Origin of the sequence: Escherichia sp. Lx600-2, from assembly GCF_036662595.1 — a bacterium.
Taxonomy (GTDB): Bacteria; Pseudomonadota; Gammaproteobacteria; order Enterobacterales; family Enterobacteriaceae; genus Escherichia; species Escherichia coli.
In genome coordinates this window covers 1-82,257 of the sequence record NZ_JAYQWM010000015.1, presented here as the reverse complement: position 1 = coordinate 82,257, position 82,257 = coordinate 1, and the positions used below count along the sequence as shown (strand labels likewise).

Here is an 82,257-nt window from a genome sequence, read left to right as displayed (position 1 = left end):
TCATGATGTCCCTCTGGGATGCGCTCCGGATGAATATGATGATCTCATATCAGGAACTTGTTCGCACCTTCCTTAACGAACGTGGTGATAAAAAAGGTGTCCCAGGGCTTAGTTGTTTTCAACCTCGTTAAAACTCCATGAGTGCTGTGGTATGTTTTTTTAATCCTGCCAGTATTTCATAGGTTTTCTTAATCGATTGTAGAGGTATGTACTGATGACGCCTCTACAATCTTTAGGGACTTTCTCTACTATGAGATAAGAAATTTCATATTATGCTTTAAGGCTGAATGATTTGTGCAAAATATAATTATTTTTCCATCGAACATGAGGTGTATGTCATAAGATTAAATGATAACTATGTATTCCTCGCGGTGAATTATATGAGGTAAAAGATGAAAATTGGAACTGTGGCAGGTACTAACGACAGTATAACGACAATCGCAACAAATGATATGGTGCAAGAGCATGTTACCAACTTCACTAAAGAACTGTTTGGGTATATTGCAAATGGTATAGGTGATGATATATCAAGTATTGCCAGGACAATGCTCGGTGAGGTTGTGGAAAAAATAGATGATTGGCAAATAGAACGGTTCCAACAATCTATTCAAGATGACAAAATATCATTTACCATACAAACGGATCGTTCAGAAAAATATAGTATGCTATCGGGCATGCGTGCCCATATTCTACGTAGGAATAATAGTTATCAGTTTATTGTGACAATTAATAGTAAAAATTACGGTTGCCCTCTTGATGATACCGATATTAATTGGTGCAGCATTGTTTATTTACTTAATAATATGACAGTAAATGATAATGCTAATGATGTTGCAGTTACTGAGTCGTACAAACCCATCTGGAACTGGAAAATATCGCAATACAATGTCTTTGATATTAAATTCGAAACAATTATAAAACTCCAGTTCGCTGACAGAACCTATTTCTCCAATTGTTCACCTGTTGATCCCACAAGTACCAGACCAACCTATTTTGGTGATACCGATGGCTCAGTCGGTGCAGTTTTGTACGCGCTTTTTGCAACGGAACATTTGGGAATTATGGCTGAAGGAGTAAATTTTCTTAGCCAGTTGCTTAATATAGAAGATGAAGTTCTCAACGTATTGCTAAGGGAGAACTTTAATGAGCAACTTGATACTAATGTTAATACAATAATCAGTATCCTGAACAGAAGAGACATTATTTTAGAAAGTCTTCAGCCTTATTTAGTTATTAATAAAGACGCAGTGACGCCATGTACGTTTTTGGGTGACCAAACCGGCGATCGATTTAGTAATATCTGTGGCGATCAATTTATCATCGATTTGTTAAAACGCATAATGAGCATCAATGATAACGTTCATGTATTAGCTGGAAATCATGAAACGAATTGCAATGGTAACTATATGCAGAACTTCACGCGTATGAAACCACTTGATGAGGATACCTACGCTGGGATAAAAGATTATCCTGTATGTTTCTATGACTCCAAATACAAAATAATGGCAAATCATCATGGGATAACTTTTGATGATCAGCGAAAACGTTACATTATAGGACCGATAACGGTCTCTATTGATGAAATGACCAATGCTCTCGATCCGGTCGAATTAGCGGCAATTATTAATAAAAAGCATCATGCTATAATTAATGGTAAAAAGTTTAAAACTAGCCGGGCTATCTCTTGTCGATCCTTTAATCGTTATTTTTCTGTTTCGACAGATTACAGACCTAAACTTGAAGCACTATTAGCATGCTCACAAATGTTAGGTATAAATCAAGTTGTTGCACATAACGGTAATGGTGGAAGAGAACGTATAGGTGAAACGGGGACAGTTTTAGGTCTTAACGCCCGTGACAGTAAACATGCTGGAAGAATGTTCAGCATGCATAATTGCCAAATTAACCCTGGTGCGGGGCCTGAGATAACCACTCCCTGGAAGTCTTACCAGCATGAAAAAAACAAAAATGGACTTATGCCTTTGATTAGAAGGCGCACAATGTTACAGCTCTGAACCATAGACAACATGAATATTAATGTTACTATCTGGTTGAGACTGTTGATAAAACGTAAAAAGGAATGCTCTGTTCCTGCAACTGAACAGGCGTGAAACGCTATCCAACAGGATGGATACCGTTTTGTCAGCCAGTTTTATAGATCACACTTATGAGTATGCGTGTTTCATTTACGGCCAGGAATGCTGATGATGACAACATTACTACCCGTTTTCACTAAGCCTTCCCCGTTGGCGCTCAATGCTCTGCGCGCTGGTCGTATTTGCCGTTTCCTTCTTATCCCGGATGGAAGAATCCGCTGAACGTCGTTCGGCGGCAGTTGTAACACGCGTCGTTTGCTTACAGGGATTATGGCGGGTCGATTATGGATAAAAGTAAGCGCCATCTGGCGTGGTGGGTTGTCGGGTTACTGGCGGTGGCGGCTATAGTGGCGTGGTGGCTGTTGCGCCCGGCAGGTGTGCCAGAAGGCTTTGCCGTCAGCAATGGGCGCATTGAAGCGACGGAAGTGGATATCGCCAGCAAAATTGCCGGGCGTATCGACACCATTCTGGTGAAAGAAGGCCAGTTTGTTCGCGAAGGCGAAGTGCTGGCGAAGATGGATACTCGCGTGTTGCAGGAGCAGCGACTGGAAGCCATCGCGCAAATCAAAGAGGCACAAAGCGCCGTTGCCGCCGCGCAGGCTTTGCTGGAGCAACGCCAAAGCGAAACTCGTGCCGCACAGTCGCTGGTTAATCAACGCCAGGCAGAACTGGACTCCGTAGCAAAACGTCATACGCGTTCCCGTTCACTGGCCCAACGAGGGGCTATTTCTGCGCAACAGCTGGATGACGACCGCGCCGCCGCTGAGAGCGCCCGAGCTGCGCTGGAATCAGCAAAAGCCCAGGTTTCGGCTTCTAAAGCCGCTATAGAAGCGGCACGCACCAATATCATTCAGGCGCAAACCCGCGTCGAAGCCGCACAAGCCACTGAACGGCGCATTGTCGCAGATATCGATGACAGCGAACTGAAAGCCCCGCGTGACGGACGCGTGCAGTATCGGGTTGCCGAGCCAGGGGAAGTGCTGGCGGCAGGCGGTCGGGTGCTGAATATGGTCGATCTCAGCGACGTCTATATGACCTTCTTTCTGCCAACCGAACAGGCGGGCACGCTGAAACTTGGCGGTGAAGCCCGGCTGATCCTCGATGCCGCGCCAGATCTGCGTATTCCTGCAACCATCAGTTTTGTCGCCAGTGTCGCCCAGTTCACGCCAAAAACCGTCGAAACCAGCGATGAACGGCTGAAACTGATGTTCCGCGTCAAAGCGCGTATCCCACCGGAATTACTCCAGCAGCATCTGGAATATGTCAAAACGGGCTTGCCGGGCGTAGCGTGGGTGCGGGTGAATGAAGAACTTCCGTGGCCTGACGACCTCGTGGTGAGGTTGCCGCAATGACGCATCTGGAACTGGTTCCCGTCCCGCCTGTCGCGCAACTGGCGGGCGTGAGCCAGCATTATGGAAAAACCGTTGCGCTGAACAATATCACACTCGATATTCCGGCCCGCTGTATGGTCGGGCTGATTGGTCCGGATGGCGTCGGGAAGTCGAGCTTGTTGTCGTTGATTTCCGGTGCCCGCGTCATTGAACAGGGCAATGTGATGGTGCTGGGCGGCGATATGCGCGACCCGAAGCATCGCCGCGACGTCTGCCCGCGCATCGCCTGGATGCCGCAGGGGCTGGGCAAAAATCTCTACCACACCTTATCGGTGTATGAAAATGTCGATTTTTTCGCTCGCTTGTTCGGTCACGATAAAGCGGAGCGGGAAGTCCGAATTAATGAGCTGCTGACCAGCACCGGGTTAGCACCGTTTCGCGATCGTCCGGCAGGGAAACTCTCCGGCGGGATGAAGCAAAAACTGGGGCTGTGCTGTGCGTTAATCCACGACCCGGAACTGTTGATTCTTGATGAGCCAACAACGGGGGTTGACCCGCTCTCCCGCGCCCAGTTCTGGGATCTGATCGACAGTATTCGCCAGCGGCAGAGCAATATGAGCGTGCTGGTCGCCACCGCCTATATGGAAGAGGCCGAACGCTTCGACTGGCTGGTAGCGATGAATGCCGGAGAAGTGCTGGCAACTGGCAGCGCCGAAGAGCTGCGGCAGCAAACGCAAAGCGCCACGCTGGAAGAAGCATTTATTAATCTGTTACCGCAAGCACAACGCCAGGCGCATCAGGCGGTAGTGATCCCACCGTATCAACCTGAAAACGCAGAGATTGCCATCGAAGCGCGCGATCTGACCATGCGTTTTGGTTCCTTCGTTGCCGTTGATCACGTTAATTTCCGCATTCCACGCGGGGAGATTTTTGGTTTTCTTGGTTCGAATGGCTGCGGTAAATCCACCACCATGAAAATGCTTACCGGACTGCTGCCCGCCAGCGAAGGTGAGGCGTGGCTATTTGGGCAACCGGTTGATCCAAAAGATATCGATACCCGCCGTCGGGTGGGCTATATGTCGCAGGCGTTTTCGCTCTATAACGAACTCACCGTGCGGCAAAACCTTGAGTTACATGCCCGTTTGTTTCACATCCCGGAAGCGGAAATTCCCGCGCGAGTGGCTGAAATGAGCGAGCGTTTTAAACTCAACGACGTTGAAGATGTTCTGCCGGAGTCATTGCCGCTCGGCATTCGCCAGCGGCTTTCGCTGGCGGTGGCGGTGATTCATCGCCCGGAAATGTTAATCCTCGATGAACCTACTTCTGGCGTCGATCCGGTGGCGAGGGATATGTTCTGGCAGTTGATGGTCGATCTCTCGCGCCAGGACAAAGTGACTATCTTCATCTCCACCCACTTTATGAACGAAGCGGAACGCTGCGACCGTATCTCACTGATGCACGCCGGAAAAGTGCTCGCCAGCGGTACACCGCAGGAACTGGTTGAGAAACGCGGAGCCGCCAGTCTGGAAGAGGCATTTATCGCCTATTTGCAGGAAGCGGCAGGACAGAGCAACGAAGCCGAAGCGCCTCCCGTGATACACGATGCTACACACGCGCCGCGCCAGGGATTTAGCCTGCGCCGTCTGTTTAGCTACAGCCGGCGCGAAGCACTGGAATTGCGCCGCGATCCGGTCCGTTCGACGCTGGCGCTGATGGGAACGGTGATCCTGATGCTGATAATGGGTTACGGCATCAGTATGGATGTGGAAAACCTGCGCTTTGCGGTGCTTGACCGCGACCAGACCGTCAGTAGCCAGGCGTGGACGCTCAACCTCTCCGGTTCCCGTTACTTTATCGAACAGCCGCCGCTTACCAGTTATGACGAGCTTGATCGTCGGATGCGTGCGGGCGATATCACGGTGGCAATTGAGATCCCTCCAAATTTCGGGCGTGATATCGCGCGTGGTACGCCTGTGGAACTCGGCGTCTGGATCGACGGAGCGATGCCCAGTCGTGCCGAAACGGTAAAAGGTTACGTGCAGGCAATGCACCAGAGTTGGCTTCAGGATGTGGCAAGCCGACAATCCACACCCGCCAGCCAAAGCGTGCTGATGAATATTGAGACGCGCTATCGCTATAACCCGGACGTAAAAAGCCTGCCAGCGATTGTTCCGGCGGTGATCCCGCTTCTGCTGATGATGATCCCGTCAATGCTAAGCGCCCTTAGCGTGGTGCGGGAAAAAGAACTAGGGTCGATTATCAACCTTTACGTGACTCCCACCACCCGTAGCGAATTTTTGCTTGGCAAACAGCTACCGTACATCGCGCTGGGGATGCTGAACTTTTTCCTGCTCTGCGGCCTGTCGGTGTTTGTGTTTGGCGTACCGCATAAAGGCAGTTTCCTGACGCTCACCCTGGCGGCGCTGCTGTATATCATCATCGCCACCGGAATGGGGCTGCTGATCTCCACCTTTATGAAAAGCCAGATTGCCGCCATTTTCGGTACGGCGATTATCACGTTGATCCCGGCGACACAGTTTTCCGGGATGATCGATCCGGTAGCTTCGCTGGAAGGGCCGGGACGTTGGATCGGCGAGGTTTACCCGACCAGTCATTTTCTGACTATCGCCCGCGGGACGTTCTCGAAAGCGCTGGATCTGACTGATTTGTGGCAACTTTTTATCCCGTTGCTGATAGCCATACCGCTGGTGATGGGCTTAAGCATCCTGCTGTTGAAAAAACAGGAGGGATGATGCGCCATTTACGCAATATTTTTAATCTGGGTATCAAAGAGTTGCGCAGTCTACTCGGTGATAAAGCGATGCTGACATTGATTGTCTTCTCGTTTACGGTGTCGGTGTATTCGTCAGCGACCGTTACGCCAGGATCGTTGAACCTGGCACCGATCGCCATTGCCGATATGGATCAATCGCAGTTATCGAATCGGATCGTTAACAGCTTCTATCGCCCGTGGTTTTTGCCACCGGAGATGATCACCGCCGATGAGATGGATGCCGGACTGGACGCCGGACGCTATACCTTCGCGATAAATATTCCGCCTAATTTTCAGCGTGATGTCCTCGCTGGACGCCAGCCAGATATTCAGGTGAACGTCGATGCCACGCGCATGAGCCAGGCATTTACCGGCAACGGGTATATCCAGAATATTATCAACGGTGAAGTGAACAGCTTTGTCGCGCGCTACCGCGATAACAGCGAACCGTTGGTATCGCTGGAAACCCGGATGCGCTTTAACCCGAACCTTGATCCCGCGTGGTTTGGCGGGGTGATGGCAATCATCAACAACATTACCATGCTGGCGATTGTATTGACCGGATCGGCGCTGATCCGCGAGCGTGAACACGGCACGGTGGAACATTTACTGGTGATGCCGATAACGCCGTTTGAGATCATGATGGCTAAGGTCTGGTCGATGGGGCTGGTGGTGCTGGTGGTATCGGGATTATCGCTGGTGCTGATGGTGAAAGGCGTGCTGGGCGTACCGATTGAAGGCTCGATCCCGCTGTTTATGCTGGGCGTGGCGCTCAGTCTGTTTGCCACCACGTCAATCGGCATTTTTATGGGGACGATAGCGCGTTCAATGCCGCAACTGGGGCTGCTGGTGATTCTGGTGCTGCTGCCGCTGCAAATGCTTTCCGGTGGCTCCACGCCGCGCGAAAGTATGCCGCAGATGGTGCAGGACATTATGCTGACCATGCCGACGACACACTTTGTTAGCCTCGCGCAGGCCATTCTCTACCGGGGTGCCGGATTCGAAATCGTCTGGCCGCAGTTCCTGACGCTGATGGCAATTGGCGGCGCGTTTTTCACCATCGCACTGCTGCGATTCAGGAAGACGATTGGGACAATGGCGTGAGGAAGGGAAACTTGACTTCATACTGTGATGTCATACTATTGATGTCATAAAGTGAAGTCATAAGGACATGCCATGAGAACCAAGGTACAGGCTTTACGGAAGAAACAAAAAAATACATTGGATCAAATATTTAAATCTCCTGTTCCTCAAGGGATCAAGTGGTCTGATATAGAGTCACTGGTTAAAGCATTAGGCGGAGAAATTAAGGAAGGAAGAGGTTCGCGTTGTAAGTTCATACTAAATATGAGCGTTGCGTGTTTCCATCGGCCTCATCCGTCGCCAGATACCGACAAAGGCGCTGTAGAAAGCGTGCGTGACTGGTTACTAAGTATAGGGGTAAAACCATGATCAAACTGAAGACGCCAAACTCTATGGAGATTGCCGGGCAACCTGCTGTTATCACTTACGTGCCAGAACTGAATGCATTTCGTGGCAAATTCCTGGGCTTGTCAGGTTATTGTGATTTTGTCTCTGACAGCATTCAGGGGCTGCAAAAAGAAGGGGAACTTTCTCTGCGAGAGTATCTTGAGGATTGTAAAGCTGCGGGTATTGAGCCGTATGCGCGTACAGAAAAGATTAAGACCTTTACGTTACGCTATCCAGAATCGCTGAGTGAACGCCTTAATAATGCGGCTGCGCAGCAACAAGTCTCTGTTAATACCTATATTATTGAAACACTGAATGAGCGTTTGAATCATTTATAAATTTTAGCGGCGTACATTACGCAGAATATCTGCCTTTACAGGATCTATCTATGCAACTGAACTTAATTTTATAAATTAAGTTCAGTTAATATCTTTTCTTTCCTCGTTTCAGAAATAACTCAATCTTCCTTCGGCAGGCACTGCAAATGCCCGTGCCGCACGCCGCGCTGGGCGATAACGTCATCGGCAAAATGCTGCACGTCACCCATGTCGCCTTTCAACACGGCGATTTCCAGACAGTCGTCGTGATTAATGTGCACATGCAGCGTGGCAACCGAGAGATCGTGGTGATGATGCTGGGTGGAAACAATACGGCTGGCTAAGTCGCGTTTTTCGTGTTCATACACATACGACAGCACCGCGAAACCTTGTGTGCCGTGCTGCTGGGTAGCTTCCTGCGCCAGGGCGCTACGCAGAATATCGCGGATAGCTTCGGAACGGTTGTTATAACCACGACGCTGGCTCAGGCTGTCCAGCGTCTCCAGTAAATCGTCATCAAGCGTGATGGTGACTCGTTGCATTTGCGTTAAACCTTTTCTGAGGTGCGACGGCGCACGGGGAATGCGGGTAATACCGCGTTTTGTAGCACACGTCCGGCGTCAGAGGAAAAGGTTAATTTATCTCCCACCGCCTGGGTTTCGACGATTTGTCCGTTGTCCATCACCATCACTCGCTGGCAAAAGCGTTCCACCAGGCGTAAGTCGTGGGTGATGAACAGGCAGGCAGTGCCAAACTGTTGTTGTAGCTTTTTCAGCAGGCGAATGACGCCCGCCTGTAACACGAGATCAAGGTTAGAAACGGCTTCATCCAGAATCAGTAGTTTCGGTTCGACCGCCAGTGCGCGAGCCAGGCAGACGCGCTGGAGCTGGCCGCCGCTTAACTGCGGTGGGCGCTTGTCGAGCACGCTGTCGTCGAGATCGACCGCGCGCAACATTTCGCTGGCGCGCGCCAGTTGTTCGGATTTTTTCAGTGATAGCAGGTGGCGCATCGGTTCACGCAGGATCTCGCGCACGGTTTTGCGCGGATTCACGGCGCTGATGGAGTCCTGAAATACCATCTGAATATCGCGGCGGAACGCTTTACGCTGGGCGCGATTGAGCTTTGCCAACGATTCGCCGCGCCAGCTAATATTCCCTTGTGAGGGAGACTCTAAGCCTACCAGCAGCCGCGCGAGGGTGCTTTTCCCGCAGCCGCTGCGCCCCAGCAGGGCGACGGTTTCGCCGCTTTTCAGGGTCAGGGAAACGTTATTCAGCACAGCCTGGTGCTGATGTTTTCCGCTAAATCCACCGTGCGCATAGTGATGGGAAAGGCCGGAAACGTTAAGTAAAGTCATGATGCCAGCTCCATACCGTAGAGGGCGAGATGAGCGGAAACCAGGCTGCGCGTCACCGTATGTTTGGGGGCGTTAAACAGCGTTTCGACATCGCCCTGTTCGACAATCTTACCGTGCGACATCACCGCCACGTCATCCGCCAGACGCGCCACTACGCCCATATCATGGGTGACCAGCAGCATCCCCGGCGCCTGTTTTTGCATAATGCTTTCCAGCAGATCGAGGATGCGCGCCTGTGCTACCACGTCGAGGTCGGTGGTTGGTTCATCGGCGATGATAAACGGTGATTCGCAAAGCACCGCCATCGCAATCATCATGCGCTGCAACATGCCGCCGCTCATCTCGAACGGGTACAGCTTCAGCACGCGTGCGGCGTTTTCCAGCCCCACCGCTTCTATGGCAGCGGTAAGCGTAGCGTCATCGGCGGGTTTCCCCAGCGCCAGGCAGGTTTCACGCGCGTGGGTGTGCATGGTGCGTAGCGGATTAAAGGCGCTGCGCGGGTTCTGCATGATGGTGGCAATTTTGATGCCGCGCAGGGCGCAGGGAGAAACCGGTTTGCCATCGGCTAAAATTTCCCCCGCCGTCTGGCGAACGCCTGCGGGCAGAATTCCCAGCGCCGCGGCGCAGGTTAATGATTTCCCGCAGCCGCTACCGCCGACTAACGCTAGCACACGCCCGCGTTTAAGGGTTAACGATACGCCGTGCACCAGCGGCTGCGCGGCCTGTAGCGCGATATTACGCAGTTCAATCTGTTGCGGCATTAGTGTGCGTGCTCCGTCACCAGATGAGGGTCCAGATGATCGCGCAGTGCGTCACCCACCAGGTTAAAGGCCATCACGCTGATAAACAGCGCCAGCCCCGGCCAGAACATTTGCAGCGGCTGGGTCCAGATATACTGGCGCGCGTCGTTAATCATCACGCCCCATTCGGCGGTCGGTGCGGTCACGCCGAGGCCGAGGAAGGACATCCCCGCGACGTGCAGCATCATATGGCCGATATCCAGCGTTGCCAGCACCAGCAGCGAAGGGATCACCGCACCTGCCAGATGATCAACAAACACTCGCACATGGCCCGCGCCAGAAAGCCGTGATGCCAGCACAAACTCGCGCTGGCGCAGTGAAATCACCAGGCTGCGCACCATGCGTGCATACCACGCCCAGTGCGACAGGGCGATGGCGATAATTACGTTGGTCAGCCCAGTGCCGAGCACGCCAACCATAAAGAATGACAGAATCGAGGTCGGGAAGGTCATAAACATATCGGCGACGCGCATGGTAGCCTGATCAACGCGCCCGCCAATCAGCCCGGCGCTGCCGCCAATAACCAGCCCTAATGTCAGCACCAGCAGCAGGCAGGCCATTACCGAACCGAGCGACACACGGGTCGCTGCCATCAGCCGCGAGAAAATATCGCGCCCTAAGTGATCGGTGCCCAACCAGTGCTGCGCATCCGGCGAAAGCAGGCGCGACGGCAAATCAATCGCCTGGGGGTCATACGGCAGCCACCACTGGCTGGTGAGCGCAATCAGCGCCAGCAGGGCGATAATGATCAGCGCCAGGCGTACCGACCAGCGGGAAGAGAGGAAAAAGTTCACGCGTGCGCTCCTTCATGACGACGAATGCGTGGGTCCAGCGCGGCGTTGAGCAAATCGACAATCAAATTACAGACCACAAAAACCACCACCATCATCAGCGTAAAGCACTGGATCACCGGATAGTCACGGTTAAAAATCGCCGACACCGCATAGCGCCCGACGCCGGGCCAGGCAAAGATGTTTTCGATAATCATCGTCCCGCCAATCAGTTCGCCAATGTGCATCCCCACGGCGGTGATCATCGGCAGCGAGGCATTGCGCAGAATATGACGACGCTCGGTCTGTTTGTCATTCAGGCCGCGTAGCCGCGCCCAGGTGACGTGACGCTGACCGGCGACGTCCAGCATACTGGCGCGCAGCAGCCGTGCGTTAATCGCCAGCGACATAAAGGCAATGGAAACCGCAGGCAAAATGATGTGCTGCCAGCCGCCGTAGCCCATCGCGGGTAGCCATTGCAGATACACCGAAAACGCCATCACCAGTAAAAATGCCAGCCAGAAGTTGGGCATCGACACGCCGAGAAACGCGATGAAACGTACGGCGAAATCCGGCAGACGATCGCGATGGCGCGCCGCCCAGATACCGAGCGGCACAGAAGTGAGCAGAATTAATACCAGCGCGGCACCTGCAAGTTCCAGCGTGGCGGGCAGGAAGTTCAGCATATCGTCCAGCACCGGGCGTTGGCTGGCGAATGAGATACCAAAGTCAAGATGCAGCGCCTTCCACAACCAGGTACCGTACTGGACGTACAGCGGCTGATCCAGTCCCAGCATGGTGCGGGTAGAGGCCAGCATCTCCGGCGTCGGCGGCAGGTTAGACAGACGCAAATAATCGAGCGCCGGGTCGCCGGTACCGAGACGCAGCATCAGAAAAATGATCACCGAGGCGGCGAGCACCATGGGGAGCAGCAGCAGAAAGCGGCGTAATACGTAACGCAACATTAAGGTTTCACCGGTTTAATCTGTTCGAACGGAATTTCGGTGGCGATCGGCGCGTAGGGGATGTTACCCAGCTCCGGTTTTGATACCACCATCATTGAGATGTAACTGATAGGCAGATAAACCGCCTCGTCATGCAGACGGGTCAGAATGTCGCGATACAGCGCCTGACGTTGCGTTTCGTCATGGGTCGCCAGCACTTCGCCGATCTCTTTATCAATCAGCGGTTTGTCGGCTAATCCTTGCTGTGCCTGGAAGTCAGCGTGTGACGGTACGCGCATTGAACTCAGGAAGGCGTGTGGATCATATGGCGCGCCCCAGGTGCGGTGGAAAATCATGCCAAAACGACCGTCGCGCTGACGAGCATAGATACTGCTCTCTTCTTCGCCAATCAGCGAGACATCTGCGCCAATCTGGCGCATATCAGCCTGAATGATTTCCGCCATCGATTTGCTTAACGCATCGGTGCCGATGAACGACAGTTCAATGCGCAGCGGCTGACCATTTTTCTCGCGGATGTCTTTGCCCGCAGGCAGCGTCCAACCGGCTTTTTCCAGCAACGCTTTCGCTTTCTGCGGATCGTACTGGCGCGGTTTCAGGCCGAGATTAGCGTAAGGCACAGAAGGGGCAAACAGAGTGTCGGCGACCTGCTGGGTGCCATATAACGCGTTATCAATCAGCGATTTTTTGTTTACCGCGTAATTAAGAGCTTCACGTACTGCCAGCTCGTTGGTGGGGGCTTTGGCGGTATTGAGCGCCAGCATCACGGTTTCGATCGGCTGTGACAGTTGGGTGTGGTAAGCCGGGTTCTGGCTAAAGCGGGCGAAGGTATCGAGCGGTAATAACCCTTCGTTTCCGTACAGCAGGTCGATATCGCCAGTTTCAAACGCCACCGCGCGGGTAGTCGGGTCCGGGATGACGTTAAAAGTGATCTTCTTAATTGCCGGCTTTTCGCCCCAGTAGTTTTCGTTACGGACGAAGACATCGTACTGATTCAGTTTCGATTCCTGCAAAACCCACGGCCCGGTGCCAATCGGCGCTTTAATCCCGTTCATGGTTTCATGGTTTTTAAACTGCGAGGGGGCGATAAAGCGGAAAGGGCGCGGCAGGGCCAGTTCTTGCAGGAAAGGATAGTAGGCGCTTTTCAGGGTGATTTGCAGCTCTGTTTTACTGAGTGCTTTAACATCAACAATCTGGTTTGCCAGCTCCAGCCAGGCGTGACGTTGACGGTTATCGAGCACTGCGCGGAAGTTTTCTGCCGCCGCCTCTGCATCAAACGGTTCGCCGTTGGAGAATTTCACGTCATCACGCAGGGTGAAGGTCCAGGTTTTACCATCTTCTGAATGAGTCCAGCTTTTTGCCAGCCACGGGATCACCGAACCATCAGCCTGATATTTCACCAGCGGTTCATAAACCATGCTCTGGGCGAACATCTGGTTAGGCGTGTAAAGGTGCGGGTTTAGTGGCCCGACATTCACCGGCCAGGCGGTGGTGATTTCATCTGGTGCAGCGGCATGGACGATAAAAGACGCACAAGCCAGCAGCGCAAATAGAGTGCGGCGGAGTGTGGAGAGCATGGTAACCCCAATGGATTAAAATAGATGGCGGAAATAAGTATGACGATTTTAAGTATTCGTCATACTGATTACCTGTTCTGGATCAATAGATGGGCAGTCGGGTGGGCGGGATCAGTTAACTGAATCGATCCATTGCACACTGTCGGCGGTGAGCGTAAAGGGGGTGGGGGTGCAGATCGCAAGGCTTAAATTTTCTAGCTGACAATGGCTGACTGACAGCGAGGAGTGATAGGTGCTGTCTACGCTGACGATTTGCCAGGCGCTGCCGCCACGCTGTTTAACGATGGCTTCTTTGCGCGTCCAGATGCGCCAGAACATTTCCAGTTGCTGATCAGGATGCACGGCGTCCATTTCAGCGTGTTCCCCGAGGCTGAACACGGCGTTCGCCAGCCAGCGCCAGTTGGCGCGCGGGCGAATCACTTCGATATCGCAGCCGACTTCGCCTTCATCACTCAACAGCAGGGCGATATCGTCACCGCTATGGCTTAAGTTGAACCATAGCGGCGTTTCCGGCGCGAATGCAGGTTTGCCTTGTTCGCCATAGATGATCTCCGGTAGCGGGGAAAGCGTGTGCGAAAGCAATGCACGCCCCGCCAGCCAGCGTTCGCGTCGTGGACCTTGCGGTGCTTGCTCGCGTAAACCCGGTGGCAGTGGAGCTGCGCTTAAGGTCGAAACTTTCCCCAGAACTATCCGATACATATCAGGGCCAACGTTTAATGATGATGGATGTATTAATGCCGCCAAAGGCAAAGTTGTTACTCTGCAAAAACTCACAATCAACCTTGCGGGCTTCATGCATGATGTAATCCAGCGCGCCACAATTCGGGTCTGGTTTATTCAGGTTTAGCGTAGGCGCAAACCAACCTTCGCGCATCATTTGCAGACTCATCCAGGCTTCGAGCGCGCCACAGGCACCAAGCGTATGACCAAAATAACTTTTCAGCGAGGAGAGCGGCACATTATCACCGTAAATGGTTGCTGTCGCCAGACTTTCTGCCATATCACCGCGATCGGTCGCCGTACCATGCGCTGAAATATAGCCGATATCTTGTGCGCTTAACCCGGCGATTTTCAGCGATTGCTCCATACAATACTGCATGGTTTCGCGCTGCGGCTGGGTAATATGTGCCGCGTCGCAGTTAGTCGCAAAGCCGACGATTTCACCGTAAATGGTCGCGCCGCGCGCTTTGGCGTGCTCCAGTTCTTCGAGAATGAGCGTACCTGCGCCTTCACCAATCACCAGCCCGTCGCGGTTTTCATCGAACGGTGAAGGTGTGGTTTTCGGCGCATCATTGTGCTGGCTGGTGGCGAAAAGCGTATCAAATACCGCTGCTTCTGAAGGACATAACTCTTCGGCACCACCAGCAACCATCACCGTTTGATAACCGTGGCGAATGGCTTCCCACGCATAACCGATTGCCTGGCTGCCGGAAGTACAGGCGCTGGAGGTTGGGATCACCCGCCCGCGCAGGCCGAAAAAGAGGCCAGTATTAACGGCGGTGGTGTGCGGCATCATCTGCACATAGGTGGTGCCAGTGATGTTATTGGTGTGCTTTTCCGTCAGCATGGTGGCGAACTCGCTTACCGGGCCGGTACTGCCGGTCGATGAACCGTACGCAATGCCCGTTTCGCCGCTGGTTAATATCGGATCGCCAATCAACCCTGCCTGCTCTAACGCCAGCTCGCTGGCACGGGTCGACATTTGCGATACGCGGCCCATCGCACGGATACGCTTGCGGGTATAGTGCTCCGGTAGCGTGAAATCATCAACAGGCGCGCCAAGCAGGGTGTGCAGGCCATCGTAGACCTGCCACTCCGGCATTTTGCGCACCGCATTTTCATACGCCAGTAAGCGTGCAGAAACGTCCTGCCAGTTTTCACCAAAGGCAGTCACGCCGCCCATTCCTGTAATCACTACGCGACGTGTCATAACATCCCTCCGTTGATGGAAATAACCTGGCGGGTGACGTAACCCGCAATATCAGACATTAAATAACTGGCAAGCCCGGCAACTTCTTCCGCCTGGCCCATACGTTTCATGGGGATCATCGACATTGCCTCTTTCAGAGCGCTCTCTTCCATTTCGATCATCCCGGTATCAATAAGCCCCGGCGCGATGCAGTTGACGGTGATTTTGCGCTTCGCGAGTTCGATAGCCAGCGCTTTAGTTGCGCCGATAATTCCGGCTTTGGCTGCGCTGTAATTCACCTGGCCGCGATTGCCCATTACGCCGGAAACCGAGGACAGCGTGATGATGCGCCCACCCTGGCGCGCGCCGATCATTGGCATAATGCACGGCTGAATGACGTTGTAGAAACTGTCGAGGTTGGTGTGGATCACCGCATCCCAGTCGTCATCGCTTAAAGCCGGAAAAGCGGCATCGCGGGCGATCCCGGCGTTACTGACCACGCCGTACCAGGCACCGTGTTGCGCGATCTCATGCTCCAGCACTTCCCGACACTGTTCGCGGTTTGCGACGTCGAAACTGAGCAAACGCCCGTTACCCCCGTTGGCGACAATGGCATTCAGCGTTTCCTGAGCGCCTGTGGCGTCACGGTGATAGTGAACGCCAATGTTAAAGCCGTCTGCCGCCAGTTGGCAGGCGATGGCGCGACCAATGCCTTTGCTGGCACCAGTAACCAGAACTGAACGACTCATCAGGACGCTCCTTGTTGAAACAGGGTGGTAAGTTCTTCCGCGGTCGGCTGGAAGGTGTTAATGCGGCCCGTCGCCTCGCCGTCGTTGATGCTGCACTCAAAACTGCCGAAGCGATCGTCCTGCATCAGCAGTTTGACGGTAATGGTCAGCGTCTGGCCTGCGGGCAGAATGCCAGCGGCGCAAAGCAATTCACGCGCGCCCAGTATCATCCCTAACTCAATACTGTTTTTGCCCTGCTGGTGGCGATGCCAGCCAGACCAGACGCCGACGGTTTGCGCCATCAGTTCAAGGGCAAACCAGCCGGGGAGATTGCCGTCCGGGTCGAGAAACGGTGCCAGTACGCCACTGGGCGAAACCGTCACGCGGCACACCGCGCTGTCATCGCTGACGCTCACCACGTCTTCCAGCAGTAACATGGGCGCGTCGTGGGGCAGATAAGCGCCGGGGGATAAATAGTGGCTCACGAAACCCTCCCGAGCAGAATGCTGGCGTTATTGCCGCCAAAGGCGAAGGAATTGGACAGGATCACCGGACGAGCCAGCGGCTGCGGTTTTTCGATAATGCCGCAGGGTGGCAGCGTGGGATCGCGTGGCGACAGGCTGAAATCTTGGGCGGGCAGCGGTAAATCACGCTGTAAGATCAACATACTGATTGCTGCTTCGGTAATGCCCGCCGCGCCCAGCGTGTGGCCGGTCAAATGTTTGGTGGAGCTGCACGGTACGCGTTCGCCAAACAGGGCGTTAAGCACCATCGATTCAATCTGGTCGTTGAGTTGCGTGGCGGTGCCGTGCAGGTTGATATAGCCGACGTCATCTGGCGTAAGCTGCGCATCGGTCAGTGCCTGATTAATGGCGCGGATCGCCCCTTCGCCCTGCGGATGCGGGGCCGAAATATGGTAAGCGTCGCTCGATTCACCAACGCCCAGCAACGCGATGGGCTGCGGTTCCCGGGTCAGCAGCATTAGCCCCGCCCCTTCACCAATGGTGATACCTGCGCGGTCACGACCAAACGGCTGACATAAGGTTGGCGACAGCGATTCGAGGCTGTGAAAACCGTTAATCGGCATCCGGCTCAGGGTGTCTGCGCCACCCACAATGGCGGCATCGACCAGCCCCGCTTCGATAAGCCTGCGCCCGCTGATTATCGCTCTGGCGCTGGAAGAGCAGGCGGTTGAAAGGGTATAGGCCGGGCCGTCGAGCGCCAGCCAGTGGCTGAGAAAACGCGACGGATCGCCGAGTTCCTGTTGCGCGTAGTGCCATGTGGTGCTCGGCTGCCCGTGGGTGCGCAGGTTAACGTGCGTGTCGCCTTCATGCAGGCCGGAGGTGCTGGTGCCAAGTACAATCGCGATGCGCTCGCGACCATATTTCGCGATAGCGTCATCAACCTGCGGCTGGATCTGCGCCAGCGCCGCCAGCAGGATCTGATTGTTGCGCGAGCGGTGCGCAGCGAATTTTTCCGGGATAAGCGGAAGCTCGCCATCCACGCCAGCCAGGACCGCCTGCGGATGCCCCTGCAACCAGCCTGCGCGCGGGCGCATGCCGGGAGCAACACCGCGAGTCAGGTTGGTTGCGATTTCGTCAAGGTTATTTCCCAGGGCGTTGATCATGCCGACGGCGGAAATATAAATCATATCAGTCACCTAAGTATTGAATGGTGATGTGGTATTTAAAGACATGCTGCTCAATGCTGATTGGCACGCGTTTGCCCTTGCGATTCAGATAGGTGATTTCCGTGACCAGTTTGCCGCTGGCGTTACGCAGCTCGCGTTTGTCACCGTTGTCGCGAAGTGTCCATCCTGCGGGAAGTTGCGGTTGCCAGGCGCTAATCGGCCAGTGGCTGAGCATCACGTCAGCCAGTACCTGACTTGCGGGCGGTAACTGTGGGACGACGATGGATTGCTCGGCGCGTAGCCCTTGCGCATCGTAGGTCACCAGAAACAGGCGAATGCCGACCGACGACAGCCCGGCAAGGGTGATTTTCTGATCGTCGGCGTTAAGCATCACTAACAGCGACTGGGTTTTGCCGTTGAAGCTGCCGGTCAACAGTTGCTGCGAATTGACTGCGGGTGAAATCCCTGGTGCCGGCAGCGTGATGCGCGTGCCAGGTTGCAGCCACGCCTGCGGGCGGCCTTCCTGTTCTGGTTGCGAGTGGCTACAGCCGGTGAGGATAAGCGTAGCGGTCAGGGCGAACGCTCGCCAGAATGTGGATTTGATCATTTTTTTGTTCTCTTTTTATCGGGCATCGCCAGCGGCGAAAGCAGGAAGGCGGTGAAAATACCGCTCACCAGCACAATGCCAAAACTGCTGATGGCCTGGGTGGCGCTGAATATCAGCATTCCCAGCGTCAGCAAGGTGGTGAGCATTGCCAGCGTGATCGCCAGTAGCGAAGTTAATGGTGTGCCGCGCGGATTACTGAAAAACAGCGTGTAGTTGATGCCGATGCCAAGCACCAGCACCAGCGCCAGCAGCGAAAAGAGATTCACCGCCTGCCCGCTCATCGCCAGCACCGCCAGACCACAACCCAGCGAAAGCACCGAAGGTACAAGGCTGATAAGCCCTTTGCGCCAGCCGAGACGGGCCACTGCGCCGCAGGCAATCACCGCCAGCGCCACCAGCAACAAGCCGGTTAAGACATAACGGTAAAGCGCGAACAACTCATCAAAGGTGCTTTTGCGATCAACCCAGGCAATGCCGCAAGGGTAATATGTGGCGATTTCCTGCATCAACGCGCTACTTTTAACCCCTTCAACCGGCACCAGTACGCCGCTTTCGCCGTTTTCCAGCGTCAGCCACAGCAGACGCCAGCCTTCACTGGCAGGGCTTGCCAGCCATTCATCAACGTTCACTGGCATGGCGTTGAGATCCGGGTTCACTGCCGTCAGCCCGGCATTTTGCAGCGCTTTTGTTACTGTCGGGGCCGCCGTTTTCAGCAGTTGTAAATCTTCCTCCTGCCGCGCAAGGGAGTTCAGCGGAATGGTGCGGTAGTTGCTGATAAGCCCCTCTTTTTTCGCATACTCAAGTGAGGCGGTATATTTCTCCAGTCGCCGCAATGTTTGCTGTGGCGAATCGCCGTAAACCACAAACCATTTTTGATCGACGCTTTGTCCGGTCAGGGCGGTAATGGCTTTCTCCTGCGCCAGAATATGCTGCGGCAGCGCCTGTAACTGCGAGATATCGTCATCGACGCGCAGCATTGACATCCCCGCCAGCGAAAACAGCGCCAGCGCGACGGGCAGACCCAGCGACAGTTTTTTATTGCGCCGCCACGCTGCCAGCCAGCGCAGCATCAGCGCCATCGCCGGAACCGGACGCACCGGCAGGCCACGGCACAGCCACGGATGCCAGAACAGGACGGTCAGACAGGAGGCGCTCAACCCGACGGCGGCAAAAATCGCCATCTGGCGAATGCCGGGGAAGGGGGCGAGCATCATAATCAGATATGCCGCCACGGTGGTGAGCAGCGCCAGCAGCAGGGCATTGCGTACTTTCGCCAGGCTTTGCCACGGCGAAACGTCGTTGCCGTGCACCATCCGCTCGGTGAGATAATAGAGCGTGTAGTCAGCGGAAATGCCGATAACGCTCATGCTCATCACCAGCGTCATCAGGTGTAATTCACCGAAAATCAATAAAGTGGCGACCGTTCCCGCCAGCGCGCCGATGCCGATGGAAATCACGCAAAGCAACAATGGGCGCAAAGAGCGGAACACCGCCACAATCAGTAATATCACCCCCAGCAGCGTTGCCACGCCCAGGGTTGAGATATCCTGCTTCGCCTGTTGACTGGCGTAATCGCTGTAAAATACCGTGCCGCGCGAGAGCAACTGCGCCTGTGGGTAACGCGTTTTCAGATCCTTTTCCAGCGTATTCAGGGTCGTGATGAGCTGGTGGGTTTGCTGCATATCAAACGACGATCCCGCCAGTTCGCCGTGCAGCAGATACCAGTAGTTGCCCTGGGGATCCTGCGTCACCAGCCAGCCGTCCATCAGCCGCAAACGCTGGCCATTTTTTGCCATCGCCAGCTGCGAGCCGCGCATTAACATCAGCGGATCGTTTTGCAGCTCCTTGCCGCTTACCCCGGAGAATGCAGAATAAAGCTGGGAGAGGATCCACTGCGCCTGCGCTTCGCCGCCGTTTTGCAGGCGGGCGCGGGTGTCGGGGTCAATCAGGCCGTTGCGGTGCTGCCAGAAAAACGCGCCCCACGCTTGCTGGCTGGCGGCATCCATTGGCCCTTTAACGTCGCCGAGCGCAGCGGATTTTTGCAGCAGCGTCAGCCACTCCTGAGCCACCCTGGGATTAGCCTCTTTACCGGGGCTGACCAGCCACACCAGTTGGCGGTCCAGACGCTGCATAAAGCCGTCATTCAGCGCTGGGGGAATATCGCCCATCGCCTGTTTGGGTAACATAGCCAGCACGCTACTGTTCAGCCGTGATTGCGGCAGCAGGATCAGCAACGCCGCCGCCATGACCAGGCAGACTAGCCCCCATAACAGCGCGGGGCGTTTACTGGGCGGCAAAACGTTGGCGTTCGTCATCGGTCAGTTGCGCTGGCGTCAGTTGATGTTGGGTAAGAGCAATATCGGTGCGATCGCCCTGTTTATCATTAAGTTGAATGCTCTCCAGATAGGTTTGCCCGGCGAGATCGATGGTGTTGAAAATTTTATCCAGCGGCGTGGTGGTTGGGGTCAGGCGCAGCGTCCAGCGGCCTTCGCCTTTGTCGGCAAATTCGACGCGGAAGTTTTGTTCCAGCACTTTGCGATCGGCCTGGAACAGCGCGCGCAGCAGGTGGTTAAACTGAAACATCTGCGGGTTGTTTTCTGCCGTGATGATTTGCGGCGGCTGACCGTTGATCACCTGCACCATGCGTTTATCGTCCAGTAATAGTTGCATGGGGAACGGTGAGGTTTGATCCCACAACAGCCCCTGGTCGCGGGCGATCAACATCTGGCCCTGAGATCGCAGCGGCTGCGGCAGATCTTTAATCGTCCGGGTTTGATCGAAATGGGCGCGGATCACCGATTGTTCGGTAAAGCGTTGCTGAAGATCGTCCAGGGTCAGGGCGCTCACAAACGGGCTAATCAGCAGCGCCAGTAGCGGTAAAAATTTCATGGTTTGACTCCCATGCGTTCAAACAGAATATCGGGGCTGACAAAGCACAGTTCGCGACTTTGCTCGTCGACCGCGACCTGAATGGTGTATCCGGTGGTGGCGCGTTTGCCCGTTTCGGCATCGAAAATCTGATAGCCAATCCGCAGACGGTTTTCGAACTCTTCGATATGCGCACGCACGCGGATGCGTTGCTCAAAGGTGAGGGCGTGGCGATATTTCACCCGCGCATCGACCACTGGCCACAAATAACCGGACTCTTTCATCTGCCGATAGCCGTAATTGAACTGGTTGAGCAGCGCCTCGCGGGCCACTTCAAAGTAGCGAAAATAGTTACCGTGCCAGGCCACGCCCATCATATCGACGTCGTGAAAGGGAATGGTCAGCTCGACTTCAGCGGTAAATCGGGGATCGTTAAGCACCCTTTACTCCTTGTCCTGAATTTCCGGCAGTTGCCAGAAATCGAAAAAATTAAACCAGTCGAGGGGCGACTGGAGCGCGTAATGTTCCAGACGCGCGGCGTAGTGGTCGATAGCGTTTTGCAGCGCCTGTTGGCGTTCGCCACGCGGCAACAGCAGCGGGTCGGCAAAGGTTTCGCAGTGAATATGCAGCTTGCCGTGCTGGCGCAGGGCGAAAATCAGATTCACCGGGCAGCGCAAAATAGACGCGAGAATAAACGGCCCCTGTGGGAAGGGCGCAGGCTGGCCCATAAACGGACTCCAGCAGACGCGCCAGTCGCCGCCGCGTTGCGGGTTGACGGCGATGCGGTCACCGACAATCGCCACCCATTCGCCGTTATCCAGCTTCTCTTTGAGCAGGATGGCGGTTTCCGGGCCGATATCCGTTACCGGCATCAGGTTGATGCCGGCCTGCGGGGCCATCTCCTGCATTATCTGTTTAAAGCGTTGGGCGTTTTCGCTAAACACCAGCGCGTTAATGGTTTTGTAGCCCTGAATTTTTGCCAGCGCCCGGCACACTTCCACATCGCCAAGATGCGAGGCCAGCAGCAATTTGCCGCGCGGATCGCTGACGTTAAGTGCCGCTTCTGCGCCTGGCGCAAACAGCACATCGCGCCCCAGTTGCAGCTCGCCGCGCCAACTGGCGATTTTGTCGAGCATGGCATTACCGAAACGTAGAAAGTGCTGATAGCTGTTGAGTTTTGCCGCCTGTGGTTGATGCTGTCGTACACGGGCGAGCCAGTCTTGCGACGCTTTGCGCGCACGAGAAGCAGTGAGCCAGTAGACGCCCACCACCGGGTAAAGCAGCGCGCTAAACGCCGTTCTTCCCAGCAGACGCCAGACCAGCAGCATCAGGCGCATTCCCCATAATCCTTTCACTTCACTCTGCCGCGCCCAGTGGCTGGAAGAGCGGCGCATCAGCAGTGAAGGAATACGCGGTAACATGCCGAAAAACAGACGCGTGTGCATGAGCGAGATGCGGACGTTATCTTTCAGGGCATCAAAATGCGAAAGCCCGTCCAGTGGATAGGTGACGCGGGTCGGCACGAAATAGCTGGTGTTTCCCTGCCAGTAGAGGCGCACCATCACTTCAGTGTCGAAATCCATCCGCTTGCCGATGGTGGCGTGTTTTGCCAGTTGCAGCGTTGGCGCAACCGGATAAACGCGAAAGCCGCACATGCTGTCTTTCAGTTGCAGGGAGAGCGTTTCGATCCATACCCAGACGTGGGTGACCCAGCGCCCGTAAAGCCGTGAGCGGGGGATGGAGTCATCGTAAATTGGCTGGCCGGAGATCAGCGCCGCAGGGTGTCGTTCAGCGAGTGCCAGCAGTTTGGGGATATCTTCAATCGCATGTTGACCGTCAGCATCCACCTGCACCGCATGGCTGAACCCTGCGTCTGCCGCTGCCTGTAAGCCACGCATCACTGCCGCGCCTTTACCTGCGTTTTCTGCTAAGCGAATTAAGGTCACGCCAGGCTGTTCGCTAACCAGATTATCCAGTTGCTGTTGCGTGGCGGCATCGCTGCCGTCGTCCACCACAATACAGGGGAGATTAAATGGCTTAAGACGCGCCAGCACGCCCGGCATCATCGCGCCGTGGTTATAGCAGGGAATCAACACGCAGGGAGAAAAGTTTACCGACATAGGCGGATCTTCCCGCTACTGGCGGTGTGGCGGGCGTCACCGTCGTGACGCTGATAGCTAAAGCTCAGAATCTGGCGTTCTTCCTGCCAGTTAAGCGCGAGCGTGACGCGGTTTTCCGGCAGCAACGGAGACTGGAATTTTATGTTCTGAATGGAGTGAAAACGCCAGCCAGGCGCGAGCAGATTGAGCGCGTAGCTCATCGCCCAGTCGATTTGCGCAACTCCTGGGAGTAATGGTTGCACGGCAAAATGACCGCGAAACCAGAACAGATCCGCCCTGAGATGCAGAACAATTTCAAGGTGATTCGTTTGTGCCTGATGGCGCTCGATTTCATGGGGCTTCATGAAATAACTCCTGTAATTGCGCATAGACACGCTTGTTCATACTGTTTACTGGCATTTCATCAATAACGCGCCAGTAACGCGGAATAGCAACTGGCTCCAGCGTCGGGCGCAGTAAACGCCGCCAGGTCATTTCCTGGCTATGCCCGCCGCCGTTCTGCCATTGCAGATGAGCTTCGTCATCCAGCACCAGCAAAACGCCTATGCTCTGACGCCCGCCGCGCGTAACGGGAACTGCCGCCGCCTCGCGAATACCGTCCAGCGCCAGCAGACGTTGTTCTACTTCCTGGAGTGAAATACGTTTTTCTTCAATCTTAACGATGCGCCCACGACGCCCCATCAGATGGAACTGACCGTCCTGGCTAAACTGCAAGAGATCGTCGAGTAACAGGCCGTTATCTTCCGCCATCAGCGGTGAAAAGAGACGAAAAGAATCACCTTCGGCCTGGAACTGCATACCAGGGAAGGGTAGCCAGCGGCGTTGCTCTTGTTCGCGGTAACGCCAGGCGATGACACCGGTTTCCGTGCTGCCGTAGATTTCATCAGGCCAGACGCGCAGCCAGCTTGCGGTGTGTTGTACATCCTGCCACGGCAGCTCACCGCCAGCAGAGAGAAGCACCTGAACGGGTGGCGGAGAAAGCTGGGTATCCAGGCGCTTCAAAAATGCCGGGCTGCTGATGAAGATATAGCGATGCTGATGACTCAACGCGGCAAACTGTTCGACATACCAGAGCATGGCGGCGTGCAGCGGTAATCCCAACGCCATGGGCAGGAAAACGCGAAAAGTCAGGCCGTACAAATGCTGCGGCAATACGGAACCGACGACACGACAACCCGCCAGACGTGCGCCTAATCGTTCAGCCAGCAGTTCTGCTTCACGATCCAGCAAATGAACAGGTTTAATCACCCGTTTCGGCTGTCCCGTGGAACCGGAGGTAAACAGCTCGATAAAAGCCTCTGGCGCTATAGCGGCAAAGGTGAAGGATTGTGTCGCGATTTGTGGGGAACTTGCTACCAACAGCAATGAACCTTGCCAGTTAAGTTCGCTGTCGCTAAGCACACCATCAAAAAGTTCACGTTGCTCGTTAAGCTGGATAACACGGTTATGCCCCGGAAGCACCGGCGTTTTTCCGGCGTGTAGCGTGGCGAGCAGGGCAACGATAAACAGATAGCTGTTCTCAAAGCACAGCGCCCAGCGTTCACCCGGCTGTTGCTGCAAGCGGCAGATAAGTTGCGCGACATCGTGACGCAAATCGCCCAGCGTCCAGAAGCTTTCGTCCAGCCACGCAATGGGTGTGTCATCAGAGCGTGGCGCAGTCAGCCAGCGTGCAAGCGGTAAGGTCTGCTTCATGCGCGATCTCTTTTCATCACCTGACGGCGCACCAGCCATTCACCAGCCATTAATGTTCCCATCAACAAATAAGCAATCATGCCGTTCCAGGCGGTCCATAACGACATATCGGCATAAAGCGCGGTAAAGAGGGCAATTCCACCGTTGATGATGAAAAAGCCGCACCAGATTTGCGTGACGCGGCGGGTATAGCGCATGCCCTTTTCCGGCAGATCTGGCTCCTGCAAACGCGCCAGCCGCTCAACTATCGGCATTGCCGACCACAGCGAACCGCCAAAAACCGCCAGCATGACCGCGTTAACCACTACCGGGTAAAACAGCAGTAGCTGGTGTGTTTTCAACAGAACGCTGGCGACACATAATGCGATGCCCACGACAGCGACGATTTGTGTGACGACCTGGAGCGGCCCCGCCTGGCGACGGGTCTGGCGCAGGCGCAACAAAAGCAGCAACGCTATTAGCGGCAACAGCCAGTGCAGGCCGTTATGCGCTAAGCCAAACCAAATCACAAACGGCCAGGCGAGCAGCAATAATCCAGTCAGCAGCTTAATCATCGGTAGCGAGCGAATGCCCGACATCAGATCAGGCTTCTTGTAGCAGGCGTTCTACAGCCTCGACGACATCCTGGACTGTACGCACTGCTTTAAACTCTTCCGGCTTGATTTTCTTACCGGTTTTCTTTTGCAGGTGCACAATCATGTCAACGGCGTCGATGCTGTCCAGTTCCAGATCTTCGTACAGGCGCGCTTCAGGTTTGATGTCCTGCGGATCGATTTCAAACAGCTTAACCAGCAGGGCTGAGACTTCCTGATAGACGGTTTGTTGTTCTGTCATGATGGCTTTCCTCAGGCACGTTGCGCAGCAATGAAAGAGGCCAGAGTGGCGACGGAGAAAAAGTGCTGACGCATCTCTTCGCTTTCCGCAGAGAGCACGATGCCGTACTCATTTTTTACTGCCAGTCCCAGTTCCAGGGCATCGATAGAGTCCAGCCCTAAACCGTCGCCAAACAGCGGCGCGTCGGTATCGATATCATCAGGCGTCAACTCGTACAGATTGAGGGTGCTGATGATGAGGTTTTTAATTTCCAGATAAAGCGCTTGCATTATTTATTCCTGAGAGAGGTAAACAACCTTGTTGTAATTGAAGCAAAAGATGCCGGTTTAACTGCCTTGCTGCCAGCGCCGGTTCTTGTGAAGTTGCATCGTAAAATTTATTGATTTCAACCCGACCATGGACTGCAACCGTAAAAAACGGCCGGTCAGGTGGAACGTCATACCATTTACTTTGTTTATCCAGCAGATGCTCGCTACAGCCGATCGTCACGATGCGTAAATCGCTGGCACAGCGCACGGCAATATTCGCCGCCCCGCGCTGCAGCGTCATTTTTTCACCGGGCTTCGTTCGCGTGCCTTCGGGGAAAATCAGGATAGTGTCACCCTGTGCCAGTCGCTGTTGGCAGCGGGGTAACAGGGTTTCAGCTTCGCTGTTGATTAAATAATCTGCCGCCCGCACGACGCCGCCAAGAAAAGGATTTTTTAACAGCGCGCTTTTCACCAGGCAGTCAGTTTCTGGCATGACTGACGCCAGCAGCACGTAATCGATCAGCGTGGGATGATTGGCTACGACGAGGCAACCGCGTTCCTGACGTAAAATTTCAGCGCCATCAATACGATAATCCAGCACGCCAAGCCCTTTCGCGACAGTTAAAAACAGGCGAAAACTGGCGGCAATGCTGCGACGCGCCAAACGACGGCGGCGGGAAGTATCCCACACCAAAACTAACAATATGTTAAACCACACGACAGAAAGCAGCAGGCCGCCGAGACCAAACAGGGCAAAACATAACCCGGTCATGACCAGTCGCCAGGTCCACTCCAGACGTGACAGCAGCTTACTCATCCACGGCTCCAGCGCCACTGTACGCGCTCGCCAGGCAGTGAAAATGTGTCCGCATTTTGTAAATAGTGCTGTAAAAACAACATGCTTTGCGGCAGTGTTGTTTCATTACCCGCAATGGCTGACTGCGTTCCACATTGCCACTCATCGCCAGCTTCAATCACCAGCGCGACGGCGTACGGCCAGGTCGGCATTTCTGCGGGCAGTTGTGGATGATAGAACTCAGGCAGAAAGCCATCAAAATCGACCATCAACACGCGCTGGTAGCCCGCCTGTAACAGACTAAGCACTTCACACAAACCTTGCTGGAAAGTGTCGCGACCAGCCGAAAGCGATGACGAAACGATCGGCTGTTTGGCCGCAATGGTCAGGTTACCCACGGAAGAGTTGTGTACGGAGAGCGCGAAGTCCGTCGGAGAAAGCGCCTGTTCGGTTGCCAGTGCATGAACAATGCGGTAATTGCGCTCCAGTTCGCCATGACGACTGGTATACAAAACGGCGTCTGGCTGATGGCGGCGTAGCATTGCCAGACCGCATTCAACAGCCAGTTTGCTGCCTGAACTGAGGCGGCGGGCGGTCATCATTGGCAGTTCACTTAATTTTGCCAACGGCGCGGCAGGGTCAATCGCCCACGGCTGGCGCGACCATGCTTGCCATTGCTGCGCTTCGCTAAGTCCAGGCGCCAGTGCCTGCCAGTCGGTAATATTTAATGTAAATTTCATCAACGCGCGCCCGCGGTAAACCAAAATTATTAAGTGACGATTATTTCTTTTGGCATATCAAAAGTGTATGCCCAACGCCTAAATTATCGTGGCGCTCTGCTACCTGGAATCCTGCTTTATTCAGATAGTCGTAAAATTTCTCTGCACTATAGAAACGGCTGTTACCGTTTGCCATGCAGGTAAAATAAAGTGAGGACGCGTTCAGGCTAAACGATGCTGCTTCAAACCGCTGCGCATCCCAGAACAACTCCATGATGCAAACTTTTGCGCCAGGCTTCATTACGCTGGCAATTTTGCTGAGTATGCTAATTATTTGTTCGGGTGAAAAACAGTCTAAAAATTGGCTCATCCACCAGATATCAGCCTCGCCCGGTAATGGGGCATCGCTTAGCATATCCACCGCATGGAAATCTATGCGATCAGAAAAACCTGCATTCGCGATATTTTCTTTCGCTAGTACGATTTGTTGTGGCAGATCTAATAACGTCACGGCGATGTTTTCATTGTATTTGCAGCAACGCAAAGCCCACTTACCCGTATTGCCGCCTACATCGTACAATGTTGTGGGGTTGTTGGCGAATACATAAGGCAGTACGGCGTTAAATGCGCCATCTGAATAGTAATGATCAAACGCAAACCAGCTTTCACGAGCGGCGTCTGGTAATTGCGAAAGTGCCGGATATATCGTCGACCAGTCGCCAAATACTTTTAACCCGGAAGGTTTTCCTTCATTGAGTGAATCGGCGAGGAAGAAGAGCCCCTGGTAACAGACATCCTGGGTGAAATCCATATTCACGCGAGTCATAGTGTCATGCAGGAGGTAATGACCGATTTTCGCCAGGTAATAAATTCCCTCTTTACAGGTAATAATTCGCCCGCTTAAGCCCATATCTAACAGAACGCTGGCAGCATATTCGTTGATATGGCTATGTTCGGTGATATCAGCCAGCGTTGCGCCATGTTTGCCTTGCCGATCCAGATATGAAAGTACACCCGCATTACGTAGGCAGAGTGCTGTTTGAAAAAGCATAGGGGCAAAGGCAATGCGTTGAGCTTCGGTAATCGCATCCAGTGCGCTAAGAGAATCCTGTTCGTACATGTTGGGCACAACCTGTTAAGAGGGAATTAAATTATTATCGGACCGCAACGGCCCGACTTTAGGAAGAATTATAAATCTGCGCCCGCTGACAAATTCAGTTGAATATCTTTGTCGAGATTGCGGACCCAGCGATTGTAGTTTTTATGAATTTGTCCGCCTGACGCTTGTAGGTTCTGGCTATTTTCATAATTGATATCGTAGCTGGATGCCGTGTAGTTAATGCGTATTTCCGCTGAATGATCGCGTGACTGTTGACGTGCTTTAATTATGCCTTGTCCGGCTTCGGACATAATCCATTTGCGTTCAACGCCAGCTTTCAGAATCGCTTTTTTCACTTGTTCCTGGGTATGACCAGCGCTGACGGTTGAGTGAACCTGATCAATTGGCGCAGTACGCGCGCAACCTGCTAAAGCACCCACAACAGCAATAGCCGCAAACCACTTCATGTAATGTCTCATTAGAACCCCATTAAAGTATTGTTTTTACGAGTAAAGCAAGATTTAACTGTAATTGCTGGCATCACTATTCTTTATTTAGAGAAAAAATTACTTGTGAGATAAGTCAGTAAGTGCACATCAGAGTAAAAATCTCTGAAATGACTAAATTACTGCCAGCAGGGACCAACTATAAGTGAGTGAGAAAAATGAGGCAATAAAAATAACACAATGTTATCAGTGCATTCTTTGAGAAGGATTTAATCGCTATTCGGCGTTTATATATATTTGACTTAAGGAATGGTTTTTTTAAATTAATTTTCTGAATAATGTTTCATCATTTCCTCAAATCAAATGGCCACTGTTAGATAAACGGTGGCCATTGCCTGCTCAGGAGGTGCTATTAACCCGGTAACCGACTTTTCGGTCTGCCCGGCCCCAGTAAAATCGCCAGTTTGCTACCGCCTTTCGTCGTTTCCATCCAGATTTTACACACGCTGGTTAATGGCACCGAAAGTAGCATCCCTACCGGGCCGAGCAGCCATCCCCAAATTAACAATGAAAGAAATACCACCATGGTGGACATCCCCAGGCGATGGCCCATCATCCGTGGCTCTAAAATATTGCCGATGACCATATGGACAACTAAAAACAATGCGCCGACCAGAATACATTCGTAAATACCATTAAACAGCAGCACCTGAATCATTGGCGGTACGGCGGAAATTACCGCGCCGATATTGGGCACGTAGTTAAGCAAAAACGCCAGTACTGCCCACATCAGCGCAAACTGCACCCCCATCAGCTCCAGCCCCAGCCAGACGATGACACCTGTCCATAAACTGAGTAGCGTCTTTAACGCCAGATAATGCGAAACGCCTTTAAGTGCGCGGTGTAATCCTGCGATGTGAATCTGTGGGTTATTCAGCGCAAAACGCATTTTGTAAGGGACGTGGCGCACTTCAAACAGCATAAAAACTACGGTCATCACCAGCAAAAGCACGCTCGCCATTGCCCCGGAAAGCCCGGTCATTAGCGCCGTGGTGAAGGTAACCACTTTTTCCGAGTCCATCCGCTGCAGCATTCGCTCCGGCGACATATGCAAATTAAGAAAAGGCAACATCTCCTGCAATTTAAAAAGTTTGCGCGTCAGCTCCTTATTAAACTTCGGCAGCATAGAGATAAATTCGTTAAACGATGCCGCCAGTACGCCGACCAGCGCGGTTAGTGCGATCAGCATCACCACCACTACAATCGTAATGGCAACGGGGCGTTGTACTCCCCGACGAATAAACCAGGTGACGAGCGGGTTGAGGACGATGGCAAAAAACAGCGCCAGTAACAGCTGCACAATGATATCTGCCGCTGCGTGAATGCCCGCCAGGATCACTACCAGCGAGGCCAGCTTGAGCAGAATGTGCATGCCCGTTTTATCGGGTTGAGGGGTTTCCATTGGGGCTTCCTTGTGACTTTTTGTATTAAGTGTAGCGGGAGTCACGCCAGCAATATTCTGATTCTTACTGCTGATTTTCACGTCAGCACGTGGTAAAAATGAAACACTGTTGTAAAAATGTGGTGATCCTCATGCCCGAACCCGTAGCCGAACCCGCGCTAAACGGATTGCGCCTGAATTTGCGCATTGTCTCCATTGTCATGTTTAACTTCGCCAGCTACCTCACCATCGGGTTGCCGCTCGCTGTATTACCGGGCTATGTCCATGATGTGATGGGCTTTAGCGCTTTCTGGGCAGGATTGGTTATCAGCCTGCAATATTTTGCCACCTTGCTGAGCCGTCCTCATGCCGGACGTTACGCCGATTTGCTGGGCCCCAAAAAGATTGTCGTCTTCGGTTTATGCGGCTGCTTTTTGAGCGGTCTGGGATATCTGACGGCAGGATTAACCGCCAGTCTGCCCGTCATCAGCCTGTTATTACTTTGCCTGGGACGCGTCATCCTTGGGATTGGGCAAAGTTTTGCCGGAACGGGATCGACCCTGTGGGGCGTTGGCGTGGTTGGCTCGCTGCATATCGGACGGGTGATTTCGTGGAACGGTATTGTCACTTATGGGGCGATGGCGATGGGTGCGCCGTTAGGTGTCGTGTTTTATCACTGGGGCGGCTTGCAGGCGTTAGCGTTAATCATTATGGCCGTGGCGCTGGTGGCCATTTTGTTGGCGATCCCGCGTCCGACGGTAAAAGCCAGTAAAGGCAAACCGCTGCCGTTTCGCGCGGTGCTTGGGCGCGTCTGGCTATACGGTATGGCGCTGGCGTTGGCTTCCGCCGGATTTGGCGTCATCGCCACCTTTATCACGCTGTTTTATGACGCTAAAGGTTGGGACGGTGCGGCTTTCGCGCTGACGCTGTTTAGCTGTGCGTTTGTCGGTACGCGTTTGTTATTCCCTAACGGCATTAACCGTATCGGCGGCTTAAACGTAGCGATGATTTGCTTTAGCGTTGAGATAATCGGCCTGCTACTGGTTGGCGTGGCGACTATGCCGTGGATGGCGAAAATCGGCGTCTTACTGGCGGGGGCCGGGTTTTCGCTGGTGTTCCCGGCATTGGGTGTAGTGGCGGTAAAAGCGGTTCCGCAGCAAAATCAGGGGGCGGCGCTGGCAACTTACACCGTATTTATGGATTTATCGCTTGGCGTGACCGGACCACTGGCTGGGCTGGTGATGAGCTGGGCGGGCGTACCGGTGATTTATCTGGCGGCGGCGGGACTGGTCGCAATCGCGTTATTACTGACGTGGCGATTAAAAAAACGGCCTCCGGAACACGTCCCTGAGGCCGCCTCATCATCTTAAAACTTACTGAATAACCAGCGTATTAATGATGTTTTCTGCGGTTGTCTGCGCTTTTTGCTGATCGTCAGCTGGCAGCGTAATTTGCATGGTTAGCAGTTGATTACCCACGTTACCCAGAATAACGGAAGAGTACGCCGTCTGGCCTTTCGCGGAGATAATACTGTCTAACTGCTGCATTTTGTGACCTTTCAGCTCAATGGCTTTATTGGTTACCACTTGCAGCTGCGGATCGCGGCTACGTTGCTGATCTTCCAGACGCTTCGCCAGCACCGCCAGATCTTCTTTCGGATCATCGCCCATGATGACGATGACTGCTTTCTGACCGGTGGCGTCGGACCAGACATGCATGTTATTGGCCTGCGTTCCCAGCTTACCGCTCTGGTCGGTCATATCCGCTGGCAGCGAGAAACTTAACTTGCCATCAAGCAGGTTGACGGGATTCCCGGTAGCGTTACTTTCCGCGACCGAACCCTGCGCCGTAGCGTTAGTGTCTTTATCATCACAGGCCGCAAGCCCCATAACCAGCAGGCCAATTCCGACATATTTAACCAGATTGCGCATTGACTTCTTCCTTTCGATAAACGGCCATAACGGCTCATTCATCCATCTTATCACAACTCTGATAACGAACCTTTAACTCGCCTGCAAAGCGTTGATTTCGGATTTATCTGCCAGTCTTTTCAACAGCATATTGAGTAATACGCCATACATTGGCAGGAAGAAAACGATACTGATTAACACTTTGAAACAGTAATCGACCAGCGCGATTTCCATCCAGTGTTCAGCCATAAAGGCATCCGGGCTACGCCAGAAGGCAATGAAGAAAAAGGCCAGCGTGTCGCTGACGTTACCGAACAGTGTGGACGCTGTCGGTGCCAGCCACCAGCGGCGACTCTGACGCAGGCGGTTAAAAACGTGCACGTCGAGGATCTGTCCCAGCGCGTAGGCCATGAAACTGGCGGTGGCGATACGGGCGACAAACAGGTTGAAGTGGGCGAGTGCGCCGAATCCCTGCCATGAACCCATATAGAATAGCGACGAGATGACGTAGGAGATCAGCAATGCCGGGATCATCACCGCAAAGATGATACGACGGGCCAGCGGTGCGCCAAAAATACGTACGGTCAGGTCGGTAGCGAGAAAGATAAACGGAAAGCTAAACGCGCCCCAGGTGGTATGGAAACCAAAAATGGAGACGGGAAGCTGAACCAGATAGTTACTGGAGGTGATCACCAGCAGATGAAATAACGATAACCAGAACAACGCTTTATAGCGTTGAGTTTGCGAGAAAACGTTCATATTGTACCTTTTTGATTAACCATTGGGGTGAGGGAACCCAATACGTACGACACGTCTGTTACCTTAACATAATAACGTGCTTACCCTTTTTTCGAGCCGCCGCATGATACTGCTTTACGTTGACAATGCAATGGTTAATTTTTACGCAATCGTTAACCTGGTTTGCTTACGGACTCACAGGGCGTAAACTAGCGCCGTTTTTTTATGTGATGAGAAGAAAATGACCGATCTCTTTTCCAGCCCTGACCACACACTCGACGCACTTGGCCTGCGCTGCCCGGAACCAGTAATGATGGTGCGCAAAACAGTGCGCAATATGCAGCCAGGTGAAACGTTGCTGATTATTGCTGACGATCCGGCGACGACCCGCGATATCCCTGGGTTTTGTACCTTTATGGAACACGAACTGGTTGCCAAAGAGACGGATGGACTGCCTTATCGTTATTTGATTCGTAAAGGTGGTTGATGGGGGCAGATTGGCTTCGATGCCGCCTTTTCCCCTCACCCTAACCCTCTCCCCAGAGGAGCGAGGGGACCGATCGCGCTCAATGTTGCGATCGGTTTGCCTTATCTCCTGCGCAACAATCTTAACGCATTCGCTGTCACCAGCACCGTCGCACCCGTATCTGCCAGCACCGCCAGCCATAGTCCGGTCATTCCTAACAGCGTGGTGACGAGGAAGATCCCTTTCAGCCCCAGCGCAATAGTGATGTTCTGGCGGATATTGGCGTGAGTTGCACGTGCCAGTTCAATCATTTGCACCAGACCGCGCAGGTGGTTATGGGTTAATGCTGCGTCGGCGGTTTCCAGCGCCACGTCTGTGCCGCTACCCATAGCAATCCCGATGGCGGCAGCTTTCATCGCTGGCGCGTCGTTAATACCGTCACCGACCATCGCCAGCGGCGCATGTTGATTCAGCTCGGTCACCGCTTTGACTTTATCTTCCGGCAACAGGCCCGCTTTAAACTCCAGCCCCAGCTCCCCGGCAATTGCCGCCGCTGCGCGTGGATTATCGCCGGTGAGGATCACCCCTTTGACGCCCAGCGCGTTCAGTTCACTGATGGCAGTTGCAGCATCGGCGCGCAGGGTATCCTGTAACGCAATGACACCAAGCACGTCATCGTTACGTACTACCAGCACTACCGTTTGCCCGGCGCTTTCCAGTTCGTTAATTAAACCAGCAAATGCATCAGCGGGATGTTTCCCGGCAGCGCAAATCAATACGCGCTCACCGTTAACCTGCGCTTCAATGCCAGACCCGACCAGCGCCCGCTGTGATTCGGCGGCGGGAATGGCGAGTGCAGCAACCTGTGCTTCGCGCACGATGGCCTGCGCCAGTGGATGCGTCGCGCCTTGCTCGACCGCCGCCGCCAGTGTCAGCAGTTCAGATTCACTAATACCCGTTGCCGGATGAATCGCGGTAACGCGCGGTTTACCGACGGTCAGCGTACCGGTTTTATCAAACGCCACCTGGGTAACACGACCTAGCTGCTCCAGCGCCGCACCGCCTTTAATTAACGCCCCACGACGTGCCGCTGCTGCCAGCCCGGAGGTAATCGCCGCGGGCGTGGAGATAACTAACGCACATGGGCAGCCAATCAGCAGCAGCGTCAGGCCTTTATAAATCCACTCTTGCCAGCTGGCGGCAAACAGCAGCGGCGGCACCAGCGTTACCAGCAGGGCGACGGCCATAATCGCTGGCGTGTAAATACGGCTGAAACGGTCGATAAACCGCTCAATGGGAGCGCGACGCTCTTCGGCTTCTTCGATCAGTTTCAGAATCCGGTCAATGGCGCTGGCTCCCGGTTCTGACAATACTTCCAACGTCACCAGACGGTCTACGCTGGTGGCACCAGCAGGGACTTTATCGCCCGTTGCGCGCTCCACCGGAATGGATTCGCCGGTCAGGGCGCTTTCATCAAAACTGGCAAACGGTGAGAGCAGTTTACCGTCGGCAGGCAAACGTCCACCTGCGGCGACTTCAATCACATCGCCAGGGCGCAGGCTGTTAATCGCCACCTCTTCCCGCTCACCGTTACGCAGGCGCGTGGCGGTTTCTGGTTTCAGCGCCATTAACGCGCTAACGCCCTGACGCGCGCGGCTGGCGGCCCAGCCTTCCAGTCGTTCACCAATCAAAAACAGCAGCAACACCATCGCAGCTTCAGCCGTTGCGCCAATAAACAGCGCACCAATAGCAGCTACGCTCATTAACGTTTCAATGGCGAAGTAACTGCCTGATTTGATCAGCCGTAATGCCTGACGAGCAATCGGGTACAGCCCAACCAGCGTGGTCGCGATAAACGCCAGTTGCCCAAACGGATGATTGAACTGCTCCAGATCCCAGCTGATTACCATCATCACGATTAGCGTAATCAGCGACAAATTCTCTTTCAGGCGTGATGCTTGCGGTTCTTCGGCGGACTGTTCATCGCGCAGGGAATAGCCCGCTTTTTGCACCGCAGATTCAACTTGTGCACGGATGTCATTGTCGGCATCGACCACCAGTTTTTCGGTGGCGAACAGTACCTGCACCTGATTCACGCCTGCAAGCTGGCGCACGGCATTTTCTACCTTGCGCGCACAGGCGGCGCAGTCCATGCCGCTGACTTTCCAGCTATAGCGGGTGCCGGAGACGTTTTCAGAGAGCGTTGGCGTGCTGGAACATGCGCCGTCGCAGCAACAGTCGTTGGCGTTCTGTACCGTGGTTAGCGGTTTGAACGCAGCAAATTGAGGGGCTTTCTTGCCGTGATTGTCAGGAGTCGACATGGCATCCTCCGGTTAAGTTTTTTCTCATTAACCGAAGGATACACTCTGGAGTCGACTCCAGAGTCAAGTTTTATCAGAGATACAGCGAGCGGACGATGAGGAAGTGACCGGCAAAGTAGCAGGCCGCAGCAATCGCGTTATCCGCACGGAAGCGTCGGCGATAGTGGCTACCCAGCCAGACAAAGTTACTGATAAACAGCAACGAAGCGCCGACAAACGCAGAGAGTGCCGGAGCGGTCGGACGGAAGAACCACAGTTCACCTGCCAGCCACACCATCACCAGCGTCATGCCGATAAACGTGCAGATGGGCCAACGATACTCTTCCAGCCGCGTCCAGATAATCGCCAGTAACAGCGCGCCCAGAACCAGCAACACCAGTGGCAGAGGCCAGAAGAAAGAGAGCGTCATCTGACTGGCGAAATAGATGGTGTACAGCAGGTGCGAGAGGAAAAACGCGCCGATGGCGTACATCAGACGTTGACGTGGCAACAGGGTTAGCGCATCGCCCAGCAGTGAGGCGCACAGCCCTGCCAGCACCAGATAGCTAATGGCGTCGAACATCGGCGCTTGCCAGGCCAGTAACAGCAGGAGAAGAAGGGTTAACGGTTTAAACACCCAGCGTTGCCAGGTTGGCCCACGATACGATGCATCCACAGATAGCCATGCGGAAAGACAGACAGCGATAAACGACCAAAGCATCTTAGTTCCTTGAATTCGTTATTTTTTCGTAGGCGGAATGCCTACGGTCTTGCTTCCAGTTTAGTGGCGAGGGTGGACGGATGACAACACCATAACTGGCAGGGTATGCTTAATTCCGCATTTTCCGATGAGGGATAAAGATGAGCAAACCACCTCTTTTCTTTATTGTTATCATTGGCTTAATTGTCGTCGCCGCATCGTTTCGTTTTATGCAACAGCGACGGGAAAAAGCTGATAATGATATGGCTCCGCTCCAGCAAAAGCTGGTGGTGGTGAGCAACAAGCGGGAAAAACCGATTAACGATCGCCGTTCGCGCCAGCAAGAAGTGACTCCGGCAGGCACCAGTATACGCTATGAGGCAAGCTTCAAACCGCAAAGCGGAGGAATGGAGCAAACGTTTCGCCTCGACGCCCAGCAGTACCACGCCCTGACAGTGGGCGATAAAGGTACGCTGAGCTATAAAGGAACGCGCTTTGTCAGCTTTGTAGGCAAACAATAAGGTTATTTTTTAACTTTAAATTTCTTCTGCCAGACCAGCAGTTCAAACACGCCGAAAAGGAAAATCCGCACCTTTTCGGCGGTGGTCATCTGCGGGCCATCTTTCGGCAAGGTCGATTTCAACAGCGCCAGCTGCATACCATGCATCAGCACGGTAAAAATCAGCGCCACGTTAACGAAAATATTCAGCGGACGCGGGAAGGGATGCACCAGGTTGAGGATTAAAAATCCCCAAACGCAGAGCATTAACAAACGTCCAATATTAATCAGCATCACTTTCTCCTTGTGCTTCGCGTTGATACAGCCGATAAGCCACCTGACCCGCCACTTTTTCCCGATGTAATGACCAGTTTGCCGGAACAGTGGGCAGACCGTTTTCGACTTCGCTTTCGACATAAATCAGGGCTTCATCAGCCAGCCAGCCGTTATCTTCCAGTAAATTTATCGTCTCTTCTAACAAGCCACGGCGGAACGGTGGATCGACAAACACGATATTATGCGGTGTGCCTTTTTGCGCCAGGAATGACATTGCGTTGCTGTTCACCACGCGTGCATTGCCTGCTTTTAGTGTCGCCAGGTTCTTAATTAACTGCTGAGAAACTGCACGATCCATCTCAATCAACGTGGCCCCCGCAGCGTAGCGTGATAACGCTTCCAGCCCCAGTGCGCCGCTTCCGGCGAAGCAATCCAGACATTGGGCGTCAACAATGACCGGAGCCAGCCAGTTAAATAACGTTTCGCGTACGCGGTCGGTGGTGGGGCGCAGACCTGGGCTATCAGGAACCGGGAGTTTACGGCCTCGCCACTGCCCGCCAATAATGCGGATTTGGCCGCTGCCGGAATGATTCGGTTTTTTCATGATAAATTGCTCAATCCGCCAGATAACACATACTTGCAGGCGGTGATGTGAATTAAGTTAAGTGATAGACTATTTCATCATTTTTTTAGCTGCTATGTACATAGCGTTAACGCTGTGCCATGAAGCAACAGCGAGGAGTGTAGTCGCAAATGGCGAAAGAAAAAAAACGTGGCTTTTTTTCCTGGCTGGGCTTTGGTCAAAAAGAGCAGACCCCGGAAAAAGAGACAGAAGTTCAGAATGAACAACCGGTTGTAGAAGAAATCGTTCAGGCGCAAGAGCCTGTGAAGGCTTCTGAACAAGCCGTTGAAGAGCAGCCGCAGGCGCATACTGAAGCCGAGGCGGAAACTTTTGCTGCCGAAGTTGTGGAAGTCACTGAACAGGTAGCTGAAAGTGAAAAAGCGCAGCCTGAAGCGGAAGTCGTTGCACAGCCGGAACCGGTCGTAGAAGAAACGCCGGAGCCAGTGGCTATCGAACGTGAAGAACTGCCGTTGCCGGAAGACGTCAACGCCGAAGAGGTTTCGCCAAAAGAGTGGCAGGCTGAAGCGGAAACCGTAGAGATTGTCGAAGCGGCGGAAGAAGAAGCGGCTAAAGAAGAAATCACCGACGAAGAGCTGGAAACACAGGCGCTGGCTGCCGAAGCGGCAGAAGAGGCGGTGATGGTGGTTCCTCCGGCAGAAGAAGAGCAGCCGGTGGGAGAAATTGCTCAGGAGCAGGAAAAGCCGACCAAAGAAGGTTTCTTCGCGCGCCTGAAACGCAGCCTGTTAAAAACCAAAGAAAACCTCGGTTCCGGATTTATCAGCCTGTTCCGCGGTAAAAAAATCGACGATGATCTTTTTGAAGAGCTGGAAGAACAGCTGTTGATCGCCGATGTGGGCGTGGAAACCACACGTAAAATTATCACCAATCTGACGGAAGGCGCATCCCGCAAGCAGCTTCGTGATGCCGAGGCGCTCTATGGCCTGCTGAAAGAAGAGATGGGCGAGATTCTGGCGAAAGTCGATGAGCCGCTGAATGTTGAAGGTAAAACGCCGTTCGTGATCCTGATGGTGGGCGTCAACGGTGTGGGTAAAACCACGACGATTGGTAAGCTGGCGCGTCAGTTTGAGCAGCAGGGTAAATCGGTGATGCTGGCGGCGGGCGATACTTTCCGTGCAGCAGCGGTTGAACAGCTTCAGGTCTGGGGTCAGCGCAACAATATTCCGGTGATTGCCCAGCATACCGGTGCGGATTCCGCCTCTGTTATCTTCGACGCCATTCAGGCAGCTAAAGCGCGTAATATCGACGTCCTGATTGCCGATACCGCCGGACGTCTGCAGAACAAATCGCATCTGATGGAAGAGTTGAAGAAAATCGTCCGCGTGATGAAGAAACTCGACGTTGAAGCGCCGCATGAAGTTATGCTGACTATTGATGCCAGCACCGGGCAGAACGCGGTAAGCCAGGCCAAACTGTTCCACGAAGCTGTTGGCTTAACCGGCATCACGCTAACGAAACTGGACGGCACGGCGAAAGGCGGGGTAATTTTCTCGGTGGCTGACCAGTTTGGTATCCCTATCCGCTACATTGGTGTCGGCGAACGTATTGAGGATTTGCGTCCGTTTAAGGCGGACGACTTTATAGAGGCACTTTTTGCCCGAGAGGATTAACAATGATTCGCTTTGAACATGTCAGCAAGGCTTATCTCGGTGGGAGACAGGCGCTGCAGGGCGTTACGTTCCATATGCAGCCGGGTGAGATGGCGTTTCTGACCGGTCATTCCGGCGCAGGGAAAAGTACCCTCCTGAAGCTGATCTGTGGGATTGAGCGGCCCAGCGCCGGGAAAATCTGGTTTAGCGGCCATGACATCACGCGTCTGAAAAACCGTGAAGTTCCGTTTCTGCGCCGCCAGATTGGCATGATTTTCCAGGATCACCATCTACTGATGGACCGTACTGTCTACGATAACGTGGCGATCCCGCTGATTATCGCCGGTGCCAGCGGTGACGATATTCGTCGCCGGGTGTCGGCGGCGCTGGATAAAGTCGGGCTACTGGACAAAGCGAAGAACTTTCCTATTCAGCTTTCCGGCGGTGAACAACAGCGTGTTGGCATTGCCCGCGCGGTGGTGAATAAGCCCGCGGTACTGCTGGCGGACGAACCGACTGGTAACCTGGACGACGCGTTGTCGGAAGGGATTCTACGTCTGTTTGAAGAGTTTAACCGCGTTGGGGTAACCGTATTGATGGCAACGCACGACATCAACCTGATTTCGCGGCGTTCCTATCGCATGCTCACCCTGAGCGATGGTCACTTGCATGGAGGCGTGGGCCATGAATAAGCGCGATGCAATCAATCATATTCGGCAGTTTGGCGGGCGTCTTGATCGCTTCCGTAAATCGGTCGGCGGCTCAGGCGACGGCGGTCGTAACGCACCGAAACGCGCGAAATCCTCGCCAAAACCGGTAAATCGCAAAACCAACGTTTTCAACGAACAGGTGCGCTATGCCTTCCACGGCGCATTGCAGGATCTGAAAAGCAAACCGTTCGCCACGTTTTTAACGGTGATGGTTATCGCCATCTCCCTGACGCTGCCCAGCGTCTGTTATATGGTGTACAAAAACGTTAACCAGGCGGCGACGCAATATTATCCGTCACCGCAAATCACTGTTTATCTGCAAAAAACGCTGGACGATGACGCTGCTGCGGGCGTGGTGGCACAGTTGCAGGCCGAGCAAGGCGTGGAGAAAGTGAATTATCTTTCTCGTGAAGACGCACTGGGTGAGTTCCGTAACTGGTCTGGTTTTGGTGGTGCGCTGGATATGCTGGAAGAAAACCCGCTTCCGGCAGTGGCGGTGGTGATCCCGAAACTCGATTTTCAGGGGACGGAATCACTGAATACGCTGCGCGATCGTATCACGCAGATTAACGGCATTGACGAAGTGCGGATGGATGACAGCTGGTTTGCTCGTCTGGCGGCGTTGACCGGGCTGGTCGGGCGCGTTTCGGCGATGATCGGCGTGTTGATGGTGGCGGCAGTGTTCCTCGTCATCGGTAACAGTGTACGCCTGAGTATCTTTGCTCGTCGTGACTCCATTAACGTGCAGAAACTGATTGGTGCAACGGATGGTTTCATCCTGCGCCCGTTCCTGTACGGTGGCGCATTGCTGGGGTTTTCTGGCGCATTGTTGTCACTAATTTTGTCAGAAATTCTGGTACTGCGATTGTCATCGGCGGTTGCGGAAGTGGCACAGGTTTTCGGAACGAAGTTTGATATCAATGGCTTATCGTTCGATGAATGCCTGCTATTGCTGCTGGTATGCTCGATGATTGGCTGGGTGGCAGCGTGGCTTGCCACGGTACAACATTTACGCCACTTTACGCCTGAATAATAAAAGCGTGTTATACTCTTTCCCTGCAATGGGTTCCGTAGTAGGGAAAGAGACCCCGTTGTCTCTTCCCGGTATTTCATCTCTATGTCACATTTTGTGCGTAATTTATTCACAAGCTTGCATTGAACTTGTGGATAAAATCACGGTCTGATAAAACAGTGAATGATAACCTCGTTGCTCTTAAGCTCTGGCACAGTTGTTGCTACCACTGAAGCGCCAGAAGATATCGATTGAGAGGATTTGAATGACTGACAAAATGCAAAGTTTAGCTTTAGCCCCAGTTGGCAACCTGGATTCCTACATCCGGGCAGCTAACGCGTGGCCGATGTTGTCGGCTGACGAGGAGCGGGCGCTGGCTGAAAAGCTGCATTACCATGGCGATCTGGAAGCAGCTAAAACGCTGATCCTGTCTCACCTGCGGTTTGTTGTTCATATTGCTCGTAATTATGCGGGCTATGGCCTGCCACAGGCGGATTTGATTCAGGAAGGTAACATCGGCCTGATGAAAGCAGTGCGCCGTTTTAACCCGGAAGTGGGTGTGCGCCTGGTCTCCTTCGCCGTTCACTGGATCAAAGCAGAGATCCACGAATACGTTCTGCGTAACTGGCGTATCGTCAAAGTTGCGACCACCAAAGCGCAGCGCAAACTGTTCTTCAACCTGCGTAAAACCAAGCAGCGTTTGGGCTGGTTTAACCAGGATGAAGTCGAAATGGTGGCCCGTGAACTGGGCGTAACCAGCAAAGACGTACGTGAGATGGAATCACGTATGGCGGCACAGGACATGACCTTTGACCTGTCTTCCGACGACGATTCCGACAGCCAACCGATGGCACCGGTGCTCTATCTGCAGGATAAATCATCTAACTTTGCCGACGGCATTGAAGATGATAACTGGGAAGAGCAGGCAGCAAACCGTCTGACCGACGCGATGCAGGGTCTGGACGAACGCAGCCAGGACATCATCCGCGCGCGCTGGCTGGACGAAGACAACAAGTCCACGTTGCAGGAACTGGCTGACCGTTACGGTGTTTCCGCTGAACGTGTACGCCAGCTGGAAAAGAACGCGATGAAAAAACTGCGCGCTGCTATAGAAGCGTAATTTCCGCTATTAAGCAGAGAACCCTGGATGCGAGTCCGGGGTTTTTGTTTTTTGGGCCTCTACAATAATCAATTTCCCCTCCGGCAAAACGCCAATCCCCACGCAGATTGTTAATAAACTGTCAAAATAGCTATTCCAATATCATAAAAATCGGGTATGTTTTAGCAGAGTATGCTGCTAAAGCACGGGTAGTCATGCATAAAACGAAATAAAGTGCTGAACAACAACATCACAACACACGTAATAACCAGAAGAATGGGGATTCTCAGGATGAACATAAAGGGTAAAGCGTTACTGGCAGGATGTATCGCGCTGGCATTCAGTAATATGGCTCTGGCAGAAGATATTAAAGTCGCGGTCGTGGGCGCAATGTCCGGTCCGGTTGCGCAGTACGGTGACCAGGAGTTTACCGGCGCAGAGCAGGCGGTTGCGGATATCAACGCTAAAGGCGGCATTAAAGGCAACAAACTGCAAATCGTAAAATATGACGATGCCTGTGACCCGAAACAGGCGGTTGCGGTGGCGAACAAAGTCGTTAACGACGGCATTAAATATGTGATTGGTCACCTCTGTTCTTCATCAACGCAGCCTGCGTCTGACATCTACGAAGACGAAGGCATTTTAATGATCACCCCAGCGGCAACCGCGCCGGAGCTGACCGCCCGTGGCTATCAGCTGATCCTGCGCACTACCGGCCTGGACTCCGACCAGGGGCCGACGGCGGCGAAATATATTCTTGAGAAAGTGAAACCGCAGCGTATTGCTATCGTTCACGACAAACAGCAATACGGCGAAGGTCTGGCGCGAGCGGTGCAGGACGGCCTGAAGAAAGGCAATGCTAACGTGGTGTTCTTTGATGGTATCACCGCCGGGGAAAAAGATTTCTCAACGCTGGTGGCGCGTCTGAAAAAAGAGAATATCGACTTCGTTTACTACGGCGGTTATCACCCGGAAATGGGGCAAATCCTGCGTCAGGCACGCGCGGCAGGGCTGAAAACTCAGTTTATGGGGCCGGAAGGCGTGGCTAACGTTTCGCTGTCTAACATTGCGGGCGAATCAGCGGAAGGGCTGCTGGTGACCAAGCCGAAGAACTACGATCAGGTTCCGGCGAACAAACCCATTGTTGATGCGATCAAAGCGAAAAAACAGGACCCAAGCGGCGCATTCGTCTGGACCACCTACGCCGCGCTGCAATCTTTGCAGGCGGGCCTGAATCAGTCTGACGATCCGGCTGAGATCGCCAAATACCTGAAAGCGAACTCGGTTGATACCGTGATGGGTCCGCTGACGTGGGATGAGAAAGGTGATCTGAAAGGCTTTGAGTTCGGTGTGTTTGACTGGCACGCCAACGGCACGGCGACCGATGCGAAGTAATCATTAATCGGCAACTTTGGGTTGCCGCCAAATTGCTAATATCGAGTACGTTGCTTCATGCCGGATGCGGCGTAAACGCCTTATCCGGCCTACAAGATCCAAAGAAATCAGTAAATTGCAGCACACATTGTAGGCCTGATAAGCGTAGCGCATCAGGCAATTTCTCGTTGGTCATCACTTTTGAAATCAAACTTGACGATTAACGCTTTTCCCAGCCGCCCTGTTGTGCCGTAAATCCCAGTGCCTGCATAAACGCCGCCATCACGCCGCGATCTTCCACGCCTGCATCCGCCATCCACCAGGATGAAACGCTGGCATTATCACGCAAAACCTCTTCCAGCAGATATTGCCCCACACCGCGACGGCGGGTGACTTCCCGCACGCGCAGGGAATCCAGTGCGCCCTCCGTGCAGCTTAAGGTTACCCGCACGGCCGCGAGCAGGCGCTCGTTAAAACGCGCGGCGTAGATACGGTGGTTATCGTCAACCTGTAAAGAGGAAGGGGAATACTCCGGCCAGATCTTTTGCAGGTCAATCCGGTCCTGGTCGCTAAAGTTTTCTAATCGAATGATGGTCAGCTTCATGGGGAACCCGTGTAAATCACAAAAGTGGAACCAGTGTAGCGAAATAATTTAATCGGAGGCTTTCTCTTTTTTATTTCTTTTGGCAGGTGATTAATTTTTTAACAGCAATAATTACAAAGTTAAAACATTAGAGAATGAAAAATACCCAGCATAATCCCCTGAATGGTAGTGAATTATTCCGCCCTTTGTGCCGTTATTTTATGCTGACAAAGGCGCTTTTTTCTGTTTATCTATCAATAAATTCAGAATATTATCTGTTCTTAATCGACTGAAAAATAGGGACTTTAATCGCTATTATCACAAAATACTGCGCTAAACCCTTAATCAGACAGGCAAAAACAGTGCAGTATAAAAAAAGAACAGTCTGATTTGTTAACACATAAAAACAAAGCAACACAACATCACGAATGGGGATTTTTGACTATGAAACGGAATGCGAAAACTATCATCGCAGGGATGATTGCACTGGCAATTTCACACACCGCTTTAGCCGACGATATTAAAGTTGCCGTTGTCGGCGCGATGTCCGGCCCGATTGCCCAGTGGGGCGATATGGAATTTAACGGCGCGCGTCAGGCGATTAAAGACATTAATGCCAAAGGGGGAATTAAAGGCGATAAGCTGGTTGGCGTGGAATATGACGACGCCTGCGACCCGAAACAAGCCGTTGCGGTCGCCAACAAAATCGTTAATGACGGCATTAAATACGTTATTGGTCATCTGTGTTCTTCTTCTACCCAGCCTGCGTCAGATATCTATGAAGACGAAGGTATTCTGATGATCTCGCCGGGAGCGACCAACCCGGAGCTGACCCAACGCGGTTATCAACACATTATGCGTACTGCCGGGCTGGACTCTTCCCAGGGACCAACGGCGGCAAAATACATTCTTGAGACGGTGAAGCCCCAGCGCATCGCCATCATTCACGACAAACAACAGTATGGCGAAGGGCTGGCGCGTTCGGTGCAGAACGGGCTGAAAGCGGCTAACGCCAACGTCGTCTTCTTCGACGGTATTACCGCCGGGGAGAAAGATTTCTCCGCGCTGATCGCCCGCCTGAAAAAAGAAAACATCGACTTCGTTTACTACGGCGGTTACTACCCGGAAATGGGGCAGATGCTGCGCCAGGCCCGTTCCGTTGGCCTGAAAACCCAGTTTATGGGGCCGGAAGGTGTGGGTAATGCGTCGTTGTCGAACATTGCCGGTGATGCCGCCGAAGGCATGTTGGTCACTATGCCAAAACGCTATGACCAGGATCCGGCAAACCAGGGCATCGTTGATGCGCTGAAAGCAGACAAGAAAGATCCGTCCGGGCCTTATGTCTGGATCACCTACGCGGCGGTGCAATCTCTGGCAACTGCCCTTGAACGTACCGGCAGCGATGAGCCGCTGGCGCTGGTGAAAGATTTAAAAGCTAACGGTGCAAACACCGTGATTGGGCCGCTGAACTGGGATGAAAAAGGCGATCTTAAGGGATTTGATTTTGGTGTCTTCCAGTGGCACGCCGACGGTTCATCCACGGCAGCCAAGTGAAAATCCCACCGCCCGTGAAATGCGGGCGGGTTTAGAAAGGTTACCTTATGTCTGAGCAGTTTTTATATTTCTTGCAGCAGATGTTTAACGGCGTCACGCTGGGCAGTACCTACGCGCTGATAGCCATCGGCTACACCATGGTTTACGGCATTATCGGCATGATCAACTTCGCCCACGGCGAGGTTTACATGATTGGCAGCTACGTCTCTTTTATGATCATCGCCGCGCTGATGATGCTGGGCATTGATACCGGCTGGCTGCTGGTGGCGGCGGGATTCGTCGGCGCAATCGTCATTGCCAGCGCCTACGGCTGGAGTATCGAACGGGTGGCCTATCGCCCGGTGCGTAACTCCAAGCGCCTGATTGCACTCATCTCGGCAATCGGTATGTCCATCTTCCTGCAAAACTACGTCAGCCTGACCGAAGGTTCGCGCGACGTGGCGCTGCCGAGCCTGTTTAACGGTCAGTGGGTGGTGGGCCATAGCGAAAACTTCTCTGCCTCTATTACTACCATGCAGGCGGTGATCTGGATTGTTACTTTCCTCGCCATGCTGGCGCTGACGATTTTCATTCGTTATTCCCGTATGGGGCGCGCGTGTCGTGCCTGTGCGGAAGATCTGAAAATGGCGAGTCTGCTTGGCATTAACACCGACCGGGTGATTGCGCTGACCTTTGTGATTGGTGCGGCGATGGCGGCGGTGGCGGGCGTACTGCTCGGCCAGTTCTACGGCGTAATTAACCCCTACATCGGCTTTATGGCCGGGATGAAAGCCTTTACCGCGGCGGTGCTCGGTGGGATTGGCAGCATTCCGGGAGCGATGATTGGCGGGCTGATTCTGGGGATTGCGGAGGCGCTCTCTTCTGCCTATCTGAGTACGGAATATAAAGATGTGGTCTCATTCGCCCTGCTGATTCTGGTGCTGCTGGTGATGCCTACCGGTATTCTGGGTCGCCCGGAGGTAGAGAAAGTATGAAACCGATGCATATTGCAATGGCGTTGTTCTCTGCCGCGATGTTTTTTGTCCTGGCGGGCGTCTTTATGGGCGTACAACTGGAGCTGGATGGCACCAAACTGGTGGTCGACACGGCTTCAGACATCCGTTGGCAGTGGGTGTTTATCGGCACGGCGGTGGTCTTTTTCTTCCAGCTTTTGCGACCGGCTTTCCAGAAAGGGTTGAAAAGCGTTTCCGGACCGAAGTTTATTCTGCCCGCCATTGATGGCTCCACGGTGAGGCAAAAGCTGTTTCTCGTGGCGCTGCTGGTGCTTGCGGTGGCGTGGCCGTTTATGGTTTCACGCGGGACGGTGGATATCGCCACCTTGACCATGATCTACATTATCCTTGGTCTCGGGCTGAACGTGGTGGTAGGGCTTTCTGGCCTGCTGGTGCTGGGTTACGGCGGCTTTTACGCCATCGGCGCTTACACCTTTGCGCTGCTCAATCACTATTACGGCCTGGGCTTCTGGACCTGTCTGCCGATTGCCGGGTTAATGGCAGCGGCGGCGGGCTTCCTGCTCGGTTTTCCGGTGCTGCGCCTGCGCGGCGACTATCTGGCGATCGTTACCCTCGGTTTCGGCGAAATTGTGCGCATATTGCTGCTCAATAACACCGAAATTACCGGCGGCCCGAACGGTATCAGTCAGATCCCGAAACCGACACTCTTCGGACTCGAGTTCAGCCGTACCGCTCGTGAAGGCGGCTGGGACACGTTCAGTAATTTCTTTGGCCTGAAATACGATCCCTCCGATCGTGTCATCTTCCTCTACCTGGTGGCGTTGCTGCTGGTGGTGCTAAGCCTGTTTGTCATTAACCGCCTGCTGCGGATGCCGCTGGGGCGTGCGTGGGAAGCGTTGCGTGAAGATGAAATCGCCTGCCGTTCGCTGGGCTTAAGCCCGCGTCGTATCAAGCTGACTGCCTTTACCATCAGCGCCGCGTTTGCCGGTTTTGCCGGAACGCTGTTTGCTGCGCGTCAGGGCTTTGTCAGCCCGGAATCCTTCACCTTTGCCGAATCGGCGTTTGTGCTGGCGATAGTGGTGCTCGGCGGTATGGGCTCGCAATTTGCGGTAATTCTGGCGGCAATTTTGCTGGTGGTGTCGCGCGAGTTGATGCGTGATTTCAACGAATACAGCATGTTAATGCTCGGTGGTTTGATGGTGCTGATGATGATCTGGCGTCCGCAGGGCTTGCTGCCCATGACGCGCCCGCAACTGAAGCTGAAAAACGGCGCAGCGAAAGGAGAGCAGGCATGAGTCAGCCATTATTATCTGTTAACGGCCTGATGATGCGCTTCGGCGGCCTGCTGGCTGTGAATAACGTCAATCTTGAATTGTACCCGCAGGAGATCGTCTCGTTAATCGGTCCTAACGGTGCCGGAAAAACCACGGTCTTTAACTGCCTGACCGGATTCTACAAACCCACAGGAGGCACCATTTTACTGCGCGATCAGCATCTGGAAGGTTTACCGGGGCAGCAAATTGCCCGCATGGGCGTGGTGCGTACCTTCCAGCATGTGCGTCTGTTCCGTGAAATGACGGTAATTGAAAACCTGCTGGTGGCGCAGCATCAGCAACTGAAAACCGGGCTGTTCTCAGGCCTGTTGAAAACGCCGTCTTTCCGTCGCACCCAGAGCGAAGCGCTCGACCGCGCCGCCACCTGGCTTGAGCGTATTGGTTTGCTGGAACACGCCAACCGTCAGGCGAGTAACCTGGCCTATGGTGACCAGCGCCGTCTGGAGATTGCCCGCTGCATGGTGACGCAGCCGGAGATTTTAATGCTCGACGAACCGGCAGCAGGTCTTAACCCAAAAGAAACCAAAGAGCTGGATGAGCTGATTGCCGAACTGCGTAACCATCACAACACCACTATCTTGTTGATTGAACACGATATGAAGCTGGTGATGGGAATTTCGGACCGAATTTACGTGGTCAATCAGGGGACGCCGCTGGCAAACGGTACGCCGGAGCAAATCCGTAATAACCCGGACGTGATCCGTGCCTATTTAGGTGAGGCATAAGATGGAAAAAGTCATGTTGTCCTTTGACAAAGTCAGCGCCCACTACGGCAAAATCCAGGCGCTGCATGAGGTGAGCCTGCATATCAATCAGGGCGAGATTGTCACCCTCATTGGCGCAAACGGGGCGGGGAAAACCACCTTGCTTGGCACATTATGCGGCGATCCACGCGCCACCAGCGGGCGAATTGTGTTTGATGATAAAGACATTACCGACTGGCAGACGGCGAAAATCATGCGCGAAGCGGTAGCGATTGTCCCGGAAGGGCGTCGCGTCTTCTCGCGGATGACGGTGGAAGAGAACCTGGCGATGGGCGGCTTCTTTGCCGAACGCGACCAGTTCCAGGAGCGCATAAAGTGGGTGTATGAACTGTTCCCGCGTCTGCATGAGCGCCGTGTTCAGCGGGCAGGCACCATGTCCGGCGGTGAACAGCAGATGCTGGCGATTGGTCGCGCGCTGATGAGCAACCCGCGTTTGTTGTTGCTTGATGAGCCATCGCTCGGTCTTGCGCCGATTATCATCCAGCAAATTTTCGACACCATCGAGCAGCTGCGCGAGCAGGGGATGACTATCTTCCTCGTCGAGCAGAACGCCAACCAGGCGCTAAAGCTCGCTGATCGCGGCTACGTGCTGGAAAACGGCCATGTAGTGCTCTCCGATACTGGTGATGCGCTACTAGCGAATGAAGCGGTGAGAAGTGCGTATTTAGGCGGGTAAATTATCAATAACCCGGCAGCTAAGTTCTGCCGGGTTATTCGTCCGTATACAGACTTGTTTCAACTGACCGGGAGGATTAAAACCAGACCACTTATTTGCCACGGAAAGGTTCCCTCCCATGCATTATGCCGTTGTCGCCATGCTTGAAATGCTTTGCTGTATCCACGCTTACCGTACCGGACAAGAGCGATATTGGTTTTTTATCATCTTCTGTTTTCCGGTGATTGGTTGCGTGGCGTATTTTGTCATGGTGATGCTGCCAGAAACGGGCGCTGACCGTCACGGGCGTACCTTTCTGATGCGCCTGCAGGACAAAATCAATCCGGAACGTCACCTGCGCAAATTAACCGAAGAGCTGGCGATTGCCGAGACCAATCAAAACCACTATCAACTTGCCAACGAGCTGGCGCGTCTGGAGCGTTACCACGAAGCCGTTCCCCATTATCAGCAGGCGTTAAGCGGGATATTCGCCCATGAAGCGGCAATGATGCTAAGCCTGGCGCAGGCACAGTTTGCTATTCAGGAGTTCGCCGCCTGTCAGCAGACGCTGGAAGATGTGATGCGTTATAACCCTGATTTTCAGTCGGCAGACGGGCATTTGTTATTTGCCAGAACGTTAGCCGCACAAGAAAAATACGCTGATGCGGAAAGCGAGTTTGAAGTATTGATTTCTTATTACCCCGGCCCGCAGGCGCGTATTTACTATGCGGAAATGTTGGCGAAAATGAGTCGGTTACGTGAAGCCAACGAGCAGTATGTTGCTGTAGTTGATACGGCTAAACGCTCAAGACCTCATTATAGAAAACACCACCGGGAATGGATTAAGACCGCCAATGAACGGTTGAAGCAGAGTGTGGTGCAATGAAAATCTTCTTTGCCGTTAGACCAGTGTCGCGGCAATCTTTTGTTAAAATTGAAAAATGTAGCTCTCATCGGGCAGCAAAACTGGACGCAGAATTTGCTGCCATTTTTGCTCTTCATGGTAAGGAGTTCTGGCGATTAGCTGGCCGTTAATCGCCTCTTTTCAGTGCATTCTCGGGATATCCGTGCCCCATCTCCCATTTTCCCTCACCCGTACCGTCACCGCCTTGTCATCTTTCTGACACCTTACTATCTTACAAATGTAACAAAAAAGTTATTTTTCTGTAATTCGAGCATGTCATGTTACCCCGCGAGCATAAAACGCGTGAATTCGCGCATTCGGTACAACAAGAGAGATAAACGATGAAACCGTTACATTATACAGCTTCAGCACTGGCGCTCGGACTGGCGTTAATGGGGAATGCACAGGCAGTGACGACCATTCCGTTCTGGCATTCTATGGAAGGGGAACTGGGTAAAGAGGTGGATTCTCTGGCCCAACGTTTTAACGCCGAAAACCCGGATTACAAAATTGTACCGACCTATAAAGGCAACTACGAACAGAATTTAAGCGCGGGGATTGCCGCATTTCGTACCGGCAACGCTCCGGCTATTTTGCAGGTTTATGAAGTTGGCACCGCCACCATGATGGCGTCGAAAGCCATTAAACCGGTATATGACGTGTTTAAAGAGGCGGGGATTCAATTCGATGAGTCGCAGTTTGTGCCGACGGTTTCCGGTTACTACTCCGACAGCAAAACCGGCCACTTACTCTCCCAGCCATTCAACAGCTCGACCCCCGTTCTCTATTACAACAAAGACGCCTTCAAGAAAGCAGGATTAGACCCGGAACAGCCGCCGAAAACCTGGCAGGATCTGGCGGACTATTCTGCAAAACTGAAAGCCTCCGGAATGAAGTGCGGCTACGCCAGCGGCTGGCAGGGCTGGATCCAACTGGAAAACTTTAGCGCCTGGAACGGTCTGCCGTTTGCCAGCAAAAACAACGGCTTTGACGGCACGGATGCGGTGCTGGAGTTCAACAAGCCGGAGCAGGTGAAACACATCGCCATGCTCGAAGAGATGAACAAGAAGGGCGATTTCAGCTACGTCGGGCGTAAGGATGAATCCACCGAGAAGTTCTATAACGGTGATTGCGCGATGACCACCGCCTCTTCCGGTTCTCTCGCTAATATTCGCGAGTACGCCAAATTCAACTATGGCGTAGGCATGATGCCTTACGACGCCGATGCGAAAGATGCACCGCAAAACGCCATTATCGGCGGGGCCAGCCTGTGGGTGATGCAGGGCAAAGATAAAGAAACTTATACCGGCGTGGCGAAGTTCCTCGACTTCCTCGCTAAGCCAGAAAATGCTGCCGAGTGGCATCAGAAAACTGGTTATCTGCCAATCACCAAAGCGGCGTATGACTTGACTCGTGAGCAGGGCTTTTATGAGAAAAACCCAGGGGCGGATACCGCGACGCGTCAGATGCTGAACAAGCCGCCATTGCCGTTCACCAAAGGGCTGCGTCTGGGCAACATGCCGCAGATCCGCGTGATTGTGGATGAAGAGCTGGAGAGCGTGTGGACCGGTAAGAAGACACCGCAGCAGGCACTGGATACCGCCGTTGAGCGTGGGAACCAGTTACTGCGCCGCTTTGAGAAATCGACGAAGTCTTAATCAGTGTAATGTCGGATGCGTTTCGCTTATCTGACCTGGCATCGCGTGTAGGCCGGATAAGCGAAGCGCATCCGGCACAGTTCAGGAATTAACCGTAATGTCATCATCCCGTCCGGTGTTCCGCTCGCGCTGGTTGCCTTATTTGCTGGTCGCGCCGCAGCTCATCATCACCGTTATCTTTTTTATCTGGCCTGCGGGCGAAGCGTTGTGGTACTCGCTACAAAGCGTCGATCCGTTTGGTTTCTCTAGCCAGTTTGTCGGCCTGGATAACTTCGTCGCGCTGTTTCATGACAGCTACTATATCGACTCCTTCTGGACGACGATAAAATTCAGCACCTTTGTCACCGTCAGCGGTTTGCTGGTATCGCTGTTCTTTGCGGCGCTGGTGGAGTACATCGTGCGCGGCAGTCGTTTCTATCAAACCTTGATGCTGCTGCCGTATGCCGTGGCTCCCGCCGTTGCCGCCGTATTGTGGATATTTTTGTTTAACCCCGGTCGCGGGCTGATCACTCATTTTCTCGCCGAGTTCGGCTACGACTGGAACCACGCGCAAAACAGCGGTCAGGCGATGTTTCTGGTGGTGTTTGCCTCGGTGTGGAAGCAAATCAGCTACAACTTTCTGTTCTTCTATGCCGCGCTGCAATCCATTCCCCGTTCGTTGATTGAAGCCGCAGCCATTGATGGCGCAGGCCCGATTCGCCGCTTCTTTAAGATTGCGCTACCGCTTATCGCTCCGGTGAGTTTCTTCCTGCTGGTAGTGAACCTGGTGTATGCCTTCTTCGACACCTTCCCGGTGATCGACGCCGCCACGTCCGGTGGGCCGGTGCAGGCCACCACGACGCTGATTTATAAGATCTACCGTGAAGGCTTTACCGGACTGGATCTGGCTTCGTCTGCCGCACAGTCGGTGGTGTTGATGTTCCTCGTCATCGTGCTGACGGTGGTGCAGTTCCGCTATGTTGAAAGCAAGGTGCGTTACCAATGATTGAGAACCGTCCGTGGCTGACGATATTCAGCCATACCATGCTGATCCTCGGGATCGCGGTGATCCTATTCCCGCTGTACGTGGCGTTTGTCGCGGCGACGCTGGATAAACAGGCCATCTACGCCGCGCCGATGACGCTCATCCCCGGCACGCATCTGCTGGAAAACATCCACAACATCTGGGTAAACGGGGTAGGCACAAATAGTGCGCCGTTCTGGCGGATGTTGCTTAACAGCTTCGTGATGGCGTTCAGCATTACGCTCGGCAAAATTACCGTCTCGATGCTCTCGGCATTCGCCATTGTCTGGTTTCGTTTTCCGCTGCGTAACCTCTTTTTCTGGATGATTTTTATCACCCTGATGTTGCCGGTTGAAGTACGTATCTTCCCGACGGTGGAAGTCATCGCCAACCTGAAGATGCTCGACAGCTACGCAGGTTTAACGCTGCCGCTGATGGCCTCGGCGACCGCGACGTTTCTTTTCCGCCAGTTCTTTATGACCCTACCGGATGAACTGGTGGAAGCCGCGCGGATCGACGGCGCATCGCCAATGCGCTTCTTTTGCGACATCGTTTTTCCGTTGTCCAAAACTAATCTGGCGGCGTTGTTTGTGATCACCTTTATTTACGGCTGGAACCAGTATTTGTGGCCGTTGTTGATTATTACCGACGTGGATCTCGGCACCACCGTGGCAGGGATCAAAGGGATGATCGCCACTGGCGAAGGCACCACAGAATGGAACTCAGTGATGGCGGCGATGTTGTTAACCCTGATCCCACCAGTAGTGATTGTTTTAGTGATGCAGCGTGCCTTCGTGCGCGGCCTGGTCGATAGTGAGAAATAAGATGGCAGGACTGAAATTACAGGCAGTAACCAAAAGCTGGGATGGCAAAACCCAGGTGATTAAACCGCTGACCCTTGATGTGGCGGATGGCGAATTTATCGTGATGGTCGGGCCGTCAGGCTGCGGGAAATCGACGCTGCTGCGCATGGTTGCCGGGCTGGAGCGGGTGACGGAAGGCGATATCTGGATCAACGACCAGCGGGTGACCGAAATGGAGCCGAAAGATCGCGGGATTGCGATGGTGTTCCAGAACTACGCGCTTTATCCGCATATGAGTGTTGAAGAAAACATGGCGTGGGGGCTGAAAATTCGCGGCATGGGCAAGCAGCAAATTGCCGAGCGCGTTAAAGAGGCGGCGCGCATTCTGGAACTGGACGGTCTGCTTAAGCGCCGCCCGCGCGAGCTTTCCGGCGGTCAGCGTCAGCGTGTGGCGATGGGCCGCGCGATTGTGCGCGATCCGGCGGTGTTCCTGTTTGATGAGCCACTCTCTAACCTCGATGCCAAGCTGCGCGTACAGATGCGTCTTGAACTGCAACAGCTGCACCGTCGCCTGAAAACGACATCACTCTACGTTACTCACGATCAGGTTGAGGCGATGACGCTCGCCCAGCGAGTAATGGTGATGAACGGCGGCGTTGCCGAACAGATTGGCACGCCAGTTGAAGTCTACGAAAAGCCCGCCAGCCTGTTTGTGGCGAGTTTTATTGGCAGTCCGGCGATGAATCTGCTGACAGGCCGCGTGAATAATGAAGGCACGCATTTTGAACTGGACGGCGGTATCGTGCTACCGCTAAACGGTGGCTACCGTCAGTATGCCGGGCGTAAAATGACTCTCGGCATTCGCCCGGAACATATTGCGCTAAGCTCGCAGGCAGAAGGCGGCGTACCGCTGGTGATGGACACGCTGGAGATCCTCGGCGCAGATAACCTGGCGCACGGACGCTGGGGCGAACAGAAGCTGGTGGTGCGACTGGCGCATCAGGAGCGCCCGACGGCAGGCAGCACGCTGTGGCTGCATCTGGCGGAAAATCAGCTGCATCTTTTTGATGGTGAAACAGGACAACGAGTATGAGTAACTGGCCTTATCCCCGCATCGTCGCACATCGTGGCGGCGGTAAGCTGGCCCCGGAAAACACCCTGGCGGCAACCGACGTCGGGGCAAAATACGGTCATAAGATGATCGAATTTGACGCGAAGTTATCGAAAGATGGCGAGATCTTTCTGCTCCATGACGACAATCTTGAACGTACCAGCAACGGCTGGGGCGTCGCGGGTGAACTGAACTGGCAGGATTTACTACGTGTGGATGCAGGCAGTTGGTACGGCAAAGCGTTTAAAGGTGAGCCGCTGCCGTTGCTTTCGCAGGTGGCGGAACGCTGTCGCGAACATGGGATGATGGCGAATATCGAAATCAAACCCACCACTGGCACCGGGCCATTAACGGGCAAAATGGTGGCGCTGGCGGCACGCGAGCTGTGGGCCGGTATGACGCCGCCGCTACTGTCATCGTTTGAGATTGATGCTTTAGAAGCCGCACAACAGGCAGTACCAGAACTGCCGCGCGGTTTGTTGCTGGATGAGTGGCGCGACGACTGGCGAGAACTGACCGCGCGGCTGGGCTGCGTCTCTATTCATCTCAATCATAAGTTACTCGATAAAGCGCGAGTGATGCAGTTGAAAGACGCCGGATTACGGATTCTGGTTTATACCGTCAATAAACCCCAGCGCGCGGCAGAGTTGCTGCGCTGGGGCGTGGATTGCATCTGTACCGATGCGATTGATGTGATTGGTCCGAACTTTACGGCCCAATAGTTTTCAACGGTATATCAGGCTGCGGCGTGCCGGGCTGATTCAGCATGTCGCCGTTTCTCCTCTCCGGCAACATATGCTGCTGATTCAACGAACTATCCGGATTACGGTTGCTGTTTAACATCCCGCCATTGGTGTTGGGCAGCATTTGCTGCCGGGCGGGATTTCGCTCCCCCGGCTGTGACTGCAACACCCGCTGAGAATTATTGTTTATCTGGTTTTCTAAATGCTGTTGTTGCAACTGAGTTTGCGTTTTCAGTTGCTGATTCAGCATCCCTTTTTGCTGGATTTGCTGAGTCTGCATCTGGGTTTGCATCCGCTGCTGACTGGGGATCTGATACCCCGGCTGGTTAGGGTTGTTCAGAGTATTAATGGGCTGTGCAAAGCCGAAAAACGGCAGGAGTGCCGTAAGAATCAGAAGTCGTTTCATCGCGTATCCTCCTCTGAAGATATTCTTTAAGTTTACTCCTTTCCTGCAATCATCAGGATTAATTCAGAGTTATATACCAGGCTTAGCTGGGGTTGCCCCTTAATCTCTGGAGAATAACGATGATAAAACCGACGTTTTTACGCCGGGTGGCCATTGCTGCTCTGCTCTCAGGAAGTTGTTTTAGTACGGTAGCCGCGCCACCTGCGCCGTCTCCTGTTTCTTACGGCGTGGAGGAAGATGTCTTTCATCCGGTACGCGCGAAACAGGGGATGGTGGCATCTGTAGATGCTACTGCCACTCAGGTGGGGGTGGATATCCTCAAGGAGGGCGGGAATGCCGTTGATGCCGCCGTGGCTGTGGGCTACGCGCTGGCGGTAACGCATCCGCAGGCAGGGAATCTGGGCGGTGGTGGTTTTATGCTGATCCGCTCGAAAAATGGCAATACCACCGCTATCGATTTCCGCGAAATGGCACCCGCCAAAGCGACCCGCGATATGTTTCTCGATGACCAGGGCAACCCGGACAGCAAAAAATCACTCACTTCGCATCTGGCTTCCGGCACGCCCGGTACGGTCGCTGGTTTCTCGCTGGCGTTGGATAAATACGGCACAATGCCGTTGAACAAAGTGGTGCAGCCAGCGTTTAAACTGGCACGCGATGGTTTTATCGTTAACGACGCGCTGGCTGACGATCTCAAAACCTACGGGAGCGAAGTGCTGCCGAATCACGAAAACAGCAAGGCTATCTTCTGGAAAGAGGGCGAGCCGCTGAAAAAGGGCGACAAGCTGGTGCAGGCGAACCTGGCAAAGAACCTGGAGATGATTGCCGAAAACGGCCCGGACGAATTCTACAAAGGCACGATAGCGGAACAGATTGCCCAGGAGATGCAGAAAAACGGTGGCCTGATCACTAAAGAAGATTTAGCGGCGTATAAAGCAGTCGAACGCACACCGATAAGCGGCGATTATCGCGGGTATCAGGTTTACTCCATGCCACCGCCATCCTCCGGCGGGATCCATATCGTACAAATCCTCAATATTCTGGAAAACTTCGATATGAAGAAATACGGTTTTGGCAGCGCCGACGCGATGCAGATCATGGCAGAAGCGGAGAAATATGCCTACGCTGACCGCTCGGAATATCTTGGCGACCCGGATTTTGTCAAAGTCCCGTGGCAGGCGCTGACCAATAAAGCCTATGCCAAATCTATTGCCGAGCAAATCGATATCAATAAAGCGAAACCGTCCAGCGAGATTCGCCCTGGTAAGCTTGCGCCTTATGAGAGTAATCAAACTACCCATTACTCAGTGGTGGATAAAGATGGTAACGCGGTGGCGGTGACCTATACGCTGAACACCACCTTCGGTACGGGCATTGTCGCGGGCGAGAGCGGTATTCTGCTTAATAACCAGATGGATGATTTCTCCGCCAAACCGGGCGTACCGAACATTTATGGGCTGGTGGGCGGTGATGCCAACGCCGTCGGGCCGAACAAACGCCCGCTGTCATCGATGTCACCCACCATTGTGGTGAAAGACGGTAAAACCTGGCTGGTCACCGGTAGCCCTGGCGGGAGCCGGATCATTACCACCGTGCTTCAAATGGTGGTGAATAGCATCGATTATGGTATGAATGTCGCCGAAGCGACCAATGCGCCGCGTTTCCACCATCAGTGGTTGCCGGACGAGCTGCGTGTCGAAAAAGGGTTTAGCCCGGATACGCTCAAGCTGCTGGAAGCAAAAGGTCAGAAAGTGGCGCTGAAAGAGGCGATGGGCAGTACACAAAGCATTATGGTTGGGTCGGACGGTGAGTTGTACGGCGCATCCGACCCGCGCTCGGTGGATGATTTAACGGCGGGGTATTAATATCTTAAGCCCTCTCCCGGTAGGTGAGGGCTTAAATGACAAACTTAGATTGCAAATTCTCTATTTCACCCGCGCCATATAATACGCATCGACATATTCACCATTACGAAAAGCGTAATTTTTGCCGGTGCCTTCTATGTGAAATCCGAATTTTTTATAGACTGTGATTGCCGGGGCGTTATCCGCAAACACCGTCAACTCAATACGATCTATCCGTAACCAGTTGTCGCACATTTCAATCAATTCGCGGATCAGGGCGCTGGCGATGCCGCGGTTGTGCCAGCGGGAGTCAACACAGATACCAAAAGTTGCAACATGACTGCGGCGTGGGCCTTGATAAGCCTCAATGAAAAGATGACCCACTACGATGCCATCAATGCAGGCAACCAGTTGTTTAAAACCCTGGCGATCTTTCAATCTTTCTGGCCACCAGCCTTCCGAAGGATGAGGTAGTTGTAGTGTGTTGCAATACACCTCCGGCTGGGCGTGAATCTGCCTGATGGCCTCGTAATCGCGCGTTTCAGCATGGCGTATCACTATCTCACTCATTCCTTTGTCCTCTTTGGGGTAAAAGTCCCTTTCAACATCATTGACTTTCGAATGCGAGTCAAATGCATTTTTTTGCAAAAAGTGTTGGACAAGTGCGAATGAGAATGATTATTATTGTCTCGCGATCAGGAAGACCCTCGCGGAGAACCTGAAAGCACGACATTGCTCACATTGCTTCCAGTATTACTTAGCCAGCCGGGTGCTGGCTTTTTTTTTGATCTTTCGTTCTCAATTTATCCTCGGGAAGTGCTTGTGTTCGTTATGCGCACTCCAGTAGGAACCACGTCCGCTTTGCGCTAAGGTGTAAATAACCACCTTAAAAAGGACGAAATCATGGTCATCAACTGCGCCTTTATTGGCTTCGGCAAAAGCACCACCCGTTACCATCTGCCGTATGTACTTAACCGCAAGGATAGCTGGCATGTCGCGCATATTTTTCGCCGCCATGCAAAGCCGGAAGAACAAGCTCCCATTTACTCTCATATCCATTTCACCAGCGATCTCAACGAAGTGCTAAACGATCCCGATGTTAAGCTGGTTGTTGTCTGCACCCATGCGGACAGCCACTTCGAGTACGCGAAGCGCGCGCTGGAAGCCGGGAAAAATGTGCTGGTCGAAAAACCGTTCACTCCGACACTTGCGCAGGCGAAAGAGCTGTTTGCACTGGCGAAAAGCAAAGGGCTGACCGTCACGCCATATCAGAATCGTCGCTTTGATTCCTGCTTCCTGACGGCGAAAAAAGCGATTGAAAGCGGCAAGCTGGGAGAGATTGTCGAAGTGGAAAGCCATTTTGACTATTACCGCCCGGTGGCAGAAACCAAACCTGGGCTGCCGCAGGATGGCGCGTTCTATGGCCTTGGTGTGCATACGATGGACCAGATTATTTCTCTGTTCGGTCGCCCGGATCACGTCGCTTATGACATCCGCAGCCTGCGCATTAAAGCCAATCCTGACGATACTTTCGAAGCGCAACTGTTTTATGGCGATCTAAAAGCCATCGTCAAAACCAGCCATCTGGTGAAAATCGATTATCCGAAATTTATCGTTCACGGTAAGAAAGGTTCGTTTATTAAATACGGTATCGACCAGCAGGAAACCAGCCTGAAGGCTAATATTATGCCGGGCGAACCGGGATTCGCAGCGGATGATTCGGTCGGTGTGCTGGAGTATGTCAATGACGAGGGCGTGACGGTCAGAGAAGAGATGAAGCCGGAGATGGGCGATTACGGGCGCGTTTATGATGCGTTGTATCAAACCATCACCCACGGTGCGCCAAATTACGTCAAGGAATCTGAAGTTCTTACCAATCTGGAAATCCTTGAACGCGGATTCGAGCAAGCCTCTCCCTCCACAGTGACTCTCGCGAAGTAAGTTTGATGGCCCCTCTAATAGTTCAATTTTTTTGAACAGAGGGGGCAATTTTCACCCTCTATCATCCCAGGCAGATCGGGTCCACACTAAGCCCATCGAAATCATTCAGGGGGCGAATACAAATGATCTACTTACGCAAAGCAAATGAACGTGGTCATGCAAATCATGGCTGGCTGGACTCCTGGCATACTTTCTCTTTTGCCAACTATTACGATCCGAACTTTATGGGCTTCTCCGCGCTGCGCGTGATTAACGACGACGTGATTGAAGCAGGGCAGGGCTTCGGCACTCACCCGCATAAAGATATGGAAATTTTGACCTACGTGCTGGAAGGTACTGTTGAGCACCAGGACAGCATGGGCAATAAAGAGCAGGTTCCGGCGGGTGAGTTCCAGATTATGAGTGCTGGTACGGGTATTCGTCACTCAGAGTACAACCCAAGCAGCACCGAGCGTCTGCATCTGTATCAGATCTGGATCATGCCTGAAGAAAACGGTATTACGCCGCGTTATGAACAGCGTCGCTTCGATGCCGTACAGGGCAAACAGCTGGTGCTCTCGCCGGATGCGCGAGATGGCTCATTGAAAGTGCATCAGGATATGGAACTGTACCGCTGGGCGTTGCTGAAAGATGAGCAGTCGGTGCATCAGATTGCCGCTGAACGCCGCGTCTGGATCCAGGTGGTGAAAGGCAATGTCACCATTAACGGCGTGAAAGCCTCGACCAGCGATGGTCTGGCAATCTGGGATGAGCAGGCAATCTCCATCCATGCGGATAGCGACAGCGAAGTGTTACTGTTCGATCTGCCGCCGGTTTAAAACTCAACGGCATCTTTGAAGCCTGCCTTTTTGCAGGCTTCCTCGCTCGCTCCGGTCGCGTGCTGATGTACGCTTCCGGGGTTTTGCCGCGTCGTTAGCACAATGCGATGCAATTGATTTAGTGTATATCTAATAATTGTAAACAAGCACTGTTTTCCCCGGGAAGGTTCTGATGCGTCCGTGTTAAACTAAGAGAATCTATCTCTTTTGTACCTTCAGGACGATGAAAAAGAAAAGACCCGTACTTCAGGATGTGGCTGACCGTGTAGGCGTGACCAAAATGACGGTCAGCCGTTTTTTACGCAACCCGGAGCAGGTTTCCGTCGCTCTACGCGGCAAGATTGCCGCGGCTCTTGATGAACTGGGCTATATTCCCAATCGTGCGCCCGATATCCTCTCTAACGCCACCAGCCGGGCGATTGGCGTCCTGTTACCTTCTCTCACCAACCAGGTTTTCGCGGAAGTATTACGCGGAATCGAAAGCGTCACCGACGCGCACGGTTATCAGACCATGCTGGCCCACTACGGTTATAAACCGGAAATGGAGCAAGAACGCCTCGAATCCATGCTCTCCTGGAATATCGACGGCCTGATCCTCACTGAACGTACGCACACGCCGCGCACCTTAAAGATGATTGAAGTGGCGGGTATTCCCGTGGTGGAACTGATGGACAGCAAGTCGCCGTGCCTCGATATCGCCGTCGGTTTTGATAACTTTGAAGCGGCACGCCAGATGACCACCGCCATTATTGCTCGCGGGCATCGCCATATTGCCTATCTCGGCGCACGTCTCGACGAACGTACTATCATCAAACAGAAGGGATACGAACAGGCGATGCTGGATGCAGGCCTGGTGCCGTATAGCGTGATGGTTGAGCAATCTTCTTCTTACTCTTCCGGTATTGAACTGATTCGCCAGGCGCGGCGGGAATATCCGCAGCTGGATGGCGTGTTCTGTACTAATGATGATCTGGCGGTCGGCGCGGCGTTTGAATGTCAGCGTCTGGGGTTAAAAGTTCCTGACGATATGGCGATTGCCGGTTTCCACGGTCATGACATTGGTCAGGTGATGGAGCCACGACTTGCGAGCGTGCTGACGCCGCGTGAGCGGATGGGCAGTATTGGCGCTGAACGCCTTCTGGCGCGTATTCGTGGCGAATCTGTGACACCGAAAATGTTAGATTTAGGTTTCACCTTGTCACCGGGCGGATCTATTTAAGCCCACAAATTTGAAGTAGCTCACACTTATACACTTAAGGCACGGATGGATATTGCTTCTGATATTGTCCGGCCGGAGAATGTTACCGATAACAGTTACCCGTAACATTTTTTAATTCTTGTATTGTGGGGGCACCACTTTGAGCACGACTAACCATGATCACCACATTTACGTCTTGATGGGCGTATCGGGCAGCGGCAAATCTGCGGTCGCCAGTGAAGTGGCGCATCAACTTCATGCCGCGTTTCTTGATGGCGATTTCCTCCATCCACGGCGCAATATCGAAAAAATGGCGTCTGGCGAACCGCTGAATGACGACGATCGCAAACCGTGGTTGCAGGCGCTGAACGACGCCGCGTTTGCTATGCAGCGCACTAATAAAGTGTCACTGATCGTCTGTTCTGCATTGAAAAAACACTATCGCGACTTGCTGCGTGAAGGTAATCCGAATCTCTCTTTCATCTACCTGAAAGGCGATTTTGATGTGATTGAAAGCCGCCTGAAAGCGCGCAAAGGCCATTTCTTTAAAACCCAAATGTTGGTGACGCAGTTTGAAACGCTGCAGGAGCCGGGTGCGGACGAAACCGATGTACTGGTGGTGGATATCGATCAACCGCTGGAAGGTGTTGTGGCAAGCACCATTGAGGTTATTAAAAAAGGCAAATAAGTAGTGACTACATTAACGCTTGTTTTAACAGCAGTAGGGTCTGTTTTACTGCTGCTGTTTTTAGTCATGAAGGCGCGTATGCACGCTTTCCTGGCTTTAATGGTGGTGTCCATGGGGGCTGGCCTTTTTTCCGGTATGCCGCTCGATAAAATCGCAGCGACGATGGAAAAAGGGATGGGAGGCACCCTCGGCTTCCTGGCGGTGGTTGTCGCCCTGGGAGCTATGTTTGGCAAGATCTTACATGAAACCGGCGCAGTCGATCAGATTGCCGTCAAAATGCTCAAATCCTTCGGTCACAGCCGCGCGCATTATGCCATCGGCCTTGCGGGGCTGGTCTGTGCGCTACCGCTGTTCTTTGAAGTGGCGATTGTTCTGCTGATTAGCGTTGCTTTCTCAATGGCGCGCCACACCGGTACGAACCTGGTGAAGCTGGTAATCCCATTATTCGCAGGCGTGGCGGCCGCGGCGGCGTTCCTGGTGCCTGGGCCAGCGCCAATGCTGCTGGCATCGCAGATGAACGCCGATTTTGGCTGGATGATCCTGATTGGCCTGTGTGCGGCAATTCCGGGAATGATTATTGCCGGGCCGCTGTGGGGTAACTTCATCAGCCGTTACGTTGAGCTGCATATTCCTGACGACATCAGCGAGCCGCATCTCGGCGAAGGCAAAATGCCGTCCTTCGGATTCAGCCTGTCGCTGATCCTGCTGCCGCTGGTGCTGGTGGGGCTGAAAACCATTGCCGCGCGTTTTGTGCCGGAAGGCTCTACCGCTTACGAATGGTTCGAGTTTATTGGTCATCCGTTTACCGCGATTCTGGTTGCTTGTCTGGTAGCGATTTATGGCCTGGCAATGCGTCAGGGCATGCCAAAAGACAAAGTGATGGATATTTGCGGTCACGCGCTGCAACCGGCGGGGATCATTCTGCTGGTGATTGGTGCGGGCGGCGTGTTCAAACAGGTGCTGGTTGACTCTGGCGTAGGTCCGGCACTGGGCGAAGCGTTAACCGGCATGGGCCTGCCGATTGCCATCACCTGCTTCGTGCTGGCCGCTGCAGTGCGCATCATTCAGGGTTCTGCAACCGTTGCCTGTTTAACGGCGGTGGGACTGGTGATGCCGGTTATTGAACAACTGAACTACTCCGGTGCGCAAATGGCGGCGCTGTCGATTTGTATCGCCGGTGGTTCGATTGTTGTCAGCCACGTTAACGACGCTGGTTTCTGGTTGTTCGGTAAATTTACCGGCGCGACCGAAGCCGAAACGCTGAAAACCTGGACCATGATGGAAACCATCCTCGGCACTGTCGGTGCCATCGTTGGGATGATTGCGTTCCAGCTGTTGAGTTAATTACTGCGACAAATTACTGCGAGCTTGCTCGCAGTAATTCATTTCTCTTTTCTCCTCTCTTCATCTTTTTGATCTCTCTCGCAAATTTACCTGCAAATAATCCGTTCTAATCACTGCCTAAAGATCGCAGGAGATAAAGATGGAAAAGCACGCAGCTGAATTGCTTTTACAGCGGATGTTAGGAAATACCACCGCTACTTTCAGGGAAGGGCAATGGGAAGCCATAGACGCGGTGGTGAACCAACGGCGAAAACTGCTGGTTGTCCAACGCACTGGCTGGGGGAAAAGTGCTGTGTACTTCATCGCCAGTAAAATCTTCCGCGATCGCGGCGCTGGCCCGACAATTATCATCTCTCCTTTGCTTGCCCTGATGCGTAACCAGGTTGCCGCCGCTGAACGGTTAGGTATTACGGCTGAAACGTTGAATTCTACAAACAGAGAAGAATGGCAGCGCATTAGCGATAAGTTGCTGCAAGGTGAGGTCGATTGCTTGCTGGTTTCCCCGGAACGTTTGGCAAACCAGGACTTTATCGAAACGGTTTTATATCCTATAGCCGATCATATTGGCTTGCTTGTGGTCGACGAGGCGCACTGCATCTCTGATTGGGGCCACGATTTTCGCCCGGATTACCGACGTATATTAGATATTTTGCGCCAACTACCTGCGAATACCCCTGTTCTGGGTACAACCGCGACAGCGAATAACCGTGTCGTTGAGGATATCCGTCAGCAATTGGGTGACATTGTGATTCAGCGTGGAACGCTGGCTCGCGAAAGTTTGGCGCTTGATGCCTTAGTCTTAGGTGAACAGTCATCCCGTCTGGCATGGTTAGCAACGGTTATCCCTCAGTTTTCCCTCAGTTTTCCAAATCGGGAATTGTTTATACCCTGACTACTCGCGATGCCGAACTTGTCGCCGAGTGGTTAAGGAAAAATGGTATCAGTGCATTTGCTTACTACAGCGGCGTGACTTGTGAAGGCGCGGAAGATTCTAATACTGCCAGGGAATATCTGGAGCAGGCGTTGCTGGCAAATAAAATTAAAGTGCTGGTTGCGACAACGGCGCTGGGAATGGGCTTTGACAAACCGGATTTGGGGTTTGTTATTCATTACCAGATGCCAGGTTCGATAGTTGGTTACTACCAACAGGTGGGGCGTGCCGGTCGCGGTATCGATTCTGCTGTTGGCATACTGCTTTGCGGCAGTGAAGACCGTGCTATTCATAAATTCTTCCGTGAAAGCGCCTTTCCTGCGGAGGCGCAAATTCATGAAATACTCAACGTACTTAGCGTGAATGACGGTCTTACCTTACGAGGCATTGAACAACGGACGAATCTCCGTTATGGGCAAATAGAAAAAGCACTGAAATTATTGGTAGCTGAAAATCCATCGCCTGTGGTGTATACCGAGAAATTATGGCGCAGAACAATTGTCAGTTTTTCTCCTGACCATGAACGAATTAACCATTTGATGAATCAGAGAAAAAGTGAGCTGGCAGACGTTGAAAGCTATATCACGACCAAGGAGTGCAAAATGCAATTTCTGCGCCGCGCACTCGATGAGCCAGGTGCCGAACATTGTGGTAAATGTAGCAGTTGTCTTCAGCATCCGTTGTTGTCGCCCGACATTGATAGCGGCTTACTCCATGCGGCAAACTTATTTATTAAACACGCTGACCTGTCATTAAATCTCAATAAACAGGTGGCAGCTGGGGCTTTTACGCAATACGGATTTAAAGGGAACTTGCCTGCGATTTTACAAGGATCTACGGGGCGAATCCTTTCTCGTTGGGGAGATTCCGGGTGGGGAAAGCAGGTAGCACAGGAGAAAAAAACGGGGCGATTCAGTGATGAACTGGTGGAGGCATGTGCGGAAATGGTTCGCCAACGCTGGAATCCGCATCCTGAACCAACCTGGGTATGCTGCGTTCCTTCATTAAAGCACCTCGACCTGGTTCCTGATTTTGCCCGGCGACTGGCGGCGAAACTTGGCTTACCTATTATTGATGCCATTGAAAAAGTCGTGGACAATCCACCGCAGAAAATGCAGCAAAACCGTTTCCACCAGTGTCAAAATCTCGACGGGGCGTTTGTGATTACCCCTCCTTTGATGCCTGGTCCGGCGTTGCTGGTTGACGATATCGTGGATTCTGCATGGACGCTGACAGTTCTGACAGCACTGTTACGCCAGGCAGGTTGCCCGACGGTTTATCCTCTTGCCCTTGCTTCTACCTCGGTAAAAAATTGATGAATCTTTCAGCCAATGCACAAGCAACTCTCCTGCTAACCAGCGATTTTTCTCGCGCGGCGGCGAGTGAGTATAAACCTCTTAGTAATAGTGAATGGGGGAAGTTTGCATTATGGCTGAAGCACCAACGTATCAGTCCCGCCGAGCTTCTGGTGCCGCAACCGCAAGAGAAACTTACAGGCTGGAGCGATCCGCGTATTTCTCAGGAGCGTATTCTTGGCTTGCTGGCGCGTGGTCATAGTCTGGCGTTGGCGGTAGATAAGTGGCAACGCGCCGGTTTATGGATCTTAACCCGCGGAGATGCTGATTATCCCGTTCGCTTGAAAAACCGATTGCGAACGGATGCACCTCCCGTTTTATTTGGCTGCGGGAATAAAGCATTACTGCAAGCGGAAGGTATGGCGATTGTTGGCTCGCGAGATGCTCCGACTGACGATTTGCGCTATACCCAACAACTGGCCGCGAAACTGGCCCAACAGGGGATTTGCGTTATCTCTGGTGGTGCGCGAGGTATTGATGAATGTGCAATGGCGTCGGTACTGGAGGCCGGGGGAACTGCCGTTGGCGTATTAGCTGATAGCTTGTTAAAAACGAGTACGTTAGTGAAATGGCGTGAAGGGCTTATAGCAGGCAACCTGGTGTTGATTTCGCCGTTTTACCCAGAGGTACGTTTCACCGTCGGCAATGCGATGGCGCGAAATAAATATATTTATTGCCTTGCTGAAAGCGCAATGGTTGTACGTGCGGGAATGACCGGTGGAACGATAACCGGGGCGATGGAGGCATTAAAACATCAGTGGCTGCCTGTGCAGGTTAAACCAAATCAGGATATGCAATCAGCCAATTCACGATTAGTAGAAAATGGGGCGTCATGGAGTGCTGAACAGGCTGAGAATGTGACGATCAGACTGCCAGACGTTCCTGGGCTGATGTATGACAGAGCACTCCGTAACGCTCAACCAGAACTGTTTTCGCTGCATGAAGATGACGCAAATTACGCAGTAATGCCCGCGTATACGCCTGTCGATTTTTATCAACTCTTTGTGGCGGAACTGGCGATCCTTGCAAAGGAATCGATAAGTATTGAAAGGCTGGCGTCTTGTACTGGTTTAACCATCGAACAAATTAGTGTGTGGCTGAACCGCGCAGAAGAAGAGGGAAGGGTTATCCGATTGGGCGAAGGTCATTATCAGTTCAGGTAATAAAACAGGTGCCGCGTCTGGTTGTGTGCAGCACCTGTTTGAACCTTACCCCTTCATCCACATTCGAATGCCGTCGAGGAACATCTGGGTTGCCATCATCACCAGAATCAATCCCATCAGGCGTTCAAGTGCGTTCACCCCTTTCTCGCCCAGCAGACGTAAAAATAGCGAAGACTGTAGCAGGATGACAAAGGTGCCGCCCCAGGCCAGCAGCAGAGCAATCACCAGATGTCCCATCTGATTCGGGTACTGATGAGACAACAACATCAGCGTGGCGAGAATAGTTGGCCCGGCGACCAGCGGAATTGCCAGCGGCACGATAAATGGCTCTTCACCTGCCGGAAGCCCGCTGCTATTTCCTGAAGCGCTGGGGAAAATCATCTTAATGGCAATTAGAAACAGAATGATGCCGCCAGAAATGGAGACGGTTTCTGCTCGTAGGCTGAGAAATGCCAGAATTTTCTCACCCGCAAACAGGAACACCAGCATCACCAGGAGAGCAATAAGCAACTCTCGCACCATGATTGCCCGCCGTCTTTTCGGTTCAGTATGTTTCAGTACGGACATGAAAATAGGTAGGTTTCCGAGCGGATCCATAATCAGGATCAATAAAACTGCTGCAGAAATGATTTCATTCATAACTCAAATTCCCTGATAATTGCCGCGGACTTTCTGCGTGCTAACAAAGCAGGATAAGTCGCATTACTGATGGCTTCGCTATCATTGATTAATTTCACTTGCGACTTTGGCTGCTTTTTGTATGGTGAAAGATGTGCCAAGAGGAGACCGGCACATTTATACAGCACACATCTTTGCAGGAAAAAACGCTTATGAAAAATGTTGGTTTTATCGGCTGGCGCGGTATGGTCGGCTCCGTTCTCATGCAACGCATGGTTGAAGAGCGCGACTTCGACGCCATTCGCCCTGTCTTTTTTTCTACTTCTCAGCTTGGTCAGGCTGCGCCGTCTTTTGGCGGAACCACTGGCACACTTCAGGATGCCTTTGATCTGGAGGCGCTAAAGGCCCTCGATATCATTGTGACCTGTCAGGGCGGCGATTATACCAACGAAATCTATCCAAAGCTTCGTGAAAGCGGATGGCAGGGTTACTGGATTGACGCAGCATCGTCTCTGCGCATGAAAGATGACGCCATCATCATTCTTGACCCCGTCAATCAGGACGTCATTACCGACGGATTAAATAATGGCATCAGGACTTTTGTTGGCGGTAACTGTACCGTAAGCCTGATGTTGATGTCGTTGGGTGGTTTATTCGCCAATGATCTTGTTGATTGGGTGTCCGTTGCAACCTACCAGGCCGCTTCCGGCGGTGGTGCGCGACATATGCGTGAGTTATTAACCCAGATGGGCCATCTGTATGGCCATGTAGCAGATGAACTCGCGACCCCGTCCTCTGCTATTCTCGATATCGAACGCAAAGTCACAACCTTAACCCGTAGCGGTGAGCTGCCGGTGGATAACTTTGGCGTGCCGCTGGCGGGTAGCCTGATTCCGTGGATCGACAAACAGCTCGATAACGGTCAGAGCCGCGAAGAGTGGAAAGGGCAGGCGGAAACCAACAAGATCCTCAACACATCTTCCGTAATTCCGGTAGATGGTTTATGTGTGCGTGTCGGGGCATTGCGCTGCCACAGCCAGGCATTCACTATTAAATTGAAAAAAGATGTGTCTATTCCGACCGTGGAAGAACTGCTGGCTGCACACAATCCGTGGGCGAAAGTCGTTCCGAACGATCGGGAAATCACTATGCGTGAGCTAACCCCAGCTGCCGTTACCGGCACGCTGACCACGCCGGTAGGCCGCCTGCGTAAGCTGAATATGGGACCAGAGTTCCTGTCAGCCTTTACCGTGGGCGACCAGCTGCTGTGGGGGGCCGCGGAGCCGCTGCGTCGGATGCTTCGTCAACTGGCGTAATCTTTATTCATTAAATCTGGGGCGCGATGCCGCCCCTGTTAGTGCGTAATACAGGAGTAAGCGCAGATGTTTCATGATTTACCGGGAGTTAAATAGAGCATTGGCTATTCTTTAAGGGTGGCTGAATACATGAGTATTCACAGCCTTACCTGAAGTGAGGACGACGCAGAGAGGATGCACAGAGTGCTGCGCCGTTCAGGTCAAAAAAATGTCACAACCAGAAGTCAAAAATCCAATTGGATGGGGTGACACAATAAAACAGGAAGACAAGCATGTCCGATCGTATCGATAGAGACGTGATTAACGCGCTAATTGCAGGCCATTTTGCGGATCCTTTTTCCGTACTGGGAATGCATAAAACCACCGCGGGACTGGAAGTCCGTGCCCTTTTACCCGACGCTACCGATGTCTGGGTGATTGAACCGAAAACCGGGCGCAAACTCGCAAAACTGGAGTGTCTCGACTCACGGGGATTCTTTAGCGGCATCATTCCGCGACGTAAGAATTTTTTCCGCTATCAGTTGGCTGTTGTCTGGCATGGTCAGCAAAACCTGATTGATGATCCTTACCGTTTTGGTCCGCTAATCCAGGAAATGGATGCCTGGCTATTATCTGAAGGTACTCACCTGCGCCCGTATGAAACTTTAGGCGCGCATGCAGATACTATGGATGGCGTCACAGGTACGCGTTTCTCTGTCTGGGCTCCAAACGCCCGTCGGGTCTCGGTGGTTGGGCAATTCAACTACTGGGACGGTCGCCGTCACCCGATGCGCCTGCGTAAAGAGAGCGGCATCTGGGAACTGTTTATCCCTGGGGCGCATAACGGTCAGCTCTATAAATACGAGATGATTGATGCCAATGGCAACTTGCGTCTGAAGTCCGACCCTTATGCCTTCGAAGCGCAAATGCGCCCGGAAACCGCGTCTCTTATTTGCGGGCTGCCGGAAAAGGTTGTACAGACTGAAGAGCGCAAAAAAGCGAATCAGTTTGATGCGCCAATCTCTATTTATGAAGTTCACCTGGGCTCCTGGCGTCGCCACACCGACAACAATTTCTGGTTGAGCTACCGCGAGCTGGCCGATCAACTGGTGCCTTATGCTAAATGGATGGGCTTTACCCACCTCGAACTACTGCCCATTAACGAGCATCCCTTCGATGGCAGTTGGGGTTATCAGCCAACCGGCCTGTATGCACCAACCCGCCGTTTTGGTACTCGCGACGACTTCCGTTATTTCATTGATGCTGCACACGCAGCTGGTCTGAACGTGATTCTCGACTGGGTGCCAGGCCACTTCCCGACTGATGACTTTGCGCTTGCCGAATTTGATGGTACGAACTTGTATGAACACAGCGATCCGCGCGAAGGCTATCATCAGGACTGGAACACGCTGATTTACAACTATGGTCGCCGTGAAGTCAGTAACTTCCTCGTCGGTAACGCGCTTTACTGGATTGAACGTTTTGGTATTGATGCGCTGCGCGTCGATGCGGTGGCGTCGATGATTTATCGTGACTACAGCCGTAAAGAGGGGGAGTGGATCCCGAACGAATTTGGCGGGCGCGAGAATCTTGAAGCGATTGAATTCTTGCGTAATACCAACCGTATTCTTGGTGAGCAGGTTTCCGGTGCGGTGACAATGGCTGAGGAGTCTACCGATTTCCCTGGCGTTTCTCGTCCGCAGGATATGGGCGGTCTGGGCTTCTGGTACAAGTGGAACCTCGGCTGGATGCATGACACCCTGGACTACATGAAGCTCGACCCGATTTATCGTCAGTATCATCACGATAAACTGACCTTCGGGATGCTCTACAACTACACTGAAAACTTCGTCCTACCGTTGTCGCATGATGAAGTGGTCCACGGTAAAAAATCGATTCTCGACCGCATGCCGGGCGACGCATGGCAGAAATTCGCTAACCTGCGCGCTTACTATGGCTGGATGTGGGCATTTCCGGGCAAGAAACTGCTGTTCATGGGGAACGAATTTGCCCAGGGCCGCGAGTGGAACCATGACGCCAGCCTCGACTGGCATCTGTTGGAAGGCGGCGATAACTGGCACCACGGTGTCCAGCGTCTGGTGCGCGATCTGAACCTCACCTACCGCCACCATAAAGCGATGCATGAACTGGATTTTGACCCGTACGGCTTTGAATGGCTGGTGGTGGATGACAAAGAACGCTCGGTGCTGATCTTTGTGCGTCGCGATAAAGAGGGTAACGAAATCATTGTTGCCAGTAACTTTACGCCGGTGCCGCGTCATGATTATCGCTTCGGCATTAATCAGCCAGGCAAATGGCGTGAGATCCTCAATACCGATTCCATGCACTATCACGGCAGTAATGCAGGCAATGGCGGCACGGTACACAGCGATGAGATTGCCAGCCACGGTCGTCAGCATTCACTAAGCCTGACGCTACCACCGCTGGCCACTATCTGGCTGGTTCGGGAGGCAGAATGACACAACTCGCCATTGGCAAACCCGCTCCCCTCGGCGCGCATTACGACGGTCAGGGCGTCAACTTCACACTTTTCTCCGCTCATGCCGAGCGGGTAGAGCTGTGTGTCTTTGACGCCAATGGCCAGGAACATCGCTATGACTTGCCAGGGCACAGTGGCGACATTTGGCACGGTTATCTGCCGGATGCGCGCCCGGGTTTGCGTTATGGTTATCGCGTTCATGGCCCCTGGCAACCCGCCGAGGGGCATCGCTTTAACCCGGCGAAGTTGTTGATTGATCCTTGCGCGCGGCAAATTGACGGGGAGTTTAAAGATAACCCGCTGCTGCACGCCGGTCATAATGAACCTGACTATCGCGACAACGCCGCCATTGCGCCGAAATGCGTAGTGGTGGTTGATCACTATGACTGGGAAGATGATGCCCCGCCGCGCACGCCGTGGGGCAGCACCATCATTTATGAAGCCCATGTTAAAGGATTAACGTACCTGCACCCGGAGATCCCGGTCGAGATCCGTGGCACTTATAAAGCCCTCGGGCATCCGGTGATGATCAACTATTTGAAACAATTGGGCATTACCGCGCTGGAACTGCTGCCAGTGGCGCAGTTTGCCAGTGAACCACGTCTGCAACGCATGGGGCTAAGTAACTACTGGGGTTACAACCCGGTGGCGATGTTTGCGCTGCATCCGGCGTATGCCTGCTCGCCAGAAACGGCGCTGCATGAGTTTCGCGATGCAATCAAAGCACTGCATAAAGCGGGTATCGAAGTCATTCTTGATATCGTGCTCAACCATAGTGCGGAACTGGACCTCGACGGCCCGTTATTCTCGCTGCGTGGGATCGACAACCGTAGCTATTATTGGATAAGAGAAGACGGCGATTATCACAACTGGACCGGTTGTGGCAACACGCTCAATTTGAGTCACCCGGCGGTGGTGGATTATGCCAGCGCCTGCCTGCGTTATTGGGTAGAAACCTGCCACGTCGATGGTTTCCGCTTTGATCTGGCGGCAGTCATGGGCCGTACGCCAGAGTTCCGTCAGGATGCGCCGTTGTTTACCGCTATCCAGAACTGCCCGGTGCTCTCGCAGGTGAAGTTAATTGCTGAACCGTGGGATATCGCTCCTGGTGGTTATCAGGTGGGAAATTTCCCGCCGCTGTTTGCCGAGTGGAACGATCATTTCCGCGATGCTGCCCGTCGTTTCTGGCTACATTATGATTTGCCTCTGGGGGCGTTTGCCGGGCGTTTTGCTGCCTCCAGCGATGTTTTTAAACGTAATGGTCGTCTGCCGAGTGCCGCGATTAATCTCGTCACCGCGCATGACGGTTTTACGCTTCGCGACTGCGTTTGTTTCAACCATAAACACAATGAAGCAAACGGAGAAGAAAATCGCGACGGGACCAACAACAATTACAGTAACAATCATGGTAAAGAAGGGTTAGGCGGTACTCTTGATCTGGTTGAACGGCGGCGCGACAGCATTCATGCCCTGTTAACAACGTTGTTGCTCTCCCAGGGCACGCCGATGTTACTGGCCGGTGACGAACATGGTCACAGCCAGCATGGCAATAACAATGCCTACTGTCAGGATAACCAATTAACCTGGTTGGACTGGTCGCAGGCAAGCAGTGGTTTAACCGCATTTACCGCCGCGTTAATCCATCTGCGCAAGCGTATTCCCGCTTTGGTGGAGAATCGCTGGTGGGAAGAAGGCGACGGCAATGTCCGTTGGCTAAATCGATATGCTCAACCTTTAAGCACGGATGAGTGGCAAAACGGGCCGAAACAGCTGCAAATTCTGCTCTCGGATCGCTTTTTGATCGCAATTAACGCCACGCTTGAGGTAACAGAGATTGTTTTACCTGCTGGGGAGTGGCACGCCATTCCCCCATTCGCTGGAGAGGATAACCCAGTGATTACGGCTGTCTGGCAGGGACCTGCACACGGATTGTGTGTGTTCCAGAGATGATAAAAAAGGAGTTAGTCATGGTTAGTTTAGAGAAGAACGATCACTTAATGTTGGCGCGCCAGCTGCCATTGAAATCTGTTGCCCTGATACTGGCGGGAGGACGTGGTACCCGCCTGAAGGATTTAACCAATAAGCGAGCAAAACCGGCCGTACACTTCGGCGGTAAGTTCCGCATTATCGACTTTGCGCTGTCTAACTGCATCAACTCCGGGATCCGTCGTATGGGCGTGATCACCCAGTACCAGTCCCACACTCTGGTGCAGCACATTCAGCGCGGCTGGTCATTCTTTAATGAAGAAATGAACGAGTTTGTCGATCTGCTGCCAGCGCAGCAGAGAATGAAAGGGGAAAACTGGTATCGCGGCACCGCAGATGCGGTCACCCAAAACCTCGATATTATCCGCCGTTATAAAGCGGAATACGTGGTGATCCTGGCGGGCGACCATATCTACAAGCAAGACTACTCGCGTATGCTTATCGATCACGTCGAAAAAGGCGCACGTTGCACCGTTGCTTGTATGCCAGTACCGATTGAAGAAGCCTCCGCATTTGGCGTTATGGCGGTTGATGAGAACGATAAAATTATCGAATTCGTTGAAAAACCTGCTAACCCGCCGTCAATGCCGAACGATCCGAGCAAATCTCTGGCGAGTATGGGTATCTACGTCTTTGACGCCGACTATCTGTATGAACTGCTGGAAGAAGACGATCGCGATGAGAACTCCAGCCACGACTTTGGCAAAGATTTGATTCCCAAGATCACCGAAGCCGGTCTGGCCTATGCGCACCCGTTCCCGCTCTCTTGCGTACAATCCGATCCGGATGCCGAGCCGTACTGGCGCGATGTGGGTACGCTGGAAGCTTACTGGAAAGCGAACCTCGATCTGGCCTCTGTGGTGCCGGAACTGGATATGTACGATCGCAATTGGCCAATTCGCACCTACAATGAATCATTACCGCCAGCGAAATTCGTGCAGGATCGCTCCGGTAGCCACGGGATGACCCTTAACTCACTGGTATCCGGCGGTTGTGTGATCTCCGGTTCGGTGGTGGTGCAGTCCGTTCTGTTCTCGCGCGTTCGCGTGAATTCATTCTGCAACATTGATTCCGCCGTATTGTTACCGGAAGTATGGGTAGGTCGCTCGTGCCGTCTGCGCCGCTGCGTCATCGATCGTGCTTGTGTTATTCCGGAAGGCATGGTGATTGGTGAAAACGCAGAGGAAGATGCACGTCGTTTCTATCGTTCAGAAGAAGGCATCGTGCTGGTAACGCGCGAAATGCTACGGAAGTTAGGGCATAAACAGGAGCGATAATGCAGGTTTTACATGTATGTTCAGAGATGTTCCCGCTGCTTAAAACCGGCGGTCTGGCTGATGTTATTGGGGCATTACCCGCAGCACAAATCGCAGACGGCGTTGACGCTCGCGTACTGTTGCCTGCATTTCCCGATATTCGCCGTGGCGTGACCGATGCGCAGGTAGTATCCCGTCGTGATACCTTTGCCGGGCATATCACGCTGTTGTTCGGTCATTACAACGGGGTTGGCATATACCTGATTGACGCGCCGCATCTCTATGATCGTCCGGGAAGCCCGTATCACGATACCAACTTATTTGCCTATACCGACAACGTATTGCGTTTTGCGCTGCTGGGGTGGGTTGGGGCAGAAATGGCCAGCGGGCTTGACCCATTCTGGCGTCCTGATGTGGTGCATGCGCACGACTGGCATGCAGGCCTTGCGCCTGCGTATCTGGCGGCGCGCGGGCGTCCGGCGAAGTCGGTGTTTACTGTGCACAACCTGGCCTATCAAGGCATGTTTTATGCACATCACATGAATGACATCCAATTGCCATGGTCATTCTTTAATATTCATGGGCTGGAATTCAACGGACAAATCTCTTTCCTGAAGGCCGGTCTGTACTATGCCGATCACATTACGGCGGTCAGTCCAACCTACGCTCGCGAGATCACCGAACCGCAGTTTGCCTACGGTATGGAAGGTCTGTTGCAACAGCGTCACCGTGAAGGGCGTCTTTCCGGCGTACTGAACGGCGTGGACGAGAAAATCTGGAGTCCAGAGACGGACTTACTGTTGGCCTCGCGTTACACCCGCGATACGTTGGAAGATAAAGCGGAAAATAAGCGCCAGTTACAAATCGCAATGGGGCTTAAGGTTGACGATAAAGTGCCGCTTTTTGCAGTGGTGAGCCGTCTGACCAGCCAGAAAGGTCTCGACCTGGTGCTGGAAGCCTTACCGGGCCTTCTGGAGCAGGGCGGGCAGCTGGCGCTACTCGGCGCGGGCGATCCGGTGCTGCAGGAAGGTTTCCTTGCGGCGGCAGCGGAATACCCCGGCCAAGTGGGCGTTCAGATTGGCTATCACGAAGCATTTTCGCATCGCATTATGGGCGGCGCGGACGTCATTCTGGTGCCCAGCCGTTTTGAACCGTGCGGCTTAACGCAACTTTATGGATTGAAGTACGGTACGCTGCCGTTAGTGCGGCGCACCGGTGGGCTTGCTGATACGGTTTCTGACTGTTCTCTTGAGAACCTTGCAGATGGCGTCGCCAGTGGGTTTGTCTTTGAAGATAGTAATGCCTGGTCGCTGTTACGGGCTATTCGACGTGCTTTTGTACTGTGGTCCCGTCCTTCACTGTGGCGGTTTGTGCAACGTCAGGCTATGGCAATGGATTTTAGCTGGCAGGTCGCGGCGAAGTCGTACCGTGAGCTTTACTATCGCTTGAAATAGTTTTCAGGAAACGCCTATATGAATGCTCCGTTTACATATTCATCGCCCACGCTTAGCGTAGAAGCTCTTAAGCACTCTATCGCTTACAAGCTGATGTTTACGATTGGAAAGGACCCGGTCGTCGCCAATAAACATGAATGGCTGAACGCAACGTTATTTGCTGTGCGCGATCGTCTCGTGGAGCGCTGGTTACGTTCAAACCGTGCCCAGTTGTCGCAAGAAACTCGTCAGGTTTACTACCTGTCGATGGAGTTTTTGATTGGCCGTACGCTCTCCAACGCCATGTTGTCGCTAGGAATTTACGAAGATGTACAGGGCGCACTGGAAGCGATGGGGTTAAATCTCGAAGAGCTGATTGATGAAGAAAATGACCCGGGCCTCGGTAACGGTGGCCTGGGACGTCTGGCGGCTTGCTTCCTCGATTCTCTGGCGACGTTAGGGTTGCCGGGGCGCGGTTACGGCATCCGCTATGACTACGGTATGTTCAAGCAGAACATCGTTAACGGTAGCCAGAAAGAGTCGCCTGACTACTGGCTGGAATACGGTAACCCGTGGGAATTCAAACGCCACAACACGCGTTATAAAGTCCGTTTTGGCGGTCGCATTCAGCAGGAAGGTAAAAAAACGCGCTGGATTGAAACCGAAGAGATTCTGGGAGTCGCTTACGATCAGATAATCCCGGGTTACGACACCGACGCGACCAACACGTTGCGTTTGTGGAGTGCGCAAGCCAGTAGCGAAATTAACCTCGGTAAATTCAACCAGGGTGACTACTTCGCGGCAGTGGAAGATAAAAACCACTCCGAGAACGTATCTCGCGTACTGTATCCGGATGACTCCACCTACTCCGGGCGTGAGCTGCGCCTGCGTCAGGAATACTTCCTGGTTTCCTCGACCATTCAGGACATTTTAAGCCGCCATTATCAGTTGCATAAAACCTACGATAACTTGGCAGATAAAATCGCGATTCATCTCAATGATACCCATCCGGTACTGTCGATTCCTGAGATGATGCGTCTGCTGATCGATGAGCACCAATTTAGCTGGGACGACGCGTTTGAGGTGTGTTGTCAGGTCTTCTCCTACACTAACCACACGCTGATGAGCGAGGCGCTGGAAACCTGGCCGGTTGATATGCTGGGTAAAATTCTGCCGCGTCACCTGCAGATCATCTTTGAAATCAACGACTATTTCCTGAAAACCTTGCAGGAACAGTATCCGAACGATACCGATCTGCTGGGACGGGCGTCGATCATTGATGAATCCAACGGTCGTCGTGTGCGTATGGCCTGGCTGGCGGTTGTTGTGAGCCACAAAGTTAACGGTGTATCGGAACTGCACTCTAATCTGATGGTGCAATCGTTGTTTGCCGACTTTGCGAAAATCTTCCCGGGTCGTTTCACCAACGTCACCAACGGTGTGACGCCGCGTCGCTGGTTGGCGGTAGCGAACCCATCGCTTTCAGCCGTGCTGGACGAACACCTGGGCCGTAACTGGCGCACCGACCTTAGCCTGCTTAATGAGCTGCAACAACACTGTGATTTCCCAATGGTTAATCACGCTGTGCATCAGGCGAAGCTGGAGAACAAAAAGCGTCTGGCAGAGTATATCGCCCAGCAGCTGAATGTGGTGGTGAATCCAAAGGCGTTGTTCGATGTACAAATCAAACGTATTCACGAATACAAACGTCAATTGATGAATGTGTTGCATGTGATTACCCGCTATAACCGCATCAAGGCCGACCCGGATGCGAAGTGGGTACCGCGCGTGAATATTTTTGGCGGTAAGGCGGCTTCGGCCTATTACATGGCGAAGCATATTATCCATTTGATCAATGACGTAGCGAAAGTGATCAACAACGATCCGCAGATTGGCGATAAGCTGAAAGTCGTGTTCATCCCGAACTACAGCGTTAGCCTGGCGCAGTTGATCATTCCGGCGGCAGATCTGTCTGAACAGATTTCGCTGGCAGGGACGGAAGCTTCCGGCACCAGTAATATGAAGTTTGCGCTTAACGGTGCGCTGACTATCGGTACGTTGGACGGTGCGAATGTCGAGATGCTGGATCATGTCGGTGCTGACAATATCTTTATTTTTGGTAACACAGCGGAAGAAGTGGAAGAACTGCGTCGTCAGGGCTACAAACCGCGTGAATACTACGAGAAAGATGAGGAGCTGCATCAGGTGCTGACGCAAATCGGCAGCGGTGTATTCAGTCCGGAAGATCCGGGTCGCTATCGCGATCTGGTTGATTCGCTGATCAACTTCGGCGATCACTACCAGGTACTGGCGGATTATCGCAGCTATGTCGATTGTCAGGATAAAGTCGATGAACTCTACGAGCTTCAGGAAGAGTGGACCGCAAAAGCGATGCTGAACATTGCCAATATGGGCTACTTCTCTTCTGACCGTACTATCAAAGAGTACGCTGATCATATCTGGCATATCGATCCGGTGAGATTGTAATTTCACCAATAAATAGAACGGGGCCAAAGGGTCCCGTTTTTTTCGCCATCATTTCGGAAAAGTGTCCAGAAGGGGCAAGGGGACTCGGGGAGTATAATTTCGCCATTCAGAAAGAATGGAAAGAATAATGCAAAACAGAAAATGGATTTTGTCCTCGCTGGTAATGACTTTTTTCGGCATCCCCATACTGACGCAATTTTTGGCGGCGGTTGTTGCTATGCTGGGTGTCGGACTTGCCGGTATTATTGAAGTTTGTAATATCCTTATCACGCCAACAATTTACCTTCTGCTCAACATTTTTATGCTGGCGCTGGGCGCATTAATGCTATTTTTCTCGGGGCGAGTATGGGCAGGCGATAGTGCACCAGAAAAAAGAGAAATAGCCGTCTGGCGACAATGTCTTTTTTTAGTACCCGCTTTATTAATCCTGGTTGGCTGGATAATCGCGCTGCATCTGGCAGATTATCAATTTCACCAGATGGGATCGGGTTGGTTGGCTGATCTTATGCTCCCCTGGCTGGGCGTTTTGTTAGTCTCAGTAGTCGGAGGTGAGTACTGGTGGATAGTCATTATACCCGTTGGCGCGCATATCAGTTTTTCGCTGGGGTACGGCCGGCCAACCAGACATCCTTTAACCGGTACATCCGGGCTACGTTGCCGTAATTCCCTCCTGTTTATCCTTCTCATGCTTGGTTTTGTCGCTGGTTATCAGGGTTATTTATATAAACAGCTCAATCCTGGTGTCGGTGTACGCGAAAATATTGATATCTGGGCCTGGCAACCCGATAAACTCAATAATCGACTGACGCCGCTGCGTGGCAAACCGCAAATTCAGTTTAGGCAAAACTGGCCGCGAATCGATGGCGCCACGGCTGCGTACCCAATTTATGCTTCTGCATTTTATGCATTAAGTGTAATACCAGAGGATTTTCACGTTTGGGATTATCTGGAAAACTCTCGTACGCCAGAAGCATATAACAAAATCGTTAAGGGCGATGCTGATATTATTTTCGTGGCGCAACCTTCCGGTGGGCAAAAAAAACGTGCAAAGGAATCTGGTGTCACTTTGCTGTACACCCCCTTTGCCCGTGAAGCATTCGTTTTCATCGTCAATGCGGATAATCCGGTTAATTCCCTGACTGAACAACAGGTGCGTGACATTTTCAGTGGTGCAATTACCAACTGGCGTACTGTTGGCGGTAACGATCAGGAGATCCAGACCTGGCAGCGCCCGGAAGACTCTGGCAGCCAGACAGTGATGCAATCACAGGTCATGAAAAATGTCCGCATGATCTCGCCGCAGGAAATGGAAGTGGCAAGCGTGATGGAGGGAATGATTAAAGTCGTTGCCGAATACCGTAATACAAACAACGCAATAGGCTATACCTTCCGCTATTACGCGACGCAAATGAATGCTGATAAAAATATAAAACTGCTAGCGATTAACGGTATTACACCGACTGCGGAAAATATTCGCAACGGCAAATATCCCTATATCGTCGATGCCTTTATGGTAACGAGGGAAAATACAACGTCAGAAACACAAAAACTGGTCGAATGGTTTTTAACGCCGCAGGGGCAGAGTCTGGTAGAAGATGTGGGATATGTGCCGCTGTATCCAACAATGGAATAACGCTCGAGAGAAAGGAATCAGCGAGATGAATAAATTCACCGGTGTTTTACTATTAGGCACGGCGTTACTGGCGGGATGTGTCGACCGGGAAGGGTACTATAACAGCGTCAGGGAAGAAGAGAGCCATGGACTGACGTCTCTGCGGGGGCAACCTGCATTACGTTACAGCGATGATTGGTCAAGATGGCCGAGAGTGTACGGCGCTACAGCCTTATACCCGCTGTATGCCTCCGCGTATTATAAATTAGTACCCGAGCCAAAAGATAAGGATCGAACCTCGCTGGCCTGGCAGGCGTATGGTTTGCAGCAAACCCGAACAGCTGAAGCCTACGATAGTCTGATTAAAGGTTCCGCGACGGTTATTTTTGTTGCACAACCGTCGGAAGGACAGAAAAAACGTGCAGAAGAAGCGGGTGTTAAACTGAAATATACCGCTTTCGCCCGCGAAGCCTTTGTCTTTATCGTTGATATTAATAACCCGGTAAATTCTCTCTCTGAGCACCAGGTTAAAGATATTTTTAGCAGCAAAACTAGCCGCTGGAATAAAGTAGGTGGTAGTGACGAACATATAAAAGTCTGGCAGCGCCCTGAAGATTCTGGAAGCCAAACGATTATGAAGGGATTGGTTATGCAAGACACCCCAATGCTGCCAGCTAAAAAATCTACTGTGATTGATCTTATGGGCGGTTTAATTACTGAAGTTGCCGACTATCAAAACACGCCATCTTCCATTGGGTACACCTTCCACTATTACGTCACTCGTATGAATGACAATATGCTCAAAATGCGCAAGCAGATTAAACTTTTGGCTATAAATGGCGTTGCGCCTACCGAGGAAAATATCCGCAACGGCACTTATCCATACATTGTGGATGCCTATATGGTGACGCGTGAAAATCCCACGCCGGAAACGCAGAAATTTGTTGACTGGTTTATAAGTCAGCAGGGGCAACAGTTGGTAGAGGATGTGGGGTATGTGCTGCTGTATGAAGCATCCCCCGAATCATCAGGACAATAATGATGAATATAATCAGACTTTATATTTATCCGTTATTTCTCGGCTTTGTTATTGTGCCGTTGTTGGTGTGGCCGATGGTGGTTGCGCTGGCTGCTTGTATTATCACGCTGAGTTTTCTGGGGGAAATGCTGTTCTCAATCCCGCTCATGATCAGGCGTATTTCACTTCTGCAATTACAACTTTGGTTATCGGCTGAATATGCGCTTTTCTTCTGTGTAATGTGTTGCGTTGGTTGGCAATTTACTCGTAGAACTCAATCTGAATTGAAAAGCAGGCTCCATTGTTGGTTGGTATTCGCACCGGGTGATGCTGCCAACTTACTGATTTAGTGTATGATGGTGTTTTTGAGGTGCTCCAGTGGCTTCTGTTTCTATCAGC

At 52.9% G+C, this 82,257-nt stretch carries 77 protein-coding genes and 2 pseudogenes; 43 read left to right on the top strand and 36 right to left on the bottom strand.

The window, feature by feature from the left end; genetic code table 11:
• Positions 1-392: 392 nt before the first annotated feature.
• The 7 genes from OQV04_RS08250 to OQV04_RS08220 all read left to right on the top strand — a co-directional run bounded on the left by OQV04_RS08250 (position 393) and on the right by OQV04_RS08220 (position 8,008).
• The gene (locus OQV04_RS08250; protein WP_101969543.1) at positions 393-2,015 is read left to right on the top strand and encodes a DUF4049 domain-containing protein; all 1,623 of its coding nucleotides are present in this window, start codon (positions 393-395) and stop codon (positions 2,013-2,015) included.
• Between the two features lie 189 nt (positions 2,016-2,204).
• On the top strand, positions 2,205-2,318 hold the full coding sequence (gene yhiY / locus OQV04_RS08245; protein ID WP_001296785.1) for a protein YhiY: 114 nt from the start codon (positions 2,205-2,207) through the stop codon (positions 2,316-2,318).
• Between the two features lie 62 nt (positions 2,319-2,380).
• Entirely contained in the window at positions 2,381-3,448 is a 1,068-nt protein-coding gene (locus OQV04_RS08240) for an HlyD family secretion protein (RefSeq protein ID WP_032281761.1), read from the top strand.
• Positions 3,445-6,180 carry a ribosome-associated ATPase/putative transporter RbbA gene (rbbA, locus tag OQV04_RS08235; protein WP_032281760.1) on the top strand — a complete coding sequence of 912 codons (2,736 nt, stop codon included), beginning with the start codon at positions 3,445-3,447 and terminating at the stop codon, positions 6,178-6,180. The genes OQV04_RS08240 and rbbA overlap by 4 nt, the downstream gene beginning before the upstream one ends.
• Positions 6,180-7,304: an ABC transporter permease gene (locus tag OQV04_RS08230; RefSeq protein ID WP_001314210.1), complete on the top strand. Its 1,125-nt coding sequence runs from the start codon at positions 6,180-6,182 to the stop codon at positions 7,302-7,304. Before rbbA ends, OQV04_RS08230 begins: the two co-directional genes overlap by 1 nt.
• Positions 7,305-7,376: 72 nt before the next feature.
• Positions 7,377-7,652, top strand: a complete 276-nt coding sequence (locus OQV04_RS08225; protein ID WP_001259382.1) for a type II toxin-antitoxin system HicA family toxin — start codon at positions 7,377-7,379, stop codon at positions 7,650-7,652.
• On the top strand, positions 7,649-8,008 hold the full coding sequence (locus OQV04_RS08220) for a type II toxin-antitoxin system HicB family antitoxin (protein ID WP_000593555.1): 360 nt from the start codon (positions 7,649-7,651) through the stop codon (positions 8,006-8,008). The genes OQV04_RS08225 and OQV04_RS08220 overlap by 4 nt, the downstream gene beginning before the upstream one ends.
• A gap of 119 nt (positions 8,009-8,127) precedes the next feature.
• On the opposite strand, the gene nikR is transcribed toward OQV04_RS08220, so the two are convergent.
• The 26 genes from nikR to OQV04_RS08090 form a co-directional block, all read right to left on the bottom strand.
• Positions 8,128-8,529 carry a nickel-responsive transcriptional regulator NikR gene (gene nikR / locus OQV04_RS08215; protein WP_001190062.1) on the bottom strand — a complete coding sequence of 134 codons (402 nt, stop codon included), beginning with the start codon at positions 8,527-8,529 and terminating at the stop codon, positions 8,128-8,130.
• A 5-nt stretch (positions 8,530-8,534) separates the two neighbouring features.
• Positions 8,535-9,341, bottom strand: a complete 807-nt coding sequence (gene nikE, locus OQV04_RS08210; protein ID WP_032288306.1) for a nickel import ATP-binding protein NikE — start codon at positions 9,339-9,341, stop codon at positions 8,535-8,537.
• Complete coding sequence (nikD, locus tag OQV04_RS08205) at positions 9,338-10,102, bottom strand: nickel import ATP-binding protein NikD (RefSeq protein ID WP_032281757.1); 765 nt, start codon at positions 10,100-10,102, stop codon at positions 9,338-9,340. Before nikD ends, nikE begins: the two co-directional genes overlap by 4 nt.
• On the bottom strand, positions 10,102-10,935 hold the full coding sequence (gene nikC, locus OQV04_RS08200) for a nickel ABC transporter permease subunit NikC (protein ID WP_001008963.1): 834 nt from the start codon (positions 10,933-10,935) through the stop codon (positions 10,102-10,104). The genes nikD and nikC overlap by 1 nt, the downstream gene beginning before the upstream one ends.
• The gene (nikB, locus tag OQV04_RS08195; protein ID WP_032281756.1) at positions 10,932-11,876 is read right to left on the bottom strand and encodes a nickel ABC transporter permease subunit NikB; all 945 of its coding nucleotides are present in this window, start codon (positions 11,874-11,876) and stop codon (positions 10,932-10,934) included. Before nikB ends, nikC begins: the two co-directional genes overlap by 4 nt.
• Entirely contained in the window at positions 11,876-13,450 is a 1,575-nt protein-coding gene (gene nikA, locus OQV04_RS08190; RefSeq protein ID WP_000953368.1) for a nickel ABC transporter substrate-binding protein, read from the bottom strand. Before nikA ends, nikB begins: the two co-directional genes overlap by 1 nt.
• Before the next feature lie 111 nt (positions 13,451-13,561).
• Entirely contained in the window at positions 13,562-14,149 is a 588-nt protein-coding gene (gene acpT / locus OQV04_RS08185) for a 4'-phosphopantetheinyl transferase AcpT (protein ID WP_000285784.1), read from the bottom strand.
• A 1-nt stretch (position 14,150) separates the two neighbouring features.
• Positions 14,151-15,380 (bottom strand): beta-ketoacyl-ACP synthase, encoded by a 1,230-nt coding sequence (locus OQV04_RS08180; protein ID WP_000198472.1) that lies wholly within the window; start codon positions 15,378-15,380, stop codon positions 14,151-14,153.
• A complete protein-coding gene (locus tag OQV04_RS08175) occupies positions 15,377-16,108 on the bottom strand; it encodes a 3-ketoacyl-ACP reductase FabG2 (RefSeq protein WP_000091664.1) in 732 nt (243 codons plus the stop codon). The genes OQV04_RS08180 and OQV04_RS08175 overlap by 4 nt, the downstream gene beginning before the upstream one ends.
• Positions 16,108-16,572 (bottom strand): ApeP family dehydratase, encoded by a 465-nt coding sequence (locus tag OQV04_RS08170; protein WP_000020240.1) that lies wholly within the window; start codon positions 16,570-16,572, stop codon positions 16,108-16,110. Before OQV04_RS08170 ends, OQV04_RS08175 begins: the two co-directional genes overlap by 1 nt.
• Positions 16,569-17,738 carry a beta-ketoacyl-[acyl-carrier-protein] synthase family protein gene (locus tag OQV04_RS08165; protein ID WP_032281755.1) on the bottom strand — a complete coding sequence of 390 codons (1,170 nt, stop codon included), beginning with the start codon at positions 17,736-17,738 and terminating at the stop codon, positions 16,569-16,571. The genes OQV04_RS08170 and OQV04_RS08165 overlap by 4 nt, the downstream gene beginning before the upstream one ends.
• Before the next feature lies 1 nt (position 17,739).
• Positions 17,740-18,324: a DUF3261 domain-containing protein gene (locus tag OQV04_RS08160; RefSeq protein WP_000597700.1), complete on the bottom strand. Its 585-nt coding sequence runs from the start codon at positions 18,322-18,324 to the stop codon at positions 17,740-17,742.
• Positions 18,321-20,639 carry an MMPL family transporter gene (locus OQV04_RS08155; RefSeq protein WP_045177609.1) on the bottom strand — a complete coding sequence of 773 codons (2,319 nt, stop codon included), beginning with the start codon at positions 20,637-20,639 and terminating at the stop codon, positions 18,321-18,323. The genes OQV04_RS08160 and OQV04_RS08155 overlap by 4 nt, the downstream gene beginning before the upstream one ends.
• Complete coding sequence (locus tag OQV04_RS08150) at positions 20,608-21,213, bottom strand: LolA family protein (protein ID WP_032281751.1); 606 nt, start codon at positions 21,211-21,213, stop codon at positions 20,608-20,610. Before OQV04_RS08150 ends, OQV04_RS08155 begins: the two co-directional genes overlap by 32 nt.
• The gene (locus OQV04_RS08145) at positions 21,210-21,632 is read right to left on the bottom strand and encodes an acyl-CoA thioesterase (RefSeq protein ID WP_000930891.1); all 423 of its coding nucleotides are present in this window, start codon (positions 21,630-21,632) and stop codon (positions 21,210-21,212) included. Before OQV04_RS08145 ends, OQV04_RS08150 begins: the two co-directional genes overlap by 4 nt.
• 3 nt (positions 21,633-21,635) lie before the next feature.
• On the bottom strand, positions 21,636-23,312 hold the full coding sequence (locus OQV04_RS08140; RefSeq protein ID WP_032281750.1) for a glycosyltransferase family 2 protein: 1,677 nt from the start codon (positions 23,310-23,312) through the stop codon (positions 21,636-21,638).
• On the bottom strand, positions 23,303-23,656 hold the full coding sequence (locus tag OQV04_RS08135) for a 3-hydroxyacyl-ACP dehydratase FabZ family protein (protein ID WP_001301597.1): 354 nt from the start codon (positions 23,654-23,656) through the stop codon (positions 23,303-23,305). Before OQV04_RS08135 ends, OQV04_RS08140 begins: the two co-directional genes overlap by 10 nt.
• Positions 23,643-25,004, bottom strand: a complete 1,362-nt coding sequence (locus tag OQV04_RS08130) for an AMP-binding protein (RefSeq protein ID WP_000815061.1) — start codon at positions 25,002-25,004, stop codon at positions 23,643-23,645. The genes OQV04_RS08135 and OQV04_RS08130 overlap by 14 nt, the downstream gene beginning before the upstream one ends.
• On the bottom strand, positions 25,001-25,582 hold the full coding sequence (locus OQV04_RS08125; RefSeq protein ID WP_000014365.1) for a hypothetical protein: 582 nt from the start codon (positions 25,580-25,582) through the stop codon (positions 25,001-25,003). The genes OQV04_RS08130 and OQV04_RS08125 overlap by 4 nt, the downstream gene beginning before the upstream one ends.
• Positions 25,583-25,586: 4 nt before the next feature.
• Positions 25,587-25,838 (bottom strand): acyl carrier protein, encoded by a 252-nt coding sequence (locus tag OQV04_RS08120; RefSeq protein WP_000139646.1) that lies wholly within the window; start codon positions 25,836-25,838, stop codon positions 25,587-25,589.
• Positions 25,839-25,849: 11 nt separating this feature from the next.
• Positions 25,850-26,107, bottom strand: coding sequence for a phosphopantetheine-binding protein (locus OQV04_RS08115; protein WP_032281746.1), 258 nt, complete (start codon positions 26,105-26,107; stop codon positions 25,850-25,852).
• Complete coding sequence (locus OQV04_RS08110; protein ID WP_001308112.1) at positions 26,082-26,903, bottom strand: lysophospholipid acyltransferase family protein; 822 nt, start codon at positions 26,901-26,903, stop codon at positions 26,082-26,084. The genes OQV04_RS08115 and OQV04_RS08110 overlap by 26 nt, the downstream gene beginning before the upstream one ends.
• Positions 26,900-27,622, bottom strand: coding sequence for a beta-ketoacyl synthase chain length factor (locus OQV04_RS08105; RefSeq protein ID WP_001313357.1), 723 nt, complete (start codon positions 27,620-27,622; stop codon positions 26,900-26,902). Before OQV04_RS08105 ends, OQV04_RS08110 begins: the two co-directional genes overlap by 4 nt.
• Before the next feature lie 40 nt (positions 27,623-27,662).
• Positions 27,663-28,721 (bottom strand): methyltransferase, encoded by a 1,059-nt coding sequence (locus OQV04_RS08100; RefSeq protein WP_032281744.1) that lies wholly within the window; start codon positions 28,719-28,721, stop codon positions 27,663-27,665.
• A 68-nt stretch (positions 28,722-28,789) separates the two neighbouring features.
• Positions 28,790-29,167 (bottom strand): lipoprotein, encoded by a 378-nt coding sequence (locus OQV04_RS08095; RefSeq protein WP_001301470.1) that lies wholly within the window; start codon positions 29,165-29,167, stop codon positions 28,790-28,792.
• Positions 29,168-29,558: 391 nt separating this feature from the next.
• Entirely contained in the window at positions 29,559-30,608 is a 1,050-nt protein-coding gene (locus OQV04_RS08090; RefSeq protein WP_001297848.1) for an AI-2E family transporter, read from the bottom strand.
• A 131-nt stretch (positions 30,609-30,739) separates the two neighbouring features.
• Here OQV04_RS08090 and OQV04_RS08085 point away from each other — a divergent pair, with 131 nt between their 5' ends.
• Complete coding sequence (locus OQV04_RS08085; RefSeq protein WP_001308109.1) at positions 30,740-31,957, top strand: MFS transporter; 1,218 nt, start codon at positions 30,740-30,742, stop codon at positions 31,955-31,957.
• 3 nt (positions 31,958-31,960) lie between these two features.
• On the opposite strand, the gene dcrB is transcribed toward OQV04_RS08085, so the two are convergent.
• Together dcrB and OQV04_RS08075 are read right to left on the bottom strand one after the other, a co-directional pair.
• Positions 31,961-32,518, bottom strand: a complete 558-nt coding sequence (gene dcrB, locus OQV04_RS08080; protein WP_001245295.1) for a phage sensitivity protein DcrB — start codon at positions 32,516-32,518, stop codon at positions 31,961-31,963.
• 72 nt (positions 32,519-32,590) lie between these two features.
• Positions 32,591-33,256 carry a 7-cyano-7-deazaguanine/7-aminomethyl-7-deazaguanine transporter gene (locus tag OQV04_RS08075; RefSeq protein ID WP_001100467.1) on the bottom strand — a complete coding sequence of 222 codons (666 nt, stop codon included), beginning with the start codon at positions 33,254-33,256 and terminating at the stop codon, positions 32,591-32,593.
• Positions 33,257-33,476: 220 nt separating this feature from the next.
• On the opposite strand from OQV04_RS08075, the gene tusA reads away from it, so the two are divergent.
• Positions 33,477-33,722 carry a sulfurtransferase TusA gene (gene tusA, locus OQV04_RS08070; RefSeq protein ID WP_000130621.1) on the top strand — a complete coding sequence of 82 codons (246 nt, stop codon included), beginning with the start codon at positions 33,477-33,479 and terminating at the stop codon, positions 33,720-33,722.
• A 101-nt stretch (positions 33,723-33,823) separates the two neighbouring features.
• On the opposite strand, the gene zntA is transcribed toward tusA, so the two are convergent.
• Together zntA and OQV04_RS08060 are read right to left on the bottom strand one after the other, a co-directional pair.
• Positions 33,824-36,022 carry a Zn(II)/Cd(II)/Pb(II) translocating P-type ATPase ZntA gene (gene zntA, locus OQV04_RS08065; protein ID WP_332641662.1) on the bottom strand — a complete coding sequence of 733 codons (2,199 nt, stop codon included), beginning with the start codon at positions 36,020-36,022 and terminating at the stop codon, positions 33,824-33,826.
• A 73-nt stretch (positions 36,023-36,095) separates the two neighbouring features.
• Entirely contained in the window at positions 36,096-36,722 is a 627-nt protein-coding gene (locus OQV04_RS08060; RefSeq protein ID WP_000964718.1) for a lysoplasmalogenase, read from the bottom strand.
• Positions 36,723-36,862: 140 nt separating this feature from the next.
• On the opposite strand from OQV04_RS08060, the gene OQV04_RS08055 reads away from it, so the two are divergent.
• Positions 36,863-37,222, top strand: coding sequence for a DUF2500 domain-containing protein (locus tag OQV04_RS08055; protein ID WP_032281741.1), 360 nt, complete (start codon positions 36,863-36,865; stop codon positions 37,220-37,222).
• A gap of 2 nt (positions 37,223-37,224) precedes the next feature.
• On the opposite strand, the gene OQV04_RS08050 is transcribed toward OQV04_RS08055, so the two are convergent.
• Entirely contained in the window at positions 37,225-37,494 is a 270-nt protein-coding gene (locus OQV04_RS08050; RefSeq protein WP_001295207.1) for a DUF1145 family protein, read from the bottom strand.
• Positions 37,484-38,080, bottom strand: coding sequence for a 16S rRNA (guanine(966)-N(2))-methyltransferase (gene rsmD, locus OQV04_RS08045; protein WP_000743193.1), 597 nt, complete (start codon positions 38,078-38,080; stop codon positions 37,484-37,486). Before rsmD ends, OQV04_RS08050 begins: the two co-directional genes overlap by 11 nt.
• Before the next feature lie 149 nt (positions 38,081-38,229).
• Between rsmD and ftsY the strand changes: the two genes are divergently transcribed.
• From ftsY to livJ, 5 genes are all read left to right on the top strand, one after another.
• Positions 38,230-39,726 (top strand): signal recognition particle-docking protein FtsY, encoded by a 1,497-nt coding sequence (gene ftsY / locus OQV04_RS08040; protein ID WP_032281740.1) that lies wholly within the window; start codon positions 38,230-38,232, stop codon positions 39,724-39,726.
• 2 nt (positions 39,727-39,728) lie between these two features.
• On the top strand, positions 39,729-40,397 hold the full coding sequence (ftsE, locus tag OQV04_RS08035; RefSeq protein WP_000617723.1) for a cell division ATP-binding protein FtsE: 669 nt from the start codon (positions 39,729-39,731) through the stop codon (positions 40,395-40,397).
• On the top strand, positions 40,390-41,448 hold the full coding sequence (ftsX, locus tag OQV04_RS08030; protein WP_001042003.1) for a permease-like cell division protein FtsX: 1,059 nt from the start codon (positions 40,390-40,392) through the stop codon (positions 41,446-41,448). The genes ftsE and ftsX overlap by 8 nt, the downstream gene beginning before the upstream one ends.
• A gap of 244 nt (positions 41,449-41,692) precedes the next feature.
• The gene (rpoH, locus tag OQV04_RS08025; protein ID WP_000130217.1) at positions 41,693-42,547 is read left to right on the top strand and encodes an RNA polymerase sigma factor RpoH; all 855 of its coding nucleotides are present in this window, start codon (positions 41,693-41,695) and stop codon (positions 42,545-42,547) included.
• Between the two features lie 270 nt (positions 42,548-42,817).
• A complete protein-coding gene (gene livJ / locus OQV04_RS08020) occupies positions 42,818-43,921 on the top strand; it encodes a branched chain amino acid ABC transporter substrate-binding protein LivJ (RefSeq protein ID WP_001021996.1) in 1,104 nt (367 codons plus the stop codon).
• Positions 43,922-44,120: 199 nt separating this feature from the next.
• Here the strand turns inward: livJ and panM are convergent, their stop codons facing one another.
• Positions 44,121-44,504: an aspartate 1-decarboxylase autocleavage activator PanM gene (gene panM, locus OQV04_RS08015; protein WP_032281739.1), complete on the bottom strand. Its 384-nt coding sequence runs from the start codon at positions 44,502-44,504 to the stop codon at positions 44,121-44,123.
• Positions 44,505-44,927: 423 nt separating this feature from the next.
• On the opposite strand from panM, the gene livK reads away from it, so the two are divergent.
• The 11 genes from livK (at position 44,928) to ugpQ (ending at position 55,944) form a co-directional block, all read left to right on the top strand.
• Complete coding sequence (gene livK, locus OQV04_RS08010) at positions 44,928-46,037, top strand: high-affinity branched-chain amino acid ABC transporter substrate-binding protein LivK (protein ID WP_032281738.1); 1,110 nt, start codon at positions 44,928-44,930, stop codon at positions 46,035-46,037.
• 47 nt (positions 46,038-46,084) lie between these two features.
• On the top strand, positions 46,085-47,011 hold the full coding sequence (gene livH / locus OQV04_RS08005) for a high-affinity branched-chain amino acid ABC transporter permease LivH (RefSeq protein WP_001295097.1): 927 nt from the start codon (positions 46,085-46,087) through the stop codon (positions 47,009-47,011).
• Entirely contained in the window at positions 47,008-48,285 is a 1,278-nt protein-coding gene (gene livM, locus OQV04_RS08000) for a branched chain amino acid ABC transporter permease LivM (protein ID WP_032281737.1), read from the top strand. Before livH ends, livM begins: the two co-directional genes overlap by 4 nt.
• On the top strand, positions 48,282-49,049 hold the full coding sequence (gene livG, locus OQV04_RS07995) for a high-affinity branched-chain amino acid ABC transporter ATP-binding protein LivG (RefSeq protein ID WP_032281736.1): 768 nt from the start codon (positions 48,282-48,284) through the stop codon (positions 49,047-49,049). The genes livM and livG overlap by 4 nt, the downstream gene beginning before the upstream one ends.
• Before the next feature lies 1 nt (position 49,050).
• Positions 49,051-49,764 (top strand): high-affinity branched-chain amino acid ABC transporter ATP-binding protein LivF, encoded by a 714-nt coding sequence (livF, locus tag OQV04_RS07990; protein WP_000416895.1) that lies wholly within the window; start codon positions 49,051-49,053, stop codon positions 49,762-49,764.
• A gap of 118 nt (positions 49,765-49,882) precedes the next feature.
• Positions 49,883-50,629: a tetratricopeptide repeat protein gene (locus OQV04_RS07985; RefSeq protein WP_023308415.1), complete on the top strand. Its 747-nt coding sequence runs from the start codon at positions 49,883-49,885 to the stop codon at positions 50,627-50,629.
• Positions 50,630-50,988: 359 nt separating this feature from the next.
• Complete coding sequence (gene ugpB, locus OQV04_RS07980; RefSeq protein WP_000803204.1) at positions 50,989-52,305, top strand: sn-glycerol-3-phosphate ABC transporter substrate-binding protein UgpB; 1,317 nt, start codon at positions 50,989-50,991, stop codon at positions 52,303-52,305.
• Between the two features lie 97 nt (positions 52,306-52,402).
• A complete protein-coding gene (ugpA, locus tag OQV04_RS07975; RefSeq protein ID WP_000099272.1) occupies positions 52,403-53,290 on the top strand; it encodes a sn-glycerol-3-phosphate ABC transporter permease UgpA in 888 nt (295 codons plus the stop codon).
• Positions 53,287-54,132, top strand: a complete 846-nt coding sequence (gene ugpE / locus OQV04_RS07970) for a sn-glycerol-3-phosphate ABC transporter permease UgpE (RefSeq protein WP_032281734.1) — start codon at positions 53,287-53,289, stop codon at positions 54,130-54,132. The genes ugpA and ugpE overlap by 4 nt, the downstream gene beginning before the upstream one ends.
• Before the next feature lies 1 nt (position 54,133).
• Positions 54,134-55,204 carry a sn-glycerol 3-phosphate ABC transporter ATP binding protein UgpC gene (ugpC, locus tag OQV04_RS07965; RefSeq protein WP_000907798.1) on the top strand — a complete coding sequence of 357 codons (1,071 nt, stop codon included), beginning with the start codon at positions 54,134-54,136 and terminating at the stop codon, positions 55,202-55,204.
• Complete coding sequence (gene ugpQ / locus OQV04_RS07960; protein ID WP_032281733.1) at positions 55,201-55,944, top strand: glycerophosphodiester phosphodiesterase; 744 nt, start codon at positions 55,201-55,203, stop codon at positions 55,942-55,944. The genes ugpC and ugpQ overlap by 4 nt, the downstream gene beginning before the upstream one ends.
• Here ugpQ and OQV04_RS07955 read toward each other — a convergent pair.
• Entirely contained in the window at positions 55,931-56,371 is a 441-nt protein-coding gene (locus tag OQV04_RS07955) for a DUF2756 family protein (protein WP_032281732.1), read from the bottom strand. The two genes, ugpQ and OQV04_RS07955, sit on opposite strands and share 14 nt — an antisense overlap.
• Before the next feature lie 119 nt (positions 56,372-56,490).
• Between OQV04_RS07955 and ggt the strand changes: the two genes are divergently transcribed.
• Complete coding sequence (gene ggt / locus OQV04_RS07950; RefSeq protein ID WP_247806591.1) at positions 56,491-58,236, top strand: gamma-glutamyltransferase; 1,746 nt, start codon at positions 56,491-56,493, stop codon at positions 58,234-58,236.
• Between the two features lie 60 nt (positions 58,237-58,296).
• Here ggt and yhhY read toward each other — a convergent pair whose 3' ends face one another.
• On the bottom strand, positions 58,297-58,785 hold the full coding sequence (gene yhhY / locus OQV04_RS07945; RefSeq protein ID WP_032281730.1) for an N-acetyltransferase: 489 nt from the start codon (positions 58,783-58,785) through the stop codon (positions 58,297-58,299).
• A gap of 333 nt (positions 58,786-59,118) precedes the next feature.
• Between yhhY and OQV04_RS07940 the strand changes: the two genes are divergently transcribed.
• From OQV04_RS07940 to OQV04_RS07910, 7 genes and pseudogenes are all read left to right on the top strand, one after another.
• Positions 59,119-60,156 (top strand): oxidoreductase, encoded by a 1,038-nt coding sequence (locus tag OQV04_RS07940; RefSeq protein ID WP_032281729.1) that lies wholly within the window; start codon positions 59,119-59,121, stop codon positions 60,154-60,156.
• A gap of 122 nt (positions 60,157-60,278) precedes the next feature.
• Positions 60,279-60,974, top strand: coding sequence for a quercetin 2,3-dioxygenase (yhhW, locus tag OQV04_RS07935; protein ID WP_000639811.1), 696 nt, complete (start codon positions 60,279-60,281; stop codon positions 60,972-60,974).
• 223 nt (positions 60,975-61,197) lie between these two features.
• Positions 61,198-62,193 (top strand): gluconate operon transcriptional repressor GntR, encoded by a 996-nt coding sequence (gntR, locus tag OQV04_RS07930; RefSeq protein WP_000730252.1) that lies wholly within the window; start codon positions 61,198-61,200, stop codon positions 62,191-62,193.
• A gap of 139 nt (positions 62,194-62,332) precedes the next feature.
• On the top strand, positions 62,333-62,860 hold the full coding sequence (gene gntK / locus OQV04_RS07925; protein ID WP_000108330.1) for a gluconokinase: 528 nt from the start codon (positions 62,333-62,335) through the stop codon (positions 62,858-62,860).
• A 3-nt stretch (positions 62,861-62,863) separates the two neighbouring features.
• Positions 62,864-64,204, top strand: a complete 1,341-nt coding sequence (gntU, locus tag OQV04_RS07920) for a gluconate transporter (protein WP_032288304.1) — start codon at positions 62,864-62,866, stop codon at positions 64,202-64,204.
• A 139-nt stretch (positions 64,205-64,343) separates the two neighbouring features.
• Positions 64,344-66,451: pseudogene (locus tag OQV04_RS07915) on the top strand (RecQ family ATP-dependent DNA helicase).
• Positions 66,358-67,653 carry a DNA-processing protein DprA gene (locus tag OQV04_RS07910; RefSeq protein WP_072193510.1) on the top strand — a complete coding sequence of 432 codons (1,296 nt, stop codon included), beginning with the start codon at positions 66,358-66,360 and terminating at the stop codon, positions 67,651-67,653. The pseudogene OQV04_RS07915 and the gene OQV04_RS07910 overlap by 94 nt, the downstream one beginning before the upstream one ends.
• Positions 67,654-67,698: 45 nt before the next feature.
• Here the strand turns inward: OQV04_RS07910 and yhgN are convergent, their stop codons facing one another.
• On the bottom strand, positions 67,699-68,292 hold the full coding sequence (gene yhgN, locus OQV04_RS07905; RefSeq protein WP_001002544.1) for an NAAT family transporter YhgN: 594 nt from the start codon (positions 68,290-68,292) through the stop codon (positions 67,699-67,701).
• A 191-nt stretch (positions 68,293-68,483) separates the two neighbouring features.
• On the opposite strand from yhgN, the gene asd reads away from it, so the two are divergent.
• The 9 genes and pseudogenes from asd to OQV04_RS07855 all read left to right on the top strand — a co-directional run.
• A complete protein-coding gene (gene asd, locus OQV04_RS07900) occupies positions 68,484-69,587 on the top strand; it encodes an aspartate-semialdehyde dehydrogenase (RefSeq protein WP_000799956.1) in 1,104 nt (367 codons plus the stop codon).
• A gap of 272 nt (positions 69,588-69,859) precedes the next feature.
• Positions 69,860-72,046: a 1,4-alpha-glucan branching enzyme gene (gene glgB, locus OQV04_RS07890; protein ID WP_001283701.1), complete on the top strand. Its 2,187-nt coding sequence runs from the start codon at positions 69,860-69,862 to the stop codon at positions 72,044-72,046.
• A complete protein-coding gene (gene glgX / locus OQV04_RS07885) occupies positions 72,043-74,016 on the top strand; it encodes a glycogen debranching protein GlgX (RefSeq protein WP_000192539.1) in 1,974 nt (657 codons plus the stop codon). Before glgB ends, glgX begins: the two co-directional genes overlap by 4 nt.
• Positions 74,017-74,033: 17 nt before the next feature.
• Positions 74,034-75,329, top strand: coding sequence for a glucose-1-phosphate adenylyltransferase (gene glgC, locus OQV04_RS07880; RefSeq protein ID WP_000253975.1), 1,296 nt, complete (start codon positions 74,034-74,036; stop codon positions 75,327-75,329).
• On the top strand, positions 75,329-76,762 hold the full coding sequence (gene glgA / locus OQV04_RS07875) for a glycogen synthase GlgA (RefSeq protein ID WP_001197646.1): 1,434 nt from the start codon (positions 75,329-75,331) through the stop codon (positions 76,760-76,762). Before glgC ends, glgA begins: the two co-directional genes overlap by 1 nt.
• Positions 76,763-76,780: 18 nt before the next feature.
• The gene (glgP, locus tag OQV04_RS07870; RefSeq protein ID WP_000993449.1) at positions 76,781-79,228 is read left to right on the top strand and encodes a glycogen phosphorylase; all 2,448 of its coding nucleotides are present in this window, start codon (positions 76,781-76,783) and stop codon (positions 79,226-79,228) included.
• Between the two features lie 124 nt (positions 79,229-79,352).
• Positions 79,353-80,861, top strand: a complete 1,509-nt coding sequence (locus OQV04_RS07865) for a PstS family phosphate ABC transporter substrate-binding protein (protein WP_136747862.1) — start codon at positions 79,353-79,355, stop codon at positions 80,859-80,861.
• Positions 80,862-80,886: 25 nt separating this feature from the next.
• Complete coding sequence (locus OQV04_RS07860; RefSeq protein ID WP_032288302.1) at positions 80,887-81,879, top strand: PstS family phosphate ABC transporter substrate-binding protein; 993 nt, start codon at positions 80,887-80,889, stop codon at positions 81,877-81,879.
• A pseudogene (locus OQV04_RS07855) lies at positions 81,879-82,181 on the top strand (hypothetical protein); the annotation flags it as partial. The gene OQV04_RS07860 and the pseudogene OQV04_RS07855, both read left to right, overlap by 1 nt.
• Positions 82,182-82,257 lie beyond the last annotated feature (76 nt).

Coding starts and splice junctions, on each gene's coding strand:
- OQV04_RS08250 (WP_101969543.1), top strand. CDS start 393: ATGAAAATTGGAACTGTGGCAGGTACTAACGACAGTATAACGACAATC.
- yhiY (WP_001296785.1), top strand. CDS start 2,205: ATGATGACAACATTACTACCCGTTTTCACTAAGCCTTCCCCGTTGGCG.
- OQV04_RS08240 (WP_032281761.1), top strand. CDS start 2,381: ATGGATAAAAGTAAGCGCCATCTGGCGTGGTGGGTTGTCGGGTTACTG.
- rbbA (WP_032281760.1), top strand. CDS start 3,445: ATGACGCATCTGGAACTGGTTCCCGTCCCGCCTGTCGCGCAACTGGCG.
- OQV04_RS08230 (WP_001314210.1), top strand. CDS start 6,180: ATGCGCCATTTACGCAATATTTTTAATCTGGGTATCAAAGAGTTGCGC.
- OQV04_RS08225 (WP_001259382.1), top strand. CDS start 7,377: ATGAGAACCAAGGTACAGGCTTTACGGAAGAAACAAAAAAATACATTG.
- OQV04_RS08220 (WP_000593555.1), top strand. CDS start 7,649: ATGATCAAACTGAAGACGCCAAACTCTATGGAGATTGCCGGGCAACCT.
- nikR (WP_001190062.1), bottom strand. CDS start 8,529: ATGCAACGAGTCACCATCACGCTTGATGACGATTTACTGGAGACGCTG.
- nikE (WP_032288306.1), bottom strand. CDS start 9,341: ATGACTTTACTTAACGTTTCCGGCCTTTCCCATCACTATGCGCACGGT.
- nikD (WP_032281757.1), bottom strand. CDS start 10,102: ATGCCGCAACAGATTGAACTGCGTAATATCGCGCTACAGGCCGCGCAG.
- nikB (WP_032281756.1), bottom strand. CDS start 11,876: ATGTTGCGTTACGTATTACGCCGCTTTCTGCTGCTGCTCCCCATGGTG.
- nikA (WP_000953368.1), bottom strand. CDS start 13,450: ATGCTCTCCACACTCCGCCGCACTCTATTTGCGCTGCTGGCTTGTGCG.
- acpT (WP_000285784.1), bottom strand. CDS start 14,149: ATGTATCGGATAGTTCTGGGGAAAGTTTCGACCTTAAGCGCAGCTCCA.
- OQV04_RS08180 (WP_000198472.1), bottom strand. CDS start 15,380: ATGACACGTCGCGTAGTGATTACAGGAATGGGCGGCGTGACTGCCTTT.
- OQV04_RS08175 (WP_000091664.1), bottom strand. CDS start 16,108: ATGAGTCGTTCAGTTCTGGTTACTGGTGCCAGCAAAGGCATTGGTCGC.
- OQV04_RS08165 (WP_032281755.1), bottom strand. CDS start 17,738: ATGATTTATATTTCCGCCGTCGGCATGATCAACGCCCTGGGAAATAAC.
- OQV04_RS08160 (WP_000597700.1), bottom strand. CDS start 18,324: ATGATCAAATCCACATTCTGGCGAGCGTTCGCCCTGACCGCTACGCTT.
- OQV04_RS08155 (WP_045177609.1), bottom strand. CDS start 20,639: ATGACGAACGCCAACGTTTTGCCGCCCAGTAAACGCCCCGCGCTGTTA.
- OQV04_RS08150 (WP_032281751.1), bottom strand. CDS start 21,213: ATGAAATTTTTACCGCTACTGGCGCTGCTGATTAGCCCGTTTGTGAGC.
- OQV04_RS08140 (WP_032281750.1), bottom strand. CDS start 23,312: ATGTCGGTAAACTTTTCTCCCTGCGTGTTGATTCCCTGCTATAACCAC.
- OQV04_RS08135 (WP_001301597.1), bottom strand. CDS start 23,656: ATGAAGCCCCATGAAATCGAGCGCCATCAGGCACAAACGAATCACCTT.
- OQV04_RS08130 (WP_000815061.1), bottom strand. CDS start 25,004: ATGAAGCAGACCTTACCGCTTGCACGCTGGCTGACTGCGCCACGCTCT.
- OQV04_RS08125 (WP_000014365.1), bottom strand. CDS start 25,582: ATGTCGGGCATTCGCTCGCTACCGATGATTAAGCTGCTGACTGGATTA.
- OQV04_RS08120 (WP_000139646.1), bottom strand. CDS start 25,838: ATGACAGAACAACAAACCGTCTATCAGGAAGTCTCAGCCCTGCTGGTT.
- OQV04_RS08115 (WP_032281746.1), bottom strand. CDS start 26,107: ATGCAAGCGCTTTATCTGGAAATTAAAAACCTCATCATCAGCACCCTC.
- OQV04_RS08110 (WP_001308112.1), bottom strand. CDS start 26,903: ATGAGTAAGCTGCTGTCACGTCTGGAGTGGACCTGGCGACTGGTCATG.
- OQV04_RS08105 (WP_001313357.1), bottom strand. CDS start 27,622: ATGAAATTTACATTAAATATTACCGACTGGCAGGCACTGGCGCCTGGA.
- OQV04_RS08100 (WP_032281744.1), bottom strand. CDS start 28,721: ATGTACGAACAGGATTCTCTTAGCGCACTGGATGCGATTACCGAAGCT.
- OQV04_RS08095 (WP_001301470.1), bottom strand. CDS start 29,167: ATGAAGTGGTTTGCGGCTATTGCTGTTGTGGGTGCTTTAGCAGGTTGC.
- OQV04_RS08090 (WP_001297848.1), bottom strand. CDS start 30,608: ATGGAAACCCCTCAACCCGATAAAACGGGCATGCACATTCTGCTCAAG.
- OQV04_RS08085 (WP_001308109.1), top strand. CDS start 30,740: ATGCCCGAACCCGTAGCCGAACCCGCGCTAAACGGATTGCGCCTGAAT.
- dcrB (WP_001245295.1), bottom strand. CDS start 32,518: ATGCGCAATCTGGTTAAATATGTCGGAATTGGCCTGCTGGTTATGGGG.
- OQV04_RS08075 (WP_001100467.1), bottom strand. CDS start 33,256: ATGAACGTTTTCTCGCAAACTCAACGCTATAAAGCGTTGTTCTGGTTA.
- tusA (WP_000130621.1), top strand. CDS start 33,477: ATGACCGATCTCTTTTCCAGCCCTGACCACACACTCGACGCACTTGGC.
- zntA (WP_332641662.1), bottom strand. CDS start 36,022: ATGTCGACTCCTGACAATCACGGCAAGAAAGCCCCTCAATTTGCTGCG.
- OQV04_RS08060 (WP_000964718.1), bottom strand. CDS start 36,722: ATGCTTTGGTCGTTTATCGCTGTCTGTCTTTCCGCATGGCTATCTGTG.
- OQV04_RS08055 (WP_032281741.1), top strand. CDS start 36,863: ATGAGCAAACCACCTCTTTTCTTTATTGTTATCATTGGCTTAATTGTC.
- OQV04_RS08050 (WP_001295207.1), bottom strand. CDS start 37,494: ATGCTGATTAATATTGGACGTTTGTTAATGCTCTGCGTTTGGGGATTT.
- rsmD (WP_000743193.1), bottom strand. CDS start 38,080: ATGAAAAAACCGAATCATTCCGGCAGCGGCCAAATCCGCATTATTGGC.
- ftsY (WP_032281740.1), top strand. CDS start 38,230: ATGGCGAAAGAAAAAAAACGTGGCTTTTTTTCCTGGCTGGGCTTTGGT.
- ftsE (WP_000617723.1), top strand. CDS start 39,729: ATGATTCGCTTTGAACATGTCAGCAAGGCTTATCTCGGTGGGAGACAG.
- ftsX (WP_001042003.1), top strand. CDS start 40,390: ATGAATAAGCGCGATGCAATCAATCATATTCGGCAGTTTGGCGGGCGT.
- rpoH (WP_000130217.1), top strand. CDS start 41,693: ATGACTGACAAAATGCAAAGTTTAGCTTTAGCCCCAGTTGGCAACCTG.
- livJ (WP_001021996.1), top strand. CDS start 42,818: ATGAACATAAAGGGTAAAGCGTTACTGGCAGGATGTATCGCGCTGGCA.
- panM (WP_032281739.1), bottom strand. CDS start 44,504: ATGAAGCTGACCATCATTCGATTAGAAAACTTTAGCGACCAGGACCGG.
- livK (WP_032281738.1), top strand. CDS start 44,928: ATGAAACGGAATGCGAAAACTATCATCGCAGGGATGATTGCACTGGCA.
- livH (WP_001295097.1), top strand. CDS start 46,085: ATGTCTGAGCAGTTTTTATATTTCTTGCAGCAGATGTTTAACGGCGTC.
- livM (WP_032281737.1), top strand. CDS start 47,008: ATGAAACCGATGCATATTGCAATGGCGTTGTTCTCTGCCGCGATGTTT.
- livG (WP_032281736.1), top strand. CDS start 48,282: ATGAGTCAGCCATTATTATCTGTTAACGGCCTGATGATGCGCTTCGGC.
- livF (WP_000416895.1), top strand. CDS start 49,051: ATGGAAAAAGTCATGTTGTCCTTTGACAAAGTCAGCGCCCACTACGGC.
- OQV04_RS07985 (WP_023308415.1), top strand. CDS start 49,883: ATGCATTATGCCGTTGTCGCCATGCTTGAAATGCTTTGCTGTATCCAC.
- ugpB (WP_000803204.1), top strand. CDS start 50,989: ATGAAACCGTTACATTATACAGCTTCAGCACTGGCGCTCGGACTGGCG.
- ugpA (WP_000099272.1), top strand. CDS start 52,403: ATGTCATCATCCCGTCCGGTGTTCCGCTCGCGCTGGTTGCCTTATTTG.
- ugpE (WP_032281734.1), top strand. CDS start 53,287: ATGATTGAGAACCGTCCGTGGCTGACGATATTCAGCCATACCATGCTG.
- ugpC (WP_000907798.1), top strand. CDS start 54,134: ATGGCAGGACTGAAATTACAGGCAGTAACCAAAAGCTGGGATGGCAAA.
- ugpQ (WP_032281733.1), top strand. CDS start 55,201: ATGAGTAACTGGCCTTATCCCCGCATCGTCGCACATCGTGGCGGCGGT.
- OQV04_RS07955 (WP_032281732.1), bottom strand. CDS start 56,371: ATGAAACGACTTCTGATTCTTACGGCACTCCTGCCGTTTTTCGGCTTT.
- ggt (WP_247806591.1), top strand. CDS start 56,491: ATGATAAAACCGACGTTTTTACGCCGGGTGGCCATTGCTGCTCTGCTC.
- yhhY (WP_032281730.1), bottom strand. CDS start 58,785: ATGAGTGAGATAGTGATACGCCATGCTGAAACGCGCGATTACGAGGCC.
- OQV04_RS07940 (WP_032281729.1), top strand. CDS start 59,119: ATGGTCATCAACTGCGCCTTTATTGGCTTCGGCAAAAGCACCACCCGT.
- yhhW (WP_000639811.1), top strand. CDS start 60,279: ATGATCTACTTACGCAAAGCAAATGAACGTGGTCATGCAAATCATGGC.
- gntR (WP_000730252.1), top strand. CDS start 61,198: ATGAAAAAGAAAAGACCCGTACTTCAGGATGTGGCTGACCGTGTAGGC.
- OQV04_RS07910 (WP_072193510.1), top strand. CDS start 66,358: ATGGACGCTGACAGTTCTGACAGCACTGTTACGCCAGGCAGGTTGCCC.
- yhgN (WP_001002544.1), bottom strand. CDS start 68,292: ATGAATGAAATCATTTCTGCAGCAGTTTTATTGATCCTGATTATGGAT.
- asd (WP_000799956.1), top strand. CDS start 68,484: ATGAAAAATGTTGGTTTTATCGGCTGGCGCGGTATGGTCGGCTCCGTT.
- glgB (WP_001283701.1), top strand. CDS start 69,860: ATGTCCGATCGTATCGATAGAGACGTGATTAACGCGCTAATTGCAGGC.
- glgX (WP_000192539.1), top strand. CDS start 72,043: ATGACACAACTCGCCATTGGCAAACCCGCTCCCCTCGGCGCGCATTAC.
- glgC (WP_000253975.1), top strand. CDS start 74,034: ATGGTTAGTTTAGAGAAGAACGATCACTTAATGTTGGCGCGCCAGCTG.
- glgA (WP_001197646.1), top strand. CDS start 75,329: ATGCAGGTTTTACATGTATGTTCAGAGATGTTCCCGCTGCTTAAAACC.
- glgP (WP_000993449.1), top strand. CDS start 76,781: ATGAATGCTCCGTTTACATATTCATCGCCCACGCTTAGCGTAGAAGCT.
- OQV04_RS07860 (WP_032288302.1), top strand. CDS start 80,887: ATGAATAAATTCACCGGTGTTTTACTATTAGGCACGGCGTTACTGGCG.